The 90,093-nt window shown below is 42.1% G+C and carries 79 protein-coding genes, 1 tRNA gene, 1 rRNA gene, 4 pseudogenes and 1 riboswitch; of the genes and pseudogenes, 47 read left to right on the forward strand and 38 right to left on the reverse strand.

Annotation, left to right across the window (positions count from 1 at the left end):
* Positions 1 to 117 precede the first annotated feature (117 nt).
* From rrf to AVJ20_RS08000, 5 genes are all read left to right on the forward strand, one after another.
* A 5S ribosomal RNA gene (gene rrf, locus AVJ20_RS07980) occupies positions 118 to 232 on the forward strand.
* Between the two features lie 156 nt (positions 233 to 388).
* Positions 389 to 1,588 carry an MFS transporter gene (locus tag AVJ20_RS07985; protein WP_111884834.1) on the forward strand — a complete coding sequence of 400 codons (1,200 nt, stop codon included), beginning with the start codon at positions 389 to 391 and terminating at the stop codon, positions 1,586 to 1,588.
* Positions 1,589 to 1,903: 315 nt separating this feature from the next.
* Positions 1,904 to 2,716 carry a M48 family metallopeptidase gene (locus AVJ20_RS07990; RefSeq protein WP_111884835.1) on the forward strand — a complete coding sequence of 271 codons (813 nt, stop codon included), beginning with the start codon at positions 1,904 to 1,906 and terminating at the stop codon, positions 2,714 to 2,716.
* Between the two features lie 246 nt (positions 2,717 to 2,962).
* Positions 2,963 to 5,374, forward strand: coding sequence for a YgiQ family radical SAM protein (locus tag AVJ20_RS07995; RefSeq protein ID WP_111884883.1), 2,412 nt, complete (start codon positions 2,963 to 2,965; stop codon positions 5,372 to 5,374).
* 434 nt (positions 5,375 to 5,808) lie between these two features.
* A complete protein-coding gene (locus tag AVJ20_RS08000) occupies positions 5,809 to 6,351 on the forward strand; it encodes a DUF2726 domain-containing protein (RefSeq protein WP_078189487.1) in 543 nt (180 codons plus the stop codon).
* Positions 6,352 to 6,429: 78 nt separating this feature from the next.
* On the opposite strand, the pseudogene AVJ20_RS08005 reads toward AVJ20_RS08000, so the two are convergent.
* The 6 genes and pseudogenes from AVJ20_RS08005 to mdtD form a co-directional block, all read right to left on the reverse strand.
* Positions 6,430 to 6,784 (reverse strand): annotated as a pseudogene (locus AVJ20_RS08005) (RidA family protein).
* Positions 6,785 to 6,813: 29 nt separating this feature from the next.
* Positions 6,814 to 8,129: pseudogene (gene shiA / locus AVJ20_RS08010) on the reverse strand (shikimate transporter).
* Between the two features lie 235 nt (positions 8,130 to 8,364).
* Positions 8,365 to 9,420: a DNA polymerase IV gene (gene dinB / locus AVJ20_RS08015; protein ID WP_111884836.1), complete on the reverse strand. Its 1,056-nt coding sequence runs from the start codon at positions 9,418 to 9,420 to the stop codon at positions 8,365 to 8,367.
* A gap of 51 nt (positions 9,421 to 9,471) precedes the next feature.
* Positions 9,472 to 10,497, reverse strand: a complete 1,026-nt coding sequence (locus tag AVJ20_RS08020) for an MBL fold metallo-hydrolase (protein WP_111884837.1) — start codon at positions 10,495 to 10,497, stop codon at positions 9,472 to 9,474.
* 59 nt (positions 10,498 to 10,556) lie between these two features.
* Complete coding sequence (locus tag AVJ20_RS08025) at positions 10,557 to 11,342, reverse strand: GH25 family lysozyme (protein ID WP_111884838.1); 786 nt, start codon at positions 11,340 to 11,342, stop codon at positions 10,557 to 10,559.
* 77 nt (positions 11,343 to 11,419) lie between these two features.
* The gene (gene mdtD, locus AVJ20_RS08030) at positions 11,420 to 12,811 is read right to left on the reverse strand and encodes a multidrug transporter subunit MdtD (protein WP_111884839.1); all 1,392 of its coding nucleotides are present in this window, start codon (positions 12,809 to 12,811) and stop codon (positions 11,420 to 11,422) included.
* Between the two features lie 200 nt (positions 12,812 to 13,011).
* Here mdtD and AVJ20_RS18335 point away from each other — a divergent pair, with 200 nt between their 5' ends.
* Both AVJ20_RS18335 and AVJ20_RS08035 read left to right on the forward strand, forming a co-directional pair.
* A complete protein-coding gene (locus tag AVJ20_RS18335) occupies positions 13,012 to 13,149 on the forward strand; it encodes a hypothetical protein (protein WP_162689750.1) in 138 nt (45 codons plus the stop codon).
* 156 nt (positions 13,150 to 13,305) lie between these two features.
* Entirely contained in the window at positions 13,306 to 14,271 is a 966-nt protein-coding gene (locus tag AVJ20_RS08035; protein ID WP_111884840.1) for a hypothetical protein, read from the forward strand.
* An 84-nt stretch (positions 14,272 to 14,355) separates the two neighbouring features.
* Here the strand turns inward: AVJ20_RS08035 and AVJ20_RS08040 are convergent, their stop codons facing one another.
* Positions 14,356 to 14,976, reverse strand: coding sequence for a TIGR00730 family Rossman fold protein (locus tag AVJ20_RS08040; RefSeq protein ID WP_078192607.1), 621 nt, complete (start codon positions 14,974 to 14,976; stop codon positions 14,356 to 14,358).
* Between the two features lie 320 nt (positions 14,977 to 15,296).
* Here AVJ20_RS08040 and AVJ20_RS08045 point away from each other — a divergent pair, with 320 nt between their 5' ends.
* The 6 genes from AVJ20_RS08045 to AVJ20_RS08070 all read left to right on the forward strand — a co-directional run bounded on the left by AVJ20_RS08045 (position 15,297) and on the right by AVJ20_RS08070 (position 23,847).
* Complete coding sequence (locus AVJ20_RS08045) at positions 15,297 to 16,868, forward strand: TerC family protein (protein ID WP_078192606.1); 1,572 nt, start codon at positions 15,297 to 15,299, stop codon at positions 16,866 to 16,868.
* 131 nt (positions 16,869 to 16,999) lie between these two features.
* A complete protein-coding gene (locus AVJ20_RS08050; protein ID WP_111884841.1) occupies positions 17,000 to 17,467 on the forward strand; it encodes a YchJ family protein in 468 nt (155 codons plus the stop codon).
* Between the two features lie 59 nt (positions 17,468 to 17,526).
* Complete coding sequence (locus AVJ20_RS08055; protein ID WP_078189475.1) at positions 17,527 to 18,171, forward strand: trimeric intracellular cation channel family protein; 645 nt, start codon at positions 17,527 to 17,529, stop codon at positions 18,169 to 18,171.
* A gap of 144 nt (positions 18,172 to 18,315) precedes the next feature.
* On the forward strand, positions 18,316 to 19,635 hold the full coding sequence (locus tag AVJ20_RS08060) for an MFS transporter (protein ID WP_078189474.1): 1,320 nt from the start codon (positions 18,316 to 18,318) through the stop codon (positions 19,633 to 19,635).
* A gap of 163 nt (positions 19,636 to 19,798) precedes the next feature.
* Positions 19,799 to 22,018 (forward strand): DNA topoisomerase IV subunit A, encoded by a 2,220-nt coding sequence (gene parC, locus AVJ20_RS08065; protein ID WP_078189473.1) that lies wholly within the window; start codon positions 19,799 to 19,801, stop codon positions 22,016 to 22,018.
* Between the two features lie 149 nt (positions 22,019 to 22,167).
* On the forward strand, positions 22,168 to 23,847 hold the full coding sequence (locus AVJ20_RS08070; RefSeq protein WP_078189472.1) for a long-chain-fatty-acid--CoA ligase: 1,680 nt from the start codon (positions 22,168 to 22,170) through the stop codon (positions 23,845 to 23,847).
* A gap of 58 nt (positions 23,848 to 23,905) precedes the next feature.
* Here AVJ20_RS08070 and AVJ20_RS08075 read toward each other — a convergent pair whose 3' ends face one another.
* Positions 23,906 to 24,295: a hypothetical protein gene (locus AVJ20_RS08075; protein ID WP_078189471.1), complete on the reverse strand. Its 390-nt coding sequence runs from the start codon at positions 24,293 to 24,295 to the stop codon at positions 23,906 to 23,908.
* A gap of 108 nt (positions 24,296 to 24,403) precedes the next feature.
* Between AVJ20_RS08075 and AVJ20_RS08080 the strand changes: the two genes are divergently transcribed.
* Positions 24,404 to 24,802 (forward strand): MAPEG family protein, encoded by a 399-nt coding sequence (locus tag AVJ20_RS08080; protein WP_078189470.1) that lies wholly within the window; start codon positions 24,404 to 24,406, stop codon positions 24,800 to 24,802.
* 115 nt (positions 24,803 to 24,917) lie between these two features.
* Positions 24,918 to 25,454 carry an inorganic diphosphatase gene (ppa, locus tag AVJ20_RS08085; protein ID WP_078189469.1) on the forward strand — a complete coding sequence of 179 codons (537 nt, stop codon included), beginning with the start codon at positions 24,918 to 24,920 and terminating at the stop codon, positions 25,452 to 25,454.
* A 102-nt stretch (positions 25,455 to 25,556) separates the two neighbouring features.
* Here ppa and AVJ20_RS08090 read toward each other — a convergent pair whose 3' ends face one another.
* Entirely contained in the window at positions 25,557 to 26,852 is a 1,296-nt protein-coding gene (locus AVJ20_RS08090; RefSeq protein WP_111884842.1) for an OprD family outer membrane porin, read from the reverse strand.
* Between the two features lie 715 nt (positions 26,853 to 27,567).
* On the opposite strand from AVJ20_RS08090, the gene AVJ20_RS08095 reads away from it, so the two are divergent.
* Positions 27,568 to 28,344, forward strand: a complete 777-nt coding sequence (locus AVJ20_RS08095; RefSeq protein WP_111884843.1) for a TorF family putative porin — start codon at positions 27,568 to 27,570, stop codon at positions 28,342 to 28,344.
* A 396-nt stretch (positions 28,345 to 28,740) separates the two neighbouring features.
* Positions 28,741 to 29,472: a TorF family putative porin gene (locus tag AVJ20_RS08100; protein ID WP_111884844.1), complete on the forward strand. Its 732-nt coding sequence runs from the start codon at positions 28,741 to 28,743 to the stop codon at positions 29,470 to 29,472.
* A 43-nt stretch (positions 29,473 to 29,515) separates the two neighbouring features.
* On the opposite strand, the pseudogene AVJ20_RS08105 reads toward AVJ20_RS08100, so the two are convergent.
* Positions 29,516 to 31,005: pseudogene (locus AVJ20_RS08105) on the reverse strand (YifB family Mg chelatase-like AAA ATPase).
* A 66-nt stretch (positions 31,006 to 31,071) separates the two neighbouring features.
* A complete protein-coding gene (locus AVJ20_RS08110; protein WP_078189551.1) occupies positions 31,072 to 31,299 on the reverse strand; it encodes an accessory factor UbiK family protein in 228 nt (75 codons plus the stop codon).
* A 278-nt stretch (positions 31,300 to 31,577) separates the two neighbouring features.
* Between AVJ20_RS08110 and glnK the strand changes: the two genes are divergently transcribed.
* From glnK to AVJ20_RS08145, 7 genes are all read left to right on the forward strand, one after another.
* The gene (glnK, locus tag AVJ20_RS08115) at positions 31,578 to 31,916 is read left to right on the forward strand and encodes a P-II family nitrogen regulator (RefSeq protein ID WP_067763174.1); all 339 of its coding nucleotides are present in this window, start codon (positions 31,578 to 31,580) and stop codon (positions 31,914 to 31,916) included.
* A 61-nt stretch (positions 31,917 to 31,977) separates the two neighbouring features.
* Positions 31,978 to 33,369, forward strand: a complete 1,392-nt coding sequence (locus AVJ20_RS08120) for an ammonium transporter (protein WP_111884845.1) — start codon at positions 31,978 to 31,980, stop codon at positions 33,367 to 33,369.
* 138 nt (positions 33,370 to 33,507) lie between these two features.
* On the forward strand, positions 33,508 to 33,966 hold the full coding sequence (nrdR, locus tag AVJ20_RS08125; RefSeq protein ID WP_067763170.1) for a transcriptional regulator NrdR: 459 nt from the start codon (positions 33,508 to 33,510) through the stop codon (positions 33,964 to 33,966).
* Between the two features lie 36 nt (positions 33,967 to 34,002).
* Positions 34,003 to 35,106 carry a bifunctional diaminohydroxyphosphoribosylaminopyrimidine deaminase/5-amino-6-(5-phosphoribosylamino)uracil reductase RibD gene (gene ribD / locus AVJ20_RS08130; protein ID WP_111884884.1) on the forward strand — a complete coding sequence of 368 codons (1,104 nt, stop codon included), beginning with the start codon at positions 34,003 to 34,005 and terminating at the stop codon, positions 35,104 to 35,106.
* Positions 35,103 to 36,395 carry a DNA adenine methylase gene (locus tag AVJ20_RS08135; RefSeq protein ID WP_078189462.1) on the forward strand — a complete coding sequence of 431 codons (1,293 nt, stop codon included), beginning with the start codon at positions 35,103 to 35,105 and terminating at the stop codon, positions 36,393 to 36,395. Before ribD ends, AVJ20_RS08135 begins: the two co-directional genes overlap by 4 nt.
* A gap of 33 nt (positions 36,396 to 36,428) precedes the next feature.
* Positions 36,429 to 37,088 carry a riboflavin synthase gene (locus tag AVJ20_RS08140; RefSeq protein ID WP_078192598.1) on the forward strand — a complete coding sequence of 220 codons (660 nt, stop codon included), beginning with the start codon at positions 36,429 to 36,431 and terminating at the stop codon, positions 37,086 to 37,088.
* Between the two features lie 112 nt (positions 37,089 to 37,200).
* On the forward strand, positions 37,201 to 37,746 hold the full coding sequence (locus AVJ20_RS08145; RefSeq protein WP_111884846.1) for a VTT domain-containing protein: 546 nt from the start codon (positions 37,201 to 37,203) through the stop codon (positions 37,744 to 37,746).
* A 62-nt stretch (positions 37,747 to 37,808) separates the two neighbouring features.
* Here the strand turns inward: AVJ20_RS08145 and AVJ20_RS08150 are convergent, their stop codons facing one another.
* The 4 genes from AVJ20_RS08150 to AVJ20_RS08165 all read right to left on the reverse strand — a co-directional run bounded on the left by AVJ20_RS08150 (position 37,809) and on the right by AVJ20_RS08165 (position 40,696).
* Positions 37,809 to 38,027, reverse strand: a complete 219-nt coding sequence (locus AVJ20_RS08150) for a hypothetical protein (RefSeq protein ID WP_111884847.1) — start codon at positions 38,025 to 38,027, stop codon at positions 37,809 to 37,811.
* Positions 38,028 to 38,169: 142 nt separating this feature from the next.
* Positions 38,170 to 38,808: a hypothetical protein gene (locus tag AVJ20_RS08155; RefSeq protein ID WP_111884848.1), complete on the reverse strand. Its 639-nt coding sequence runs from the start codon at positions 38,806 to 38,808 to the stop codon at positions 38,170 to 38,172.
* 39 nt (positions 38,809 to 38,847) lie between these two features.
* Positions 38,848 to 39,255 (reverse strand): DNA polymerase III subunit chi, encoded by a 408-nt coding sequence (locus AVJ20_RS08160; RefSeq protein WP_078192594.1) that lies wholly within the window; start codon positions 39,253 to 39,255, stop codon positions 38,848 to 38,850.
* Positions 39,248 to 40,696, reverse strand: coding sequence for a leucyl aminopeptidase (locus AVJ20_RS08165; RefSeq protein WP_111884849.1), 1,449 nt, complete (start codon positions 40,694 to 40,696; stop codon positions 39,248 to 39,250). Before AVJ20_RS08165 ends, AVJ20_RS08160 begins: the two co-directional genes overlap by 8 nt.
* Positions 40,697 to 40,855: 159 nt before the next feature.
* On the opposite strand from AVJ20_RS08165, the gene lptF reads away from it, so the two are divergent.
* From lptF to AVJ20_RS08185, 4 genes are all read left to right on the forward strand, one after another.
* On the forward strand, positions 40,856 to 41,956 hold the full coding sequence (gene lptF / locus AVJ20_RS08170) for an LPS export ABC transporter permease LptF (RefSeq protein WP_111884850.1): 1,101 nt from the start codon (positions 40,856 to 40,858) through the stop codon (positions 41,954 to 41,956).
* Between the two features lies 1 nt (position 41,957).
* Positions 41,958 to 43,028, forward strand: coding sequence for an LPS export ABC transporter permease LptG (gene lptG / locus AVJ20_RS08175; protein WP_111884851.1), 1,071 nt, complete (start codon positions 41,958 to 41,960; stop codon positions 43,026 to 43,028).
* A gap of 122 nt (positions 43,029 to 43,150) precedes the next feature.
* Positions 43,151 to 44,698 carry a 2,3-bisphosphoglycerate-independent phosphoglycerate mutase gene (gene gpmI / locus AVJ20_RS08180; RefSeq protein ID WP_111884852.1) on the forward strand — a complete coding sequence of 516 codons (1,548 nt, stop codon included), beginning with the start codon at positions 43,151 to 43,153 and terminating at the stop codon, positions 44,696 to 44,698.
* A 17-nt stretch (positions 44,699 to 44,715) separates the two neighbouring features.
* Entirely contained in the window at positions 44,716 to 45,891 is a 1,176-nt protein-coding gene (locus AVJ20_RS08185) for a S41 family peptidase (protein WP_111884853.1), read from the forward strand.
* Between the two features lie 22 nt (positions 45,892 to 45,913).
* On the opposite strand, the gene AVJ20_RS08190 is transcribed toward AVJ20_RS08185, so the two are convergent.
* From AVJ20_RS08190 to AVJ20_RS08200, 3 genes are read right to left on the reverse strand one after another with little or no spacing between them, the layout of a single operon-like run.
* On the reverse strand, positions 45,914 to 47,341 hold the full coding sequence (locus tag AVJ20_RS08190) for a sigma-54-dependent transcriptional regulator (RefSeq protein WP_111884854.1): 1,428 nt from the start codon (positions 47,339 to 47,341) through the stop codon (positions 45,914 to 45,916).
* A 19-nt stretch (positions 47,342 to 47,360) separates the two neighbouring features.
* Positions 47,361 to 48,926, reverse strand: coding sequence for a sensor histidine kinase (locus AVJ20_RS08195; protein ID WP_111884855.1), 1,566 nt, complete (start codon positions 48,924 to 48,926; stop codon positions 47,361 to 47,363).
* A gap of 22 nt (positions 48,927 to 48,948) precedes the next feature.
* Positions 48,949 to 49,584 (reverse strand): response regulator, encoded by a 636-nt coding sequence (locus tag AVJ20_RS08200; RefSeq protein WP_111884856.1) that lies wholly within the window; start codon positions 49,582 to 49,584, stop codon positions 48,949 to 48,951.
* Positions 49,585 to 49,796: 212 nt separating this feature from the next.
* Between AVJ20_RS08200 and AVJ20_RS08205 the strand changes: the two genes are divergently transcribed.
* Positions 49,797 to 50,846: a serine hydrolase gene (locus AVJ20_RS08205; protein ID WP_143221671.1), complete on the forward strand. Its 1,050-nt coding sequence runs from the start codon at positions 49,797 to 49,799 to the stop codon at positions 50,844 to 50,846.
* A gap of 124 nt (positions 50,847 to 50,970) precedes the next feature.
* On the opposite strand, the gene thrC is transcribed toward AVJ20_RS08205, so the two are convergent.
* The 4 genes from thrC to xerD form a co-directional block, all read right to left on the reverse strand.
* Positions 50,971 to 52,110, reverse strand: coding sequence for a threonine synthase (thrC, locus tag AVJ20_RS08210; protein WP_078192584.1), 1,140 nt, complete (start codon positions 52,108 to 52,110; stop codon positions 50,971 to 50,973).
* A gap of 62 nt (positions 52,111 to 52,172) precedes the next feature.
* Positions 52,173 to 53,477 (reverse strand): homoserine dehydrogenase, encoded by a 1,305-nt coding sequence (locus tag AVJ20_RS08215; RefSeq protein ID WP_111884885.1) that lies wholly within the window; start codon positions 53,475 to 53,477, stop codon positions 52,173 to 52,175.
* 130 nt (positions 53,478 to 53,607) lie between these two features.
* Positions 53,608 to 54,420 (reverse strand): DsbC family protein, encoded by an 813-nt coding sequence (locus tag AVJ20_RS08220; RefSeq protein ID WP_111884857.1) that lies wholly within the window; start codon positions 54,418 to 54,420, stop codon positions 53,608 to 53,610.
* A gap of 96 nt (positions 54,421 to 54,516) precedes the next feature.
* On the reverse strand, positions 54,517 to 55,434 hold the full coding sequence (xerD, locus tag AVJ20_RS08225) for a site-specific tyrosine recombinase XerD (RefSeq protein WP_111884858.1): 918 nt from the start codon (positions 55,432 to 55,434) through the stop codon (positions 54,517 to 54,519).
* A 172-nt stretch (positions 55,435 to 55,606) separates the two neighbouring features.
* Between xerD and AVJ20_RS08230 the strand changes: the two genes are divergently transcribed.
* The 5 genes and pseudogenes from AVJ20_RS08230 to ftsW all read left to right on the forward strand — a co-directional run bounded on the left by AVJ20_RS08230 (position 55,607) and on the right by ftsW (position 60,741).
* Positions 55,607 to 55,870, forward strand: a complete 264-nt coding sequence (locus AVJ20_RS08230) for a FeoA family protein (protein ID WP_111884859.1) — start codon at positions 55,607 to 55,609, stop codon at positions 55,868 to 55,870.
* A complete protein-coding gene (feoB, locus tag AVJ20_RS08235) occupies positions 55,867 to 57,729 on the forward strand; it encodes a ferrous iron transporter B (protein WP_111884860.1) in 1,863 nt (620 codons plus the stop codon). The genes AVJ20_RS08230 and feoB overlap by 4 nt, the downstream gene beginning before the upstream one ends.
* A 39-nt stretch (positions 57,730 to 57,768) precedes the next feature.
* The gene (locus AVJ20_RS08240; protein WP_111884861.1) at positions 57,769 to 58,020 is read left to right on the forward strand and encodes a DUF6587 family protein; all 252 of its coding nucleotides are present in this window, start codon (positions 57,769 to 57,771) and stop codon (positions 58,018 to 58,020) included.
* Between the two features lie 158 nt (positions 58,021 to 58,178).
* A pseudogene (murD, locus tag AVJ20_RS08245) lies at positions 58,179 to 59,523 on the forward strand (UDP-N-acetylmuramoyl-L-alanine--D-glutamate ligase).
* Between the two features lie 21 nt (positions 59,524 to 59,544).
* Positions 59,545 to 60,741 carry a putative lipid II flippase FtsW gene (ftsW, locus tag AVJ20_RS08250; RefSeq protein WP_111884862.1) on the forward strand — a complete coding sequence of 399 codons (1,197 nt, stop codon included), beginning with the start codon at positions 59,545 to 59,547 and terminating at the stop codon, positions 60,739 to 60,741.
* Here the strand turns inward: ftsW and AVJ20_RS08255 are convergent.
* The 7 genes from AVJ20_RS08255 to AVJ20_RS08285 form a co-directional block, all read right to left on the reverse strand.
* Positions 60,730 to 60,990: a zinc-ribbon domain-containing protein gene (locus AVJ20_RS08255; protein ID WP_078189439.1), complete on the reverse strand. Its 261-nt coding sequence runs from the start codon at positions 60,988 to 60,990 to the stop codon at positions 60,730 to 60,732. The two genes, ftsW and AVJ20_RS08255, sit on opposite strands and share 12 nt — an antisense overlap.
* 85 nt (positions 60,991 to 61,075) lie before the next feature.
* A complete protein-coding gene (gluQRS, locus tag AVJ20_RS08260; protein WP_111884863.1) occupies positions 61,076 to 61,993 on the reverse strand; it encodes a tRNA glutamyl-Q(34) synthetase GluQRS in 918 nt (305 codons plus the stop codon).
* 4 nt (positions 61,994 to 61,997) lie between these two features.
* Positions 61,998 to 62,525 (reverse strand): RNA polymerase-binding protein DksA, encoded by a 528-nt coding sequence (dksA, locus tag AVJ20_RS08265; protein WP_078189438.1) that lies wholly within the window; start codon positions 62,523 to 62,525, stop codon positions 61,998 to 62,000.
* Between the two features lie 209 nt (positions 62,526 to 62,734).
* Positions 62,735 to 63,538, reverse strand: coding sequence for a 3',5'-cyclic-AMP phosphodiesterase (cpdA, locus tag AVJ20_RS08270; RefSeq protein WP_111884864.1), 804 nt, complete (start codon positions 63,536 to 63,538; stop codon positions 62,735 to 62,737).
* Positions 63,539 to 63,548: 10 nt separating this feature from the next.
* The gene (locus AVJ20_RS08275; RefSeq protein WP_111884865.1) at positions 63,549 to 64,169 is read right to left on the reverse strand and encodes an NUDIX domain-containing protein; all 621 of its coding nucleotides are present in this window, start codon (positions 64,167 to 64,169) and stop codon (positions 63,549 to 63,551) included.
* Positions 64,170 to 64,245: 76 nt separating this feature from the next.
* The gene (gene thiC / locus AVJ20_RS08280; RefSeq protein ID WP_078189435.1) at positions 64,246 to 66,141 is read right to left on the reverse strand and encodes a phosphomethylpyrimidine synthase ThiC; all 1,896 of its coding nucleotides are present in this window, start codon (positions 66,139 to 66,141) and stop codon (positions 64,246 to 64,248) included.
* 116 nt (positions 66,142 to 66,257) lie between these two features.
* Positions 66,258 to 66,384, reverse strand: a riboswitch (TPP riboswitch).
* A 102-nt stretch (positions 66,385 to 66,486) separates the two neighbouring features.
* Positions 66,487 to 67,455, reverse strand: a complete 969-nt coding sequence (locus AVJ20_RS08285) for a hypothetical protein (RefSeq protein WP_228157186.1) — start codon at positions 67,453 to 67,455, stop codon at positions 66,487 to 66,489.
* A 332-nt stretch (positions 67,456 to 67,787) separates the two neighbouring features.
* Here AVJ20_RS08285 and AVJ20_RS08290 point away from each other — a divergent pair, with 332 nt between their 5' ends.
* On the forward strand, positions 67,788 to 69,143 hold the full coding sequence (locus AVJ20_RS08290; protein ID WP_111884866.1) for a TolC family outer membrane protein: 1,356 nt from the start codon (positions 67,788 to 67,790) through the stop codon (positions 69,141 to 69,143).
* 83 nt (positions 69,144 to 69,226) lie between these two features.
* The gene (phoU, locus tag AVJ20_RS08295) at positions 69,227 to 69,943 is read left to right on the forward strand and encodes a phosphate signaling complex protein PhoU (RefSeq protein WP_111884867.1); all 717 of its coding nucleotides are present in this window, start codon (positions 69,227 to 69,229) and stop codon (positions 69,941 to 69,943) included.
* 57 nt (positions 69,944 to 70,000) lie between these two features.
* Here the strand turns inward: phoU and AVJ20_RS08300 are convergent, their stop codons facing one another.
* A complete protein-coding gene (locus AVJ20_RS08300) occupies positions 70,001 to 71,797 on the reverse strand; it encodes an ABC transporter ATP-binding protein (RefSeq protein ID WP_111884868.1) in 1,797 nt (598 codons plus the stop codon).
* A gap of 172 nt (positions 71,798 to 71,969) precedes the next feature.
* On the opposite strand from AVJ20_RS08300, the gene AVJ20_RS08305 reads away from it, so the two are divergent.
* Positions 71,970 to 72,596 (forward strand): alpha-ketoglutarate-dependent dioxygenase AlkB family protein, encoded by a 627-nt coding sequence (locus AVJ20_RS08305; protein WP_111884869.1) that lies wholly within the window; start codon positions 71,970 to 71,972, stop codon positions 72,594 to 72,596.
* Positions 72,597 to 72,826: 230 nt separating this feature from the next.
* Here AVJ20_RS08305 and AVJ20_RS08310 read toward each other — a convergent pair whose 3' ends face one another.
* Positions 72,827 to 73,603 carry an IclR family transcriptional regulator gene (locus AVJ20_RS08310; protein ID WP_111884870.1) on the reverse strand — a complete coding sequence of 259 codons (777 nt, stop codon included), beginning with the start codon at positions 73,601 to 73,603 and terminating at the stop codon, positions 72,827 to 72,829.
* A 463-nt stretch (positions 73,604 to 74,066) separates the two neighbouring features.
* On the opposite strand from AVJ20_RS08310, the gene AVJ20_RS08315 reads away from it, so the two are divergent.
* The 3 genes from AVJ20_RS08315 to AVJ20_RS08325 are packed head-to-tail and all read left to right on the forward strand — an operon-like array spanning position 74,067 to position 77,405.
* Positions 74,067 to 76,166, forward strand: coding sequence for an FUSC family protein (locus tag AVJ20_RS08315; RefSeq protein WP_111884871.1), 2,100 nt, complete (start codon positions 74,067 to 74,069; stop codon positions 76,164 to 76,166).
* Positions 76,159 to 76,365: a DUF1656 domain-containing protein gene (locus tag AVJ20_RS08320; RefSeq protein WP_111884872.1), complete on the forward strand. Its 207-nt coding sequence runs from the start codon at positions 76,159 to 76,161 to the stop codon at positions 76,363 to 76,365. The genes AVJ20_RS08315 and AVJ20_RS08320 overlap by 8 nt, the downstream gene beginning before the upstream one ends.
* Before the next feature lie 35 nt (positions 76,366 to 76,400).
* Entirely contained in the window at positions 76,401 to 77,405 is a 1,005-nt protein-coding gene (locus tag AVJ20_RS08325; protein ID WP_111884873.1) for an HlyD family secretion protein, read from the forward strand.
* Between the two features lie 105 nt (positions 77,406 to 77,510).
* On the opposite strand, the gene ruvX is transcribed toward AVJ20_RS08325, so the two are convergent.
* Positions 77,511 to 77,954, reverse strand: a complete 444-nt coding sequence (ruvX, locus tag AVJ20_RS08330) for a Holliday junction resolvase RuvX (protein ID WP_111884874.1) — start codon at positions 77,952 to 77,954, stop codon at positions 77,511 to 77,513.
* Positions 77,947 to 78,501, reverse strand: coding sequence for a YqgE/AlgH family protein (locus AVJ20_RS08335; protein WP_111884875.1), 555 nt, complete (start codon positions 78,499 to 78,501; stop codon positions 77,947 to 77,949). Before AVJ20_RS08335 ends, ruvX begins: the two co-directional genes overlap by 8 nt.
* A 309-nt stretch (positions 78,502 to 78,810) precedes the next feature.
* On the opposite strand from AVJ20_RS08335, the gene AVJ20_RS08340 reads away from it, so the two are divergent.
* On the forward strand, positions 78,811 to 79,536 hold the full coding sequence (locus AVJ20_RS08340; RefSeq protein ID WP_162689751.1) for a hypothetical protein: 726 nt from the start codon (positions 78,811 to 78,813) through the stop codon (positions 79,534 to 79,536).
* A 61-nt stretch (positions 79,537 to 79,597) separates the two neighbouring features.
* Here AVJ20_RS08340 and recN read toward each other — a convergent pair whose 3' ends face one another.
* Positions 79,598 to 81,259 carry a DNA repair protein RecN gene (gene recN, locus AVJ20_RS08345; protein WP_111884877.1) on the reverse strand — a complete coding sequence of 554 codons (1,662 nt, stop codon included), beginning with the start codon at positions 81,257 to 81,259 and terminating at the stop codon, positions 79,598 to 79,600.
* Positions 81,260 to 81,858: 599 nt separating this feature from the next.
* Between recN and AVJ20_RS08350 the strand changes: the two genes are divergently transcribed.
* From AVJ20_RS08350 to AVJ20_RS08360, 3 genes are all read left to right on the forward strand, one after another.
* Positions 81,859 to 82,182: a pyrimidine/purine nucleoside phosphorylase gene (locus AVJ20_RS08350; protein WP_067763086.1), complete on the forward strand. Its 324-nt coding sequence runs from the start codon at positions 81,859 to 81,861 to the stop codon at positions 82,180 to 82,182.
* A 175-nt stretch (positions 82,183 to 82,357) separates the two neighbouring features.
* Positions 82,358 to 83,116: a 23S rRNA (guanosine(2251)-2'-O)-methyltransferase RlmB gene (gene rlmB, locus AVJ20_RS08355; RefSeq protein WP_111884878.1), complete on the forward strand. Its 759-nt coding sequence runs from the start codon at positions 82,358 to 82,360 to the stop codon at positions 83,114 to 83,116.
* An 8-nt stretch (positions 83,117 to 83,124) separates the two neighbouring features.
* A complete protein-coding gene (locus AVJ20_RS08360) occupies positions 83,125 to 84,045 on the forward strand; it encodes a DMT family transporter (RefSeq protein ID WP_372491165.1) in 921 nt (306 codons plus the stop codon).
* Positions 84,046 to 84,059: 14 nt separating this feature from the next.
* Here AVJ20_RS08360 and coaE read toward each other — a convergent pair whose 3' ends face one another.
* From coaE to pilB, 4 genes are read right to left on the reverse strand one after another with little or no spacing between them, the layout of a single operon-like run.
* Positions 84,060 to 84,662 (reverse strand): dephospho-CoA kinase, encoded by a 603-nt coding sequence (coaE, locus tag AVJ20_RS08365; RefSeq protein WP_111884879.1) that lies wholly within the window; start codon positions 84,660 to 84,662, stop codon positions 84,060 to 84,062.
* A 9-nt stretch (positions 84,663 to 84,671) separates the two neighbouring features.
* The gene (locus AVJ20_RS08370; protein ID WP_111884880.1) at positions 84,672 to 85,532 is read right to left on the reverse strand and encodes a prepilin peptidase; all 861 of its coding nucleotides are present in this window, start codon (positions 85,530 to 85,532) and stop codon (positions 84,672 to 84,674) included.
* On the reverse strand, positions 85,532 to 86,758 hold the full coding sequence (locus AVJ20_RS08375; protein ID WP_111884881.1) for a type II secretion system F family protein: 1,227 nt from the start codon (positions 86,756 to 86,758) through the stop codon (positions 85,532 to 85,534). Before AVJ20_RS08375 ends, AVJ20_RS08370 begins: the two co-directional genes overlap by 1 nt.
* 32 nt (positions 86,759 to 86,790) lie before the next feature.
* On the reverse strand, positions 86,791 to 88,500 hold the full coding sequence (pilB, locus tag AVJ20_RS08380) for a type IV-A pilus assembly ATPase PilB (RefSeq protein WP_078192562.1): 1,710 nt from the start codon (positions 88,498 to 88,500) through the stop codon (positions 86,791 to 86,793).
* 275 nt (positions 88,501 to 88,775) lie between these two features.
* Between pilB and tpiA the strand changes: the two genes are divergently transcribed.
* The 3 genes from tpiA to AVJ20_RS08395 all read left to right on the forward strand — a co-directional run bounded on the left by tpiA (position 88,776) and on the right by AVJ20_RS08395 (position 90,047).
* Complete coding sequence (tpiA, locus tag AVJ20_RS08385; protein ID WP_111884882.1) at positions 88,776 to 89,567, forward strand: triose-phosphate isomerase; 792 nt, start codon at positions 88,776 to 88,778, stop codon at positions 89,565 to 89,567.
* A 13-nt stretch (positions 89,568 to 89,580) separates the two neighbouring features.
* On the forward strand, positions 89,581 to 89,910 hold the full coding sequence (gene secG, locus AVJ20_RS08390) for a preprotein translocase subunit SecG (RefSeq protein WP_078192560.1): 330 nt from the start codon (positions 89,581 to 89,583) through the stop codon (positions 89,908 to 89,910).
* A 52-nt stretch (positions 89,911 to 89,962) separates the two neighbouring features.
* Positions 89,963 to 90,047 (forward strand) — tRNA-Leu (locus AVJ20_RS08395).
* Positions 90,048 to 90,093: the final 46 nt, after the last annotated feature.

Genomic DNA, 90,093 nt, shown 5'->3' on the forward strand with positions numbered 1-90,093 from the left:
ACTTAAGAACAAAATACTGCAACTCAGATATGATCTGTTAATAACTCATTTGGTAGAAAACTTAGCACGAAGAGCACTGCTCTGAGATTAGACTAAGCGAGTATCCATAACAGTTGTGCTGGCGACAATAGCAAGAGTGAACCACCTGATCCCTTCCCGAACTCAGAAGTGAAACCTCTTAGCGCTGATGGTAGTGTGGGGTTACCCATGTGAGAGTAAGTCATCGCCAGCTCATTATTCGAAACACCCCCTGACTAGTGCAGGGGGTGTTTTTTTATGCGGGGAGAAAAGGGGGCGAAGAAAACAAAGAATTCTTCATTCATTTTTATGTGATTTTTAAATTAAAGGCTGAAAGGCGTATACTATCCGTGTCATTGATGGAAAGCTCATGTCTGATTTAGCTTCAAACGCTCATTATATTGAATACGGCACACGACCATTTCTTGCCATTTTATTTTCTTTATTTTTAGCAGGCTTCGCAATTTTTTCATCGTTGTATTGTGTACAACCGATGATGCCCATCTTTGCGGATTATTTTCAAGTCAGTCCGACACATAGCAGTTTTCCTTTATCTTTTTCTACCATTGCCTTAGCGATTGGGCTGCTATTCACTGGTTTGATTTCAGATCGATTCGGTCGTAAGCCTGTGATGGTCACCGCTTTATTTTTGGCAGCGTCACTTTCAATCATTAGTTCTATATTTCCACTTTGGGAAATATTTTTATTGAATCGCGTGCTGATCGGATTAAGTGTTAGCGGTGTTGCTGCAGTTGCAATGACTTATATAGGTGAAGAAATTGAGCAAAAAGATATAGGCTTTGCAATGGGCCTGTATATATCGGGTACTGCGATTGGAGGAATGGGTGGTCGTCTCATTGCCGGGGTATTGATTGATTATATTAGTTGGCAAAATGCCATGATGATTATTGGAATCATTAACCTATGTATAGCCACAGCATTCTTTTTATTACTTCCGGCATCTCAACATTTTCAAGCTTACCCCATTCGTTTCAACCGATTTTATGAATCTTTCGTTAAAAATTTAGCAGATCCAAAGCTGAGAATTTTATTCCTTCAAGGCTTTATCCTCATGGGATGTTTTGTCTCTATATTTAACTATATGAGCTACCACCTATTAGAAGAACCTTATCAACTTTCTCAAACTTGGATTGGGCTAATTTCAATAGCTTATTTGGCAGGAATATATAGTTCACCTCGGGCTGCAAGTTGGGGGAAACGCTTTGGACGGGCAAAAGTTTTACCTTCGATGCTGATCATGATGCTGTTGGGGTTGTTGATCATGCTCATTCCGGCATTTTGGTCAGTCATTTTGGGGCTGATTGTATTCACTTTCGCTTTTTTTGCAGCACATTCCACTGCGAGTAGTTGGGTTTCAGTTCAATCCCTGCAGTACCGTGCCGTAGGTTCATCGCTGTATTTATTTTGCTACTATTTAGGTTCTAGTATCTTGGGTAGTAGTAGTGGTTTGGTTTGGGAAATGTCTGGTTGGATGGGGTTGACGAGCTTTATTGCTGTTATTTTGATGATCGGTTTATTTTTAGCAATAAAATTGAATAAATTAAAATAGGAATATGTGAATAAGCTATTATTTAATATTCGTTTTACATCTATTTTTTAACATAAATAACACTATAAAAATGGCTGAATTTACTATTTTTATGATTATACAACTTTGGTCTAATATTTCTTTTAAAAGGTGCCTCATAATAATGAAACGCATCAAAATATAATAAATAAAATATTTTTGGTTATCATTTCTTAAAATATAATATATTTTCAAGTTTTTGATATTTATCATTTATATGTATTTTTCTTATTTTTTTCATTTATTTTTAGTTGGAATTATATATAGATCATCATTGGTTTTAAACTGAAGGTGATTATGAGAAATATAACTATTTTAATGATGGCTTTGGTTTTTATCTTAATCTCAGCTTATGCAAATACCACGAATTTAGGGATAGCAGGTGCAGAGCGTAAACAGTTTTTTATCGTTCCTCAAAAGTTATTAACTAAACAGGCAGATAGAACCTATCAACAATTTATTCATCAAGCGAAAAACAAGCAACTTTTGATCATAGATCCGAAATTGGATCAAATTTTAAATAAACTTAAGCAAAATGCGGAGTTTTACCGTCATGGTTCGAGTCAATGGGATTGGCAAGTCAGTGGGAATTTAAATAAAGATTTAAATGCACATGCTTTTCCAAGTGGGAAAATTGTCATTAACACGGGCTTGTATTGGAGTTTAAAGCTGACTGAAGATGAATTGGCATTTGTGATGGCGCATGAAATGGCACATGCTCTGCGTGATCATCATCGTGAGAAGATTTCCCTGCTGTTTGCAAGTCAGGTGGCGATGATTTCTTCAACTGCGGGTATCGGTGCGCTTGCAACGGCTGCCAGTAGTGTGACTGGGCAAGCTGTTTTTCTGCCTAAAGTTTCAAAATTTGAACTAGAAGCTGATGTTCTCGCACTTGATCTGATGTCGAAAGCGGGCTTTGATCCAAATGCAGCATTGAGTTTTTGGCAAAAATATCAGCAGGAAACGACACGCCGTCAAATGCTTGATATAAAACCATTGATGACTCAAGAAAGTATAGATAAGCGTAGGATTTATATTGAAAAATATTTACCTGAAATGCACATTCAATTTCAACAGGCGCAGGCTGTAATGTTGAATAAAATGCGATAACTCATGGCACATTCTAGATTGATTTAAACTAAAGCAAAGTTACAAATGATTTATTTAAATCTAGTTTTATAGTCGTGCTACAGTACTATTACATCTGATGTCTATATAAAACAATTCAATGATTCTGTAGTTGTTGTATAAATTATAATCAAGCATGATGAATGGAATTCATGGTAAAATGATCGGCTTTCATCTTCTTTGATCTTTTTTCAGATCATTCCATCTGCCAGCCGAGAATTGCTAGCCATGTCTACTGCTTATACTATGCAGACTGCGCCAAAAGCGTTGTTTGATTACGACAAATATTGGGCGTCATGTTTTGACCCTGCGCCATTTTTGCCGATGTCACGCGAAGAAATGGATCAACTCGGTTGGGACAGTTGTGACTTTATTTTGGTCTGTGGTGATGCCTATATTGACCATCCATCATTCTGCTCAGGCATTATTGGTCGTACTTTAGAAGCGCAAGGCTTCCGTGTCGGTATTATTGCACAGCCGGATTGGACAGATGTTGAAGCGTTCCGTGTGTTAGGTAAGCCGAATATCGCTTGGGGCGTTACTGCCGGTAACATGGATTCAATGATCAACCGTTATACGGCTGACCGTAAAATCCGTTCAGATGATGCCTATTCTCCTGATAATCAACCGAATAAACGCCCAGACCGTGCAGCAACAGTCTATTGCCAGCGTGTGCGTGAAGCTTATCCAGATGTGCCTGTATTATTGGGCGGTATTGAAGCCTCGCTGCGCCGTATTGCACATTATGATTATTGGTCAGACAAAGTCCGCCGTTCAGTATTGATGGACTCGAAAGCCGATCTATTGATGTATGGTAATGGTGAACGTTCAATCACGGAAATCATGCATCGTTTGGCTCGCGGTGAAAAAATCCAAGAGATTACGGATGTCCGCGGTACTGCATTTATTGTGAATAAAAATAACCGGGCTTCAAAAGCGAAGTTTGTTGAAATTGCATCGAATGATGTCGATGCGATTGGCCGTGTCGATCCGATCATTAACCCTTATGTGATGACCGAAGACCTTGAGGGCTGTGAAATCGAAAAAGGCAAAGACAGCGTTACGCAATATCAAGGCTTCCAAAAAGAAGCGGTAGCAAATCCGATTGTTCGTGAAGGTGATAACTTAGACGCCGACACGCAAATCGTGCAGCTGCAGCCTGCATCAAAAGCCATTAAGCATAAATTGCCGCCGCGTGAATTGGCGGTGATTCGTTTACCTGCCTATGAAGATGTGGCGAATGATCCTGTACTGTATGCACATGCCAACCGTATTTTGCATTTGGAAACCAATCCGGGCAATGCGCGCGCGATGGTGCAAAAGCATGGTGAACGTGATGTTTGGCTGAATGCGCCGCCGATTCCCTTGACTACAGAAGAAATGGATTATGTGTTTGACTTGCCGTATGCACGTCTGCCACATCCTGCGTATGGTGAAGCGCGTTTTCCTGCCTTTGACATGATTAAGTTCTCTGTGAACATTATGCGTGGCTGTTTTGGCGGCTGTACCTTCTGCTCAATTACAGAGCATGAAGGGCGTATCATTCAAAACCGTTCTGAAGAATCGATTTTGCGTGAAGTTGAAAAAATTCGTGATACCGCACCGGGTTTTACTGGGATCATTTCTGACTTAGGCGGTCCAACGGCCAATATGTACCGTTTGGCATGTAAAGATCCTGAGATTGAAAAGAACTGCCGTAAGCCGTCGTGTGTATTCCCAGGTGTATGTCAAAACTTGCACACCGATCATGCGCCTTTAACCCAGTTATACCGTAAAGCACGTTCATTGCCGGGGATTAAAAAGATTCTGATCGGTTCTGGTTTACGCTATGACCTTGCGGTGTTAAACCCAGAATATGTCAAAGAATTGGTGACACATCACGTTGGCGGTTACCTGAAGATTGCGCCAGAACATACCGAAAAAGGTCCATTATCGAAGATGATGAAACCGGGGATCGGGACCTATGACCGTTTCAAACAAATGTTTGATCGTTTCAGTAAGGAAGCAGGGAAAGAGCAGTATCTCATTCCTTACTTTATTGCAGCGCATCCGGGTACGACGGACTATGACATGATGAACTTGGCGATTTGGCTGAAGAAGAATGGTTTCCGTGCCGATCAGGTGCAAACCTTCTATCCATCACCAATGGCGACTGCAACGACCATGTATTACACCGGTAAAAACCCGCTGGCTAAAGTGGCGCGTTATACCGAAAATGTCGATATCGTGAAAGGTGAAAAACGCCGTCGTTTGCATAAAGCCTTCTTGCGTTACCATGATCCAAACAACTGGCCATTGCTGCGTGAAGCGCTCAAAGAAATGGGCCGTCAGGATCTGATTGGTAACTCAAAACAGCATTTGATTCCGACGTATCAACCGGCTGGCAGTGCTGATGGTCAATACCAATCTGCACGTAAAAAGAATTCAAGCATTGCGGGTGATTCACAAAAACGTACAGGCGAACAAGGTAATCGGACTAAGGCTGCTCAATCGCGTCCTTCAAATACCAAGAAGCGTCCTGAGCGCGGTCAAATCTTGACGCAGCATACTGGTCTGCCTCCGCGTGAAACGGGTGATGCGAAAAAACCTTTTGGCGGTCCGAAACCCAAAGGAAAATCGAAGCCTAAATCACGCGCTTAAAATGATTAAATAAAAAAAGACACTTCGGTGTCTTTTTTTATGGGTGTTATGCTCGGCAGCATAAGAAAGTTTGCATTTTTATATGCTGTTACAAGCTCAATGCCATATGTGTGTCGGTTATCTCAATGAAATACGAGCAAAATTTGACAGCTTATCGGAATTGTCTGACAGTGAGAGAAAATGCACTTGCTGTCGTTTTAGCGAATGATCTAAAGTATCTGTATATAGCAATGGATGCTATTACTCTGAACGAAGTGGCATGTGATGTTTAACGCTTTAAGTTTGCAACTTTTTGTCAGTTTAAATACGTATTGTGTGAAAGTTAGAGTTATTTTTTTTAATAGGAAATTAAAAAAATAATACTGGTTGTATACTTCGTCTTCATAAGAAGTATGTCAAAAACCAAAAATATAAGAAATATAAAGGATTATGAGATGACTATATACATAGTAATAGGGAGTATTTTACTCTTCTGTGTGCTCATAATGGCTTGGAAAAGTTTAGAAGGTGATTCTAAGCAACAAGATAGCGCATTGAAACAACGTGCTATTTTCAACATTAATGAGCAATTAACCTACACGCGTTTAAAAGAAATTTTGCCTAAGCATACGATCCTCGCGCATGTGTCTTTTGATGCACTGTTGACCACGAAATATTATCGTACGCGGAACAAGTATCGAAATATGGTGGCGGACTTTGTCGTCTTAGATGAACAGCATCAGATCTTGGCGATCGTCGCTTTAGATGATCCGATGGTGCTAAAACGGATGCAGCAGTCGCAATATCAAGATGCTTTGCTCGCTTTGGCAGGCTATCGGGTCATTCGTTATGATGATGTGCCTGAGTACGTTCAATTACGTGAAGATTTCTTGAATGAGCAGCGTGTACAAGCGCCATTTGTGCCGGTTAATGATCTGAAAAAATATCATTTATATTCAGATTTGGAACGTAAAAAGATCAAAATTATTGGATCTTAGGGATTCAAAGAGCAAATTTTTTTGCAAAAAAAGCATGGCTTTAGACATGCTTTTTTTATTGTTATTCAGGCTTAATGATTATTCAGGCTTAACGGCTACGACGGTTAATTCTACCCGTACACGCGGGTCGTATAATTTGGCTTCAACACAAGTTCTGGGTAATGCTTCAATGTCTGACACCCACGTATCCCATACCTCATTGAATGCGGCATAATCCTGTTCAATATCTTTAAGATAAATGGTCACTGACATAATGTGGCTTTTCTGTACCGGCATCTGCAAGAAATTGATCAATGATCTCAAATGTTTGCTGTGTTTGCCCTTTGATGTCTAAATCAAGGTCTGTTGCCAATTGACCTGCCAAATGGATCAATTGACCAGAAATAGCGATTTCGGAAAAGCGTTTTGAAACATGCAGGCGTTGGATGGTCATGCGGAATATCCTGAAAGCAAAAAGAGCACTTAATCTTGAGTTTTAGGCATTGTAGCTGCAACCAAGGCCGTCAATAAACAGCCAACAGCAAGGTAGATTGCCACATAATGCCATGAACCATCACCCCAAATCACCAAAGCTGCTGCAATCATTGGGGTAAAGCCACCACCGATAATACTGGCCACTTGATAGCCGACACCTGCGCCACTGTAGCGATAGGCGGTACCAAACAAGGAGGTAAAAATCGGTTGGTGTACACTCACCACCATATCATGGGCAATATTGGCAAGGAAAATTGCACCGACAATAATCAGCCAAGTATTTTGAGCATCAAGGGCCATAAAGAATGGAAAAGCTGAAAGCGCACCAATCAATCCACCAAGAACACACATTTTACGATGATCAAATCGATCTGCTAACCACGCAAAGAGGGGAATGCTGAAGCAGCTAATTGCACCAACCATTAAAGTGATATTAAGGAAGAACTGTTTGTCCATGCCCAATTGAGCGGTGGAATAATTCAGTGCAAAGTTCGTCACCAAATACATGGTGAGTAACTCGGTCAAGCGCAGCGAAATAATGTAGAAAAAGGCTTTGGGGTGTTGGCTAATCGCTTGCAGAATCGGTAATTTTTGCGGCGTTTGCTTAGCTTTGACCACATTGTCGACGAATTCTTGAGATTCGTCTTGATCACGTCGGATCCACATTGCGATAGCCAGCAAGACAATACTGGCAATAAAGGGAATTCGCCACGCCCAATCAGCAAAAGCGTCTTCACCCAAAGTGGCAATAATCAAAGACACAGCGCCTGTTGCCAGAACGAGTCCGACGCCATAGCCAATTTGTACACCACTACTGTAAAAGGCTTTTTTGCCTTTCGGGGCATTTTCTACAGCCATCAGGCAGCGCCGCCCCATTCACCACCGACAGCAAAACCCTGTATTGCCCGAAGTGTCACGAGCAGGATCGGGGCCCACCAACCGATGGCCGCAAAATTGGGTAATAAACCGATACCGACAGTCGAAATCCCCATCAGGATGACGGTGAGCACCAACATTTTTTTCCGACCCAGCTTGTCACCAAAATGTCCAAACACAATGCCGCCTAAGGGGCGGAACAAGAAGCCAACGCCAAAGGTCGCTAAAGCAGCAAGTGTGCCCATATTGTTGCCAATACTGGGGAAAAACTGATCTTTGAAAATGAGTGCGGCAACAATGCCATAAAGTAAAAAATCGTACCAATCGACTACGGCACCAATAAAGCTACTTAATGCGGCTTTACGAGCGCGTTGTTCTTGATTTTGTGAAATATTTTGAGGGTTTAGAGCAGATTTTGCAGAAGGCATACAGCGGGGTATTCCATGATTGACAACAGAGTTGCCCTGTAATATTCGGATTTGATCGTCACGCCAATCACAGGACAGCATGCTGAAAGTAAAGGTGATTTTCAGCATCTCAGCGCATACACGGATAATGTAGTGCGCTGATAGAGTACTCTAATTTTAGGCTTTGTGAATAGCAAATTGCTTTAAATTTGTTCTTCTGCCTAAATCTTAAGCAAATACGATCTTCTTGAAGTTTTTAGAGCAGCGAAAGTTGTGTTTCTTGGTTTTGCGCACTTAATTGATAGACACCTACGCCAATCAGACGAAATTGATCGTCCTCAGAAATATGCATTTCATGAAGTAGTTGCTGCAATACCTGCGCAAGGTCTTCACGATGATTCAGTGACGTTTTAAAACTTTTACTGTGCTGTAGCACTTGGAAATTCTTCAGTTTTAATTTGGCCGATACACCGCGCGCGCTTAACTGCTTTTTTTCTAAACTAGACCAAACTTGGTCAATCAGTTTGGGCCAATAGGGCTGACATTGGCTCAGGGTGAGATCATCATCAAAAGTGGTTTCTTTGGAAATTTGCTGACGTTCACGGCTAGATTGAACCGGTCGTTCATCAATCCCTTGAGCATACAGATAAAGTTGTCGTCCATATTTACCGAAATGATGAATCAGAACGGCTTCTTCAATTTGTTGTAAATCACCCAATGTATTGAGTTGCATGGCTTTTAATTTTTCTTGAGTCACTTTTCCCACACCAGGAATTTTTTTCAGTGCCAAGTCATGGATGAAATGCAGAACTTGTGATGGTTTGATAATACAAATGCCATTGGGTTTGTTCCAATCAGAAGCGACTTTAGCCAAAAATTTATTGGGCGCGACACCTGCGGAGGCAGTTAAACCAGTGCTTTGTAAAATCTCTGCCTGAATTCGCATAGCGACTTCGGTGGCGCTCGGAATGTGTTGTAAATTTTCTGTGACGTCCAAATAAGCTTCGTCTAAAGATAGCGGCTCAATCAGCGACGTATAGCGTTGAAAAATGGCATGAATTTGCGCCGAAACGGCACGATATTTTTCAAAATTAGGTTCGATCACCACGACCTGTGGGCAGAGTTTACGGGCCTGAGCCATCGACATTGCAGAACGTAAACCAAACTCACGTGCAGGATAGGACGCGGCACAGATGACTGCACGAGGGTGATGTGAAGACACAACAACAGGAAGCTGCTTGAGTTCTGGACGTTCCCGCAGCTCTACTGATGCAAAGAATGCATCCATGTCGATATGTATGATTTTCCTCATGCCTAGTTAGATCAGTGCCTGAAAATTGAATGTCAGTATCGCACAGTCAATCTAGCGCTTTCCTGAATTTTTTAACTCAAACGACACAGGTTGACTGAGTAAAACCACCTTGGTGTTTTGAGCTGCTGCCGACTGTATCAATAGATTTAGGCTTTGAGGGGTGTCATCGGCAAAACGGGGCAAAAATTCGAGCTCTGGATTCAGTGGTTTGAAAAAATTATCCCAATGAATTGGAATCACGGTGCTGGGTTGAAGAGTCGCTAAGGTTTCTTTGAAATATTGCTGTTGAAACGCTGCCGTTTGCTTGGAAAGCTGAGCGATGCCTAAAAATAAGGTATCGACTTTTAGTTTTTGCAACTGTTTGGGCACAGCACCTGTACTGGCTTTGACTAAACTGTAATGTGGCCCATGTTGGATGAGATAGTCATATGATCCACCTTCTTTAAACTGGCTAAAATGTGCAGGGAGTTGCAGTGGCTGCGAAATTTCTTCCCCCAAATCATCATTAACGGCCGTTGGCGGTGTATGTTGCGAGGGGATGGCAGTAATGGTGAATTTACCGATGTGCATCGGCTGCCAAGCTTGAACTTCGTGTAGTTGTGATTCAGCGATTGGCATGGCCCGTGCGATATTTAAGGTGCTTTTAGAGCCGACAATCATGGTCTTGGGGAGCTGATGGGCCAACGCTGGAATATCAAGCGCATGATCATAATGTGAATGAGTCACGAAAATAGCACGTGTACGTTTTAAGTCGTATTGGTCGATATAGCTTTTTAATAAAAGCTGATCACTTTGAATCTGAGTGAATATGGTCTGACTGAGCGATGGTCGACTAAAGAAGCCATCGATGAGGATTTGCGCTTGACCATCGTCAAAAAGTAAGGTCGAAACACCAAAGAATTTTACGTGATAGGGCGCCGCTGAGTGAGTATCTGTAGTGCTTTGTGTGGGATGTTGATAATGCCACGTTTTAAACGCTGCCAAGGTCCCTGAAGGTTGGATCAAATATGCCAACATCCCGATGGCGAGGACTATAAAGACTGAAAATATAATAAGAAAAATTTTTAAAATACGCATCCTGCGACTCAGTTTTCATGGATTATTTTGTTCGATGTTGTCCTGAGTCGGTGAATAAATCAACGGGGTTTGATCGGGGAAACGCCGTTTTTGTCTAAAAACTCAGTCCATGCCTTGGCATCACCTGAAAATACATTTAAATCGACAGTGGTCGAGATGCCTTGAATTTGTCCTTGATTGGTATGTTGCCAAATCAGCCATTTCGGATTGTTTTTTAGATCGGGTGGGCCTTTATATTCACGGACCCACAGCGGCGTCTGTTTAAACTCGCCTGCTAAGACAATATTATAAAAAGACTTCGAGGTATAAAAAATCGGTTGTTTGCCATAATGGCGGTGCAAGCGATCATGCATATAAGTGATTTCTTTGAGTAACTGCTCTTTGCTGTAGGTGTTAATGCAGTTGGTGTCATATTCCAAATCAATCACGGGAGGAAGGGCATCGGCTTTTTTCGGCACGGAAGCAATAAAATTTTCCGCCTGAATCTTGCCATCACGGCACAGACGGTAAAAATGATAGGCCCCAACTAAAAAGCCGTTTTCCCGTGCTTGTAACCAGTTGTCTTGAAATTTTCGATCTTTAAAATCGCCACCTTCTGTGGCTTTGAGATAAACGAATTGGTATTTTTTAGGTGAAATTTTTGACCATTGAATATCTTTTTGATGATGAGAAACATCAAAACCTTTGACGGGATATTCTTCTGCAGATGCAGGGCGATGCGGCATCACGGCTAAATAACCTAATCCAGCCACCACCATGACGCCGCTGATAGCGCTGAGTGCAATAATCGGGCTGTATTTTTTGAGTGAACTTTTAGAGGTACGTGATTTGGCTTTTTTAGGCATGAAAATGTATCCAGGTATCCCTTTTATCATAACCCTTTAAGGGCTGATCTGTCATAGATTTGCCCGATGACACAGGTTTAGACATCCACATGTTTAGGAATCTGCCAAAAAATCGCTGCGGTAATCAGGTTAATGCAGCCGAGTAAAATCAAGGTGCTATGGAATGCTGTTTCGATTTGTGCAGGACCATAATAGGCCGTAAACACGTTGACTAAAGTCCCTGCCAAAGCCACACCGATACTCATGGATACCATCATAATCATCGACAAGAAACTGTTGCCACTGCTGGCATCTTGTTGGGGTAAATCTTTGAGGGTTAAGGTATTCATCGAAACGAATTGCAGCGAGTTTAAAATACCAAAAATAAAAAAGTGTAAGGCACGTAACCAAGTGGGGGTTTCAGCCGTAGAGAGTGCAAAACTGCAAATACAGGCGCCGACCAAGAAGGTATTTACCAATAACACTTTACGATAGCCAAAGCGTTGAATAATTTGACGAATAATCGGTTTTGATGCCAATGAACCGAGTACCGTCGGTATCATCAATAACCCTGTGATAAATGGCTCAAAGCCAAAAGCCACTTGTAGCATTAAGGGAATCAAAAATGGCATGGCATTGCCGCCAAGGCGGGCAAAGAAGTTGCCGATAATGCCGATAGCATAGATCCGATTTTGAAATAATTTACTGCGAAACAGCGCATTGGCGTGGGTATGTGCATGAAAGGCATAGATCAAACTGGCGATGATGCCTGCAGCGACCAAAAGCAGGCTCCACCATAGCGGAAGATGAGGGCTAGCAAAGTTTTCAATGCCTAACGATAACCCCACCATGGCGACGACCAATAAGAAAAAACCCATAAAGTCGAAGCGTTGTACGCTCGGTTCGGTCACATTGGGCATGGCTTTAAAGGTAATAAGAACCCCTAACAGCCCCATTGGAATGTTTATTAAAAAGATCCAATGCCATGTTGCGACTTCCACCATCCAGCCGCCAAGGGTAGGGCCAATTAAGGGGCCCATTAAACCAGCAAGGCTCATCAGACTCATAGCCGATAAAAACTGTGTCCGAGGAATCACTTTGAGCATCGCCAAACGCCCAACAGGCAGCAGTAATGCGCCACCTATGCCTTGAATTACCCGATAAACCAACAGCTCATTCAGGCTATTGGCCATACCGCAGCCTAGCGATGCTAATGTAAAAATAATGATGGCTGTGAAATAAGTATTTCGTACGCCAAAACGATCGGCCAACCAACCACTTAAGGGAATACACGCCGCAACGGACAAGACATAGGCCACGACCACACTATGCATTTGTAGAGGGTCTTCGCCCAAACTTCTTGCCATCGCTGGGATTGCTGTATTGACGATGGTCGTATCCAGCCCTTGCATAAAAAAGCCAATAGAGACCAATAGCACAAGAAGTCTAAATTCTGGTTGTAAAGCCTGATGCGTTGGTGTGCTATTCATAAGTCAATAAAGCTGAGATTTTTAAACAGTTTAAATGAATATTGCCATTCGGATGTAGTAAAAGCTTTGCATAATTGAGCCAAAAAATTGCAAGAAAAATGCAATGAAAGTTTCATCTCTATGCAACCTAATGTTTATAAATTGGTCATATTTTAATAAAAGACGAATGAAAACATGAAACTACAAGTTTCGGCACTGATGTGATTAAACAAGGCGATGTGGGACCTGAAGATCTGATTTTTATTGCCGCTAAAGATTCGCCCAATGCTCAACCTTTGTTGGTGGTTAGAAATGAAGTGAACGGTAGCACGGCGGTTTATCAGATTAAATTGAAATAATTAAATTTTAAATTTTTGTTTTATTTAAAGTTTTTATTTTGATGTCGAGAAAAACACGGCACAAAATTGTATGAACGCCAGATAAACTGTCATAATGCGCTCAAGTCCTTCATTTATTGGAGGGCTTTTTCTTTATGGCAAAGGTGTTTTGTTTTCATGACAATCGAAATTCTGATGGTCATAGGCTTCTGTCTCGCGGCCTATTCTATTGTCGGTAATGATGTGCCACAGACATTGGGAACCTTTATTTCATCCAATGCGCATCGCCCTTGGTGGCTGTTGTGGATCTATGTCAGCAGTATTCTAGCTATTGTATTGGTTTATGGTTGGTACAGTTCTGGCGTGGGGGATGCATCTTATGGTCGTTTAGAAACGATTCCATTTCCCGCAGAAGGGGTAACGTGGCTCTATATTGTGCCACCGATCTTACTGATCATTTTGACTCGCTACGGGATACCGGTCAGCACCACATTCTTAGTGTTAACAATTTTCTCTCCGAGTAGTCTCGGTTCGATGTTAACCAAGTCGATGATGGGTTACGCGGTTGCTTTTGTTGTCGCGATTATTATTTACCGTTTTGTGATTAAAGGCATTTCGGTTTATTTCAGTAAAACACGTGATGAAACACCCTCGAATATTTGGGTGGGACTACAGTGGGTTTCGACGGCATTTTTATGGAGTCAGTGGCTGATTCAGGATTTGGCCAATATTTTTGTCTACGTCCCTCGTCAGGTGCCGCTGGAGTTCCTGATTTTTGCAATTGTGGTGTTTATCGTACTGCTTGGGATCATTTTGTACCAACGTGGCGGGGCGATTCAGGGCATTATCGACACCAAAACGGGTGTGGCTGATATCCGCTCGGCAACCATTATCGACTTTATGTATGCCTTGATTTTATTGGTGTTCAAAGAGTGGAGTAATATTCCAATGAGTACCACTTGGGTGTTCTTGGGTTTACTCGCAGGACGTGAATTTGCCATGTCCATGCATTTACATGAAGTGAATAAATATCGAACTTCACGAAATGTCAGCAAAGATGCGATGAAGTTGATGCTTGGTTTACTGATGAGTATTTTCTTAGCGACAACCTTGCCATGGTTCTATCGTGTAGTGTCAGGTTAAGTCGACACGATCTTGATTTGAAGTAACATCGAGCAATAAAAAAAGGGGAATACTTTATTCCCCTTTTTGACATCTAAAATACAGTTAGACCACGAAATTTTTTGGGCAATCTAAATTTTTTAGTGCACTAAAGATCTGCTTCGAAGAATTACATACGATCAGTTTGGCACGATGCTGCGGCGGCAAGAAACCTTCAGCGACCGCATGGTCTAATTGTGCAATTAGTGCATCATAGAAGCCATTGACGTTATAAAGCATCATCGGTTTTTGGTGTTGATTCAACTGTCCCCAAGTGGCGATTTCTAAAATTTCTTCGAATGTACCGAGACCACCGGGCAGGGCAACAAAGGCACTTGCACGTTCTGCCATCATGGCTTTACGCTCATGCATACTGCGCACGACGTGTAGTTCAGTCAAATGATTATGTGCAATTTCATAATCCAACATAAACTCAGGAATCACACCCACGGCTTCGCCGCCATGATCGACCACAGCGTCAGCAACTTGACCCATCAGGCCAATACTGGCGCCACCATAGACCAGACCAAAACCATGTTCAGCCAAGCCTTGCGCTAATGCGATGGCTTTTTCTTGATAAATTGGATTGTTACCAGAGCGGGAGCCGCAATACAGTGCGATTAAAGGTTGTGTTGTAGCAGGAGAAGGATTACCACGTTTTTCTGTCATTTTTAATCCGCTATTCATTACGTTTTAATTTTACCTTAGCATGTTATTTTTTATGACACTACATTGGCAGCTAAATATGACAATTTAATGTCATCATTGGGTTTAAATTCTTCCATACTGAGATTGTACTTTGGTAAAAAAGGGTGAATTTTTACCTTAACTTGCTATACTTAAAACTTCATTTTAAGCTAAAGAACCGTCATGGGTAGTGGTTGTTGTCACTCAGCACACATCAAAATATTAGAAAGAACGCCATTAAAAGCGTTTGCGCATGTCCAATGCATATCATCTTCAATTCAGCATGATCCACGTGTGAATAACATTCAGGAGATACAATTATGATCTTTGAATGGATGTCCGACCCATCTGCATGGGTGGGTTTATTGACACTGGTGGTGCTTGAGATTGTTTTAGGTATCGATAACCTGGTATTTATTGCGATTCTTGCGGAAAAATTACCGCCAGAACAGCGTAATACTGCACGGATTGTCGGCTTATTGCTTGCACTGTGTATGCGATTGATCTTACTGGCCTCGATTGCATGGGTGGTGACTCTAACCAACCCACTGTTCCATATTTTCGACCATCCATTTTCCGGTCGAGATCTAATTTTACTGTTTGGTGGGGTGTTCTTGCTATTTAAAGGCACCATGGAACTGCGTGAACGTCTTGAAAACAAGCCTATGCTAAAGGAAGAAAATCCTGTGCATGCGACGTTTTGGATGGTGATTGTGCAGATTGTGGTGCTAGATGCCGTGTTCTCGCTCGATAGCGTGATTACCGCTGTCGGGATGGTGAAACACCTTTCTGTCATGATGATTGCGGTCATTATTGCTGTCGGCATTATGCTGTGGGCATCTAAACCACTGATGAACTTCGTGAACCGTCACCCAACGGTGGTGATTCTGTGCCTGTGTTTCTTGATGATGATCGGTTTCTCGCTCTTAGTCGAAGGCTTTGGTTTCCATATTCCAAAAGGTTACTTATACGCGGCCATTGGTTTCTCTGTCATGATTGAGTTCTTGAACCAAACCATGCGTCATAATCAGGAAAAAATGGTGACAACCACAGACTTACGTTATCGCACAGCCTCAGCTGTGATGCGTATGCTCGGTGGGAAAAATGTTGCAGACAATCAAAATGAAAATGAAGATGTGCTTGCAACACGTGCTTTTGCTGATGAAGTCTTTGATGAAGACAACGGGGTTTACCACAGTGTCATGGTACAAGGGGTACTGGGTTTATCTGAGCGTCCAGTAAAGTCCGTGATGACACCTCGTCCTGAACTGGAATGGATTGATTTAGATGAAGAACCTGAGGCGATTCGTGCTCAATTACTCAGTACCACGCATTCACGTTTAATTGTGGCACATGGTGAGCTTGACAATATTGCGGGTGCGGTACTGACTCATAAAGTCATGAATGACTATATTGAAACAGGCGTACTCGATTTCGAAAAACATCTCCGTGAGCCAGTGGTGGTGCATGAAAATGCTCAAGTTTTGATGGTGATGGAACAGCTACGTCAAGCGCCGTTGCAAATGGCCTTGGTGTTAAACGAATACGGTTCAATTGAAGGGATTGCAACACCGATTGATGTCTTAGAAGCGATTGCTGGTGAGTTCCCTGATGAAGATGAACCAGAGACGGCAGCAGAAAGTCTCGATGATGGTTCATTGTTACTCGATGGCTCAACCGACATTCGTCATGTGTCTTTATTGTTAGGTCGTGACTTGGTGGATGATGCTGAACAGTATTCGACATTGTCCGGATATATCTTATTTCATTTGGGCCGTTTACCAGCCAATGGTGAAAAATTCAAAGCGGATGAACACATCTTTGAAGTGGTCACAATGGATGGCCATAAGATCGAAAAAGTGCATGTCATTCCCATGCCAACTGAAGATTAAGCTGAGGCCAAGAGAACATTCAGCTTAATCTATATAGATCAGTATGGATTCGCATACTGCTGATGAAAATTGTGTGGAAAGATCCGTTAAAATAGCCTGCATTGTCAGGCTATTTTTTTATGGAAACAAACATGTCACAAGTCCAATGTCCATGTGGCAAAGGTGAGTATGCTAGCTGTTGTCAGCCCTTACATACGGGGCGTGAAAATGCACAGAGCGCAGAGCAGTTGATGCGATCACGTTATAGTGCTTTTGCACAGCATGAGATTGATTATATTGTACAAACAACTGCGCTTGGACAGCAGCAAGCTTTGGATGTGAGTGCTATTGCAGCGTGGAGTCAGGCCAATCAATGGTTAAAGCTCGAGGTGGTACAAGCCCAAGAAAAGCTCGATAAAAACCATGCTCAAGTTGAATTTAAAGCGCATTATCACGATGGGCAGCAAGCGCAAGTACATCATGAAATTTCACACTTTGTGAAGTTCGAGCAGCGCTGGTATTTCCTTGATCCGACCACAGAGATGAAAATCACCATGAAGCAGCCGTGTATTTGTGGTTCTGGACGAAAATTTAAACAATGTTGTGCGCAATTTTTATAACATTTGAGCAGATTTAGCTTAGAATAGCGCGCATCTCAACCCTCAGTGGAAGAAGGGCGATGTTACTTACCGTTATTTATATTATCGCAATCACGGCAGAAGCAATGACAGGTGCATTGTCTGCGGGTCGGCGGAGTATGGACTGGTTTGGGGTAACATTGATTGCCTGTGTCACGGCACTGGGGGGCGGTTCGGTTCGTGATGTGCTGCTTGGGCACTATCCACTGACTTGGGTTAAGCATCCAGAATATCTCATGCTGACCTGCTTTGCTGCATTTGTCACCATCCTGATTGCAAAGTGGATGCGTCATCTTCGTAATATCTTCTTGGTTCTCGATGCCCTTGGTCTCATAGGTTTTACCATTATTGGCTGTCAAATTGCTTTAGAAATGGGACATGGTTTTGTCGTCTCTGCGGTAGCAGGGGTGTTAACTGGGGTCTCTGGCGGTATTCTACGAGATATTCTATGTAACGATGTGCCGCTGGTGTTCCGTCGTGAACTTTATGCCAGTATTTCTTTTGTGTCCGTGATTTGTTATTGGCTCTGCATTGAGATTGGCTTATCGCTAGAATTGACCGTCATTGCGACGCTCATTTTCGGTTTCACCTTACGTCTGATCGCCATTTACTTTGGCTTAGAAATGCCTAAATTTATTTATAAAGATGATGATGATCAGTCAGTATCTTCAAAAGATTTGTCGTAGCCGCGTTGCTATAACATCACATTAAAATGCTAAAAAGACGGATCAATGGTCGGTCTTTTGCATGGATCTATACTAAAAAACGCAAAATCATACATCCTGTTGGGAAAGCAGTGTTCATCCTTCCACCAGTTCAGAGATCTTGTTATGGACTTAGTCTCACGTATACAACGCTTACCCATCGGTAAGTTTCACTACACTTTACTTTGGGTTATTGGCCTTGGCTGGATGTTTGATGCCATGGATACGGGGCTCATTTCCTTTATCTTAGCGAAAATGGCTGAAGATTGGGCCATGACACCAAATGATAAAAGTTGGGTAGTCTCGATTGGTTTTGTTGGGATGGCGATTGGCGCAGTATTTTCTGGTGGATTGGCTGATCGCTTCGGCCGAAAAACAGTCTTTGCATGGACATTGGTGATTTATAGCTTAGCCACCGCTGCATGTGCGTTTGCACCTAATCTAACTTGGTTGTTGGTATTTCGTTTTATTGTCGGCCTAGGTTTAGGGGGGCAACTCCCTGTCGCGGTGACTTTGGTCAGTGAATATATTCCGGCGCATGTGCGTGGTCGTTTTATTGTCTTACTAGAAAGTTTTTGGGGACTGGGCTGGTTGGTTGCAGCGTTGGTCTCACGCTTTATTATTCCGGATTTTGGTTGGCATGCGGCTTTCCTGATTGGCGGTATTCCTGCGTTATATGCGATCGTGATTTGGAAAATGGTGCCCGAATCGGTGCCTTATTTGATTAACCGTGGACGTTTTGATGAAGCACATGCATTGGTGAAAAAGATTGAAGCCAAATGTGGTGTAGAAGTTGTTGAAATCTTTGAAGTCAAACCGGTTGCAGAAAAGCACAATATCAGTTTTTCACAGTTGTGGTCAGGGATTTTTGCACGTCGTACTTTAATGCTGTGGCTCATTTGGTTCGGTATCGTCTTTTCTTATTACGGTATTTTTACATGGTTACCAAGTTTATTGGTCAAAGAAGGCTACACCATTGTTCAATCCTTTGAATATGTTTTGGTCATGATTTTGGCACAATTACCGGGTTATATTGCAGCTGCATGGTTGGTCGAAAAATTAGGTCGTAAAGCTACGTTGGCGGGCTTCATTGGGATGTGTGCAATTTCGGCATATTTCTTCGGTCAGTCTGGCAGTGTGACAGAGATTGTGATTTGGGGCTGTTTAATGTCCTTCTTTAATCTCGGTGCTTGGGGCGTACTTTATACCTATACACCAGAACAATACCCGGCCAATATTCGTGCCTTTGGTTCGGGCTGGGCGGGTGCCATTGGTCGGATCGGGGGCATTGCCGCGCCTTTTGCTGTGACACATATGATGGATATGGATCATGGTTTTAGCTATGTCTTTATGATGTTTACAGCAGTCTTAATTGCAGTTGCTGTGGTGATTTTGGTTTTAGGTGAGGAAACCAAAGGCAAAACTTTAGAATCCATTGGTCTATAGAGACTGTTGAATTTTTAGTTGATCATGGTGAATAAAATGGATATTTTTACGCCATAAGACACAATTTGTCGCAGAGTGTTAGATCATCCCCTTGTATAGGGGACACCTGCGACATAGCATAAGAACCCAATAAAGAACGAACAATTTAGGATTACAGGTTGTTATGACAAGCCTTGCGCATCATGCGACAGAAAACCGTTCCGTAGCAGAATTTACCGAACAAGCATATCTCAACTACGCCATGTACGTGATTATGGATCGTGCATTGCCACATATCAGTGATGGTCTAAAACCCGTTCAGCGTCGTATCGTCTATGCGATGAGCGAGCTCGGGTTAAAGCCAACGGGTAAGCCAAAAAAATCTGCACGTACGGTTGGTGATGTACTGGGTAAATACCATCCTCACGGTGACTCAGCTTGTTATGAAGCCATGGTCCTCATGGCGCAGCCGTTTAGTTATCGCTATCCATTTATTGAAGGTCAGGGAAACTGGGGCTCACCAGATGATCCGAAATCCTTCGCAGCGATGCGATATACCGAAGCAAAACTGTCTGCTTATAGTGATTTATTATTGTCTGAGTTAGGACAAGGAACCTGTGATTGGCAGGATAACTTTGATGGTTCGATGAAAGAGCCAGTGAATTTACCGGCACGTGTTCCAAATATTTTACTCAACGGCACAACGGGTATTGCTGTGGGGATGGCAACCGATATTCCACCGCATAACTTACGTGAAGTGGTGAAGGGTACCATCGCCTTAATTCGCAATCCAAACTTAACCGATGAGAAAGTCGCAGAATATATTCCTGCGCCTGATTTGCCGACACGTGCGGAAATTATTACTTCTCCAGAAGAATTACTTAAAATTCAAACCACGGGTCGCGGTAGTTATCGAACTCGTGCGGTATACAGCATTGAGAAAAATGAAATTGTGATTACGGAGTTGCCGTATCAGGTTTCAGGCTCAAAAGTGATCACGCAGATTGCAGATCAAATGCAGGCGAAGAAGTTGCCATTGGTCACGGACTTACGTGATGAGTCAGATCATAAAAATCCAACACGTTTAGTGATCGTCCTGCGCTCGAATCGTATTGATGCTGAATCGGTGATGAGTCATCTATTTGCAACCACTGACTTAGAGTCGAGCTATCGTGTCAATATGAACATGATTGGCGCTGACGGTCGTCCGCAAGTGAAATCGATCCGCCGTATTTTGTTGGAATGGATCGAAATCCGTAAAAATACCGTGACACGTCGTTTGACTTATCATCTGAATAAAATTGAAAAACGGTTACATATACTTGCAGGCTTGATTATTGCCTATCTGAATATTGATGAAGTGATTCGAATTATTCGAGAAGAAGATCAGCCTAAACCGGTGTTGATGACGCATTTTAATATCGATGAAATTCAAGCCGAAGCGATTTTAGAACTTAAGTTACGTCATTTGGCAAAACTTGAAGAAATGGAAATGCGCCGTGAACAAGAAGAATTGGAAGCCAAAGCAGCCATTATTCGTGAACAATTGGCGAACCCTGAATCATTAAAAGCATTGATCATTAATGAACTTAAAGAAGATGCGAAGAAATTTGGTGATGACCGCCGTTCTCCAATTGTGAAACGTGCAGAAGCCCATGCGATTAATGAACAAGATATGCTTCCTGCAGATCCTGTGACTGTGGTGTTGTCTGAAGCGGGTTGGATTCGCTCGGCGAAAGGTCATGAAGTCGATGCTGAGAACTTAAATTTCCGTGCAGGTGACCAATATCTCAGCCATGCGCAAGGTAAATCGAATCAACGTGTGTATGTATTAGATGATGCCGGTCGAAGCTATGCTTTGGGCATCAATACCTTGCCATCTGCGCGTGGTTTAGGTGAGCCTCTGAGTTCTAAACTTGCACCTGCAAGTGGTGTCGGCTTTAAACAAGTGTTTATTGCTGAAGATGAAACAGAAGTCTTGGCGATGAGTAGTAAAGGCTATGGCTTTAAAACCCAAGCCAAAAACCTCGATACCAATGCAAAAGCAGGTAAAGCCTTCCTTACCTTATCTGAAGGCGCGGCGGTCATGAATTTAACGGCGATTGAGAATGCAACACATCTTGCACTCCTCAGTTCTGCGGGGCGTTTGCTGTTGGTTGAACTTGATGAATTACCAGTATTGAATAAGGGTAAAGGTAATAAATTGATACAACTTGAGGCAAAAGATCAAATTGTATCCATGACAACTTTGAATTTAGATGAAATAATTCAAGTGCTTGCAGGAAATCAACAATTAAAGCTTAAAGGCGACGATCTGCAAAAATATGTGGGTAAACGTGCATCGAAAGGCGTGTTGTTACCACGTGGATATCAAAAAGCAAATAAACTGTTCATTCAAAGATAATACTAGCATCCATGGAACGAAATACGTTATATATGCTGTTATTCGTGAAATGGATGCAATATTAAGCACAAACAAGTTAAATAATGACCGCTTAATATTGAAAAAAAACAGTTGGATTATTAAGGATTACGACAGGAGAATTGGGCGTTATGGAAAAGATTTGGTTCGCTGAATACCAAAAGACAGGGATTCCAGAAACTGTAGAATTACCCGCAGAAAATACCTCATTGGTCGATATTTTTGAGCGTAATTTTCAGAAGTTTGGCTCAAGAGATGCCTTTATCTTCATGGATAAAGTCTTAACTTTTAAAGAACTTGATGAAGCAAGCCGTAAATTTGCAACCTATTTGCAAAGTTTAGGTTTGGCACAAGGTTCACGCGTTGCAGTTATGATGCCTAACGTTCTTCAATATCCTGTTGTTGCATTAGGTGTATTCCGTGCTGGACTGGTATTGGTCAACGTGAATCCATTGTATACCTCTCGTGAGCTTGAACATCAATTAAATGACTCTGGTTCAGAGGCATTGGTTATCATTGAAAACTTTGCATCTGTTTACCAAGCGATTATTGGTAAAACCCCAGTAAAACATGTGATCGTGGCATCTGTGGGTGACATGCTTGGTACGCTGAAAGGCACATTGGTTAACTTTGTATTACGTTCAGTACGTAAACAAATTCCAGCTTGGAACATTCCAGGTCATATTCGCTTTAATGCAGCAATGTCTAAAGTGAGTGCAAACAATTACAAACGTCCAAACTTAACTCTAAGTGATACTGCAGTACTTCAATATACTGGTGGTACAACTGGCGTATCTAAAGGCGCAGAATTGACACATCGTAACCTTGTGTCAAACATGTTGCAGTGTGATGGTATTTTCCAAAGTAAATTTGGTCAGCAAGATGGTCAGCCAGATGATCGTATCTTCTGTGCATTACCGCTGTATCACATCTTTGCATTTATGGTGTGTGCACTTTACGGCATGTACAAAGGTCAGGCGAACGTATTGATTCCTAACCCGCGTGACCTACCTGCGGTAATGAAAGAATTACGTAAATACCAACCTTCATTCTTTCCAGCAGTGAACACTTTGTTTAATGCTTTGGTGAACAATGAAGAGTTCAAGCAACTTGACCACAGCAAGCTAAAAATGGCGATGGGTGGTGGTATGGCAGTACTTCCTTCGACTGCAGAAGCGTGGAAGAAAGTTACCGGTACCAATATCATCGAAGGTTATGGCTTATCAGAAACTTCACCTGTTGCAACTGCAAACCCTCCAGCATCAATGGAATTCAGCGGTACGATTGGTATTCCATTGCCACTGACTGAAGTTGCTATTTTAGATGATGATGGCAATGAAGTTGCTCAAGGTGAGCAAGGTGAAATTTCGATTCGTGGTCCTCAAGTCATGAAAGGCTATTGGAACCGTCCAGATGAAACTGCCAAAGTAATGACGGCGGACGGTTTCTTCCGTACTGGTGACATTGGTGTCATGGATCCACGCGGTTATGTGAAGATTGTAGACCGTAAAAAAGACATGATTTTGGTATCAGGCTTCAACGTTTATCCTTCTGAAATTGAAGAAGTTGTTGCAAAACATCCAAAAGTGCTAGAAGTTGCTGCGATTGGTGTTCCTGATGAAAAATCAGGTGAAGTACCTAAATTATTCGTTGTGAAAAAAGATCCATCTTTAACAACTGAAGAAGTTTTGGCATTCGCAAAAGAAAACTTAACTGGCTATAAACGCCCACGTTATGTTGAATTTATGGATGAATTACCAAAATCGAACGTCGGTAAAATTCTACGTAAAGATTTGCGTAAAACCGCATAATACGATGCATAAAAAAAGCGCCTTCGGGCGCTTTTTTTATCGCTTTTAATTTAGATCATTAAAGCTTGCCTTTATTCATCGACCAGCGATCAAAGTAGCGACGTCCTACACCAAAAACACCTAAGAAAATAAACATCGCGCCGAACTGACGACTAAAGCCAGATTGGTTATAGCTGCCATAGGTTAAAATATTGTCGACTAAACAATATAGTGCAATGACAATGACCCAATGCCAAAGGGGAAGTTGCTTGATGGAAACTGCATAGAATGCAATCCACATGATGACAAAGCTGAAAACAGTCGACCATACATTTAAGTTGGCACAGATCACAGCAAGTAAAAATGCAGTCACAGGAATGACAATTTTTAAAACACGATCGACGCGAAGCTGATGGCGTTTTTGCTCTTCAAGAACTTCAAATAATTGATCTTGATCAGAAGTACTCATAGAGGATCCTTTCATCTGCCGATTATAAAAACACTATATTTAACAAAAATTATTCACGAAATGCCATGTTATTATAGCAGCCATAAAAATCTTCCTGAGAAAAAACACATGCACAGCATCAGTGGGATCATCTATCTCATTTTGGCCGCTTGTTTATTGCCATATGTATTTACATTTATTGCGAAGCGAGCTGCAGGTTTTAAGTCGAGTGATAATCAAAATCCACGTGAAGTTTTAGCGCGCTCTACAGGATTGGCGAGCCGCGCACATGCAGTGCAGCAAAATAGTTTTGAAAGTTTACCTTTATTTATTGCGGCTATATTAATGGCTGAATACATGGTGATTCATCAGCAATACATCATGACCTTTGGGATTGCCTATCTCGTTTTACGTGTTATTTATGGGCTATGTTATTTAGCCAATTGGGCAACTTTACGTTCAATCATTTGGACCTTGTCGATGTTATGCCCGATTTGCCTGATGTTATTGGTTATTAAATTAAGCTAAATGTTCTGCTTGATGATTAAATTATCAGCATGATCGCTAAAATCACAAAAAAAGCGATAAAACCGTTATAATTGTGCCGGATTAAAAGATTTAACTTTGTTTAAAGAGTGATGCTATGAGCTACAGCAATATCCCAGCGGGTAAAGATGCACCAAACGACATCTATGTCATTATTGAAATTCCTGCAAATGCAGCACCAATCAAATACGAAATCGATAAAGATTCTGATGCGTTATTTGTAGACCGTTTCATGGGTACTGCAATGTTCTACCCAGCGAACTATGGTTATGTTCCAAATACATTATCTTTGGATGGTGACCCACTAGACGTACTTGTGGTAACTCCACATCCAGTAGAGCCAGGTTCTGTAATTCGTTGCCGTCCTGTTGGTAAATTGAACATGGAAGATGACGGTGGTGTTGACGCAAAACTCGTTGCTGTTCCACACGACAAATTGACTCCGCTCTATAAAGATGTTCAAGAATATACAGATCTTCCTGCATTATTGATCAATCAAATTGAACATTTCTTCCAACACTACAAAGACTTAGAGCCTGGTAAGTGGGTTAAGTTAAGTGGTTGGGAAGGTGCTGATGTTGCTAAACAAGAAGTACTTAGCTCAATTGAAGCTTACAAAGCTGCGAACAAATAATATTGTTTTAAGCTGAGTATCGTTTTTATATAAAATCGATGCTCATAAAAAAACCTGCACAGTGTGCAGGTTTTTTTTCGCTATCTTAGAGTAGCTGCAAAATTAAAATAATTTCACAGGGATGTCTAAGAATACACGTAATTCATTGGTGTCAGCCATATATACGTCATTGTATGCTTGGTCTGCACGGTAGTGTGAATAACGTAAACGAAGGCTGGCATCTTTAGCAAAACCTGATTGAACAGTATATTTCACTTGGTTAAAGAATTCGCTTTCTTTAGCATCGTCTGATGTCTCTACACCATTTTTAATAGTTTTGATATCCCAACCGTATACATAAGCAGTCGTCCAATTTAAACCTGGCACGCCGTAATCAGCAAAGTTTAAGTTGTATTGAACTTGTGCCGATTTCTCATGGTTACCAATAAAGTCAGAAAGGTAAGAGTTGGCTACATAAATAGATTGCGCACCGTCAGCATTGCTACCATAGTCATAACCTGTGTTACCAGTGTTTTGTTGGTAAGCCAGCATGACTGAGTGAGCGCCTTGATTTAATGTACCTGCCAATGACCATAGATTATTGCTTCGGCCATCTACATTTGTAGCACCAAGTGATGAAGAAGAGGTTGAAGCTGCTTTGTCCCATTCTGTGTGATAACCACTAAAGTCTAAATTTAAAGAGCGTTTTTCAGCTAACGGAATAGTGTAATTAGCATTAATGTAATGACGATCCAACGCATTTTTGCTGTCTAAGCCATAGTAAGATGCATTAAGTTGGTCGTTAAACTTATATTTTGCACCCCAAACCACAGCACGATCTAGATCGTTACCGTCAGAATTAATTTGGTCTGAATATTGGTTTTTAGTGAATTTACCAGCAACCAATTCTAGATTTTCAATTTCACGGCTTTTCGCAAGAACACCAGTGAAATATTCTGGAACCATACGTGCTGTATTAGACGCAAGTACAGGAAGATCTAGAACTTGGGTGCCGTATTCAACAGTAGTATTTGATACTCGAGCTTTAACACTTGCGCCACCACGTGCCCAGTGATCATACGCTGAGCCGTCGTTATGTTGTGGAATCATGCCATTACCAGCATGTTTGTTTTCACCGATTTTAAATGAACCATCGCCGACAACATTGGCACCAAAGCCAACAACACCTTGAGTGAAGCCTGACTCTAATTTCACAATTGCTGATTGTGCAAAAGAACTTGTATCGTCACCGCGATTTACATCTTGTTTATCGCGTTTGATGTAACCTGTACGAAACAATACAGAGCCTTCGGCATCTTCCACAAAGCCTTTAGATTCACTTTGTTCGCTAGCAAAAGCAGTAGAAATAAGAGCAGCGTTTACTAATACTGCAAGTGTTAGTTGTTGAGCTTTAAGCATTGGGAGAGAGCCTCATGCAAATTTGGTTAATATGTAGTGCGATTGTATATTTTTTCTTAAAAAAATCACTATTTTTAATGCGCTTATTACACTAAAGTTAGAAAACATTCAGATCATCGGTCAATCTGTAATAAGCAAATATTTCGTATGTTATTGTTGTTTAACAAATAGTTTATTTAAATTGAATATATATTAAGCTAAAGAGAAGTTTATTCATTGCTTATCATAAAAAAATATAAAAAATGGTAAAAACTTTCATTTAACTTGCTGATTTATCATCACTCTTTGCGACAAATTGTGCCGAATCTAAATTCGTATTTTGATCAAAAAGTATATCAATGGTTGAGGTGCATGGCATCACTGTTCAGGCACAGTAAGCACCGTTGGCGTGTTTTTTGTAAATAGAGAATGACTTTTAGCGAAGTCGTCAGAAATTTTTCCTTAAAAAAACAGTTCAATAAAAGATGATAATATTCGTGATAAATACATATAAATGAATGCATTAAATCATTGTTAAAGACTAGAACAAGATAAAAGATATTTTATGAATCAAAAGCTTGGTTTTTACTGTTTTATATAATCTTACCTTTGTTTTTAAATGATTTAATTTATCAAAATAAGAAAAAAGGGGCTATACAGTGCGGTAAAATCGATTAAAATCGGCGCTAAATTTTACTCAACCCAATCCACGATCGATCCGATGTGGGGACTAAACATGATTCAATTTTATAAAAAAGCAATTTTAAGTATTTTAGTGACCCTAGCTACAGCCCCTGCATTTGCAGAACAAACTGAACAAGTCACAACAGCACAAGGGAATTGGTCTGGAAGTTTGGGCGTGGTAAACAAATATGTGTACCGTGCGAGTGAAGAAAATGATCAAGCTGCATTACAAGCCGGACTGGAATATGCACACAACAGTGGGCTGTTCGCGGGCTATTGGGGTTCTACACTCAACTATGACCCTACGGACGACAGTCAGTCACATGGTTTTGAACATGATTTCTATGTCGGATATGGACGTGAACTGAATGAAGATTGGAGCTATAAGTCACAAGTGATGGCTTATGTCTATCAAGGTGGCGGTTCAGTTTATAACGATGACCGCTCTGAAAAGCGTCGCACAACGGGCGTCGAATTTATTCAGGACATAAGTTATAAAGATTTAACTGCAAGCATGGCTGTATTGTTGTCTGATGTTAATTATGGCAATGCAGGAGATGTATATCTGAATGCTGCTTATAGCTATGCATTACCTTATGATGTTTCATTAAATTCATCGCTTGGTGTTTCTGTTTTTAATGACAGTCGTGATGACAGCCTATTAACAACCACAGAAGATGTGGTGTTCACTGAAGCACGTTTAGGCTTGAGTAAATCGATTGCTGATACTGGATTTGAAATTGCTGCTGACTATGTATGGGGCGGTAAAGATCGTGAAGGCGAGCAATTAGATGATAACGTTGTGGTTGGATTGACCTATTCTTTCTAACATTAACGAGTTGACCTTATTGGGTCATATTCTTGAAAGTGCATAATGGTGATTGTGCACTTTTTTTATGCATTTTTGAGATCGGTGTTGAAAAAATATACTCAAAAAAGCGCATTTTTAAAATCCTGTTACATCTATCAACCTGAAGATTTAAATAATCTAAATAGATGAAAATCTGCATTCTAAAATAAATTAAAGAGAAAAAAGGCCAAATAGGATAATTAAAAAATAATAAATAAAAACAGTAATATATTGGTTTTTCATAAATCAAAATGGTGACTTTTATAAAAAAAATATGCGCTTATTTTTAAACATGGCACAGCGCTTGCTAATACCTCATTGAGTTCAACGAAATAACCAAAAAATACGTCGTCGCACGATGTGGGGGAACAAACCATGAAATTTGCACTTAAAGCTTTATCAATCGCTGTACTAGGACCAGCATCGACATTTACTTTTGCTGAAGCGCCAGCTTCTGAGCATTCTATATCCGGAAATATCGGCGTACTGTCTAGCTATAATTTACGTGGTATTACCAATGTGCCTGAAAATAGCGGCGCAACTATTCAAGGTGGTTTGGACTATAGCCATGCGTCAGGCTTCTATGCAGGTTACTGGGGTTCAACCTTAGATTATGCACTTGGTGAAGAAGGTCGTGATTCTTTTGAACATGACTTTTATGCAGGTTATAACGGCAAAATTACTGAAGATTTAGGTTATACCGTCGGTGGTACGTATTATTACTACTATGAATCGGATGTTGATTCAGATGGTTTCGAAACACTTTTAGGTTTGAACTACAAAGACTTTAGCGTATCTGCGCAAACCTTAACGCAAAATACGACTTGGGGTAACAAGGGCGATACGTATATCTTAGGTAGCTACAGCTATGCATTGCCAAAAGATTTCACGCTAAATACTTCATTGGGTCTATATGCATATGGTGATGATGACGAATTTGTAGAAACCACTGAAGACTTTGGCTTCCGTCATTTTACAGCAGGTTTAAGTCATCCATTGGGTGACACTGGTGCGAGCGTAAATATGGATTATATTGTGGGTGGTTATGACCGTCTGGATGAAAAACAAAAGAATAAAGTCGTATTTGGCTTAAAATACGAATTCTAATGTTAAAAAGCATTAAAAATGGCGACCTAGGGTCGCCATTTGTTTAAGCATTGAGCTGGCTTCGATAGGACAGTGCTTCAGAAACGTGCTGAGCTTGAATATGTTCACTTTGAGCCAAGTCGGCAATGGTTCTGGCAACACGTAATACCCGATGATAAGCACGTGCAGATAAATTCATTCGCTGCTGGGCTAACTGTAAAATATTCTGTGCAGTAGCATCCAAAACCGCCTGTTGCTCCAATTGCGTCGGCGTGAGCGCCATATTGGATTTTTGCTGACGCTCTATTTGTAACTCATAAGCTTGTATAACACGATGCCTAACCGCGCTTGAACTTTCAACCTCTTGCGAACTTTGTAATTCATGCGCTGCCAGTGGCGGGACATCTATATGTAAGTCAATACGATCTAATAATGGACCTGAAATACGGTTTTGATAGCGTTTAATACTTTCAGCACTACATTGACAGCGGCTGTCTTGGTTAAAAGCATAGCCACATGGACAAGGATTCATCGCCGCAATCAGTTGAAAATTTGCAGGGAAGGTGATTTGACGAGAAGCCCGTGAAATCACAATTTCTTTGGATTCGAGTGGTTGCCGTAACACCTCCAAAACCTTTCGATCAAATTCAGGCAGCTCATCTAAAAATAAAACTCCTAAATGTGCCAAGGTGATTTCACCCGGTTTAGGATTTGATCCTCCACCGACGAGGGCAATCGCAGATGCGGTATGGTGTGGCGCACGAAATGGACGCTGCCCAAAATGATGATTTGCACCTGCAATGGAATAAATACTCGCGACTTGCAAATTTTCTTGCATATCTAAGGGGGGAAGAATACTGGGCAAACGCGAGGCGAGTAGCGTTTTGCCTGTGCCCGGTGGACCCCGAAATAGTAGAGAATGACCGCCAGCCGCTGCAATTTCTAAAGCACGACGTGGTCTGAGTTGACCTTTCACATCAGATAAATCAAAAGGGTAACTGAGTTGATTGGCTGACGATGTCGAGGGATGGCTACTGATTAAGGCTGAACGACTTAAATGTTCACACACATCCTTAAGATGCTGCGCAGGAAAGACTTGGAACTCCGGCAGTTGCGCCGCTTCATCGGCATTGAGTGCAGGTAGAATTAGATGATGCCCGATATGCTGACAGGCAATGGCTATGCTTAAGATGCCACTGACAGGTCGTAAATAACCATCAAGTGCCAATTCGCCAATAAATTCAAAACCATCTGCTGCATTTTCAGGAAGTTGTCCCGACGCGATCAGAATCCCTAAAGCAATGGCCAGATCTAAACGTGAACCATCTTTGGGTAAATCTGCGGGTGCAAGATTAATGGTCAGACGTTTGGTCGGAAACTGAAAGCCGCTATTAATAATCGCAGAGCGGACACGGTCTTTACTTTCACGGACGGCGCCTCAGGGAGGCCAACAATGGTCAATGAAGGCAGACCTTGGCTGACATGAACTTCAACTTCAATTTGGGGTGCATTTAAGCCGAGCAAACCCCGAGTATAGATTTTGGCAAAAGACATATTATTGTTCCGTTATGGTGCATTATTTTTAATCGTTATGCGTCTTTTGTTGCACTAAAAAGGTGCTTATTTTTTGTTCTGAATTTTTTGTTCGAGTTCTTCGACGTGTTTCAACAATTCATTTAAACGTAAATTGGCATTATTCAGTGCAGTACGTTGGCGTTCGATTTCTTCTTTCGACACGAGATCCATTTTGCTCACAGCTTCATTGAGTAAGCTGCGAAGATTATGTTCGACGTCTTTTTTCGGCTGATCGATTTGTTCTAATATCGCTTGTAATAAGGTTTCAATCATTGTTTAGACCATCCTCAGTGAATTGGTTGCAGCAGTTTAACATCGCCACATTCATGACCATAGTGCTTTCATTTAAATATGCGTTTAATCGATCAGTAAAATCGTAATTCTTCTAGTAAAAACGTCTATTTTTATAAGCATACGCAAGATTATCCGTATAAAATAGGTTATAAAGAAATCTCATGCTGAGCTGACTATTTTCCCCCGACTGTAGTCATATTGGCATGAAAATTGAACATAAAACCTTACAGGTGAAATAAGCCGAAGGAAAACAAAACATGAAGCTCGTAACTGCAATTGTAAAACCTTTTAAATTAGATGACGTGCGTGAAGCACTCTCTGAAAATGGTGTTCAAGGGATCACTGTCACTGAAGTTAAAGGCTTCGGTCGCCAGAAAGGTCACACTGAACTTTATCGTGGTGCTGAATATGTGGTTGATTTCTTACCAAAAGTAAAAATCGAAATCGCAATCAGTGATGAAATGGTCGATACCGTAATTGAATCAATTACTCGTGTTGCAAGCACAGGAAAAATTGGCGACGGTAAAATTTTTGTAAGCAATCTGGAACAAGTCATCCGTATCCGTACTGGTGAAACAGGTGCAGATGCCGTTTAAAAAATTGGCATGAAGTTTGCTGAGTAGCTAATAACTCAGAAAATCAGGTCGGGGGATACGAATGAAAAAGATGCTAATTGCACTCGGCTTGTCCAGTGCACTTTTAGGTGGTTCTGTTGCGTGGGCTGAAGAAAGCGCAACAGCACCTACAGAAGAAGTCACAGTAGTTGATACTGCAAATACAACAACGCTAAATACAACAGAAGCTGCAGTTCCAGTTGAAGCAGCGCCAGCACCTGCAGAAGAAGAGCCTAAGCTCGATACAGGTGATACAGCATGGATTTTAGTGTCCACTGCACTTGTGTTACTCATGACAATTCCCGGTTTAGCATTATTTTACGGCGGTATGGTTCGTAAGAAAAATGTACTCAGCACCATGGCACACAGTTTCGTTGCGGCAGGTGTCGTAAGCTTAACGTGGGTGATTGTGGGTTATACCTTAGCATTTGGTGAAGGTAATGCCTTTGTCGGTAGCTTAGACAAATTTATGTTATCGGGCATCACCACAGAAGCCTTGTCCGGTACGATTCCAGAGATTCTTTTTGTTATTTTCCAAATGACATTTGCCATCATTACCGTTGCCATTATTAGCGGTTCGATTGCAGAACGTATGAAATTCGGTGCTTTCGTTGCTTTCATCGCAATTTGGAGCGTCGTGGTTTATGCACCAATTACCCACTGGGTATGGGGCGGTGGTTGGTTAGGTAACGACGGTGCGCTTGATTTTGCGGGTGGTACGGTTGTTCACATCAACTCAGGTGTTGCGGGTCTTGTTGCAGCGTACATGCTTGGTAAACGTATGGGGCTTGGCCGTGAATCAATGGCGCCACATAACCTAACTTTAACCGTCATCGGTGCAAGCCTTGTATGGGTAGGTTGGTTCGGTTTCAATGGTGGTTCTGCACTAGGTGCAAATGGTTCCGCTGGTTATGCATTGGTGGTAACACAAGTTGCAGCAGCAGCAGCAGCAGTGGCATGGTTAATTACTGAAAAAGTGGTTCGTGGTAAAGCGTCTGTCTTGGGTGGTGCTTCTGGTGCGGTAGCAGGTCTTGTGGTGATTACACCTGCGGCAGGTTTCGTAACAGTTGGTGGCGCTTTAGCGATGGGTCTGATCGGTGGTGTGGTTTGCTTCTGGGGTATTACTGCGCTGAAACGTGCGTTGAAAGCGGATGACTCTTTGGATGCGTTTGGTCTACATGGTGTCGGTGGTATCGTGGGTGCGATCCTTACAGCATTCTTTGCCAGCGAATTCATCATGGGTGATAAAGCACCGAGCAACTTAATGCATCAATTATGGGTTCAAGTCGAAGGTGTACTAGCGACTATTGCTTACTCAGCTGTGATGACATTCATTATCTTGAAAGTGATTGATCTAGTGATTGGCATCCGTGTTGAAGCTGATGACGAACGAATGGGTCTAGACTTAAGTCAACATGGCGAACGTGTAGAATAATAAGATCATAGTAAATCAATATATTGTGTAAAACAGCCCGAAAGGGCTGTTTTTTTTCCATATCTAGCGTAAAGCTCTACAAATTTTAAAATTTTTGCTACACTCTAAATCCATTCGGATTTGTTCAATTTAACCGCTATGCATTGTCCATTTTGCAACGCTGAAGACAGTAAAGTGATTGACTCACGTCTTGCTGCTGAAGGCTGTCAGATACGCCGCCGCCGTGAATGTATTAGTTGCGGTGAACGTTTTACAACTTTTGAAAGCTATGAAGTGGTGATGCCGCGTGTCATCAAGTCTGATTCAAAGAGCGAACCTTTTGATGAAGCCAAGCTCCGCCGCTCGCTGATGCATGCCTTGCAAAAGCGTCCAGTAACGCAAGAGCAAATTGAAACGGTACTCAGTGATATTCAATTGCAAATTCGCCGTTTGGGTGAACGTGACGTGAAATCACGCACCATTGGTGAAATTGTCATGCAGTCTTTGTTTGCTTTAGATCATGTGGCTTATGTGCGTTTTGCTTCTGTGTATCAAGACTTCCAAGATGTAGAAGCTTTTCGTCGTCAAATTGAACAAATGCAGCAGCGTGAGCACTAATGCACATCTGCTTCCATTTTTATCATGAGTGATTACATGTCTGAGTTAGATCAAGTGACGTTGCAGCAGCATCAACAGTGGATGCGGCGTGCAATTGCATTGGCACAGCAGGGGCAATACAGCACGCGTCCTAACCCCAATGTAGGCTGTGTGATTGTCAAAGACGGTCAATTGGTTGGTGAAGGCTTTCATCCAAAAGCGGGTCAGCCGCATGCAGAAGTCTTTGCAATGCGTGATGCAGGTGAGGCCGCACGTGGCGCAACCGCTTATGTGACTTTAGAGCCATGCGCACACTATGGACGTACGCCACCTTGTGCCAAAGGCTTGGTAGAAGCAGGTGTTGCTCAAGTCATTGTGGCCTGTCCCGATCCCAATCCATTGGTTGCGGGTAAAGGTGTACAAATCCTACGTGATGCTGGCATTGAAGTGATTACGGGTATTTGTGAAGCAGAAGCACATCAATTGAACTCGGGCTTTTTAAAAGCCATGGCGACGGGCATGCCTTATGTCCGCCTCAAAGTCGCATCGAGCCTTGATGGGCGAACAGCCATGGCTTCAGGTGAGTCTAAGTGGATTACGGGTGCAATGGCGCGACAAGATGTACAGCATTGGCGTGCGATATCAGGTGCTGTGATTACTGGGATTCAAACAGTATTAGCCGATGATTGCTTACTCAACGTACGTCAACTCGATGATGCTGTTGATATGCAAAGCGTGGTTCAGCCGAAACGTATCGTGCTAGATCGCCAAGGCCGCTTGCCATTAAGCGCAAAAATATTGCAGCAACCTGAAACCGTGATGGTCATGGGGCCATATCGTCAGGAACTTGCTGACTTGGGCGTGGTACAATTTGAAATTCAGCCTTTGGCCGATCTGTTAGCAGCATGCGTTCAACAGTTCCAAATTTATGATGTACTTGTGGAAGCCGGTGCGACACTTTCGACCGCTTTCTTACAAGAACATTTGATCGATGAAATGATCAGTTATGTTGCACCGACCTTGTTGGGTCAGTCAGCACGTGCGATGTTTAATGCGGAATTTGACCGCATGGCAGAGCAGCTTCGATTTAAGCTGAAAGATGTCACTCAATTGGGTGATGACATTCGCTTAAGGTTAATCCCTTCTCAAGAGACGCTATGAATTCAGAGTCTACGGTTTATCACAAACGTCGTCATGCGGCTCGTACCACAGACGAATATCTTTTCCATCAATTGGTTCCTTATTTGGGAAACAAACGCCGTCTATTACATCTGATTTTAGAAGCACTTGAGCAAACGGGAACCTTAAAACGCGAAGATGGTCGTGCGCCGATATTTGCTGACTTTTTTGCAGGTTCGGGTGTGGTATCACGGTTGGCTCGTCAAAACGGCTATCGTGTTATTGCCAATGACTGGGAACCCTACAGCCATGCTTTGAACAGCGCGATTCTCTCTTGTGTTGAAGCACCGGCGTTTAAAGAGTTGGGTGGCTATCAGAAAGCCATTGATTATCTGAACCGTTTGCCAGAAGTGAAAGGTTGGGTGACCCATAACTTGTGTCCACGTAATGATGAAATCTACGATCCGGCACGTGACCGTTTATTCTTTAAACGCCGTAACGGTATGCGTATCGATGCGATTCGTCAGCAAATTGCAACTTGGCAAGCTCAAGGCGCGATTGATGATGTGGAAATGAGTGCTTTATTAGCGCCGTTATTGTATTCAGCAAGTTTTGTCAGTAATACCAGCGGTGTATTTAAAAGCTTCCATCATGGTTGGGGTGGTAAAACCCAAGCGGCCTTGGATCGTATCGGTTCTTTGTTATGGCTGACCCCAAGTCGTTTTTGTGAAATTGGTGATCCGAAAAAACCCGCCGCTGAAATGTGGTGTGTCGACGCACAGCATTTGGCCAATCAGATGAGCGGCTTTGAAGTAGATGTGGCTTATCTCGATCCACCATATAACCAACACGCTTATAGCAGCAACTACCATGTATTGAATGCTTTAACGTTATGGGATCAGGTGGATTTACCGACACCAGACACCAAAGGCTTTAAGAGCGGAATCGACCGTGCATGGCGTAAAGAACGTCCAAGTCCATATAATTCTTCGAAGCATGCGAAAGAAGCTTATGAAAAATTATTAGAAACCATCAATGCACGTTACATCCTGACGAGCTATTCAACCGATGGTAATATCAGCGCCACAGATTTGTTACAAGCCAATTTAAAACGTGGCAGAGTAAGCTTATTGACGCAAGATGTACCACGTTACCGCGTGAGTAAGCAGCGTCAGTCTGAACGTGCACGCGTACTAGAGTTTATTGTCATCACGGATACGCATGCCAAATCAGGTCCACCAATCCGTCAGTTGTTGAGTCAATTGCACCATTTTGCAGAATTAGGTGGTGTCGATACCTCTGGCGTGAGCACGCAACTTGATTTGTGGTAAAAATCATCGCCCCATATTTTTCAGGGATTGAACATGTTTACAGGCATTATTGAAAGTCTAGGTAAAGTTGAAAGCATTCAAAACGTGGGCGGCGATGTCCGCTTGCGTATCCAGACAGATTTAGACATGTCGGATGTGCATTTGGGGGACTCGATTGCCACCAATGGCATTTGCTTAACCGTGATCGACTTTGGCAGCAATTGGTATGCAGCCGATGTTTCACGTGAAAGTTTAAATCGGACCACTTTGGAACACTGGAAAGCAGGGCAGGCTGTGAATGTGGAAAAAGCCATGTTGCCGACCACGCGTTTTGGTGGACATATTGTCAGTGGTCATGTCGATGCAGTAGGTGAAATCACTCAAGTTCGTTCAGATGCGCGTTCAATTTATTTTGAAGTGACCGCACCGAAAGAAATTGCACGCTATTTAGCAGAAAAAGGCTCTGTGACCGTAGACGGTATTAGCCTGACGATTAACCATTTACGTGGCAATGTGCTGAGCTTAAATTTAATTCCGCATACGGCGGAACGAACCAATATTGGCACATGGAAGGCTGGGGCTAAAGTGAACTTAGAAGTAGATGTTTTAGCACGTTATATTGAGCGTTTATTGCTCGGCGATAAAGCCGCTGAGACCACAGCGCAATCGAAAATTAGCTTAGATTTTCTCGCTGAAAATGGCTTCTTGAAATAAGTTGATACCGAAGAAAACCAAACAGTCTGATTGAAAAATTAGACTGTTTTTTTATTTTTGGTGATAATGCGTCGCGGAATGACATATATGATGAATAATCAGACAGGTGATAATGATTGATTTCTTACTGAATCTGGAACAGTGGTTACCCATGTTATTGGAAAATTATGGTGTGTGGATTTATGCCATTTTATTTCTGGTGATATTTTCAGAAACGGGTTCAGTATTTATGTTCTTCCTGCCGGGAGACAGCCTATTGCTTGCCATCGGCGCATTATGCTCAACGACGGAAGTGGTGCATTTACACACCATGGGGCTGATGTTATTTGTCGCATCAGTCTTGGGCTACTGCGTCAATTACTACACGGGCAGCGTGCTAGGCATTAAGTACTTTAATAAGCACACACGTTACTTTAAGCCCGAATATATGGTCAAAACCAATAAATATTTTATGAAGCATGGTGGTAAAACGATTTTAGTCGCACGCTTTGTACCCTTTGTACGTTCTTTTGCGCCTTTTGCTGCTGGATCTGCACGCATGAACCTTGGCACATTTATGTTCTATAACGTGCTAGGTGGTTTCATCTGGATTGGATTATTACTCGGTATCGGTTATTTCCTAGGACATACCGTTTCTGCAGTTGCAGATTTGGTCTAAGCCAAACTTAGACATAAAAAAAGCCCACAGTTGTGGGCTTTTTTTATGGAGTAGATGACCACTTAGTGTTTTGTAACGGTCACTACATCAAGGGTTTGAAAAATCGAGCTCTGGGGCAGTTGCTGAATGCTAAAACCACCTTTTTCTGATTCACGGCTGAGATACACCGAAATACTGTGAAAGTCTGAATGACTCAGCCAAAGATCTTTGGCACGAATGTCCCATTGTTCTCCAGCAGATAGAGAGGATATTTTCTGGGTAATCTGGTGAATGATGTCCATATTGAATTCCCATCTGGATGCATGATTATATTTTTAGGATGCCTGAAGCATTGTATTTTGAGGGACAATGCTTCAGTCATATGAACATCATGTTGCAAATACATGTCAGTTTAATGACAGTGACCAGATTTCGATGCACAGCTTAAGATGCTTGGGACGATGTAGATTCTGTCGAAAAATTGGAGTTTTCTAAGATATAGTCAATTTCTTCTTGTGCGGCAGCTTTCAATTTTGTACGAAAATCACTGACGGCTATTTCGATTTGCGTTTCTGCCTCAAGTTCCAAACGCACGCGTACACTTTCTAGTTCTGACAACATCTGTCCTTCGCTCACCGATAAGCTTTGACTTAATCTCGCTAAACCCGTTTCAGGGTTTTTATGATAGCGAGCGGCATAGTGTTGTACTTCACGATCAAGATTATGCTGCATCATGGTGAGTGCTTGTGTCTGTGCGGCAAAGCGTAACTCTTCGTCGCGTCTCAGTTGTTCTGCATAGGCTTGTTCAGCTTCACGTTTTTCTTCTAAGGCTTTTTCTAAAGCCAATTGTTTGCGAATACGAGCATCTTCAATCAGCTGTGCTTTCAAATCTGCATAAGCAGACTCAATTTTGTCAAAAGACACTTGCTGTTGCTGTTGGTCATTGACCAGCCATTGTTGAATGTCTGTCCTGGGATTGAGTACATCGCAAACGCGACCAAGGTCATCAATAAAGGTCTGACGAATAGCTTCAGGTACTTTTAACCAGCGCTGTTTAAAGTCTGGACCGACATTCAATGCCATGGTGCATCTCCTTGCAAATAGGGTAAAACCAATATCACGTTAAAGTTTATGGGTCTGCGGTTGAACGCCCAAACGTCGATATTGTTTATATTTTTCACGCCCGATAATTTTAGCGGGTTCGTTATTTTCAATAATTTCGATAATGTGACTAAAACTTGCGAACTGTTCAAGTGCTTGATCGTTAAAATTAAACACAATCCAGTCGGCTTGCTCAGGCAATTGGGCAGAAATACAGACAGTTGCCTCGGGTTGATCGATACCATGGGGAATGAAACCTGTGTGATCGAAACTCCACAGGCGTTCATCAAGTTGTTGCTGTAAGTCTGGGTCAGCACAATGTAGCCAAATACGTACAGGCTGACGCAGGATCTTACGGCATAAACGACAAGTGCTTTCGACTTGTCGTTCAGGACTTTTTTCAAATAAATAAAAGCTAACTTTAGCCATTCGCTTGAGCACGATTCGCTAAAAATTGCATTAATAATGGCACAGGACGACCTGTTGCGCCTTTATTTGCACCTGAGTTCCATGCAGTACCAGCAATGTCTAAATGCGCCCAACGATATTCACGCGTGAAGCGTTGAAGGAAACATGCAGCTGTTACAGAACCTGCTTTGGGACCACCAATGTTGGCAATATCTGCAAATGGAGAATCAAGTTGTTCTTGATAATCTTCAATCACGGGCATACGCCATACGCGGTCAAAGCTGTGTTGACCCGCAGCAGTCAATTCAGCCGCAAGTTCATCATCCGGAGTGAACATACCAGTAAGGACTGAACCCAGTGCTACGACACATGCACCAGTGAGAGTTGCAATATCAATCACCAGTGCAGGATTAAAGCGTTTTACATAGGTTAAGGTATCGCACAGAACCAAACGACCTTCGGCATCGGTATTTAAAATTTCAACGGTTTGACCGCTCATGGTTGTCACGATGTCACCCGGGCGAGTGGCATGACCAGACGGCATGTTTTCTGCAGCAGCAATTGCGCCGACAACATGAATCGGCAATTTCGCTTCACATAACGCACGGATGGTACCCAAAACTGATGCAGAACCGCACATGTCGAATTTCATTTCGTCCATGCCCGCACCCGGTTTAAGTGAGATACCACCCGTATCAAAAGTCACGCCTTTACCAACAAGCACCACTGGCGCTTCTTCACGGTTTGAAAGGTATTCGATGGTAATAATACGGCCTGGACGGTCAGAACCTTTGCTCACAGCAAGGAAAGCACCCATACCGAGATCAGCCATTTGCTGTTCATCGAGTACAGTCACTTTGAGTTGATCTGGGAATTCAGCTGCAAGTGCTTGAGCTTGTTCGGCCAAATATTCAGGGAAACAGATATTGCCCGGACGGTTACCTAAGTCACGAGTAAAACTTTGACCTGATTGCACTGCAGAAATTAATTCAAGCTGTGCAGTGGTTAATGGACTTTCAGTAGCGATTAAATGGATCTGCTCCAAAACAAATTCATTTTTCTTAGACTTGTATTCATCAAATGCATAAGCCGCTTGCGTCAGGCTAAGTGCAAATAAATAATGTTGTTCTTGTGGTAGAGCAGAGATATCGACACTGATCTGTTTGAATTTTTTTTGTGACGCTTTAATAATAGTTTGTGCAATTTTTGCAAATTTATTGACCTGTAATTCAGCAACTTTGCCGAGGCCTAAAAGAGCGCTATTGCGACAAGCGGCAATGTTCGCCACCAAAGGCAGGCTTTCATTGAGTGCTGCTTTAAATTGAGTTGCTTCAATTAAATTATCTAAATCATTGATTTGATATGAAGTAGCTGCATTTGTAACGTGCTCAGAATCTACTAATATCAACAAATATTGGCTGGACGCATTCGCTTGGAATGACGTATTAATAGAAAGTTTCATGTGCGGTATTTATGCCTTTTTAAATTTATAAACCATTAAACCATTGAAACATTTATATGAATAGAGTTTCAATGAGCAACAAGGGTATAGGTTTTATATTTTCTACATTCGGGTAAACTAACGCTAGTTTTTATTGGCCCTATTTTTGGAAGAATTAATTTGATTATTCGGCGTTATCTGGTCAAGCAAGTGGTGTCGACATCACTGGTTGTGATTGCCTTATTGACCTTGATCATGATGGGTGGTCGTTTGATCAAGTACTTTGGTGTGGCGGCGCAGGGTCGTTTAGATGCAAGTATTTTATTTAGCATCATTGGCTACCGTTTGCCTGAGTTTTTAACCTTAATTCTTCCGCTCGGTTTCTTTATTGGTCTGATGTTGGTCTTTGGTCGTCTGTATGTCGATCATGAAATGGCTGTACTCAATGGTAGTGGTGTCAGTCGCAATCAATTGTCACGTTTATTGGTGCCAATGACCGTGCTCTTTATGGCTGTTCAAGCATTTTTGATGCTGTGGGCGTCGCCTTGGGGCATCCGTCAGTTTGAAGCATTAACGACTTCGCAAGCGGTACGAACAGGCTTTGACTTGGTTCGACCAAAAGAGTTTATTTCCTCTGGGCCCTATACTATTTATGCAGGGGACTTGTCAGAAGACCGTAAAAACTTAAAAGATATTTTCTTTTATCAGCGTGCAGAAAAGGAGGGTAAGCCTGATGTCATTATTTTGGCAAAAGAAGCGACCCGCGTCGAAGTGCCCAATGATAATGCCAATGTCGTTGATTTAGTTGAAGGCCGCCGTTACGAAATCTATCCGGGACAACCGCGCTATTCTCAAGCTGAATTCCAAAACTATCGTTTACGTTTAGAAAATGATAAAGAAGCAAAATTTGAAAGTACCGAAGTAGAAGCTTTGCCAACCTCGAAGTTATGGGATAACCGTCATGATCCTGTGGTTGCCAGTGAACTCGGTTGGCGAATTTTTGTGCCGTTCGCTATTTTGGCGGCGTTATTGCTTGCCACCGCTTTGTCTGAGGTCAGTCCTCGTCAAGGGCGTTACCTAAAACTGTTCCCAGCCTTACTTATTTTTGCCAGTTTAATCGTGGCTTTAATGGCGATCAAAACGCGGATCAGTAAAGATGAAATGGGGATTTGGGCTTATCCACTGGTCTTAGTGATTTACGGTATTGCAGCAGCATTGTTCTCGCGTAAACAAAAATTAGCGCCCAAAATTAAGAAACAAATTCAGCGAGTGAGGTCTTAAAATGTTGGCACGTCGTATAGTTGCAAAACATGTGACCAAAACTACTGCTTTAGCCATGCTTGGTGCGACAGCGGTATTGGCTGGCTTACAAGTGCTTTTTACTTATTTAGGTGAATTGGGCTCGCTGAAAGAAGGCTATAACGCATGGAATGCTTTGCAGTATGTGTTATGGAGTTCACCGAATTATTTATATGAAATTTTACCGATTTCAGCCTTGATTGGCGCGGTATTGGGTTTAGGGACTCTAGCTTCAAACAGTGAATTGATTGTGATGCGTTCGGTCGGCATCAGCCTTTGGCGGATTGTGGGCTGGGTGATTCGTTCAGCACTCATTTTGGTGGTTTTATCCTTTGCGTTAAGCGAATGGGTCATTCCCTATACAAATGAACAAGCCAAAAGCGTCAAAAGTCACCGCACTGCGGCTGAACTGGGCGAAGTCAAAGGCTATTGGTCACGTGAAGGCCAACGCTTTATTTATATTGACTATGCCAATTCGCAAGGTCAAATTAAAGATGTTCAGGTTGTTGATTTTGATGAAAAATATCGTTTGCGAGGCACTTTGGATGCGGAGCAAGGGAATTTTGTCAAAAATGGCTCTTGGTCGCTACAAAATTCAACACAAGTCGATCTCTTAGCGACGGGTGATGCCGTGGCGAAGCAAAATGCTGAACAGCCGCTTTCATTGGCGTTGCAACCTAAATATGTACATATGGTTACCATTGACCCTGAAGACCTATCACCGAGTCAATTGGTGAGCTTTATGAGCTATATGCATGAATATAGCCAAGTCCCGAAAACTTACCAATTGGCGTTTTGGCAAAAGTTTGGTTCGCCCTTTGCTTTAATTGCCTTGGTGGTAATTGCGTGTTCATTTATTTTTGGACCTTTACGTCAACAGTCGATGGGTTTCCGCTTGGTGATTGCCTTATTTGCTGGACTGGGCTTTTACTACTTACAAGATTTCTTGGGGTATGCAAGTTTGGTGTACGCACCATCGTCTGCATGGTTCGTCTTTATACCAATTATTTTGATGTTTGTAGCGGGTGGCTATCTGCTGCACCGCGCACGTTAAGTGCATGCAAGATTGAGTAAAACAATGTTGATGACCTATATAAACCATGGTTGTCACATAGAGTCTTCACCGAAAATTCGGTAAGATAGTATGATTAATTTATAAACGAAAGAGTGTTCATTATGACGGATGCAACTGCTGGCAAAATCCCACACGTATTAGTAATTATGGATGGTGTGGGTCATCGCGAAGCGGTCGAGGACAATGCCTTTTTAGCAGCAAAACGACCAAACTTGACTGCAATGCAGGAAAAGCATCCGCATGGATTGATTTCAGGCTCTGGCGAAGACGTTGGTTTACCTGATGGACAAATGGGTAACTCTGAAGTGGGCCACATGAACCTTGGTGCAGGACGTGTACTGTATCAAGACTTTACTCGTATTACCAAAGATATTCGTACCGGTGCCTTCTTTGAACATGACGTATTAGTCGATGCGGTTGAAAAAGCCAAAGCTGCAAACCGTGCTGTACATATTATGGGCTTGTTGTCTGAAGGTGGTGTGCATTCACATGAAGATCACATTGTCGCGATGGCTGAATTGGCATTAAAACGCGGTGCAAAAGTTTATCTTCATGCATTCCTTGATGGTCGTGATACGCCGCCAAAAAGCGCACAACCTTCGCTTGAAAAGTTAGATGCGCTGTTTGCTCAGTATCCGGGTCAAGGTCGTATTGCCACCATGATTGGTCGCTACTTTGCAATGGATCGTGACAACCGTTGGGATCGTGTTGAGCAAGCCTATCGTCTTTTAACTGAAGGTGAAGCAGTGCGTACAGCAGCGACTGCTGGTGAAGGTCTAGAGCAGGCTTATGCTGCTGAAGAATCAGATGAATTTGTGAAAGCGACGCGTATTGGTGATTTAGCACCGATCCAAGATGGTGATAGCGTTGTCTTCATGAACTTCCGTGCTGACCGTGCGCGTGAAATTACCAAAGCTTTTGTGGAAAAAGATTTTGCAGGTTTTGAACGTAAAGTGGTTCCTGCTTTATCAAAATTTGTCATGTTGACACGTTACCAAGCAACAATTGATGCACCTGTGGCTTATATGCCAGAAGCGTTGCATAACTCGATTGGTGAATACCTGTCTAATTTGGGTAAAACACAACTTCGTATTGCTGAAACTGAAAAATATGCACACGTGACCTTCTTCTTCAGTGGTGGTCGTGAAGATGAATATCCGGGTGAAAAACGTATTTTGATTCCATCACCAAACGTTGCGACCTATGATTTAAAACCAGAAATGAGCGCTTATGAAGTCACTGATGAATTGGTTGCCGCAATTAATTCAGGTGAGTACGACTTACTGGTGGTGAACTATGCCAATGGTGATATGGTTGGCCATACCGGTGTGTTTGATGCAGCAGTCAAAGCGGTTGAGGCTGTAGACACGTGCTTAGGCCGTGTATATGAAGCTGTGATGGCAAATAAAGGTCACATGCTCGTGACTGCCGATCATGGTAACGTAGAGCAAATGCAGGATTACCAAAGTGGTCAGGTGCATACTCAACATACCACTGAACTTGTGCCATTTATCTATGTTGGTCCGACCAATGCAACAATTGCAGAAGGTGGTGTTTTGGCTGACGTAGCGCCGACACTGTTAACTCTTATGCACATTCCTGTACCAACAGAAATGCAAGGTCGTAACTTGATTACTCTTGAAGCTTAAAATGTAAGGAAGCATGAATGACTAAAGCACACTGGACGTCAGTTGTAAGCCTTACAGCCTTGCTGCTGTGTTCTAGTCATTCGACATGGGGAGCCGATAAAGCAAAGTCGGCTTTCGATGAATTTGATGGCAGCTATGAACAAAGTTATGCCGAAGTACCTGTCGAATCAATCCAACAATTTGTTCAAATCTATGGCATTGTCAAAGAAAATTATGTAGTTGAAAAAAATGACGATGCATTATTCCAACAAGCCATCAAAGGCATGGTCAGTGGTTTAGACCGTTATTCACGATATCTTTCACCTGAAGACTATAAGCAGCTTTTGCAATACACCGAAGGGGATATTGCGAGTGTCGATTTCAATTTGCGCTTTGATGCAGGTCTACAGCAATGGGTCATCACCAATTTAAAGCCTGATGCCGACTCAGCAAAGCTAGGTCTGAAAAATGGCGCGGCGGTGTTTAAAATTGATGATCAAGAACTCAAAAAACTCAATCAAGATCAAGTGCGACACCTACTCACCGGTAGTATAGGTTCAACGCTGAATCTACAGCTGATAACTGCAAGTCAACCGGTCAATTTGGTCAGAAACACTAAAGTTGAAACAGATATAGAATCTAAATTATTAAATAATCAGGTTTTAGTTTTACACGTTAAAGTTTTTCAACAAGATACTGCCAATGAAATTAAGCGTTTAATTGAAAGTCATGGTTCACGTGTCAAAGCTGTATTGTTTGATTTAAGAAATAACCCCGGCGGGTTATTGTCCGCAGCAGTGGAGTCTGCCGATTTATTTTTGAATCAGGGCATTATTGTGTCGACTCGAAGTCGATCTGAAGGTGACCAACAATTTCAAGCTTTACCGAGTTTTGAATTTCAAAATATGAAAGTTGGTATTTTAATCAACAATCGTTCTGCTTCTGCCGCAGAGGTCTTTACCGCAGCATTAAAAGAGCATAAACGTGCATGGGTAGCGGGTGAGAAAAGTTATGGTAAAGGTGTGGTTCAAAAACTATTTCCATTGAGTAATGGTGCGGCTTTACAAATGACTGTGTCGCAATATCTGACACCGAATGGCAAAATGATTGAAGGAATTGGAGTGCAGCCAGACTATAACTATCCGCTGCAACATGATGTACGTGAAGATCACTATGTCGATCATGTTGCAGAGTTATTGCTGAATCAAAAATAAACAGCAATACGCTGGAAAACTTTTACTCTTCGTCTTCGGTATCTAAACCGAATTTTTTCAAACGATAGCGTAATGAACGGAATGACATACCTAATTTTTTGGCGGCAAGTGTTCTGTTCCAGTGAGTCAAATTCAACGCATTCATGAGCACTTCTTTTTCGATATTTTCTAAAAAGAGTTCTAAACCTTCTTCAGGTATTTTACGAGGAACCACACTCTGTTCGTTGCTGTTTGCAGCAAGCTGTGCAGAATCATTCGTTGTTGGAGCGGAATTGAACTGAGCACTCGGTTGTCTTAATGGCGCACTTTGCAGATGTTGAAGATCAATTTGCTCATCATCGCAGAGGGTCATGGCACGTTCAATAATATTGCGGAGTTCACGGACATTACCCGGATAATATTGGTTGAGTAGGAAGTTTTTCGCTCGTTCAGTCAGAGGCTTAGTGGCAATTTCCCATTCATGGCTAATTTTTTGAATAAAATGTTGTGCCAATAAGAGGATGTCGTCGCCACGTTCACGTAAGGCAGGCAACACTAAATCCATCACATGGATACGGAAGAATAAATCTTGGCGGAATCGACCTTGTTGGACGAGAGCTTCTAAGTCCTGATGACTGGCACTGATCACACGGAAATCAACATCAATTTCACAGTCTGAACCCACAGGACGAATACGTTTTTCCTGTACAGCACGTAGCAGTTTAACTTGCATGGCTAAAGGTAATTCGGCAATTTCATCCAGAAATAAGCTACCACCATGTGCAGATTGAATCAGACCTTGCTTGTCTTGGGTGGCACCACTAAAGCTGCCTTTTTTATGGCCAAAAAGTTCACTTTCCATTAACTCTGTGGGAATTGCCCCACAGTTAATAGCAATAAAGGGCCCTTCATTACGGTTGCTTAAACGGTGAACCAGATTGGCTACGACCTCTTTGCCCGTACCAGATTCACCCGTAATAAAAACAGGTGCTTGTGAACGTGCAATTTTCTTTAGAGTTCGACGCAATTGCTGGATTGGAAGCGATTCACCAATCAACATTTTATGTTCTAAAGCATCTTGCGAAGTAATGTCTTCGGCCAATGGCTTATTCAGGGCTTTTTGTAGCAGTTGTTCAAGATGTTTGGGATTGATCGGTTTGCTGACAAAGTCGAAAGCTCCCGCCTTTAATGCGGCAATGGCAATATCCATGTTGCCATAGGCTGTTAGCACAGCAACTGGAAGGGCAGGACAGTGTTCATTCATCCAATCTAAGAGCTGTAGACCATTACCATCGGGTAAGTTGAGATCGGTTAGACAGGCATCGTAGCTATAGGTAGACAAGGCTTTTTTAGCTTCGTCGAGGCGATGTGCAACATGCGTTTTAACCCCCATCCTTGATAAAGACATTTGCATCAGCATACATAAGTCTTCTTCGTCATCAACTAACAATACCAGTGGTTGTGAATCCACAGTTTTCCCCTAAAAACAATTAAATAACAGCTTGTAAGCACTCAATCCTAAAGCAAGCCCCCTGTTTTTGTTCTACATAGGAAAGCTGTGCTTGATTCGCTTCACAGAAGCTATGAGCAAGATATAATCCTAAACCAGTTCCAGTAATTTCGGTACTAAAAAATGGTTGAAATAACTGTGCGCGGTTTTGTAAAGCAACCCCATGACCGAAATCTCGGACATCGATCTGGACTTTTTTCTGATCCGTACGCGCCACCACTTCGATATACGACATGTCCGGATTGTTATGGCGAATCGCATTACGAATTAGGTTGATTAAAATTTGTCTGAACTGTGCCTCATCAAAATCGATCAAAGTTTTGGCTTGTACATTGAGTCGAATGTTCTGTTGAATGTCTGCTAGATCTTCTTGTAGGAACAGCGGTAAAAATTGTTCTAGATTCAGACGAGTAGGATGGGTTTCCTTATTGCGCACCATATTTAGGGTGTCTTGAATAATTCGGTCGATCCGCACCGCTTGACGTGAAATCATATGATTCAACATGTGCTGTTGTTCGGTATCACTTTGCGGATATAAATCATTGGCATGCACAATTGCGGCTAAAGGATTGCGAATTTCGTGGGCAATACTGGCGGAGAGTTGACCTAAAGCGGCTAATTTTAATTGTTGCACTTGCTGATTGAGTTTTTGTGCATCTTGTAAAATCAGCAAGGTCAACATTTGATGCGGCACAACGAGTTTTTGTACGAGTACCTGAATGTGGTATTGGCTTTGTTGGGATTCAAATTGGAATTTTTCACCACTTTTTAAATCTTCAAACTTGAGTAATTCAAATAAGTCGGGCTGCGTGGTATACAGTGGATATTGATCATGATGATAAGAATTTGGCATGCCGAGTAAATGGCAAGCAGCAGGATTACTCAGCACCACATGACAGTTTTCATCCAAAACCAAATAGCCCGTATCAATCTGTTCTAAAATATAGCGGTTAATGTTTTGTAGTCGATGTAGCTCTAAAGATTGCGAAAAATTCAGATTTTCTAATAACTGGAAACGTTTCACTGCAATTTGCGCACTGCCATACACTACACAAAATAAAAAAGCCAAAATCGCACTGTTGGTTAAATTTTTAAGTGAGGTAAATTCAAGAATTGAACCTAAAAACAGTTGATATACTACACAGATCACAGCGATGAGGGTGATGACCAAAGCTTTTTGGGCATCTAATAACAGTGATGCTGCAAAAATCGTAATCACAAACAGTAAACTCAAATGTAAATTGGGCCCATCGATGGCTAAGGTCAGTAAGCTCAGCGAAATCACATCTACGATGAATAACAGCAGTAGCTGGTTTGGAATACGGACTTTGAAGCGTCCAAGCGACATGAATTGAATGCTGGTAAACAGCAAATAAATCGTCAATACATATAGGTATAAACGTGGGTATTCATAATCTGAAGTGAATTGAGTGTAGGTCAGTAAAAAGACCAGTAACAGACAGGCACTGATGATAAAGCGATAAGCACTGTACCAAAGGCCTAAATGATACTGGTTCAATTCACTATGAATTGAACGCTGTGTCATAAGTAACTGGATGTACGTGGTGTTAAGGTTTGATTAACCCGTAGCGAATCGCCAAGTGAGTTAGTTTGACATCACTATCAATATTCAGTTTTTCAAAAATGCGGTAACGGTAGGTATTCACTGTTTTAACACTAACGAATAATTTATCGGAAATTTCTTGTGCACTAATACAATTGACCACCATCATGGCAACTTGCATTTCACGCTCAGACAGGGCGTCAAAAGGTGATTGTTGTGTATCAGACAAATATGAGCTGGCCAGTTGTTCTGCAATGTCTGCACTGAAATATTTGCCGCCTTGCATCACTTTATTAATCGCACGGACCATTTCATTAACTGGTGCACCTTTGGTGATATAGCCTTTGGCACCTGCTTTTAACAATAAAGACGGGTAGGGTTCTTCAGCAAGTCCACTGACGGCGAGGACTTTTGTATCTGGCGCTGTTTGAAGTAGGCGACGTGTGGTTTCTACCCCCCCGATCCCCGGCATATTGACATCTAATAAAACAACATTTGGATGGTGTTGGCGAACAAGTGTAATAGCATCTTCACCAGATTCGGCTTGTCCAATGACTTGGATATCTGCATGGTCTTCGAGCATACGGCAAATACCAGTACGGACTAATTCATGGTCATCTACCACCAAAACTGTGATCACCTACACTCTCCCTCAAATCAAAATCTGTTTTTTTTGTTACATAAAGCAAAATAAGCTTGCAATGAAACGACAAAATTAGCAATCCTATTCTTATATGAAATGAAAAACTTCATACACAATGTGTGAGCAAAAAATGTTCGTAGTTGTGACCAATGTACGGCATATTGCTGGTCTTGCGCAAATGTTTAGTATCCTGAGTTGAGTGAGCAATGGTGAAAAAATTAAATAAATCCTTCATGCACGTTTTGGGCATGTCAATTTTATTCAGTATGAGCAGTTTCAGTTCTGCTGAAATTGTGATGAATAGTGCTGCAAATCAGCAGTCAAATATTAGCTGGTCATCTGAAGATGCAAACCAGTTACTCAACGGTGACGTGTCTTATAGCGCTGAAGAGCCATCTCCTCAAGGGTCAACGAAAGTGACTACTTCTGTACGTAGTACAGGCGGCGTGGTACAGACAGCACCATCGAAAACGGTCCGTATTATTGATACCAATCAATACGCAGGACAGCCCTCTGTAAATGCGCGTGCAGCACTGGTTATGGATGGTCAAACTGGTGAAGTGCTATATAGCAAAAATAGCAATACCGCTTTACCGATTGCATCAATTACCAAACTCATGACAGCAGTAGTGATTTCAGATGCCCGATTAAACATGTCTGAAAAGATTACCTTACAACAGTCTGATTTCTCATGTTCAGGTTGTAAAAGCTCAAGTTCAACGCTGCGTGCTGGCGACAGTATGAATCGTGCAGAAGCATTGCTGTTTGCTTTGATGAAATCTGAAAACCCAGCTGCTTCGGCATTAGCACGTACTTATCCAGGTGGTCGTTCTGCATTTATTGCAGCGATGAATGCGAAAGCACGCTCATTAGGGATGAACTCGACTCATTATGTGGAATCGACTGGCTTGCACCCAGGCAATGTCGCTTCGGCACGTGACTTAGGTATTTTGGTGAATACCGCTTCGCAGTATGGTTTGATTCGTCAATTTTCAACCACACCAAGTTATGACTTTAATTTGGGCTACCGCGTATTGAAATCAAACAATACCAATGCTTTAGTGCGTAATGGTGGTTGGAATATTAATATTTCAAAAACTGGATTTATTAATGAAGCAGGGCGCTGTGTAGTGATGCATACCACATTGAATAACCGTCCAGCGGTAGTGGTGTTATTGGGTGCGGATTCTTCAGTTGCACGAACCAATGATGCGACACGTTTAATGAATTGGGCGAGCCAGTTACCAAAACGTATTTAATAAGATTTCAGATTTTTCATTCTTTCAGTATTTGGATTTACTCAACGTTTAAATGCTGAAGTGGATGCAAGATATAAAAAAAGCCCTGCAAGAGCAGGGCTTTTTTATTTAGTCAGCATATGAATTACATATTTGACAGAATTGAATCGCGAACTTGATCCATAGTTGCATCAATCGACAACATCACGGCGTCTTGGCATTGCTTGATGGCAGTGTCAGGATCTTTTAAACCGTTACCTGTTACAGTACATACGATCACAGAACCTTCAGCAATTTTACCTGCTTTAATGTCACGAATCGCACCACCGATAGACGCTGCAGAAGCAGGTTCTACGAATACACCTTCGTACATAGACAGTAGACGCTGTGCTTCTAAGATTTCAGCATCTTGAAGTTCATCGAACCAGCCTTCTGAGTCGCGGACTACTGCTTTAGCATGGTTCCAGCTTTGTGGGTTACCAATACGGATCGCAGTTGCTACAGTTTCAGGGTTTTCTACAGGTGCACCGCGTAGGAATGGTGCCGCGCCAGCAGCTTGGTAGCCCACCATTGTTGGTAGACCCGCAGGTTTTGGACCTGTGAATTGATCAGTTTCAGGATCATAAACCACTTGTACAAATTCTTCTTTAGGCTGATTCGCCACAGCTTCGGTATAACCCATCCAGTGTGCTGTGATGTTACCCGCATTACCTACAGGTAAGCAGTGGTAATCTGGCGCACGACCTAATTCGTCAACGATTTCGTAAGCAATGGTTTTTTGACCTTGCAGACGGTATGGGTTGATTGAGTTTACAATCGTAACTGGTGCTTGATCTGCAACTTCTTTTACAAGACGCATACCGTCATCGAAGTTACCGTGAATTTGCATTGTTACCGCGCCATACATCATCGCTTGTGCCATTTTACCCATGGCAATTTTGCCTTCTGGGATGAGCACAAATGCTTTAATGCCTGCACGTGCAGCATAAGCAGCCGCTGCAGCAGATGTATTACCTGTAGATGCACAGATAATTGCTTTAGAGCCTTCTTCAACTGCTTTTGTTACAGCCATGGTCATACCACGGTCTTTAAATGAACCAGTCGGGTTTAAGCCCTCGTACTTCACATAAATTTCAACATTTTTGCCAATAATGCGTGGAATATTCTCAAGCTTAATCAGTGGCGTATTACCTTCGCCCAAAGAAATTGCGCGAGTAGTTGCAGATACGGGTAAACGGTCGCGATAGCGGTCAACTAAACCAGTATAACGATTGGCATTAGACATGATGATGTTCCAATTGTGTGTAGAGCTTGGCGAGAGGAACTGAAATATTCCCCTCGACCCGATTAATTATCAAGCGATTCTAAACGAATTCGTACAATTTCGCCATGAATGACAGGCAATGCTTGAATTTGTTGAAGTGCTTCATCCATTTTAGATTCTTTGACTGGATCAGTCAGAATCACGATAGGAATAAGATCTTTTAAGCGCGGTTGTTGCATGATCGCATCGATGCTGATTCCCGCACGGCTTAAAATCGTCGTCACATCAGCAAGAACGCCAGTTTGATCTTCGGCATTAATACGGATGTAGTATCCAGTGGTCATTTCTTCACGTGGAAGAATTGGTAAATCAGTTAGGGCTTCAAACGCAAGCTGTGGAATTGTGCCAGCACCATCTTCGGTATAGGAGATGTCCCGGACAATATCAACAATATCAGCAACTACGGCTGATGCGGTCGGGCCTGCACCTGCGCCTGCGCCATAGTAAAGCGTTGGGCCAACGGCATTGGCTTGAACCAATACGGCATTTTTAACGCCATTTACATTGGCAATCAGTTGGTCTTCAGGGATCAGCGTTGGATGTACACGAAGCTCAATACCTGTTGCAGCACGACGTGCAATACCTAAATGTTTAATACGGAAACCAAGGTCTTCAGCATATTTGACATCTTGCGCAGTAACTTTGCTGATGCCTTCAGTGAAGACTTTGTCAAATTGGAGTGGGATACCAAAAGCAATAGAAGCCAGCAATGTTAACTTGTGCGCCGCATCGATCCCTTCGACGTCGAATGTAGGATCTGCTTCTGCATAACCGAGTTCTTGCGCTTCTTTGAGAACGTCTGCAAAGGCACGACCTTTTTCACGCATTTCAGTCAGGATAAAGTTACCAGTACCGTTAATAATACCAGCCAACCAGTCAATTTTATTGGCTGCCAAACCCTCACGGAGGACTTTAATAATTGGGATACCACCTGCGACAGCTGCTTCATAAGCAATCTGAACGTGATGATCATCGGCCAATTTAAATAATTCATTACCGTGTTCAGCTAATAAAGCTTTGTTGGCTGTGACCACTTGTTTGCCATGAACGATTGCTTCACGAATCACTTCATACGCAGGGTGAATGCCGCCCATAACTTCAACTACAACGTCTACATCGGGTTGACGGACGATATCCAATAAATCAGCACTTTGCTTCACTGAAGCAGGCAGTTCTAAATCAGGACGAGGGCGACGCGTACCCACATGGGTAATTTCAATTTCACGACCGGTGCGACGTTTAATCTCAGCAGCATTTTCTTTTAGTAGTTTAAGGGCACCACCACCCACAGTACCAAGACCGAGGATTGCCAGACGAACTGGTTTCACGTCACACTCCATTTATTTCATCATTGCTTTAAGTGAGTTTAGATCATAGCTAAAAAAACGTTCGGACTCTAGGGTAGAAATCACTTTATTCCTACCCATAAAAAACATTCATTTAGCCTATAAAAATTAGTTATTTAAGCGCACTTTCAAGTTCGGAAGCCGACATGTAAGCACCGATGTGTTTGCCTTCTGCGTTATAGATCGCTGGCGTACCATTCACACCAATATTTAGACCCATTTCATACATGTTGCGCACAGGGTTTTTACATGATGCTGGCTCGATTTGCTCACCGGCAATGGCTTTATCAAATGCGGCACGACGGTCTTTGCTACACCAGATAGTTTCCATCATTGGCATGTGTTGTTCACCACGTGGCCAAGCGATGTAACGGACTTCAATGCCACGGGCATTAATATCATCCATTTGTTCATGTAATTTGTGGCAATAAGGACAGCTGACATCGGTAAACACATAAACCACGTGTTTGGTTTTACCTTTGGCTTTATAGATCAGTAGGTCTTCAGTTTTTAATTGATCAAATAATTTTTTGTTGGCCTCTGCTTGTAGGGTATCGCCTACATTAAAGAGTTGTTTTTCACCTAAACGAACCACGTCGCCTTGGAAAATGTATTTACCATCAGCTGTAGCATAGACCGCAGGCATGCCTTCAAAGCTTACCCAAAACAAATTAGGAACTTCAGTCGCTTTCACCCCAGTGACTTTGGCATTGATATTGGCTTTTTGCAGATTGGATTGCAAAGTATCAATTAAACGCTGCTGAGCATTACGTTCAGATAAATTCGAAGCTTCACCAGTTGCAGGCGTACTTGCCGTTAATGTCGCATCTTTCTTTTCGTCATTATTTGAATTAGAACAAGCCACTAACGCCATACTGGCAACAAGTGTCGATGCGAGAAAAATTTTTGAACGGGTAAATAACATAAACAACCCTTTTCTTTTAGCTTTATCAAACAGGTGAGTAAGCATAGCAAAAAATATCGGGCACAATAGAACTTCTTGGTCTGATATTTCCTGCCGTTAAGCTCTCGGATGATAGTCTGCATGTAATTTTTGCATACGAACCTGCGCGACATGGGTATAAATTTGCGTGGTAGACAAGTCACTGTGGCCGAGCAGCATCTGCACGACACGTAAGTCGGCACCGTGGTTGAGCAAATGCGTGGCAAAGGCGTGGCGTAAGGTATGTGGTGATAATTCGGCTTGAATGCCTGCAATGAGCGCATAGCGTTTAATCGCGTACCAAAAGTTTTGGCGACTCATCATTCCACCGAGTTGAGTGAGAAATAAAGCATCGGTTGCGCTTTTGTATAAGACGGGGCGTGATTCGGCTAAATATTTCTCGATCCATTCCACCGCCATTTGACCTAAAGGAACTAAGCGTTCTTTATTGCCTTTACCAGTAATCCGTAAATAGCCTTGTTTCAGATTGATCAGTTCTAATCTTAAATTTAATAACTCAGAGACACGTAAACCACAGGCATACAGCACTTCGAGCATGGCACGATCACGTAGACCCAATGCGGTGTTGAGGTCTGGGGCATTAATCAGGGCTTCGACATCTGCTTCGGATAAGTCCTTTGGTAGGGCACGACCCAATTTGGGTGTTTTATGGATTGCAACAGGATTGTCACTGCGTATTTTTTGTTCACGCAAGAACTTGAAAAATGAACGCAGTGCAGAAAGTGAGCGGGCGATCGAGCGAGGGCTTTTTCCTTGTTTAGTCAGGCTAAGCAAGACATCTGAAATGTCGTCACTGCTCCAATCAGTCATGACATGCGTATGACACTCACTGCATTGAATTAAATCAGATAAATATGCATTTCGAGTGTGTGGACTGACGGTTTGAGCTATTAAATGATCACGATATCCGTGTAAAAAACTGAGTGATTCTGGAATTTGGACTGGGGTTGGAATACGTGGTTTTTTATTTAACATGTGCCGCTCATTTTCGAAATTAAACCAAGAAATCACAATGGTTTAATGCAATGTAATTTAAAAAAATAGTCGTGTCGATGCTAGATTGTTAAATGAGAATTGAAATCGAATCCGATTTGTTAATTATTCTCATTTGTTTGTATAATATTCAAAATTTTTTAGGGTTAGTTGCGTGCGATTATCTGATTTGAAAGTGAAACAAAGCGCAGTCATTCATAAGGTACATCGTAACCAGAATGGCAACAATGCTCCGGCTGATTTAGTCGCTAGCCGTTTAGAGACTTTGGGTTTTGTTCCCGGAACAAAAGTACAGGTGATTACCAAAGGTATTTTTGGTGGTGACCCGATTTTAATTCAAGTTGGGTTTACTCGTTTCGCACTGCGAAAAATAGAAGCTGAAAAAGTGGAAATAGCAATGGAAGGGGCATCAGCATGAGTGATGCGTTACGTATTGCCCTCGTTGGTAATCCAAACTGTGGTAAAACTTCATTATTCAATCATTTAACAGGTACACGTCAGAAAGTTGCGAACTATGCTGGGGTAACGGTTGAGCGCAAGGTTGGTCAATTTACGTTGCCATCGGGTAAATCTGTTCGAGTTTTGGATTTGCCGGGGACGTATAGCTTAGAAGCGACGAGTCCTGATGAAGCGATTACGCGTGATGTCGTGCAAGGTAAAATTGCAGAAGAAGGCCATCAAGATGTCTTTTTATGTGTAGTTGATGCGACAAACTTAAAATTGCATCTCGGTTTGGTCATGGAAATGATCGATTTGGGTCGTCCAATTTTACTTGTCCTCAACATGATGGATGAAGCACGTCGTCGTGGCATGCAAATCAATACCCAAAAGCTGTCTCAGCGTTTGGGCGTTCCTGTTGTAGAAACCGTTGCTGTACGTAATGCAGGTATTGAAAACTTAATGGGCGCTTTGGATGCCGAAGGCTTCAGAAAACCAGATGCGTCATTAAGTGATACCAATCTTTCTGGGACTAACCACGAAAAAATTGAACAAATTTTAAAAGACGTGGTGGTGTTTGTTGATCATGAAGATAAACGCTCAGACTTCCTCGATAAAATTTTTCTACATCCAGTCTTTGGTTTAATTACCTTAGCGGTGATGATGTTTATTATCTTCCAAGCGGTGTTTGCATGGGCTGCGCCGTTTATGGAAGGTATTGAATGGGTGCAGGATTGGGTTGGTGAAGCCGCAGGTGGCATGATTTCCAATCCATTACTACAGAGCTTGGTTGTTAAAGGGATTATTGAAGGTGCGGGTGGCGTAATTGTCTTCCTCCCACAAATTATTATCTTATTCTTCTTTATTTTGGTTTTAGAAGAATCAGGTTATTTACCACGTGCAGCATTCTTGCTAGATAAGCTGATGTTTAAAGCGGGTTTGAGTGGACGTGCTTTTATTCCTTTGCTGTCGAGCTTTGCCTGTGCTGTACCGGGCATTATGGCAACCCGGAGTATTCAAGACCCCCGAGATCGTCTGGTCACGATTTTAGTTGCGCCATTGATGACCTGTTCGGCACGTTTACCGGTTTATGCCTTGCTGATCTCAGCATTTATTCCACAGCAAATGGTCTGGGGCGTCTTTAACTTACAAGGCTTGGTGTTATTTGCATTATATGCAGCAGGGATTGTGAGTGCCTTAATTGTGGCAACAGTGCTGAAATTCTTCCAAAAAGATAAATCACAGCATGCCTTATTGATGGAACTTCCAAGCTACCGTTTCCCAGATATTAAGAGTGTTTGGATTGGTTTACTGGACCGTGCCAAGATCTTCTTGAAGCGTGTTGGTGGCATCATCTTCGCTTTATCAATTTTATTATGGTTCTTGTGTACTTTCCCGCAACCGCCAGAAGGCGCAACTTTGCCGGATATTGATTATTCATTGGCAGGTATGCTTGGGCATGTATTACAACCGATCTTTGCACCATTAGGTTTTAATTGGCAGATCTGTATTGCCTTAATTCCAGCGATGGCGGCACGTGAAGTCGTTGTGGCGGCATTGGGTACGGTGTATGCCTTGTCTGCAACAGATGAAGATGCCATGTCTCAAGGTCTGGCAAATTTAATTAGTAGCGATGGGTCATTGGGTTGGTCATTGGCAACCGGTCTATCATTATTGGTGTGGTTTATTTATGCGCCACATTGCTTGGCGACACTGGCGACAGTTAAACGTGAAACTGGCTCCTTGAAAACGGTGAGTTTCATGACTATCTATTTATTTGGTTTGGCTTATCTAATGGCATTCATCACGTATCAAATTGCAACACGCTATTTTGGATAGTGAATCTTGAATGGCAAAAGCTGAACAAAGGAGAGAGACATGCTTGAATCAATAATTATTGCGATATTGGTGATTTGGAGTGCTGTCGTGGTGTTTAAGAAGGTATTTCCAAAAACATCGAACTCAGTCTTCACAACTTTATCTGGGCACTGTGCAAACCGCGGTTGGAACAGTTTAGCCAAATGGTTAAAGCCCAAAATGGTCGCAGGCTGTGCAGGCGGTTGTGGATGTTCAGCTTCGGATAATTCATCTGCAAAAAAAGCTGAAGTACAAGCGGTGAAATGGAAATAAGCTCACCGTCAATTGCTTGAAGAAACCGCCCAAGATGGGCGTTTTTTTACGAGCGGACACAAAAAAACTGCGAGAAAGTGAAAACATAAAAAGCATTCAAAACAGCAAAGTGCTAACATTTTGTCAGATTTAAAAACCGACCAAAAAATGGGGCGAAAATGTTAATACAGCGTGGTGGATTGAAGGTTGTTGCCGGATTAGGGATTTCTGGTGTTTCCGCAGTGAATTTCTTACATAGCCATGGCTACCGCGTTGCAGTCACCGATTCACGAGCAGTTCCACCGGGTCATGATCAAATTCCAAGTGATGTACAAACCAGTTTCGGTCAGTTGGATCAAGATTTATTACTTCAAGCAGAAGAAATTATAATCAGTCCAGGGCTAGATCCAAAATTACCACAAATTCAGGCGGCCATTGCAGCCAACATTCCTGTGGTTTCAGAAATTCAAATTTTACGTCGTGCGACAGATAAGCCAATTGTCGCGATTACAGGTTCGAATGCGAAAAGTACCGTAACGACTTTATTTGGTCTCATGGCAGCAGATGCAGGCAAAAAAGTGGCAGTGGGTGGAAACTTGGGTCGTCCGGCTTTGGATCTCACCAAAGATGATCCTGAACTTTATGTTTTAGAGCTTTCAAGTTTTCAATTAGAAACCACGTCGAACTTGGCTGCAGAGGTTGCTGTTGTGTTAAACATGAGTGAAGACCATTTGGACCGTCATGGCGATATGATGGGCTATCACACTGCGAAGCATCGTATTTTCCAAGCGGTGAAAAAAGTGGTGTATAACCGTGATGACTCATTAACACGTCCATTGGTTCCAGATGCTACTCCAATGCAAAGCTTTGGCTTAAATGCACCGGATATGAATCAGTTTGGTATTTTACGTGATACTGATGGCACAATTTGGTTGGCACGTGGTCGTGAGCGTTTACTGAAAAGTGCGGACATGTATATCCAAGGGACTCATAATGTGGCAAACGCTTGGCATGTTTGGCTTTGGGTGAAGCGATTGGTTTGCCACTAGCAGGCATGTTGGAAACTTTGAAAACTTTAAAGGTTTAGAGCACCGCTGTGAATTTGTCAAAGAAGTGAATGGTGTTCGTTATTATAACGACTCTAAAGGTACCAATATTGGTGCGACTTTAGCTGCGATTGATGGTCTAGGTGCTGCGATTGAAGCCAAAGGCGGTAAAGTGGCGATTATTTTAGGTGGTCAAGGCAAAGGGCAGGACTTTACTGCGCTGCGTGATTCACTTTCAAAATATGCCAAAGTTGCGGTATTGATTGGTGAAGATCGTCCAATTATTGAAAAAGCGATTGAAGGGACAACCACGCTGATTCATGCTGAAAGTTTGAAACAAGCGGTTGAGCTGTGCCAACAAAATGCGGTAGCCAATGATGTGGTGTTATTGTCTCCAGCGTGCGCAAGTTTTGATATGTTTAAAGGCTACAGTGAGCGTGGACACCAATTTGTTGATTGTGTGAATGCACTCGTTTAAAAGAACGATAAGGAAAGTTGTATGGCTGGGTTGGCTCAGACGACCATAAATAGAATAAATGAAGTTGTAGAGCGTTGGCTTCCTCGGTTACCTGCCGAGGTCAACGTGCGCAATGTTCTGGTGTTCTGTGTTTTGGCATTGTTGTGTATTGGTTCGATCATGGTGGCATCTGCATCGATGCCTTATGCAGAACGCATGCATGAAAATGCCTTCCATTACATTTCACGACACGGGATTTCGATTGCCGCTGCCGCCGCCGCCGCCTATATCGCCTATAAAGTGCCGTTAAATGTTTGGTTTAATAACACTTTCTTTTTATGGATTATCACGATTATCTTACTGGCTGCTGTATTGGCGGTGGGTACTGAAGTCAATGGTTCTAAGCGTTGGATTCGTATTGCTGGTTTCACCTTACAGGCTTCGGAAGTCGCCAAAGTCATGATGGCGATATTTACCGCGGACTATGTGGTACGACGTGCCGAAGAAGTCCGTAATAATATTAAGGGCTTGGTGCGTTTGGCAGTGATTATGGCTGCAACTGTCGGTTTGGTCATGGCAGAGCCCGATTTAGGGGCGACTGTGGTGATTGCCTTAACCATGCTAGGGGTATTCTTCCTCGCAGGTGCACCGTTGATTCAGTTCGCAATTGCCTTTGGTGCGATCATCATGGCCTTTGTGTTCTTGATTTTATTTGAACCTTATCGTTTAGAGCGTTTGATGTCCTTCTCAAATCCATGGAATGATCCATTAGGCGCAGGCTACCAGTTGTCGAATGCATTAATGGCTTTTGGTCGCGGTGAATGGTTTGGTGTCGGCTTAGGTCATAGTATTCAAAAAATGTCGTATTTACCTGAGGCACATACCGACTTCATGTTGGCGGTTTTGGGTGAAGAATTTGGCTTCTTTGGAATTTTGACCGTATTGACGCTATCATTTGTGATGTTGGTCTGCTGTATTCGCATTGGTCATCGTGCCTTGCGTCATCAGTATTTACGTGCAGGCTACTTGGCTTATGGCATTAGTATTATCTTCTTGCTGCAAATTTTGGTGAATGCAGGCATGAACATGGGCATGCTTCCAACCAAGGGTTTGACCTTACCGTTTATTAGTTATGGGGGGTCTTCTTTGATTATCTGTGCGGTTATGGTGAGTCTGATCTTAAAGATCGATGCGACGACCAAAGAAGTGAACCCAAGTAAAGAAGAATCAAGCTTCTAAATTCGTATCTCGTTGCGGATCGGGAGATGCATGGTGCAGTACACTCGCCGGCATCTCCGTTCCACAATGGAGACATTTGACCAAGCTCGCCTTGGCTTTAGATAGTGGAATCAATGGAATAAAAAATAAAGAAAAATAATTACGTTGCTGTTTCAACTCATACTGAGTTCTGCTGCGGCAGACAGGGCAAGTAAATTGGCTCTTTTCAATGACTTTGGTTTTCGGACCAACTCCAAAAATAAAAAACATTAGGCTCTCCAATGGTCGATTGATCACTTTATTAAAGCATAATTCAATTGAATATCGAGTGATTGGCTCAGATAGGGATGTGGGTTTATTGATAGATTTGAGGCAATGCTGTGCCATGGGGAATTTGTTGAATATCCCACTGCGCAATCGCCTGTTGTAGCATAATACGTGGCGTATCCAAGTCGACTGGCGGTTGGTGTAGGGCTTGCAATGCTTGTTGCAATAAAGGTGCTGCTTGGTTTAAATCAAGAGCTTGAGCCATATTCTGTTTTGACAGTTTTTGTCCCTGATCATTCATTGCCAATGGCAAGTGCATGTATTCAAGGCGCGGATAACCCAAAACCTGTCCGAGCCAAATTTGACGTTCGGTATTGTCCAAAAGATCAGCCCCACGTACAACATGGGTCATCCCCTGTAGGTAGTCATCCACCACGACAGCAAGTTGATAATTGATAATGCCATCACGGCGTTTTAAGACAAAGTCACCCAAATCCTGTTGCAGATTGGAGCAATGCATCCCTTGTAAGCGGTCGGTAAAACAAATGTTCTGTGCATCGACTTTGATTCGAATGGCCTGATCCTGAAGAGGAAGGCCAAGATTACGACATGTACCTTGATAGATATGATTCGAACCAAGCATTTTTCGGGTGCATTGACAAGCATAGATCAAGTCTTGGGAATACAAATGTGCAATGACTTCCTCATAGATTTCTAAGCGGTCTTTTTGGAAAATGATCTCGGCATCTGGTTCGAATTGAAATGCATCAATACAACGTAAGATATGTTCTTCGCTGCCGGGAAATATACGTGGAATGTCGGTATCTTCGATACGAACCAACCATTGCCCCTGATGGGCACGGGCATCGCAGTAGCTTGCGACTGCTGTAATTAAAGAGCCAAAATGCAAAGGGCCGGTTGGCGATGGCGCAAACCGACCCACGTAATGCTCTGCAGCTTTCCCTCCCTTATCTAAAGGGAGGGCTAGAGAGGAATTACTCAACACAGAATTAACCGTTATTTTGCTTCTCTTTGATCTCTGCAAGTGTTTTGCAGTCGATACATAAAGTCGCTGTTGGACGCGCTTCTAGGCGACGTAAGCCAATTTCGATACCACACGTTTCACAGAAGCCGTAGTCATCATTTTTGATCGCTTCAATTGATTGTTCAATTTTACGGATCAGTTTACGTTCACGGTCACGTGTACGAAGTTCAATCGCAAATTCTTCTTCTTGCGTTGCACGGTCGTTCACATCTGGAAGCGCAGTATTTTCGTCTTGCATGGTATTCAAAGTACGGTCTACTTCAGACATTAACTCAGCTTTCCACGCCAATAAGATGTGACGGAAATGCTCAAGTTGCCCTTCAGACATGTATTCTTCATTCTTTTTAGGCTGATAAGGTTCAATACCAAATAAGCTTGCAGTAGAACCACCTTCAGTCGCCTTTGGCTTTGATTTGCGCACGCGTTTGGTAGACTTTTCGTCTACTACATCAGTTTGTTCGTCTAAGACTTGATTTTGGTTGTCATTCGCCATGTAGGGCATTCCTCATCATATGCATATATCTATACGCAAAAAATATGGTGATATGCAAGTTTTTTATCCACCCAACACAGAGTTTCCTTCTGTGGGGGTCGTCATCATATAGACTTTTTCTGCTTATTGATAGTCTTTGATGTTTGGATTCTAACTATCACTTTTCCTTTAGAAGCCATAAAGTAAAGCAAAAAAATCAAATTGAAAAGTTAATAACCTGAAATTTCAACATTAATTTGAGGTTGTTTTAATTTGACCCGAACAACTTCAGTTTTAAATTCACCATTATCATTCAGATAGAGTGCACGATACCCTGGTAAAGCCTCATCTAAGGCAAAATTTTCACTATGCGGTTTGAACTGAACACTGGTCGAAGGCGTCGATAAAAACTGAATATTGCGCCATTGATTAGACGAGTCTTGATGTACGTGTCCGCATAGTACAATTTTGACATTGTCATGGCGTGAAAGCACATCTATGAGATGTTCAGCGTTCTTTAGTTTATGCTGATCTATCCAATGCGATTGCATGGCAAAAGGGTGGTGGTGGCATGCCACAATGATGTGTTGCTGTGGGTGTGCTGTGAGTAACTGATCTAATTGTTCCAACTGCTGTTGTGATACCCAACCATCGACCTTTCCTTTGACCGCACTGTTCAGTAAAATCAGACACCAATTGCCTAATGCGATGCAGTGTGCCCGATCTTTCTGTTGATGAAATGGGAAGCAAGACGCTTCGTCATGGTTCCCCGGAATCTGATAAAACGGAAACGGCTGCTGTTGCATATATTCGAGATAACGCGCATAAGTACGCTCTACCGGTACTTGTGCAAGATCGCCAGTATGGACAAGCGTATCGATGTGATGATGGTTCAACTGAATTTGTTGAATCACATCGTGAAAACTCTGCTCTGGATTCATGCGGACAAATTCAAGATCTTCCTGATCCATTAAATGTGTGTCCGAGATCTGGATCAGTGTCCAGTCGTATTGTGGTGTATCCCTTAAAGTCATGTCCTTCCCCTTAGACATTCCTTGTAGTATGTATTTGTTGTTGTAACCATTGCAAGGCCATAATGACAGGTGCGTTTTTTAGCCGACCATTGGTTAATAATTCAGGAATATCAGCATAGTTTAAGATATGCAATTGAATATTCTCTCCTTCATCAGGCATGCCAAAGACTCCTCCATGTTCAGGCAGTTCTGCTTCAGCACTATAAAGGTGGAATAATTCCGCGCAGGCACCCGCAGAGGGATAAAAACTAAATAAATGCTGTAGTGCATCTAATTCACAGCCTGATTCTTCCAAACTTTCACGGCGGATGCAGCTTTCAGCAGATTCATCACCATCGAGCACGCCGGCAATAATCTCTAGTTGCCATGGCGAAGTTTCATCATCAATCGCCCCAATGCGGAATTGTTCAATTAAGGCAAATTTTTGTTGTTGATGACTATAGATCAGCACACCTGCTGCTTCAGGACGATGAATCAATTCACGCTGAATGGTTGGAATCATGCTGTCTTGATGGAATAAGCGGTGTCGAAGCTGAACTTTTTCAACTTGAATAAAGCCTTTATAAAGATGTTCACGCCCTTCAATGCTGTAATCTTTTTTGTTATATGTGGCCTGTTTAATAATATTCATAAGCGCTAATTAGGATGAAATCTTCCATTTCATCCTAACCGAGATTTTGTTGAATACAAAAGATTTTTTTTAAGCTTTACACTTTGTGGTACAACTTTTGACCATGTTCATGATAGGCCGCTTTCATGCTCTGTAAACCTGTTTCAATTTCAGGATTAGATTCTGAAGAAAGCTGCATATCTTGCTGATTTTTTGCATAATCTCTCACATTTTGTGTGATTTTCATCGAGCAAAATTTAGGTCCACACATCGAACAAAAATGGGCCGATTTATGTGCTTCTTTCGGCATGGTTTCATCATGCATGCTGCGCGCTGTATCAGGGTCTAAGCTCAGATTAAATTGGTCTTCCCAGCGGAATTCAAAGCGTGCTTTCGACAATGCATTATCACGGGCCTGCGCACCGGGATGACCTTTAGCAAGGTCTGCGGCATGGGCTGCAATTTTGTAGGTGATAATGCCATCTTTGACGTCTTTTTTATCTGGTAGACCTAGATGCTCTTTCGGGGTCACATAACACAGCATAGCCGTGCCGTACCAACCAATCATTGCTGCACCTATCGCAGAGGTAATGTGATCATAGCCCGGGGCAATATCGGTGGTGAGTGGTCCAAGGGTATAGAAAGGCGCTTCTTTGCATACCTCGAGTTGTAGATCCATATTTTCTTTGATCATATGCATTGGGACATGGCCCGGGCCTTCAATCATGACTTGTACATCATGTTCCCATGCACGGTGAGTCAATTCACCTAAGGTGCGTAATTCACTAAATTGAGCTTCATCGTTGGCATCTTGAATACACCCTGGACGTAAACCATCACCTAAACTGAATGACACATCATAGGCTTTCATGATTTCGCAGATTTCATCAAAATGCGTATACAGGAAGTTTTCTTCATGATGCGCTAAGCACCACTGCGCCATGATGGATCCGCCACGTGACACAATACCTGTTAAACGGTTGGCGGTGAGTGGAACATAACGAAGCAGTACGCCTGCGTGAATCGTAAAATAATCGACACCTTGCTCGGCTTGTTCAATCAGTGTGTCTTTGAAAATTTCCCAGGTTAAGTCCTCTGCGACACCATCAACTTTTTCTAAAGCTTGGTAAATCGGCACGGTGCCAATCGGTACAGGGGAGTTGCGAATAATCCATTCGCGGGTTTCATGGATATTTTTACCTGTCGATAAATCCATGATGGTGTCAGCGCCCCAACGAGTTGCCCAAGTCATTTTTGCCACTTCTTCATCGATGCTTGAACCAAGTGCTGAGTTACCAATGTTGGCATTGATTTTCACCAAGAAGTTACGACCAATAATCATCGGTTCACATTCAGGGTGGTTAATGTTGGCAGGGATAATGGCACGACCTTCAGCTACTTCTTGACGTACAAATTCTGGGGTGATTTCAGTTAAATTGCGTGCGCCAAAATTTTGACCGGCATGTTGGCGCATATCAACACCTTCACGCTGGCGCTGATTTTCACGAATCGCAATGTATTCCATTTCAGGGGTGATGATGCCTTGTTTGGCATAGTGCATTTGAGACACATTGTGTCCACGACGAGCGCGACGGGGTTTTGAAATATGCGCAAAACGAATCTCTGCAGTGCGGATGTCTCGAAGACGCTCTTGTCCAAATTTTGAAGTCAAGGTATCGAGTATTTCCGTATCATTACGTGACTCAATCCAAGATTCACGGACATTAGGTAGACCTTGATTCAGGTCAATTTGAATATTGGGGTCGGTATAAGCACCAGAGGTGTCATAGACCATAATCGGTAGATTTTTTTCTCCACCCAGACCTGTAGGCGTATCTGTAAGACTGATCTCACGCATTGGTACGCGAATATCTGGACGTGAGCCTTGGATATAGACTTTTTTTGACGCGGGGAGAATACGGGTGAGATCTTTAGCATCTTGTTCATGTTGAGCAGCGCGATCTGAAGCGGTGAGATTCGTTAATTGGTTCATTACAATGATCCTTATGAATGACATCAACGAATCAAGCACGACCAAAAACGTGGCAGTTTATCTGATGGATTCACCTGAAAATAAAGGCGTAAAACCAAGAGATAAGAAGGGCTTAAGTTTTTAGATGGCTTGATTCCTACGCAGGTATTAACCTGATCAGGTTCAACGGTACTCATCCTTAAATTTAGCGAACTAAATTTAGATGATCTCAGCAGGAAATTACCTGCGCTCCGTCAAGCTTTGTGCGGATATTAGCATGAAGGCTGTTTTAAAACAGTGTTATTTTTCATCGATTTTGCAGTGCAGAATTTTGGCTAGGCCCGTGTGCAATTGAACTTGCATTGGCTAAGTAGAGGACTGATTTACACAGATGGCGTCACTAAAACAGTCTTTCTTATAATGCGGATCAGGATTGCGGACACCAATTAAATTCAACAGCTGCGCTTCTGATCGCTGATTAGATGCAGCAGTATTTTGATCTAATAATTTTAAAAATAAACGCGCCTGATCTGCCAATTTGGAGTTTTTTAATTGAGCCAAGCGTTCAATTTCTTCCAAAGAACTGGCTTGAATACTGAGGCGGTCTGAAAAGTCATTGGAAACTGGACTATGTGCCGAACCAATAAATAACAATTTGCTATATTGATATAGCAATTGTTGTGCATCTTTTTTGTAGGGGCTATCTGGATATTGTTTGAGATAGTCTTCCCAAAAAATTGCACGTGTCGCAATCTCTTGCGGCTCAATGGCTAAACTTTGTTGCAGCAAGGCGGGTTGTGCATTTTGTTCAGCTAGTTTTTCAATAAAGACTTGCTCAGATTCTTCCATATAAGGCGCAAAAATTTTGGCTAAATATTCAGGACTGCGGCGATAGCGTAATTGTCCTTCACCTGCATCGAACAACTCCACATAAGCTTGGCCTTTATGTTTCAGTAAATACTGATCTCGGGCAGTGAGCTGCTCATAATGATTTTGTTGAATGGTGGGATGCTGAGCCATATCAAAGGCAAATTGTTCGAACGCCATTTGCTGTTGAGCTGTACGTTCAACATGTAAAAAGTTGCGATACATTTGATTGGACAAACGCAGTAATTTTTTTTGTTCGTCCGCTTTTAATAGCGGTAAGCAGACTTTGAGATCTTGGTTGATTTGTTCTAAAGCGAAAGTTGTTCGTTGATCGTCTATTTCCAGCATGTTTTTTTCAAGTTTTCTGCACAGCAAAGACAAATCGACTGCTTCTTTTTGAACAGTCTTATTGTTGGGAAACTCTGGTGCAGGTTGAGGTTCAGGCTGTTGTTGGCATCCATTCAACATACTGAAACATAAAAACATTGCACTAAACTTTGCAGGCAGCTGAAAAAAATTTGACACAGGAACTCGATGCGCTATAGAAGTGGTATTGTCCGATGGAATGTCGACTATTTTATAGATGAAACACGTGCAATATGTGTACTATTGTACAGTTCTTTGTTATAGCGTTGTGAGTAGTGTCCGAAAACGACTGAAATTATCCGGTTTTGTCGCATTTGATATAAAAAATTAATAAAAATCATACGGAAATTTGCAAGGATATGATTAGTATCTGCTTAGTTTTAGGCTTGAATATTCAATCTCGGGTATTTGAATATTAGGAATTTACAAAAAAAATGAACAAAAAAGTTGTGGTGGGTCTTTGTTTGCTTTTCACGAGTCAATGGGCGTGTGCGCTAGATCTTGTGCAAGCTTATGAACGTGCAAAACAAGAAGACCCCAATTGGCAAGCCAATAAACTACAATATGAAGCGGATAAATTGAATTTGGGGATTGCCAATGGGAACTTACTCCCGACGGTAACAATCTCCGGAAATGTGACCCGAAAAAATCAAAATTCCAACCAAAGTGGCGCTCAAGCAGGGCTGATCATGCCAGACAGCACCACAACAAGACAAATTGCGCTCACTGCCCGTCAGCCCATTTTTCGTTGGGATGCATGGGAGGGGCTGAAGCAAGTCAAGACCTCGATTAACTTAAGTGAAATCAATCTGCGGATTCAAAAACAAGATCATATTTTAAATGTCTCTGAAGCTTATTTTAATGTCCTACGTCAGCAAGCATTGACGGTTGCCAACTTACAAGAAGAACAGGCGCTATCTGAACAGCTGCGCATGATGAATGCTAAATTAAAAGAAGGCTTGGTGGCAAAAAGTGATGTCAGCGAAGCCAATGCTCAATATCAAAATGCTCGGGCCAACCGCATGGCAACCAATGTTCAATTGGTTTTGGCGCAGGAACAATTACAACAGTTGATTGGGCCATATCGAGAAAATTTGGCGGTGTTACGTGAAGATTTTCAGTTTGAAAAACCGATTCCAAACAATATACAAGCGTGGGAAGAACTGGCTCAGGAGCAGAACCTAGGCATTTTACAAGCGCGTATGCAACAACGTTATGCGGAAGATGGTAAACGTGTCGAAAAAGCCGCCTTATATCCTCAGATTGAAGCGGTAGGGACCTATGGGTATAACAAGCAAAGTCCACAATCCATCATGTCGCAAGATGGTCAATTTGATCAGGTGGGGATTGAAATGAACTGGAATGTGTTTAATGGCGGACGGACACAGAAATCCATTAAGCAAGCGTCGATCAATGTTGAGAAAAGCCAAGCTCAGGTGGATGCAGCGATTCGAAAAGCACAAACCGATGTAAAAAAATCATATATGCAAGTCGAAACGGATCAAAGTAAATTACAGGCACGTAAAGCCGCGATGGATTCTTCCGCGCAAGTGTCTTTGGCCTCACAAGCCCAGTACCAAGAAGGCCTGAAAACCATGGTTGATGTGCTACTGGCACAGCGTAATGCCTTTTCAGCCCGTCAAGATTATTTAAATTCCAAGTACGATTATTTAATACATGTACTGCAACTCAAAGCCTCCGTTGGGAAATTAACGGAAGCTGATTTAGTGGAAATGAATGCATGGTTGGTCGATCAGAAAAATCAGCCATCGATCCTACTAAAGAAATAGGCCATGGTCATAAAAGTTTCACAATCAATATGCTTTAATATGGCACTAAAATCTGCCGATTCACGTTGTAGTGGAGACTCGCTTTGCCTAATAATCCTGTTTTAAATCATCACATTTCTTCGCAATTCAATGAAGAGTTGCAGGATGTGCATACCAAATTTATGACCATGGGTGGTTTGGTGGAGCAGCAGGTTACAAATGCCATTCATGCCTTATTGGATACGGATGCAACGATGGCGATTGATGTTCAATTTCAAGACAATACGGTGAACCGTATGGAAACTGAAATTGATGAAGCGCTTACCCTGATTTTGGCGCGTCGTCATCCTGCTGCGATTGATTTGCGCATGGTGATTGCGATGTCGAAAGCCAACACCGATTTAGAACGGATTGGTGATGAAGCGGCAAAAATTGCCCGTATTGCACAAAGCTTGTGTGAAGAGGGTGGTTCACCGCGTGGTTATATGGAAACACGTCATATTGGCAACCAAGTCCGCGTGATGATTCATGATGCGCTCGATGCCTTTGCACGTTTGGATGTGGATCAGGCTTTACGTGTCCTTTTGGCCGATGCTGATATTGACCGCGAGTACCAATCGGCAACCCGTACCCTCATGACGTATATGATAGAAGATCCACGCCACATTACTCGGGTCATGAATGTACTTTGGGTGCTGCGTTCACTTGAACGTATTGGTGATCATGCTCGAAATATCTCTGAACAAGTGATTTATATGGTGAAAGGTCTAGATGTTCGTCACACCAGTGTTGAAGAAATTGAGCAAAAAGTTCAGCGTTAATTGATTAACATCAAGATGAACGAAGCCCATCAAACGATGGGCTTTTTCGGTCTAAAATTAACTATGTGTTTCTTCGTCTTCCTCAAAAGTTCGGGCAATTTTGTCAATATTCAAACTTTTTGCCATCGCATCAAAGATTTGCTTATAGGCACCTTCTTGATGGTACAAATTATGATGCTCCCCGTGTTCTACGATTTGTCCGTCTTTCATCACATAGGTGTAATCAGCATCGATAATTTGCGACAAACTATGCGAAATCATGATAACGGTACGCCCTTGCTTAATTTGATCCAGACTATTTTTAATTTGTTCAGCCGCGATAGCATCTAAACTTGCAGTCGGTTCATCTAAGAAAATAATCGGCGGATTTTTTAGGAACATGCGTGCCAAGGCAATGCGCTGTTGCTGTCCACCTGAGAGCAGTAAAGCATCGGCTTCATAGGCATGTGGCAGTTTTAAGATCTGATCATGGATCGAGGCTTTTCGTGCTGCATCAAAGACTTCTTGCTCTGTGGCTGTACTTTTGCCATAGCGAATATTTTCAAAAATTGAACCTGGGAAAATATGATTTTTTTGTAAAACCAAACCAATATTTTCACGTAAATACTGTGTATCAATCTGTTCTAAATCGATGCCATCAAGTTTGATATTGCCCGCTTGAGGATGATAAAACTTATCCAGTAAGCTAATTAATGTCGATTTTCCAGCGCCAGATAAACCAACCAAGGCGGTAATTTTATTTGGTTGGATGGTCATATTGATACGGTGCAATGCCTGAAAACCATTGGGATAGCTAAAGTCGACATTGCTTAATTCAAACTGACCTTGAATCGGAGGTTGAGCAGTGCCACTGGTTTCAATTTCATGATCCGCTTCTAAGATGTTAAAGAAGCTTTCTGAATAAATCATCGCAGAGTTAATTTCATCATAGATACGATGCAGCGAGCGAATCGGGGCAGAGACATTATTAAATAACAACACGTGATACATAATCATCCCGATACTCATTTGCCCATCCAAAACAAAATAGGCCGTCAGAATGATGATCAGCACTACACCGACCTGTTCAATAAAGGTTTTGAGTCCGTCAAAGATATAACTAGTTTGCCGTGTCTGCATCTGGTTTTCAGTCAGCGACTTTTGCAGATTTAATTGCTTTTTCGATTCGACGGCTTCTTTGTTAAAAGATTTAATGACCGTTATCGAATTGATAATACTCAGAATACCTTGATTTTTCTTTTCAAAATTATCGCGTAGGGCACGGCGTTTGCCTGCCAGTTTTTGTGATTGTTTGAAGGTCAGCCAAAAATAAATCGGCACGATAATTGTGGCCACCACGCCAACCCAAACATTGGCATAATACATTAAGCCCAGTGCAATAATCGCACTGGTAAATAGCGGTAAAATATCAATAAAAAAGATTTGAACCAGTCGTGTGAGCGAGCTAACCCCCCGATCAATTCGAGTTTGGAGTTTGCCTGCTTGGTTGTCTTGTTGATCGAAGAATGCCAATCGATAGGTGATAAATTTTTCAATAATGCCTTGGGACAAATCCTGAGAAATTAAAATACGTAATTTTTCACCAAACGATTTTTGTCCAAATTGCACGATGGCATTGATGACTTCTTTTCCCAGTAAGACTACGGTGATGGTGATTAATATATGCCAACCATTCGCTAGACCGAGGCCTTGTTGTAAAATCTGATTGATGCTGTCTACAGCATATTTGAGTGTCAGGGCATTCACCTGTGCCGTGAGTGAGCCAATTAAGGTCAAGATCAGCGTCACGACCACCAGCCAGCGGTATGGCTGTACAAATGGACGTAATTTTTGGAAAAGCTGCCACAGGTTCATAAGCAATTATTTTTATTGTGAATATGAGCTTTAGTCTAAGACTGAAAATTCTATGCGACAAGTAATGACAATGTTTTGATTTGTGACGAGAGTTTTTCGGCTAAGATATTTTTTAAATGTGCTCACGACATCAGCATCACGCTGCTGTGCCAAACAGTGTTGAGTTGAACCGATGAATTTTGAATTATTTACGCCTGAACCGCATGCAAATCTGTTGCCCTATGATGGTGAAGTTGAAGATTATGGATTGATCTTCAATGCTGAAGACAGTGATAAATATTTACGCTATTTCCTCACGCAGTTGGCTTGGCAGCATGATGAAGTCATTTTGCATGGACAGTATTTTCAAACGGAACGAAAAGTGGTTTGGTATGGAGATGCTCATTATGAGTATCACTATTCAGGCATGCAAAAGCAGGCATTGATCTGGAATCCAGCTTTACTGCGCTTAAAGCAACATATTGAGCAACGGGTGGGTCAGACGTTTAATTCCTGTTTGGCCAATTTATACGAAAATGGTACGCAAGCGGTGGGGTGGCATAGTGATGATGAGCCATCTTTGCTTTCACCCACACAGCAGGTGGTGATCGCATCTTTGAGTTTTGGCGCAAGCCGAAAGTTTTGCTTTAAACATAAAAGCACTCAAGAGAAAGTACAGCTTTTACTGCAAAGTGGACAGTTGATCGTGATGCGTGGGCAAACCCAACGATATTGGAAACATGCCCTAATGAAGTCGATGAAAGTGACCGAGCCGAGGGTGAATTTAACCTTTCGTTATTTCTATGATCAACAGCCGTAAAAAAAGCCCATATCTAGATGAGCTTTTTTCTTTCTCTGAGGAAGAGTATAGAGACAATCAACTGAAATCATGGAACACATGGTTGAGATGACTACTAAAGAACAATAATCATATTATGATAATTTATCCAATATTTATAATTAATAAATTCAATTAATAATATAAATTTATCAGATTAATTAAATATCATCTTTACAACATCGCATCAGTTGTGCGCAAACTGATCAGATTTAAATGGCGTCCGATTCTTCCATCATACTGCTGTATTTTTTCTCAATACGCGCTGTACAGTCTTGCATCATTTCTACGATTTTTTGAAAATTCATAAATTCAAAACGATTTTTAGACGCCAATAGGGTCAAAGCAAGCGGGGGTTCTTTACTGGAAAATTTAATCGGAATCGATAGGCTCGACATATTCGGGTCAACTTCACCATTGGAAAAATAATAACCCTGCTTTTTAATCTTTTTCATTTGCTGCATAAATTCTTCTTCATTATGCGCAAAACCAACTTGAGATAACTCGTCCGCAAAACGGTGGTAATAATCTAAAATCCGTTGCTTAGGTAACTGCGACAAAATCACTTTAGACGATGAGCCTTTGTACATTGGACGTGGGCTACCTCGACCATATGCCAAGGCAGTATAGTCCTTATACAGTTCATGATGTACATCAATACATGAGTCGATATTCAGATGCGTCAATAAGCAACAAGACTCTGTGCGTTCCACAATTTCTTTCATGAAGGGAATGCTAATTTGCACCAATGGATCGGTGGTGCGAGAAATAAAATCAAGCACAGCAATTTTTGAACCCAGTGTGTAATCGCCAGAAGTCCCACTGAGGCGCTGCAATAATTCAGCAGAAACCAGTTCTTTTAAATAGCGATAGCTCGTTGGTTTAGATAAGCCTAATTCTTCACTAATAATGTCGACATTGATGATGGGACGAGCAACTGAAAATAAGTCGAGTACGGTGAGAATTTTACCAAAACTGGAAAGCGCCATAAGAACCTGCTTGGTCACAATAAAAATGAATCGTTAAGTTACTTTATAACAAATTGCTCGGCCTGATGTTGCGCTTTTCTACACTGGAAATGAAACAAATCTGAAATATCACAGGGTTTCTTGGGTTATTCTGATAAAAGCATAATAAAAAATTGAAATACGCATTTAAAATATAGGTAAATTATCAAAATAAGATATTTATATTGACTTTAATTTGTTTTTTTAGCAAAATTGTTGTGAAAATATCTTATATTGAATAAATATTGCCCATTCTTTCGATGCGCAGGCAATGTTGCACACTACTTTTTGTATTCAAATGGTTTGAAACACGATTTGAATCGCTTCTTTACTTATTGAAATTTCTAGTCATTCCTGTGCCGTGATACAGGTTGTGCTGTCGAATGTTTAAGCATTCGATACGAGGCCGTTTTCACTAAAAAGAAGCAAACCGACGAGATCAATCATGCTGCTGACGAAACAAATACTCGCTTTTCGGCCCAATAAAATGGACTGGATTTTTGCGACCAAAACGTTCATCGCGGGCATGTTGGCATTGTATGTAGCCTTTGTACTGAATTTGGCTTATCCGATTTGGGCAATTGGCACCGTTTTCGTGATCGCGAATCCATATTCAGGGATGACGTCTTCAAAAAGTTTGTATCGTGTATTAGGAACATTCTTAGGGGCGGCTGTGTCAGTGGTGACACTGCCACATCTTATTCATATGCCAGTACTGTTTACGGTTTTTTTGGCTGTTTGGGTTGGTTTTTGCCTGTATTTGTCACTGCTAGACCGTACGCCTCGTAGTTATGTTTCCATGTTGGCGGGTTATACCACGGTCATTATCTGTTTTAACGTGGTGTATTTTATTGATACCGCTTCGATCTTCGATATGGCCTTGGGGCGTTTTCTTGAAATTACGGTGGGTGTGGTCTGTAGTGCCATCGTGACTACGACATTATTTCCAATGCATATTGGCCCTGCAGTCGAAACACGGGTGAGTAAAACCTTTGCCGATACCAAAGAAATTTTTGATCAGATTTTATTAGAGCCTGCCGAACTAGAAAATTATTCAAAAAATCTCGGCAATATTGCACGAGATATCGCGGATATACATGTCATGGCGGTGCATTTGTCTTATGAAAAATCCACCTTAAAAGGTATGACACGTCCATTGCAGGAAATCTTGCATCAGTTGAGTTTGTTGGTCAGTAACTTGGTGGCCATGTCTGAGCGGATGAAACAATTAGACGGTCTGGACACACATTATCGGACGGCACTCAAGCAAGCCCATGAACATATTGCCGCGTTTTTATTAGATCGACATCAGATTGAGGAAAGTGAACTTAATCAATTACCTGAACAATTTGAGCAAGATTTTCAACACATTCAGACACAGGCATTGCCAACACAGCAGGTGATTTTGGGTAGTCTAAAAATGGATATTCGCCATTTTATTCAGAATATCCGTGCGATTCGTCTGCTTTGGCAGCGGGTACAGCAAGGCGACTCCACTTTACCGGCCACACTGACCGCCTTGGGTAATAGTCATTATCCGACTTTGCACCGAGATGCGGGGGTTGCTATTCGTGGCGGGGTGTCTGCATGTTTGATTATTTTAATTTCTACGGGTTTTTGGATCGTTAGTGGTTGGAAAGCTGGATTTATGATGGCTGAAATGGCTGCGATCAGTGCTTGTATTTTAACTGCAATGGATAATCCTGTTCCTGCATTGAAAATGTTTATTCGCGCGAATATGTATGCAGCGGTCGTGGTCTTTATCTACGCCTATGGCATTTTCCCGCATGTGACCGCTTTTTGGCAGTTGATCGTGGTATTAGCACCGTTTGTGATGTTCTGTCTGATGCTATTTTTACATCCGCCTTTGATTGGGATCAGCTTGCCACTTTTGATGGGGACCATCATGGGACTGAATTTTCAAAACCGCTTTAGCCTCGATCAGGTGTTTTTCTTTGATGCATCGATTGGGACGGTTTTGGGACCCATTATTTCGGTGTTTATTATTCATTTAGTGCCTGCGATGTCACCAGATATGACGGCCCAACGCATACTTTCACAGCATTACAAGGCACTGCGTCAGGCTTTATATCTGCCATACGGCTTACCGTTTCGGGTGCATTTACGCAGTATGTTGGACCGAATCGGCATCCTAAATAGCAAAATGGTGCAATCAGGGAACTTGAAACAACAGATCGAGTGGGCTTTGGTGGAAGCCAGTGCGGTGATTGATTTGACCCGCTTGCAAGAACTCATGAATAAACTCGATCCGAATGATGCACTGCTCAGCGAACTCGAAGAGTTACAACAAGATTTAGATGACTATTTTCGTGCCATGGAACAAGGGCAAAAGAATGTCTTTATGAGCTTGAAACAGCAAATTGTAAAGCGAATTCACCGATTAAATCAGGCCGTTCAGAGTGTTGAGAATGATGATGTTTTACATCGTATTCAGTATTCACTGAACAATATTCAAAGCAGTTTGTGTCATGTCCTAACACAGCAGACTCCAAATCATTTACAGGTCGAGGCACAACATGGGTGAGCTAAATGTATATGGCATTTATGTGCCCATTCTATTGATTCAAGCGGTATTGGCCTATCTGTTATTGCGGGTCATCATGCGTTTGCTTGACCGATGGATGGCGCAAGATTGGGTGCCGATGTCCAATATTTTTTATTTGGGTGTATTTGTGATGTTGCTTTGGCTGGTGCATGAAATCTTTATTTTCTGCCAGTTCTAAGCCCCTAAAAAAAATGAAATGATTGAGGTAATCGTATGACCAATTTGAATGTCCGAAAATATGTTCGGCCTGTATTGTTGATAATCGTGCTATGCGGCGCATTACTTGCGCTGAAACATATTTGGGACTATTACAATTCGGAACCATGGACGCGTGATGGACGGGTACGTGGTGACGTGATTCAAGTGTCATCGGATGTTTCTGGTTTGGTCACAGACGTTTTGGTTCAAGACAACCAACAAGTGAAAAAAGGCCAAGTGTTATTTCGTATAGATATGGCACGTCAAGCGTTGGATGTTGAGCAAGCCAAATCTGACTTGGCGAAAGCCAAAGCAGGATTAGCAGGGGCTGAAGCACAGCTTGCTGAAGCCAAAGCAAATCTAGTGAAGTCACAAGCCAATATCAACCTTGCAAATAAAAATGCAAATCGTTATGCAAGTTTGATGGACGGTGCGATTTCAAAAAAAGAACAAGATCAAATGTTTGCAGTACGTGATCAATCACATGCAGAGCATGAGCAAGCTCAGGCCGCGATTGAACAAGCCAAAGCCAGTGTGGTGCAGCAAAAAGCCCTAATTGAAGCAGCGAATAGCAGTTTGCATTTGGCTGAGTTGAATTTAAAACGTTCGGAAGTGGTTGCACCGACTGATGGAACATTGTCTAACTTTGAACTCAAAGCAGGGAATTACGTCAAAGTAGGCCAAGCCGTAGCGGCCTTAATTGACCGTCAACAATTGTATGTTGTGGGATATTTTGAAGAAACCAAACTGGATAAAATCTATGTTGGCGCACCTGCAACAATCCAACTGATGGGAAGTTCTGAAGTTTATAAAGGCCATGTACAAGGCGTTGCAACAGGGATTGAAGACCGTGAACGCACCTCGACTGATGGCTTACTTGCCAATGTTAATCCAACCTTTAGTTGGGTCCGTTTGGCACAGCGTGTACCAGTGAAAATTGTACTGGATGAAGTACCGCATGATCAGTTGGCTTTTGTCGCGGGTCGAACCACCACGATTCATATTGTGGATAAAAACTAAGTTATCCCCAATCATTTCATTTGCGCAGCATTGAGTGATCAATCTTGCGCATAAAAAAGCATCCTCTTTTGGATGCTTTTTTATTTGCCTGTTTGTTGAAAGCGCTTAAGGTTTTAGCCCGACTGGATTTCGATACCAACTTTCAATAAACAATGCTGCAGCAAGGCTGTCGGCAGAAAGATTCTTCGCACGGCCTTGGGCTTGATAATGATCTAATTCATCACGCGCTTCACGTGTCGTTAAGCGTTCATCGACCATCAAGGTTTCAATATTGGTTTGGTGGCGAAGGCGTCGTGCAAATTTACGCGCACGTGTGGAGAGTTCAGACTCGCTATCATCCATATTGAGCGGTAGACCCACGATGAACAAATCCGGCTGATACTGTTTCACAATCTTGAGTAGATTATCCCAATTGGGAATGCCATCTTTCATGGGAAAGAGTGGCAGGGGATTTGCACTTTCAATCAAGGCTTGTCCCACAGCTATGCCTGTTTTTTGTGTGCCAAAGTCAAAGGCCATAATCATTTGATATTGTGGTAAATCAGGCATGTCCAATCTCAGATGATAACCACGCGCGGTCTACGCCCATTTTTTTATAGGCAGCGTCCCAGCGGTCGTCATAAGGTAAGTTAAATATTAAATCCATGTCTGAGTCACAAATGAGCCAATCACCCCGAGCAATTTCTTCTTCTAATTGGCTTTTACCCCAACTGGCATAGCCTAGAGCCACCTGATAACGACCCACACCTTCATTGTGTGCAATCGCATCTAAAATATCTTTAGACGTGGTAATGCAGACATTTTCACCTACAGCAATAGACGAATGCCATGTCGGTTGACCGGTATGAAGAACAAAACCTGCCTCTGGGCGCAAAGGACCACCTTGCAACACTTCATGAGGATGCACATTATCTGCCTCAATTTCCAAATCATTCAAGAGTTCTTTGATCTGCAAGCCCGAAGGACGATTAATAATGATGCCTTGAGCGCCATCTTCATCATGTCGCGCTAAATAAATCACCGTATTGGCAAAGAATTCATCGTTCATTTCGGGTGGAGCAATCAGGCAGCGGTGTGTGAGGTATTGTTTAGTCACCTAATGGCTTCTCCTTATTGGGGTAAGTTTCATTCTTGGGGGTGAATTGCATTCGAATAACGTTGTATTTATCAACATACTAGACTCACAAGTTTTCAACAATGAGTTTTTCTGCAAATTCAATATTTGTCATGCTCGACCAGTGAGGGACATGCTAAAAATCTTCATCGTGCAGGCAGGTCTACAGTACGGTGAATTGTAAAGCGATGATTGGTGATTTGAACAACAGCAGTACAAAAGTGAGGAGAAGATATACGTGATGGATGACTGAGATTGCTTAAAATAGCAGGATAAACTGAGGGTAAAACAATGACACATTTTTCAAAAATAATAGGGATGGCACTCTGTGCAAGCCTACCTATTTCAGGCTTTGCAGGAAGCGCTGACTTACAAAAACATGAATCTCAGGTGATTAAAAAATATAAAAACTTAAATTTTTATGAGGTCAATGAAGCGATAGAACGTGAAATTGTGGATGTCATTGCGGCAGATCCGAGCAGTTTTCACTACGGATTTACGCAACTCGAAAAGCAAGGTTTTGTTCATGTGCAATATTCACCAGATAAAAAACTTAAATTTTATAGTTTTGATGTGTCTGGCGGAGGCACCATGGGGGAGTGGAGCAGCTATGTGCAATATGCAACGGGAAAAACGCAACATTTAGATCAATTTGACTCAGGCTATATCAATCAAATTTTGCCGGTCAACATCCAAAATAAAACTGTATATTTGGTGAAGAGTTATTATAAAGGTGATAATTGCAGTGGACTACATCATCTAAGAGCTGTTGAAGTTGGACCAAAACAGTTACTTAAATCTTATGTATTTCAAACTAAGCAAAAGAAACTAGATCAAATCTCGGTAGATTATGACTGCCATTATGAAACCGATCGTCGTAGCGGTAATGAATATCTCAAAATCAGTCCGAAACACGTGGATGTTATGTTACTCAATCAACAACATCAGCCGCAGTATAAATATTTACGCTATAGCTTAGGCTCGAAAGCCTTTGTGTATCAGGGGATTGTCAAATAGTGTATTTAAGAAAAAAGCCTGTGTACTTTGAATACACAGGCTTTTTTGAAAGCATCAAAAATTAACTATGTTGAAATTTTAATTGTCGTAATTGTTTTGCGTGTTGTAAGGTCGTTTGACTAATCTCCACACCACCGGTCATTCGAGCCAGCTCTTGAATCCGATCATCTTCTTCGAGCTCGATAATCGTACTGCTAGCAGGGTCGGTTTGACGTTTTTTTACCAACAAGTGCTGATCCGATTGTGCTGCAACTTGCGCTTGATGCGTGATACATAGAATTTGCACATGTTGCGCAAGGTCTGCCAATAAACGCCCCACAATTTCCGCTGTACCCCCACTGATCCCAACATCAATTTCATCAAAGACTAAGACTTCCGATTCAGTTTTTTCAGCATTCATCACTTGCATGACTAAGGCAATACGAGATAATTCACCACCCGATGCCACGCGTGCTAGAGGCTGAGCAGGAATCCCTTTGTTGGCTGTGAATAACAGCTGAATAAAGCTTAAACCTTCACTCGAAACATGTTCAAGTGGTTCAAATTTAAATTCAAAATGCGCTTCAGGCAGAGCCAGTTGTTTGACTTGTTCAGTTAATTGTTTAGCCAATGGCGTAGCAGCGTCTCGGCGTATTTGATCCAAGTGCTCGGCTTTAGAAATGAAGTCTTGATGAGAAACCTCGACTTGTTCTGCCAACGTTTCAGGATCTTCCAGCTGATGCAGTTGCTCTAACTCAAGTTGCCACGCTTCGTATTCTTGTTTTAAATCTTCAGGCTGAGTACGATATTTACGCGCTAAGCGATGAAAAACTTCCAGTTTGGTATTTAATTCGTCCATACGTTCAGGATCGAAACTTTGACGATCAATAAACTGACGTAAATTTGCGGTGGCATCTTCAATTTCACTTTGAGCGTTCAGTAGCGACGTATAAATTTCAGAAAGTTGTTCACTACGTCCTGCATGCGATTCAATTCGACGAATGATCGCGCCCATTTCTTGATTGATATTTTGCTCGGCGTCATCGAGGGCATTTAGACCATAGCTACAATCCTGCATGATATGTTCATGATGACTGAGACGGTCAAATTCTTGCTCGATTTCTTTGTAGTCCGTTTGCACAAGGTCTTCAAGTTCTTCCAATTGAAGTTCAAGCGTTTCTATCCGTTGCTTACGTGTGGCTTGGGCGTCGAGTGCTGCTTGGTGCTGTCGAATGTCCTTTTGCCACTTGCTATAGGCATCACGAACGGCTTGAGCCGGCTGATAAAAATTGTAATAGCGATCTAGCCAATGTTTTGGATAGGGCGGTTCTAAGAGTTGTTGTTGGCTGTGTTGGCTATAGAGTTGTACCAATAAGCGGCCAATTTCTTTTAATTCGGATAAGCTGCTCGGACGTCCATTAATCCATGCTTTGCTGCGACCTGTTGCAAAAATCACGCGACGTAAATGAATTTCTCCAGACTCATCATCCAGCTCATGTTCTTTGAGCCACAGTGCTTCAGGACTGTACTCTTGGTAGCTAAAGGTCGCTGTCACATCGGCTTTGTCTGATCCATAGCGCACATAGTTGGTGTCTGTTCGTTCACCTAAACATGCTGATAGTGCGTCTAGCAGCAAAGATTTACCAGCACCTGTTTCACCCGTCAGGACGTTAAAGCCTTGTTCAATGTCGATGGCTAAATGGTCGGCTAATGCAAAATTGATCAGAGTTAAATGTGTCAGCATAAACGCATCCGAGCTGCGAAAAGTTCTAGTTAAAGATAATTAAGTTTTGTTTTGGTCACAAGATAAGTTTTATTTTAAGATGACGAAAAACCTCATAATTCTATCCTAAATTTCAGTTTAATAAGAAATTAGTTTCGTATCTGCCGTAAGCACGCAGTGTAGTGATGCAAAGAGTAAATGATCTTGCATAACGTGAGCTTAAACCATCCAACATTTTGCTAAGTTCTCACAAAACACGTTTGTGTATGTATTCTTGTATCTAATCTAAAGTGTTATTGCCTTAAAACGTCATGATTTGGTCTCTTAAATCCGTCCATATAATTCATTATCCATGTATATCTGTGAAATGATTTTGCAGCGTTTCTATAGACCCTAACTAGGACTTTAGTGGATGAAATAAAAAAAGTATTTTGTACAAAAGTACAGTTTGTTTTAGATTCTCAATGTCAAGATAGTGAGATGGTATTGGGACATATCCACTTCTCAGATTTTTGTAATTATCTATCTCAAAGTTTTCAACACTGATTGATTAGTTTTTGCAGCACAATTAAACTACTTCAATCAAAATATTATAAATATGCTTTATCTGGAGAAAACGCATGTCAGCACAGTTTGATCATGTATCAGTCATCAAAAAATCAAATGTTTATTTTGGCGGTCTATGTATCAGCCATACTGTGCAATTTGAAGATGGAACAAAGAAAACACTGGGTGTGTTGCTTCCAACTGAACAAGCGCTGACTTTTGAAACTCATGTACCTGAACGTATGGAAATTATTTCAGGTGAATGTCGTGTTCAAATTGCTGATAGCGAAGAAAGCGAACTATTCCGTGCGGGTCAATCGTTCTACGTGCCAGGTAATAGCCGATTTAAAATTGAAACAGATGAAGTCTTGGATTATGTGTGCCACTTAGAAGGCTAATAATTCAATCCATTTAGGCACAGTTTTTTAACTTCAAATCGGTTAAACTATGTGTCATAGCATAAATCCTGTAAAGCTTGCTTTGCAGGATTTTTCTTTTTGATAACCTAAGCTGTGCGCTGGGTGATCATACCCTGTTTAAAAGTTTTCGAAGTTTGCAAATTAGAGGTCGTTCATGGCGAAACCGGAATATTATTATGGCGTTCATTCAGTGGAGTCATTACTGGAACTTGAGCCAGAACGCGTATTAACTTTATTTGCGTTAAAAGGACGTGATGATCAGCGTTTAAAACGTATTTTTGAGTTGGCAGAACCGTTTGGTGTCAGCATTCAAAAAGCTAGCCGTGATAGTTTGGAAAAACTTGCGGGACAACCGTTCCATCAAGGTGTGGTCGCGGCTGTACGCCCCCATCCAATCTTAAACGAAAAAGATTTAGAGGCTTTATTACAAGCCAATCCCAATGCGTTGCTATTGGCTTTAGATCATATTACAGACCCACATAACCTTGGTGCATGTATCCGTACAGCGGCAGCTATGGGCGTTGAAGCCGTGATTGCACCGCGTGATCGTTCAGCGACGCTTACCCCAACAGCCCGCAAAGTTGCTGCTGGTGGTGCTGAAAAAGTGAAGTTTATTCAGGTGACCAACTTAGCACGTACATTGGCTCAAATCAAAGAAGATTTTAACGTGCGTGTGGTCGGCACCATGCTAGATGAAAAAGCTTTGCCGATTCAAAAATTTGACTTTACTGGTACGGGTGTATGTGTGGTGATGGGCGCTGAAGATACAGGTTTGCGTCCTATTACGCAGGCGCAATGTGATCAAACTGTTTACATCCCAATGGCTGGTAACTTGCAAAGCTTAAATGTCAGTGTCGCAACCGGTATGGCATTGTATGAAGCATGTCGTCAACGTAATAATGAATTGAAATAGAAGTGATGATGTCTCCCCAAAAGCAAGGTTATTTATATGTTTTCATTACCATGTGTATTTGGGGCGGATTCACCTTAACAGCGCGTTTAAGCGCCAATTGGGGAATCAGTGCTTGGGACATTACCGCACTTCGGTTTGCTTTGGCATTTTGTATATTAATGCCAATTTTGATTTATAAAAAAGATACGGCTTTTTTATGGAAGAAAGAGCCTTTTATCCTTGCCATGCTCGGCGGGGTGACCTATTGCTTAACGGCCTATAGTGCGTTTCATTATGCTCCTGCGGCCCATGCTGCAATTTTTCTCAATGGTTGTATTCCCTTATGTACAGCCATAGCCGCGTTTCTGATCTTCAAACAGCCGATCGATAAGCATACGTGGATCAGTGTGGTGATTATGGTCTCTGCCATTAGCTTAATGAGCTATTTAATGTACGTCGAGACTGGTGTGGCATTTGGTTTAGGTGATTTGCTATTTTTTATCAGTGCCATTTGGTGGGGGATATTTACGGTATTGCTTAAGCAATGGAGGCTCTCTGCTTGGCATGCCATGGCGGGGGTTGCGGTTTGGTCTGCCGTGGTATTCGTGCCTATTTATCTACTATTTTTCCCTAAACATTGGTCTGACCCAGAGCCATTGCAACTCATTGGACAAGTTATCTTTCACGGTATTTTTGTGGTGATTATTGCGACTTTAACGTATGTAGAGGCGATCAAGCGTCTGGGTGCATTTAAAGCCGGAAGTATTGTAACTTTGGCACCTTTTATTGCTGCAATTTTAGCGGTACCGCTGCTGAATGAACCCTTAAGTTTTGCAATTGTGTGTGGATTGGTCGGGATGGGGATTGGAGCGATTCAACCGTGGAAATGGTTGGGACGAAAGGATAGTCTAGAGCAGCAACTCGAACAACAAAAAAAGCAGTCTGAGTAAGACTGCTTTTTTATTTAGCTTTTTTCAGCGTGCGCTAAGTACTTGAGATGCAACGGTCGAAGCTGTGCATAAAGGTGATCTAAATGACCATCATTCAGCACGATATCATCTGCAATTTTTTGCTTTTCCTGACGCGACATTTGCACTTGAATGATTTTTTGGATTTGCTCGATATTTTGACTATCGCGCTGTGATGCACGCTGAATTTGCAATTGTTCCGTGGCATCAATCAGCAAGGTGTGATTGGTCAATTCATGTTGATTGGTTTCAAATAACAGTGGCGAAACCAAGATGACATAGGGGCTGCTTGCTTCGTTTAATTGTTGGATAATGGACTGGCGTATTGCTGGGTGGGTAATGGCTTCAAGTGCTTGACGTGCTGTAGGATCTTTAAAGATATGCTCACGTAATGCACGCCGATTTAACTCACCATTCGCAAGTAAAACCCAATCACCAAATTGTTGTTTAATCTGAATCAGTGCGGGTTGCCCCGGTTCGACAACCTCGCGAGCAACGATATCAGCATCGACGACTTGAATGCCTTGGAGTTCAAACCAATTGCTTGCAGCAGATTTTCCGCTACCGATACCACCTGTTAAACCCAAGACAAATGTCATACAACGACCTTACTGACCCAAATAAATTTTCATAATTTGATCACCCCATAAAAAGGCGATCCATCCAGCGATGGCAATATAGGGACCAAATGCAAAAGGTTGGTTTTCTTTACGAACTTTGAGCAAAATAATGCCAATGATTGCACCCACCAGTGAAGAGAGTAATACAATCAGTGGAAGCAGGAAAGGGCCCATCCACGCACCCAAGGCAGCTAAAAGCTTAAAGTCACCATAGCCCATACCTTCTTTGCCAGTGATGATTTTAAATAAATAGTAAACAATCCATAGGCATAAGAACCCGATGATATACCCCCAAATGGCTGAGGTTGCAGAGGTATAAATGGCATAGCTATTCACGCCAAGCCCGAGTGCAGCCAAAGGAAGGGTATAGCGGTCAGGTAAAAGTTGGGTGTCAAAGTCAATAAATGTTAAGGCAATCAATACATAAGTCAGCACTAGACCAAATAGCATCTGGATGGTTGGACCAAAAACTGCAACAACAATCAGCGCACAGATCATGGTGAGTAATTCGATCAGTGGATAACGGCTACTGATTGGATTTTGGCAACTTCCACATTTTCCGCGTAAAACGATCCAACTGATAACCGGAATGTTTTGATACCAACGAATGGGCGTTTTGCATTTTGGGCAGGTTGAAGCAGGTGTGCTCAGTGTGATCTTTGTTTCGTCAATAATCGGTTGATCCGGATGTAAAAACAGTTGGCAATCCGTACGCCATTCTTGTTCCATCATCTTTGGTGTGCGGTAAATTACTACATTCAAAAAACTACCGATGCAAAGACTAAAAATCCCAACTGCGATATATAACGCAATTGGGGTATTAATTAAATATGTTATTAATTCTTGCATTAAACCACAGAACCCATTTGGAAGATTGGAAGATACATTGCAATCACAAGACCACCAACGAGGACACCTAGTACCGCCATAATCAAGGGTTCCATCATCGAAGTTAAGCCATCTACGGCATTATCCACTTCATTTTCATAATGCGTTGCCACTTTGTCTAGCATAGCATCCAAGGCACCGGATTCTTCACCAATAGCCACCATTTGAATCGCCATAGATGGGAATTTATCGGTGACACGCATCGCAAACTGCAGCTGTTGACCAGTCGCCACATCTTCACGAATTTTCATGACCGCTGTTTCATAGACCACGTTGTTGGTTGCACCTGCGGTTGATTCAAGCGCATCAATTAAGGGTACACCGGCAGCAAAAGTGGTTGCCAAGGTACGGCTATAGCGGGCAATAATTGCTTTATAAACCAAATCCCCAAAAATTGGTGCTTTGAGTGCAGCTTTGTCTAAGAAGTCTCTGAAAGCTTTGCTACGTTTTTTTGCTTCCATGAAACCAGCAATCACAGCGCCAATTCCAATGATGAGGAAGAACCAATATTTTTGCATCCATTCCGACATGTTCACTACCATTTTGGTAAAGGCAGGTAGGTCTGCACCAAACGATGAAAACAAGTCTTGGAATACGGGAACTACTTTCACCATCAAAATGATCGTCACAATAACCGCGACAACAATTACCGCAGCTGGGTATTTCATGGCTTTTTTAATTTTTTGCTTAAGCAATTCACTTTTTTCTTTGTAAATTGCAACACGGTCTAACATGGTTTCAAGTGCACCCGATTGTTCACCTGATTCAACTAATGAGCAAAATAGGTTGTCGAAATACTGCGGATATTTACGGAGTGCACCAGCAAATGTATTGCCACCTTCAACTTCACCTTTAATCCCCAAGACCACTTCACGCATGGCTGGGTTTTCTAAGCCTTCCGCCACGATTTCGAACCCCTGAACGAGCGGTACACCGGCTTTCATCATGGTTGCAAGTTGGCGCGTGAATACCGTGATATCCAAAGTGGATACTTTCTTTTTCATCAAGCCTTCGAGAATGTTTTTACGTTTTTCTCGAATGGTTTTAATGGTGATGCCTTGCTTACGTAAAGTGACTTTAGCTAAAGCCATATTGCGCGAAGGCAACTCTCCTTTAATTTTCGCCCCTTTGCGATCCACGCCTTCATAACTGAAGGTTGGCATCATCTGCGCTTTTTTTACAGCCATGAATTTATCCTTATTTTTAAATACTAATTCACTTACTCACTGGTCACACGATTGACTTCTTGAAGTGAAGTCACCCCCTGCATGACCTTAATTAAGCCTGAACGGCGTAAATTGTTAAAACCTGCTTGATTTGAAGCTTCGGCAATTTGTAAGGCATTGCCATCTTCCATAATAATTCTTGAAATTTCAGGTGTCACTTTCATGACTTCATATATACCGACACGGCCTTTATAGCCTTCACGGCATTCGGCACAACCCACAGGCTGGTATATTTGGAATTCTGGTGTATTTAAATCATCTTCGGTAAAACCAAGCTCCAATAGACTTTGTTTTGGTACGTCTACTGTTTCTTTACATTGTGAACATAGGCGACGTGCAAGTCGCTGCGCAATGACAAGGTTCACGGATGTCGCGATGTTAAATGAAGGCACGCCCATATTGCGTAAGCGTGTCAGTGTTTCAGGTGCACTATTGGTATGCAGTGTAGACATCACCATGTGACCTGTTTGAGCCGCTTTAATTGCAATTTCAGCCGTTTCTAAATCTCGAATCTCACCGACCATCACAATATCAGGGTCTTGACGTAAGAATGATTTTAAGGCTGCAGAGAAGGTGAGGCCGACTTTATTATTTACGTTGACCTGATTGATCCCTTCTAAGTTAATTTCCACAGGGTCTTCGGCCGTTGAAATATTGGTATCTTCACGGTTGAGAATATTTAAACCTGTATATAGAGATACGGTTTTACCGGAACCCGTTGGACCGGTAATGAGTAGCATGCCTTGTGGTTTTTCTAAAGCCTGCATGAACAGTTCTTTTTGATCCGGTTCATAACCCAACGCATCAATCCCTAGCATCGCACTAGATGGATCAAGGATACGTAGAACAAGTTTTTCACCAAACAATGTCGGTAAAGAGTTCACACGGAAGTCGATAGCTTTGTTCTTTGAAAGTTTTAACTTGATACGACCGTCTTGAGGTATACGCTTTTCCGAGATGTCCATTTGTGACATGACTTTTAAACGTGAAGCGAGTCGAGTAGCGAGCTGCAAGGGCGGATTTGTAATTGTTCTTAACACGCCATCGACACGGTAGCGGACGCGATAGGTTTTTTCGTAGGGTTCGAAGTGTAAGTCAGATGCACCCATACGAATTGCGTCGACTAGCAGCTTATTGATGTATTTAACAATCGGAGCTTCATCCCCCGTTGCCTCATCTTCATCTTCTTTCGCTGGATCAATAGTTTCCTGTTCTAAATCAAGATCAAAGTCATCATCAAAGTCAAAAGTACTTTCTTCAGCAAAGTTCTGTTCAATTAACTTTTCAAGTTTGTCATGTTCAACAATAATTGTTTCAGTATTCAGCTTACTACCAAATCGAATGGCATCCACTGCTTCAATATTGGTGGGATTACTGATCGCAACGAATAATAAATTGCCATGTTTAAAAATAGGCAAAATACGATGCTTGGTAATGAGTTTATCTTCAAATTCATCACGTATAATTAAAGACGTATCATAAGTTGAAATATCAAAAACCGGTTCACCGAACTCTATCGAGATGGTTTCTGCGATCAGGCGTGCTGAAAGGTGATATTCCTGAATCAAATGCGGCACGATATCTTGATGAGCCTTTTTTGAATTTTGCAGCGCTGCTTGCATTTTTTCGGCAGACAGATGCCCTTCGTCAACTAAGCGACGAATAAACCCCGTAAATCTTGAAGAACCTTGAACTGCTGTCATGCTTTTACTTGCCTATGCTTCAGTCTGTTTATAATTGGTATAGCAAAATTATACTTTTGTTGCACAAAAATACCATATCTTAAAGTGTTGTCACTAGCTAAGAATTGGTAAAAAGCATGAACCAGTCCTTAAATCTGCTTAATTTTTTTACAGAAAAGTGAAGATCTTGGAATGACTGGTGTGCTTCGAAGATGCAAATGTGTTGAAATTTATCTTCAAAATTATGAATTACGTGTAGAATGTGCCCGATTTCATCTTTGTCATGTGGGATAAATATGTCGGGTTCGACGATTACGCCTTGGGTAGTGGGTAACTGGAAAATGAACCCATTGCAAGCCGATGCTGGCGCACTTCTTAAGAATTTTAAGCAATTATTAGATGAACAAAATATTGCTGAAGCGGCATGTCATATTGGGGTTGCACCAACAGCTATTGCTCTGACCACGGTGCAAAATGAATTAACACAAGCTAGCCGTAACATCATAACCGTTGCACAAGACGTTTCTCGCGTTGCAGGTACAGGTGCATATACGGGTGAACTCAGTGCTGAGCTATTAAAAGATTATGGTGTTGAATTTGTACTAATTGGTCATTCGGAACGCCGTGAAATATTCGCTGATCAACCGCATATCATTAATGAAAAAGTAAAAAATGCATTAAACGCAGGTTTGACTGTGATTTATTGTGTGGGTGAAAGCTTAGAACAACGTGAAAGCGGCCAAGCAGAACAGGTTGTGTTACAACAAATATGTGATATTGCTGCTGTCGTACAAGCAGAGCAGTGGAAACAAATTGTGGTTGCTTATGAGCCAATTTGGGCTATTGGCACAGGTAAAACGGCGTCACCTGAAGATGCGCAAGCGATGCATGCTAAAATTCGTGAAGGTTTAAGCCAAATCACCCCAATGGGACTTCATACTGCGATTCTTTATGGTGGTAGTGTAAAACCTGAAAATGCAGTAGAGTTGGCAGCCTGTCCAGATATCAATGGTGCGCTGGTCGGTGGTGCATCATTAAATGCAGAGTCGTTTTATAAAATTGCTCAAGCATTTGCATATACAAAATAATTAGGAGTTCAGCATGCATACGTTTGTGCTGGTGGTACATATTATCTTAGCGATTTTAATGATCGTGCTGATTTTAGTTCAGCATGGTAAAGGCGCAGATGCGGGTGCATCTTTTGGTGGCGGCGGTGCTGCAACTGTATTTGGTGCATCGGGTTCGGGTAACTTTATGACCCGTTTGACTGCGATTTTAACGGCTTTGTTCTTCGTTACGAGCTTGACACTTGCTGTGTTTGCAAAGAAACAAACGACAGATGCTTATAGTCTGAATGCGATTTCTTCAGTACCGACTGCGCCTGCAAAATCGGCTGAAACTTCGCCAACTGCACCAAAAAGCGCTGAATAATTTATTTAGCACTTTCTTTTTTGACGTGTTGAGACTAGAATGCGTCACAGCTGCGGTGGTGGTGGAATTGGTAGACACGCTACCTTGAGGTGGTAGTGCTTTCGGGCGTGGGGGTTCAAGTCCCCCCTTCCGCACCAACTTATAATCCAGAACATAAGTTGGTGTATGCAGCAAAACTCTGTT

Source organism: Acinetobacter sp. CFCC 11171 (genome assembly GCF_003268405.1).
GTDB lineage: Bacteria > Pseudomonadota > Gammaproteobacteria > Pseudomonadales > Moraxellaceae > Acinetobacter > Acinetobacter amyesii.

Excerpts from the sequence above, each read along its gene's own strand:
- AVJ20_RS07985 (WP_111884834.1), top strand. The coding sequence starts at position 389 with ATGTCTGATTTAGCTTCAAACGCTCATTATATTGAATACGGCACACGA.
- AVJ20_RS07990 (WP_111884835.1), top strand. The coding sequence starts at position 1,904 with ATGAGAAATATAACTATTTTAATGATGGCTTTGGTTTTTATCTTAATC.
- AVJ20_RS07995 (WP_111884883.1), top strand. The coding sequence starts at position 2,963 with ATGTCTACTGCTTATACTATGCAGACTGCGCCAAAAGCGTTGTTTGAT.
- AVJ20_RS08000 (WP_078189487.1), top strand. The coding sequence starts at position 5,809 with ATGACTATATACATAGTAATAGGGAGTATTTTACTCTTCTGTGTGCTC.
- dinB (WP_111884836.1), bottom strand. The coding sequence starts at position 9,420 with ATGAGGAAAATCATACATATCGACATGGATGCATTCTTTGCATCAGTA.
- AVJ20_RS08020 (WP_111884837.1), bottom strand. The coding sequence starts at position 10,497 with ATGCGTATTTTAAAAATTTTTCTTATTATATTTTCAGTCTTTATAGTC.
- AVJ20_RS08025 (WP_111884838.1), bottom strand. The coding sequence starts at position 11,342 with ATGCCTAAAAAAGCCAAATCACGTACCTCTAAAAGTTCACTCAAAAAA.
- mdtD (WP_111884839.1), bottom strand. The coding sequence starts at position 12,811 with ATGAATAGCACACCAACGCATCAGGCTTTACAACCAGAATTTAGACTT.
- AVJ20_RS08035 (WP_111884840.1), top strand. The coding sequence starts at position 13,306 with ATGACAATCGAAATTCTGATGGTCATAGGCTTCTGTCTCGCGGCCTAT.
- AVJ20_RS08040 (WP_078192607.1), bottom strand. The coding sequence starts at position 14,976 with ATGAATAGCGGATTAAAAATGACAGAAAAACGTGGTAATCCTTCTCCT.
- AVJ20_RS08045 (WP_078192606.1), top strand. The coding sequence starts at position 15,297 with ATGATCTTTGAATGGATGTCCGACCCATCTGCATGGGTGGGTTTATTG.
- AVJ20_RS08050 (WP_111884841.1), top strand. The coding sequence starts at position 17,000 with ATGTCACAAGTCCAATGTCCATGTGGCAAAGGTGAGTATGCTAGCTGT.
- AVJ20_RS08055 (WP_078189475.1), top strand. The coding sequence starts at position 17,527 with ATGTTACTTACCGTTATTTATATTATCGCAATCACGGCAGAAGCAATG.
- AVJ20_RS08060 (WP_078189474.1), top strand. The coding sequence starts at position 18,316 with ATGGACTTAGTCTCACGTATACAACGCTTACCCATCGGTAAGTTTCAC.
- parC (WP_078189473.1), top strand. The coding sequence starts at position 19,799 with ATGACAAGCCTTGCGCATCATGCGACAGAAAACCGTTCCGTAGCAGAA.
- AVJ20_RS08070 (WP_078189472.1), top strand. The coding sequence starts at position 22,168 with ATGGAAAAGATTTGGTTCGCTGAATACCAAAAGACAGGGATTCCAGAA.
- AVJ20_RS08075 (WP_078189471.1), bottom strand. The coding sequence starts at position 24,295 with ATGAGTACTTCTGATCAAGATCAATTATTTGAAGTTCTTGAAGAGCAA.
- AVJ20_RS08080 (WP_078189470.1), top strand. The coding sequence starts at position 24,404 with ATGCACAGCATCAGTGGGATCATCTATCTCATTTTGGCCGCTTGTTTA.
- ppa (WP_078189469.1), top strand. The coding sequence starts at position 24,918 with ATGAGCTACAGCAATATCCCAGCGGGTAAAGATGCACCAAACGACATC.
- AVJ20_RS08090 (WP_111884842.1), bottom strand. The coding sequence starts at position 26,852 with ATGCTTAAAGCTCAACAACTAACACTTGCAGTATTAGTAAACGCTGCT.
- AVJ20_RS08095 (WP_111884843.1), top strand. The coding sequence starts at position 27,568 with ATGATTCAATTTTATAAAAAAGCAATTTTAAGTATTTTAGTGACCCTA.
- AVJ20_RS08100 (WP_111884844.1), top strand. The coding sequence starts at position 28,741 with ATGAAATTTGCACTTAAAGCTTTATCAATCGCTGTACTAGGACCAGCA.
- AVJ20_RS08110 (WP_078189551.1), bottom strand. The coding sequence starts at position 31,299 with ATGATTGAAACCTTATTACAAGCGATATTAGAACAAATCGATCAGCCG.
- glnK (WP_067763174.1), top strand. The coding sequence starts at position 31,578 with ATGAAGCTCGTAACTGCAATTGTAAAACCTTTTAAATTAGATGACGTG.
- AVJ20_RS08120 (WP_111884845.1), top strand. The coding sequence starts at position 31,978 with ATGAAAAAGATGCTAATTGCACTCGGCTTGTCCAGTGCACTTTTAGGT.
- nrdR (WP_067763170.1), top strand. The coding sequence starts at position 33,508 with ATGCATTGTCCATTTTGCAACGCTGAAGACAGTAAAGTGATTGACTCA.
- ribD (WP_111884884.1), top strand. The coding sequence starts at position 34,003 with ATGTCTGAGTTAGATCAAGTGACGTTGCAGCAGCATCAACAGTGGATG.
- AVJ20_RS08135 (WP_078189462.1), top strand. The coding sequence starts at position 35,103 with ATGAATTCAGAGTCTACGGTTTATCACAAACGTCGTCATGCGGCTCGT.
- AVJ20_RS08140 (WP_078192598.1), top strand. The coding sequence starts at position 36,429 with ATGTTTACAGGCATTATTGAAAGTCTAGGTAAAGTTGAAAGCATTCAA.
- AVJ20_RS08145 (WP_111884846.1), top strand. The coding sequence starts at position 37,201 with ATGATTGATTTCTTACTGAATCTGGAACAGTGGTTACCCATGTTATTG.
- AVJ20_RS08150 (WP_111884847.1), bottom strand. The coding sequence starts at position 38,027 with ATGGACATCATTCACCAGATTACCCAGAAAATATCCTCTCTATCTGCT.
- AVJ20_RS08155 (WP_111884848.1), bottom strand. The coding sequence starts at position 38,808 with ATGGCATTGAATGTCGGTCCAGACTTTAAACAGCGCTGGTTAAAAGTA.
- AVJ20_RS08160 (WP_078192594.1), bottom strand. The coding sequence starts at position 39,255 with ATGGCTAAAGTTAGCTTTTATTTATTTGAAAAAAGTCCTGAACGACAA.
- AVJ20_RS08165 (WP_111884849.1), bottom strand. The coding sequence starts at position 40,696 with ATGAAACTTTCTATTAATACGTCATTCCAAGCGAATGCGTCCAGCCAA.
- lptG (WP_111884851.1), top strand. The coding sequence starts at position 41,958 with ATGTTGGCACGTCGTATAGTTGCAAAACATGTGACCAAAACTACTGCT.
- gpmI (WP_111884852.1), top strand. The coding sequence starts at position 43,151 with ATGACGGATGCAACTGCTGGCAAAATCCCACACGTATTAGTAATTATG.
- AVJ20_RS08185 (WP_111884853.1), top strand. The coding sequence starts at position 44,716 with ATGACTAAAGCACACTGGACGTCAGTTGTAAGCCTTACAGCCTTGCTG.
- AVJ20_RS08195 (WP_111884855.1), bottom strand. The coding sequence starts at position 48,926 with ATGACACAGCGTTCAATTCATAGTGAATTGAACCAGTATCATTTAGGC.
- thrC (WP_078192584.1), bottom strand. The coding sequence starts at position 52,110 with ATGTCTAATGCCAATCGTTATACTGGTTTAGTTGACCGCTATCGCGAC.
- AVJ20_RS08220 (WP_111884857.1), bottom strand. The coding sequence starts at position 54,420 with ATGTTATTTACCCGTTCAAAAATTTTTCTCGCATCGACACTTGTTGCC.
- xerD (WP_111884858.1), bottom strand. The coding sequence starts at position 55,434 with ATGTTAAATAAAAAACCACGTATTCCAACCCCAGTCCAAATTCCAGAA.
- feoB (WP_111884860.1), top strand. The coding sequence starts at position 55,867 with ATGAGTGATGCGTTACGTATTGCCCTCGTTGGTAATCCAAACTGTGGT.
- AVJ20_RS08240 (WP_111884861.1), top strand. The coding sequence starts at position 57,769 with ATGCTTGAATCAATAATTATTGCGATATTGGTGATTTGGAGTGCTGTC.
- ftsW (WP_111884862.1), top strand. The coding sequence starts at position 59,545 with ATGGCTGGGTTGGCTCAGACGACCATAAATAGAATAAATGAAGTTGTA.
- AVJ20_RS08255 (WP_078189439.1), bottom strand. The coding sequence starts at position 60,990 with ATGTTTTTTATTTTTGGAGTTGGTCCGAAAACCAAAGTCATTGAAAAG.
- dksA (WP_078189438.1), bottom strand. The coding sequence starts at position 62,525 with ATGGCGAATGACAACCAAAATCAAGTCTTAGACGAACAAACTGATGTA.
- cpdA (WP_111884864.1), bottom strand. The coding sequence starts at position 63,538 with ATGACTTTAAGGGATACACCACAATACGACTGGACACTGATCCAGATC.
- AVJ20_RS08275 (WP_111884865.1), bottom strand. The coding sequence starts at position 64,169 with ATGAATATTATTAAACAGGCCACATATAACAAAAAAGATTACAGCATT.
- thiC (WP_078189435.1), bottom strand. The coding sequence starts at position 66,141 with ATGAACCAATTAACGAATCTCACCGCTTCAGATCGCGCTGCTCAACAT.
- AVJ20_RS08285 (WP_228157186.1), bottom strand. The coding sequence starts at position 67,455 with ATGTTGAATGGATGCCAACAACAGCCTGAACCTCAACCTGCACCAGAG.
- AVJ20_RS08290 (WP_111884866.1), top strand. The coding sequence starts at position 67,788 with ATGAACAAAAAAGTTGTGGTGGGTCTTTGTTTGCTTTTCACGAGTCAA.
- AVJ20_RS08300 (WP_111884868.1), bottom strand. The coding sequence starts at position 71,797 with ATGAACCTGTGGCAGCTTTTCCAAAAATTACGTCCATTTGTACAGCCA.
- AVJ20_RS08305 (WP_111884869.1), top strand. The coding sequence starts at position 71,970 with ATGAATTTTGAATTATTTACGCCTGAACCGCATGCAAATCTGTTGCCC.
- AVJ20_RS08310 (WP_111884870.1), bottom strand. The coding sequence starts at position 73,603 with ATGGCGCTTTCCAGTTTTGGTAAAATTCTCACCGTACTCGACTTATTT.
- AVJ20_RS08315 (WP_111884871.1), top strand. The coding sequence starts at position 74,067 with ATGCTGCTGACGAAACAAATACTCGCTTTTCGGCCCAATAAAATGGAC.
- AVJ20_RS08320 (WP_111884872.1), top strand. The coding sequence starts at position 76,159 with ATGGGTGAGCTAAATGTATATGGCATTTATGTGCCCATTCTATTGATT.
- AVJ20_RS08325 (WP_111884873.1), top strand. The coding sequence starts at position 76,401 with ATGACCAATTTGAATGTCCGAAAATATGTTCGGCCTGTATTGTTGATA.
- ruvX (WP_111884874.1), bottom strand. The coding sequence starts at position 77,954 with ATGCCTGATTTACCACAATATCAAATGATTATGGCCTTTGACTTTGGC.
- AVJ20_RS08340 (WP_162689751.1), top strand. The coding sequence starts at position 78,811 with ATGACACATTTTTCAAAAATAATAGGGATGGCACTCTGTGCAAGCCTA.
- recN (WP_111884877.1), bottom strand. The coding sequence starts at position 81,259 with ATGCTGACACATTTAACTCTGATCAATTTTGCATTAGCCGACCATTTA.
- AVJ20_RS08350 (WP_067763086.1), top strand. The coding sequence starts at position 81,859 with ATGTCAGCACAGTTTGATCATGTATCAGTCATCAAAAAATCAAATGTT.
- rlmB (WP_111884878.1), top strand. The coding sequence starts at position 82,358 with ATGGCGAAACCGGAATATTATTATGGCGTTCATTCAGTGGAGTCATTA.
- AVJ20_RS08360 (WP_372491165.1), top strand. The coding sequence starts at position 83,125 with ATGTCTCCCCAAAAGCAAGGTTATTTATATGTTTTCATTACCATGTGT.
- coaE (WP_111884879.1), bottom strand. The coding sequence starts at position 84,662 with ATGACATTTGTCTTGGGTTTAACAGGTGGTATCGGTAGCGGAAAATCT.
- AVJ20_RS08370 (WP_111884880.1), bottom strand. The coding sequence starts at position 85,532 with ATGCAAGAATTAATAACATATTTAATTAATACCCCAATTGCGTTATAT.
- AVJ20_RS08375 (WP_111884881.1), bottom strand. The coding sequence starts at position 86,758 with ATGGCTGTAAAAAAAGCGCAGATGATGCCAACCTTCAGTTATGAAGGC.
- pilB (WP_078192562.1), bottom strand. The coding sequence starts at position 88,500 with ATGACAGCAGTTCAAGGTTCTTCAAGATTTACGGGGTTTATTCGTCGC.
- tpiA (WP_111884882.1), top strand. The coding sequence starts at position 88,776 with ATGTCGGGTTCGACGATTACGCCTTGGGTAGTGGGTAACTGGAAAATG.
- secG (WP_078192560.1), top strand. The coding sequence starts at position 89,581 with ATGCATACGTTTGTGCTGGTGGTACATATTATCTTAGCGATTTTAATG.